Source organism: Epibacterium sp. ABV4_022, assembly GCF_056159345.1.
Genome location: NZ_JBSWVA010000001.1, coordinates 2976507 through 3091849 on the forward strand (window position 1 = coordinate 2976507; position 115343 = coordinate 3091849).

The following is a 115343-nucleotide window of genomic DNA, read 5'->3' on the forward strand; positions in this document are numbered from 1 at the left end:
CCGCGCCGCCGTCATAATCCCCGGCGGCGGCCGTTGCGACCCCGGCAATGGCCCCCACCAGCAAGGCGCCCGCCAACACCTGTTGCTGCTGCTTTTCGATATGGCGCCCGATCAGGTGGCCGTATTCATGCGCCAGCACAAAGGCGACCTCGTCATCGCTGGCGGTGTCGCGGATCAACGGCAGCGAGATGCGGATCAGCGGCTGTTTGCCCTGATAGGTGAAATAGGCGTTGCGCTCCTGCATGTCGCGGTCGATGGCAATGTCGACGTCACAGTTGAACCCGGGCCGATCCGCCGTCAGCTGCTGACAGGTGCTGCGCCCGGTGCGCGCAATGCGCGGCGCCACCCGGGCAAACCGCGCCTCTGCCGCCGCCGCCGACAGGGCCGCCGGCCGGGGGGCGTTGCGCGCCGCCGCGAACATCGCCCGCGCCTGATCGGCATGGGCGCCGCTGCTGTCGGGCAATTGGTAGGTGGTGCCGCAGGCGCTGGCGAGCAAAAGCGCCCCGCCCACCGCAAGACTGCGCATCGCAACGCGGGAAAACCGCAGGATTGTCATCGCCGTATCGCTCCAAACCGGACTGCTGAGTCAGGGCCGCAGATTAGCAGCCTCCGCGGCCGCCACAAGAGGCCGCTGGCGCCGTCAGCCCGGCACCGTCAACCTTACCCCGTCAGCCCGGCACCGACAGAGCCTGGGCCAGGAACCCGCGCGTGTCCTGCGCAGCCACATCCGCGGGACTGCGGAATTTCAGATGCCGGCGCGCCTTGCCCTTGCCCTGCAGCCGCCCGGCGGGGTCGTCGAATCGCGCGCCTTCGGAAAACTCCAGCGAGACATGGCCGGTATAGACAAAGATGCCGCCGACAAAGCGGTCGCTGTCCGGCTCCGGCGCAATCACAACGCCGCCGTATTTCGGCAGGTATCGCGCGTCCGGCGCAAGATCGGCAACGATCAGGCGGAGCGCGGCGTCGATCGCCTCGGCCTCCGCGACGGTCAGCGTGGTCATTTCTGCTCTCCCTGCTGCGGGCCTCGTGGTTGCGGCAGCATGCGTCTGCGCCCCGGCAGCGTCAAGCCGCGCGGCCCCGCCCGCGCCGCAGACAGCGCGGCCCGTGCAAGGCAGCCATGCGCCGCTGCGGTGCGACTGGCGCTATACAAACCCGCATCCTTGCGTTATACGCGCGATCTTGACCCAACGGGCGCAGGACCGCGCCCTCTTTGTGATACGAACGGATCCCCCTCTTGATACCCACCTTGCAGCAGGCGCTGGAGCGCCGTGGTTACACCTCTCTCACGCCTGTGCAGGAGGCGGTTTCAGACCCGGCGCTGGCGGGGGCGGATCTTCTGGTGTCCGCGCAGACCGGTTCGGGCAAGACGGTGGGCTTTGGCCTGGCGATCGCCCCCACCATCCTCGACGATGACGGCCAGTTCCCGCGCGCCACCACCCCGCTGGCGCTGGTGATTGCGCCGACCCGCGAACTGGCGCTGCAGGTGAAGCGCGAGCTGAGCTGGCTCTATGCCGAGGCGGGCGCGGTGCTGGCCTCCTGCGTTGGGGGCATGGACATGCGCGACGAACGCCGCGCGCTGGAACGCGGTGCCCATATCGTGGTCGCCACGCCGGGCCGTCTGCGCGACCACATCACCCGCGGGTCGATCGACCTCAGCGGCGTCGCCGCCGTGGTGCTGGACGAGGCCGACGAGATGCTGGACCTGGGCTTTCGCGAGGATCTGGAGTTCATCCTCGAAGAAACCCCGGAAGAACGCCAGACGCTGCTGTTCTCCGCCACCGTGTCCAAGCCGATCGCCACGCTCGCACAGACCTATCAGACCGATGCGCAGCGGATTTCGACGATCGACAAATCCGAACAGCACAGCGATATTTCCTATCTCAGCCATGTGGTTGCGCCGCATGACATCGAGAATGCCATCATCAACGTGCTGCGCTATCACGAGGCCCCCAACGCCATCGTCTTTGCCAATACCCGCGCCGCGGTGAACCGGCTGCTGACGCGGCTGTCGAACCGCGGATTTCAGGTGGTGGCCCTGTCCGGCGAACTGTCGCAATCCGAGCGCGCCGGCGCCCTGCAAGCGATGCGCGACGGGCGCGCCCGGATCTGCGTCGCCACCGACGTGGCCGCCCGCGGCATCGACCTGCCCAACCTCGATCTGGTGGTGCATGCCGACCTGCCGTCAAGTCACGAGACCCTGCTGCACCGGTCCGGGCGCACCGGCCGCGCGGGCCGCAAGGGCGCCAGCGCCCTGATGGTCACACCGCGCTCCGTGCGCAAGGCCGAGCGCCTGCTGCGCGACGCCAAACTCTCGGCCGACTGGGTCGATGCGCCCTCCGCCGACGAGGTCCGCGGCCGCGATCTGGAGCGGATGCTGTCCGATACCGTCTGGACCGAAGAGGCCCCCGAAAGCCAGCAGGAGACACTGGCCAAACTGGTCGAGAGCTTCTCGCCCGAGCAACTGGCCGCCGGCTATCTGCGGCTCTGGTCCGCCGCCCGCTCCGCCCCGGAAGAGCTGACCGATGTGGCGGCGATGGACAACCGCAAGAAGAAAGAGGACCGCGCGCCCTTTGGCCCCTCGGTCTGGTTTGCCATCGACGGCGGCCGCGATGCCGGTGCCGATCCGCGCCGTCTGCTGCCGATGCTGTGCAAAGCTGGTGGCATCGACAAATCCGCCATCGGCGCCATCCGCATCGTTGGCGACAAGAGCTATGCCGAGATTGCCGAGGACAAGGTCGAAGGTTTCATGGCGACGCTCGGCGGCGAAATGGCGCTGGATGACGGCTCCGCACTGGAGCGGCTGAACGAGGCCCCGAACCTGCCCGAGCGCAGCAAGCCTCCGTTCCGCAAGGGCGGTGGCCGTGGCGGCTTTGGCGGCGGCAAGCCGGGCTACAAGGGCGGCGATCGTGGCGACTACAAAGGCGGCGGTGACCGCAAGGGCGCAGGCGACGACAAGGGCCCGCGCAAACCCCACCGCGGACGGGATCGCGATGACGCCACCGACCGCCCCGTGAAACCCCGCCCCGCCAAGCCGCGCCCCGCCGGGGACAAACCCGCCTTTGACAAACCGCGTGGCGACAAACCCTGGGGCGACAAATCCCGCAGCGACAAGCCGAAGTTCGACAAGCCCCGCAGCGACAAACCCCGGAGCGACAAGCCGAAATTCGACAAACCCAAGGGCCCGCCACCGCCCAAGGGCAAACCGAACAGCAAGAAGAACAAGGCCCGCCGGGGTGCGGATGCGTCCAACACCTCCAAGCGCTTTACCCCGCCGGGGCGCAAGGGCTGAGAGCCCCCGCCCGATCTGGAACGGAAAACAGCGTCCTCGCCCCGGGGGCGCTGTTTTGCCATCCGGTTGACCGTCGGTGACGACCTGTGCCTGCGATGGGCACCGCCCGCCTGCCCCTAGCCAAACGGTGCCGCCTCTGCCATAGGAAGGGCACTCCCAACCCTGCATGAGGCCCCGCCATGAGCCAGATCATCTCCGCCCTTTCCGAGGTCTCCGACCGCTACAAGGCCCTGTTCGTGGATCTCTGGGGCTGCGTCCACAACGGCATCACCGCCTATCCCGACGCAGTTGCGGCACTGCAGGCCTATCGCAAGGCCGGCGGCGTGGTGGTGCTGGTGACCAATTCGCCCAAACCCCGCGCCGGCGTGGCCGAACAGCTGAGCCAGTTCGGCGTGCCCGATGACGCCTATGACACCATTGCCACCTCCGGCGATTCCGCCCGCGCGGCGATGTTCACCGGGGCGGTGGGCACCAAGGTCTATTTCATGGGCGAATGGCAGCGCGATGCGGGCTTTTTCGAACCGATGAAGGTGATCCACGACCCCGTCGAGATCACCCGCGTGCCCCTGAAGGAGGCCGAGGGCATCGTCTGCTGCGGCCCCTTCGACACCCTGGCCGATCCGGAGGTGAACCGGGCGGATTTCCTCTATGCCAAACAGATGGGGATGAAGCTCCTCTGCGCCAATCCCGACATCATCGTCGACCGCGGCGAAGTGCGCGAATGGTGCGCCGGGGCGCTGGCGAAGCTCTACACCGACATGGGCGGCGAGAGCCTCTATTTCGGCAAGCCCCACCCGCCGATCTACGACCTGGCGCGGCGCCGCCTGAGCGAGATCGGCCATGACATCGCCGACCGCGAGATCCTGGCGATCGGCGATGGCCCGCACACGGATATTTCCGGCGGCATGGGCGAAGGCGTGGACACGCTGTTCATCACCGGCGGCCTCGCAGCCAAGGATACCCAGACCGACCGGCAGCCCGACCCGGCCGCGCTGGAGGCCTATCTGGCGCAGGAACAGGTGGCCCCCACCTACAGCATCGGCTTTCTGCGCTAACCCCGGCGCCACCGTGCCAATCGGGCCCGTCTTCTCCGTCAGGAGAGGGCGGGCCTTATGCTGTCGCCCGCCAGGGCGTCCGCCGGGTGACCTGCGCCACATGGATCCGCGGGACGGGCTTGACTTTCTGCAACTGCGAGGTAATAAAATTACCACCACAATACACGCGCGGTCCATTTGTTGCGCCGCCACACTTCCGGAGAGGCCAGGATGTTGGACAATTTCCCCCGCGGCACCATCTGCATCGAAGACATCGAGATGGGCATGACCCGCTACCTGCGCAAACAGATCACCGACCGCGACATCGAGTTGTTTGCCGAGGTCTCCACCGACCGCAACCCGGTGCATCTCGACGACGGCTATGCGCAGGATACCATCTTTGAAGGCCGCATCGCCCATGGCATGCTGACCGCCGGGCTGATCTCGGCGGTGATCGGCGAGCAGCTGCCCGGCCATGGCACCATCTACATGAGCCAGAACCTGAAATTCCTCGCCCCCGTGCGTCCCGGCGACCTGGTGCTGGCCGAGGTCGAAGTGACCGACATCCAGATCGACAAGCGCCGGGTGAAACTCGACTGCCGCTGCATCGTCGAGGGCAAAAAGGTTCTGGTGGGTGAGGCCATGGTGATGGCCCCCTCGCGCAAGTTCGACTGACACAAACCAGCACGTCAGACCGCCACGGGAGCACGCCCGGACGGGGGACCGACGATGAAGCCGGGTCGTTTTCATGTTCGGAGCCGGTGATCTGTCCAATTCAGGACGGGTCGCGGTACCGCTTTGGCACGGAAGGGGGACAGGCCGCGCACGGCCTGCTGATCCTGCATCTGCAACACCATCCCCTTTTTATCGGGGCCGGTCTTCCTTTGGCGCGGTGCTGCCCACAGCCGTCCCGCGCCCCCATCGTCTGATCGATCCCAGCCAGTCTAGCCCGATCAGATGAGATCCCGGTGAAACGGGCGCACGGCGACAGCGCAACAGGCCCTTCAGACCGGGGTCGACTGCCGCCGTGACAGGAGCCTCCGGCGGAGGTATTTGGAAAAAGATGAAACATCGGCGAACTGCGCCGTTGCCACACGCGGACCCTGAGCCGTGCATTTCCCGCGCCTGACGGGCGACACGGCCCGCCTCCGGCCACAGCGCCCTTGCGCCGCGTCGCGCCGGGAGCTAGGGAAGCGCCATGCGCATCATCCGGGACTATCAATTTGTCGAAGAGCAGGATCGCGGGGCCACCGTCGCGATCGGCAATTTCGATGGCGTTCACCGCGGCCATCGCTCGGTCATTGATCTGGCGCGGCAGGCCGCACCGGAGGCCCCCCTGGGGGTGATGACCTTTGAACCACATCCGCGCGAATTCTTTGCCCCCAATGCCCCGCCCTTTCGCCTGATGTCGGCAGAAGCGCGCGCGCATCGGCTGGAAAAGATCGGCGTTGAAAAGCTCTATCAGCTGAATTTCAACCACGCGCTCTCGTCGCTGACGCCTGAGGAGTTTGCCCGCAAGGTGATCTTTGAAGGACTGGGGCTGGCGCATGTGGTGGTGGGCGCCGATTTCTGCTTTGGCAAGGGCCGCGCTGGCACCGCTGCCGATCTCCAGCGTTTTGGACAGGAGATGGGCTTTGGCGTCACCATCGCGCCCTTGATGGAATATTCCGAACACACGGTGTCCTCCACCGCGATCCGCACCGCCCTGAGCGAAGGCCGCCCGCGCGACGCCGCCGCCATGCTGGGCCATTGGCACCGCATCGAGGGCGAGGTGATCGGCGGCGAGCAGCGCGGCCGCGAGCTTGGCTTTCCCACCGCGAACCAGTCCATCGACGGGTTGCACCCGCCCGCCTTTGGCGTCTATGCGGTTCTGGTGGATGTGCTCGACGGCCCCCATAAGGGCAGCTACCACGGTGCCGCCTCAGTCGGGGTGCGGCCGATGTTTGACGGCGACCAGCCCAACATCGAGACCTATCTCTTTGATTTCAAGGGCAACCTCTATGGTGCACATCTGTCCGTCGGGCTGGTGGATTTCTTGCGCCCGGAGATGACTTTTGACGGGCTGGAGCCCTTCATCGCCCAGATGCAGGCCGATTGCGATCAGGCCCGCGCCATCCTCAAAACGCTCTGAGAGGGCCGAGATGACCAATCAGATCGACCGGGACGGGCTTGCGCCGAAGTTCTGGGAACAGAAACCGCTCAAGAAACTCTCGCCGCGCGAATGGGAAGCGCTGTGTGACGGCTGCGGCAAATGCTGCCTCAACAAGCTCGAAGACGAAGACAGCGGCGAGGTGGCGCTGACGCGCGTGGCCTGCCGCCTGCTGGACGATCAGACCTGCCAATGCGCCCATTACGAGACGCGGCACAGTTTCATCCCCGAATGCATCGTCCTGAAGCCCGAAAACCTTGACACCCACGCCTATTGGATGCCGCAGACCTGCGCCTATCGCCGCCTGTGGGAGGGCAAACCCCTGCCCGACTGGCACCCGCTGGTGACCGGTGACCCCGACAGCGTGCACCGCGCCGGGGTCTCGGTGCGCGGCATGACCGTGTCGGAATTCGACACGCCGCTGGAGGAATGGGAAGACTACATTATCGAGGAACCCGTCTAGCGACGCGTCACTTCCCTGTCATCACCGTCGTCTAGGCAGCGCGGATGACCCACGCGTATATTGTCTGCACGACCCCACGCAGCGGGAGCACCCTATTGTGCCGAATGCTGCGGGCCACTGGCGTCGCCGGGGCACCCGCCTCGCTGTTCTTCGGCACCTCCCTTGCGGCGTGGCGTGATCGCATGGCGCTTGCGCCGTCCGACGCCCCCGCAACCGAGCAACTGCGCGAAGTTCTGGCGGCAGCTCAGACATTGGGCCGAGGCGGCACCGAGGTTTTTGCGCTGCGTCAGCAATGGCACAGCTTCGCATTTCTGCGGGCCCAATTGGCTCTTTTGTTCCCGACCGCCCAGACGGATCTCGCCCGCTTGACCGCGGCCTTTGGTCCCGTGCGCTTTGTCCATTTGGCCCGCGAAGACAAGTTGCCCCAGGCGGTGTCCTACTTGCTGGCGCGGCAAACCGGGCTGTGGCATCGACGCGCGGACGGGACGGAGCTGGAACGCACTGCCGCACCGCAATCGCCAACCTATTCCCGCGCCGCCATCACGGAGACGCTGACGCTGCTCTCGCGGTGGGATCGAAACTGGCAGCAGTGGTTCGACCGGCAAGGGATCGCGCCGATCCCGCTGACCTACGAGGCTTTGGCACAGGCGCCACAGGCACGGGTCCAAGACCTGCTGACGCAGCTTAACCTGCCCGCTCAGGCAGCGACCGGCATCGCGCCGGATGTCGCCCGCATCGCAGATCCCAGAAGCCAGCAGTGGATAGACCGTTTTTGCCGCGAGGGCGGCGGTGCCCGCTAGGGCCAGAAAGCCCCGATCACCGAGGCCACCGCCTCGGGATGGGTCACCGGCACCATATGGCCCACGCCCTCGATGACCGCAATCTGCGCCTCCGGCATTCGCGCCGACAGCGCCGCGGTCACCGCAGACATGATCGGCTGGGTCGCGCCCCCCTGCATCACCAGCACCGGCATCGGCAGTGCTTCCAGCGCGCCCGGCGCCAGCAGACCGGCGGCGTCGTCATAGACCTGACTGTCACACTCCATCACCGCCGGAAAAGACCGCACCATCGCCGCGCGGGCACGCTCCGGCAGGTCCGGCCATTTGGGATGACCCGTGCCCCAGGCGCGGTTGAAGAGCCGGGTGGCATGGTCCACGTCGCCCGCCTCGTAGGAGGTCCGCACCGCCATGTGATCGGCGCGCATCTGCGCCAGCGCCGCGGGGTTGTGCGCCTGGGCCGCGGCAAACAGGACCGGCTCGATCATCACAAGGCTGCGCACCAGATCCGGGCGGGCCTGCGCCATCGCCAGCGCCACCGTGGCGCCAAAGGAATGCCCGACCAGATCGACAGGGCCACCTGCGCGCGCGACCTCCGCCTCCAGCAGGCGCAGCCCGGCCTCGGCATTGCGCTGCTGCAACAGGCCCTGCCCGTCCCAATCCGGGCTCTTGCCATGCGAGAGCATGTCAAAGGCCTCAACCCTCACCTGATCCTCGCCCAGGGCTGCCACCAGCCCCCGCCAGGCGCCGGAATGCGCCAGAGAGCAATGCACCGCAAGAACGGGACGCGGGCCGGTGCCGAAGGAGCGGTGATAGACCTGTTGCGGCAGCCTCGCGAGATCCAGGCTCACGCCCCCTGCCCCCCAAGATGCCAGTCGAGATCCTCCAGCCGGTCCTGCCCCCAGAACTTCGCCCCGTCTGCGGTCACATAAAACGGCGCGCCAAAAACGCCGGCGTTGACAGCGTCCTCGAGGTTCTGCGCATAGATCTCCGCGCCGGTCAGAAGGCCGCTATCCGCCAGCGCGGGGTCGAAACCGGCGCTTTCGAGCAGGGATTTCACCACATCGTCCTGAGCGATGTCGCGCTCCTCGGCCCAGACCGCCCGCAGGGTGCCATGCACCAGCGCGCCCAGATCGCCGCCGCCGGCCTTTTGCGCCGCGATGATGGCATAGGAGGAGGGCGCCGCATTGGTGGGCCAATGCGCAGGCGCCAGGTTGAGCGGCAGGCCGCTGCGCCTGGACTGGCGCGCGAGCTCGATCAGCCGGTAGTCCTGCCGCGCCGGATGGCGGTCCTTGGGCGGGGTGCCGCCGGTGCGCGCAAACAGCGTCATGATGTCAAACGGCTTGTAGGTCACCGACGCCCCGTGGCGGCGGGCGATCTCCTCCAGACGCTGCCCGGCCAGGTAGCTGAACGGTGACAGAGTCGAGAAATAATAGTCGATTGCGGGGGCGGAGGCGGACATGGGATGAATTCCTCGTGCTTAGAACTAGGCCCGAGACTATGTGCGTGTTAAGCGGGGTTCAATATCACGAATCTGTCACATTGCTGCCTGGGGAAAAACAGCCAATGCCGACCTTGAACGAACCCAAGTTGATCTCTGGGAACGCAAACCTGCCTCTCGCCAAATCCATTTCGCGCCGCATGAGCATGCACCGGGGGGTCGATCAGGACCTGGTGAACGCTCGGGTGGAACGGTTCAACGATGGCGAGATCTTTGTCGAAGTCTACGAGAACGTGCGCGGCGAGGATATGTTCATCATCCAGCCGACCTCGAACCCGGCCAACGACAATCTGATGGAGCTGCTGATCATCGCCGACGCGCTGCGCCGCTCCTCGGCTCAGCGCATCACGGCGGTCATTCCATACTTTGGCTATGCCCGCCAGGACCGCCGCACCAAGGCGCGCACGCCGATCTCGGCCAAGATGGTCGCCAACATGCTGACCGGCGCCGGCATCGAGCGGGTGCTGACCATGGACCTGCACGCCGCGCAGATCCAGGGCTTTTTCGACATTCCGGTGGACAACCTCTATGCCAGCCCGATCTTCGCGCTGGACGTGAAGGCCCAGTTCAAGGACCAGATGGACGACCTGATGGTGGTTTCGCCCGACGTGGGCGGCGTTGCCCGCGCCCGCGAGCTGGCCAAGCGCATCAACGCGCCGCTCTCCATCGTCGACAAGCGCCGCGAAAAGGCCGGCGAGATTGCCGAGATGACCGTCATCGGCGACGTCAAGGACAAGATCTGCCTGATCGTCGATGACATCTGCGACACTGCCGGCACCCTGTGCAAGGCGGCGCAGATCCTACTCGACAACGGCGCCAAGGAAGTGCACGCCTACATCAGCCATGGCGTGATGTCCGGCCCGGCGGTGGAGCGCGTGACCAATTCGGTGATGAAATCGCTGGTGCTGACGGATTCGATCCAGCCCACCCAGCCGATCCTTGATGCGCCCAATATCCGCATCGTGCCCACCGCACCGCTGTTCACCCAGGCGATCCTGAACATCTGGCACGGCACCTCGGTGTCCTCGCTGTTTGAGGACAAGACCCTGATCCCGATCTACGAGTCGCTCTACAACAGCCAGAGCTAAGATCCCTCAGATCTCATCAAAATACCCCGCGAGATGTCGTGGGGTGTTTTTTTGTGGGCGGCCCTCAAATACAACCCGGCATACGTGCGGTAGTTCGTTGGGCGGGATTGAGGCCAATGTGACGACGTCAAGTGGTCAAACAGCGTTCTCTGATTTTGAAACCGCAGTAATTTCAAAGGCGGCGCACGTTCCCCGAACGGACCCAAGAGTACAAATCAGTTCGAATGTTCCACTATTGCTGATTTCGAAGACACCGACGCCGTATTCCTCCAATTCACCGTCAATGTTGACCTCTGATAGCTGACCGAATGTCAAAGTGGCTTCCGTATTTGTCGTCCTCCACCAATCGGTTTTTGGATCAATTATACAAAGGTCTTCGAGACTAACCTTTAAAACGCTTTGATTTGGGGAGAGGGTAACGGAGAGGACCGTCGCATCGTGCAATTCCATATAGTGGGCTAGAAATCTTGCTATGTCAGAACGCGTTCGATAGTTGGTTGTTGTCGGCATCGGTGCTCTGCCTTTCTTTGGCTGGAAGAGTTCATCTTCGTTAAACGAACGTTGGCGCAATTTTGTAACAAATGACAAGAGGCGAACGGCAGTTTTTCCGCATAGCTGACGGTCAGCTTAGTGCGAGCCTGTTGATAAGGCCTATTTCCGCGTTGAGGGGGTCCTTCTGCGGCACATGCCGGGCCGGTTTGGCATTCTCCCGAAAAGCCCGATTGGGCCGCATGATGGCGACCCTTGCCAAACACGGCACACAGGCACCACAACTATCGCGCAGAGCGTAGTTTGACGCGCCCGCAGCACCTGATAGGTCCTTACCATCCACCCCTGACGAAAGCTGCCCCATGAGACCAGTCGACCTCCTGCGCCTTGCCGCCCTTGTCTTCGCCGCCGTGACCTGCGTGGTGCTGGGCGATACCGCCGGCAAGCTGCTGACCGCAAGGAGATCGAACCGGTGGTGGTCGCCTGGTCGCGCTTCCTGATTGCGGCGCTGGCGCTGCTGCTGTTCAGCGGATTTACGTAAAATTGTCGATAAAATACCTGTCTCCGGCGTCGGCCCATGCCTCCGGCTCTGCCAGCAGTTGTCAGACCCGCCCTCATATGCTGTTCTCTGGATGCATGAGGCGGCGGTGTGACACGCGACCGCACAGTTTCAGATCGAGGAGACCCCTGATGTTGCTCGGACACCGGTTTCTTTGCCTCGCCGGCCTCTCTTGTGGCGCCTCTGGCGCCCTGCCTGCCCGATTTGTCCTGTCTCTCCTGGCCAGCCTCGCCGGAGTGTCGAGCGCAGCGGCCGAAGAGCAGCGCTTTGCCGCCTATATCACCGGATACGGGTTCTGGGACAACACGCCACCGGGCACGGCCGTCATCTCGCACCCGGTCAAGCACCGGCGCGCGGGCGGCACTGGCACCCATGACGATCCGATCACCCTGGCGGTGGGGCATGCGCTCCATGGGCCGCACGAGACCCTCGATTTTCCGCCCGGCACGATGCTCTACCTGCCCCGGCTCAGGAAATACGCGGTGGTCGAAGACACCTGCGGCGATGGCCCCCGGCCTCAGGACGGCCCCTGTCACACCGGCGCCCGTGGCCATATCTGGCTCGACCTCTATGTCGGGGGGCAGACTGTCACCCCCGCGCAGGCCGAGCAGTGTCAGTACAGGATCACCGCGGTGCAGATGGTGTACCTGAACCCGCCGCCGCATTACGAGGTTCACCCCGGCGAGGTGATCGGCTCCGGCTGTGCGGTGTTCTAGGGGCCGACGCCAGCCCTACCCCGCCCGCCGCAGCCGCAGCGCGTTGGTCAGCACCGACACCGACGACAGCGCCATTGCCCCGGCGGCAAAGACCGGCGACAGCAATATGCCGAACGCGGGATAGAGCGCGCCCGCCGCCAGCGGGATCAGCGCCGCGTTGTAGACAAAGGCCCAGCCGAGGTTCTGGCGGATGTTCACCAGCGTCCTGTGCGAGATGTTGATCGCCGTCACCACGCCGCCGAGATCGCCCGACATCAGCACCACATCGCCGGCCTCGATCGCCACATCGGTGCCGGTGCCAATGGCGATCCCCACATCCGCCTGCGCCAAGGCGGGCGCGTCGTTGATGCCATCGCCGACAAAGCCCAACTTGCGCCCGCGCGAGGCGAGATCCTTGAGCGCGGCCACTTTGCCCTCGGGCGCGACCCCGGCGACCACATGGGAGATACCCAGGTCACGGGCAATCGCCTCTGCCGTGGCCGGAGCATCGCCCGAGATCATCGCCACATCCTTGCCCATCGCCCGCAGCGCTTTGATGGCCGCGGCACTGGTCGGTTTGATCGGATCGGCCACCGCCAGCAGCGCCGCAAGCTGGCCGTCGATGGCGGTGTAGAGCACGCTTTCCCCCCGGTTGGCGCGCTCGAGCGCCTCTGCCGCCAGCGCATCGACGCTGATACCCGCCTCGGACATCAATCGCGCGCTGCCGATCTGGATCTCGCGCCCGGCAACCTTGGCGGTGACACCGCGGGCGGTTTGGTTCTGGAACTCGCTGACCTCCGCGAGGGTCAGGCCCTCGTCCTGCGCGGCTGTCACCAGCGCGCGGGCGATGGGATGCTCGGAGCGTGCCTCTACCGCGGCCACCGCGCCCAGCACCTCGGCGCGGTCAAACCCTGCGGTGGGATGCAGTGCCACCAATGATGGGCGACCCTCGGTCAGGGTGCCGGTCTTGTCAAAGGCGATGATATCGACCTCGTTGAGGGACTGCAGCGCATCGCCCTTGCGAAACAGCACGCCCAGCTCTGCCGCGCGCCCCGTCCCCACCATGATCGAGGTCGGCGTTGCCAGACCCATGGCGCAGGGACAAGCGATGATCAGCACCGACACCCCGGCCACCAATGCGTTGGTCACTGTGGGCTCCGGCCCCACCATCAGCCATACGGCCACCGTCAGCAGCGCCAGCCCCATCACCACCGGCACAAAGCGCAGGGTGACCTTGTCCACAAGGCTCTGGATCGGCAGTTTGGCGCCCTGGGCGTCCTCCACCATGCGGATGATCTGCGCCAGCGTGGTCTCGGCCCCGGTGCGGGTCACGCGCAGGGTCAGGCTGCCCTCGCCATTGACAGTGCCGCCGGTGACCGCAGCGCCCGCGGATTTCTCCACCGGGATCGGCTCGCCCGAAATCATGCTCTCATCCACATGGGCGCTGCCCTCCAGCACCTCGCCATCGGTGGGAATGCGTTCGCCGGGACGCACAAGGATGCGATCACCGGGGGCGAGGGCGTCCACGTCCACATCCTCGGGCTGGCCATCCTTGGTCAGTCGGCGGGCATGGCGGACCTGCAAGCCCACCAGCGCCTGAATGGCAGCCCCCGTGCGGCCCTTGGCGCGGGCCTCCAGCCAGCGGCCGATCAGGATCAGGGTGACGATCATCGCTGCGGCCTCGAAATAGACGGCGCGCACATCGGCAGGCAGCAGCGCCGGGACAATAGTCGCCACCAGAGAGTAGATCCACGCGGCCCCTGCCCCCAGCGCCACAAGGCTGTTCATATCCGGCGCGCCCTTGCGCAAGGCGGGCAGCCCCAGCGCGAAAAAGGCCCGCCCGGGAAGGAACAGCACCGCCGTGGTCAGCACGGCCTGGACCCCCCATGAGGTCTGCATGCCGATGGTCTGCGCGATCCAGTGATGCACCGCCGGGACCATGTGGCCGCCCATTTCCAACAGAAACACCGGCAGGGTCAACATAGCGGCGATCCAGACCTGACGACGCAGATCACGCGCCTCACGGTGCTTGCGGGCGCTGCGGTCCTCGCTATCGCCTGCCTCTGCCGGGCGGGCGCGATAGCCCGCTTCGGTGCTGGCTGCCGCCACCTGCGACGGCGTCACCACCCCTTGCAGGATCTCCACCTGCGCGCTCTCGGCGGCGAGGTTCACATTGGCCGAGACCACGCCGGGCAGCGCCTTGATCGCGCGCTCCACCCGGCCCACACAGCCGCCGCAGGTCATACCCGCGATGGACAATTGCACCGTCTGGTGCCGCGCCGGTTTGCCAAGATCGCGCAGGGCGCTGTCGGCCTGCTCCAGCGCCTCAGCGGTGTTGGCGGTGATCTGCGCGGTCTCATTGGCGAGGTTCACCGAGACATCGCTGAGCCCCGGCAGGGCGGCCAGGGTGCGGTCGACACGGCCCACGCATCCGGCGCAGGTCATGCCCTCGATCGAGAGGCGGGCGGTGATCGGTTGGGTCATGGAACGACTCCGTTATTGCCTGTTGTGTTCCATGTAGGGGTTCCAGTCACTGGAGGCTCAAGGGGGAATTTGAGATTTTCATCGTGTCCCGTCGCAATACCCAAGGCTCCCCTCGACCGGAAACCAGCCCGACGGTGCCGCTATTGGCCGTCACACTCCTGCATCTGCACGGTCTCCCGCACGCGGATCACATCGCTAGCGCCCACTCCGATCCGTGTCATTACAGCGTCGAGAGGAAACTCAGCCCGGATCAGCTTTTCATGTTTGCGCGTGTTTGCACCATTGGGCGAGATCTCTTTCAACATGGCGTAGCATTGGACGATTTTGCCCTGTTGTTCAAAGCGATACTCGGTAAAGCGCTTTCCGTTCACCAGCGTATAATCATAGACGTCATCCCCGAACCTGACATGCTCCGAGACCACCTTGGCAAAGCTGTAACCGGTCATGTCTCGGTTCTGATGCTGCCACACATGGGTCAGCTCATGCGCCATCAGCCATCGGTCACTGTTGATTGGGCTTTGAGAGATATCCGACGAATAGTATTCACGGTCAAAGAACACGGTATTGCCCACAACCAATGCGTCAGCGCCAAACAGTGACGGCAGGGATGCGATCTTGTGCGAGTTTCCGCTGGCGCTGTCCGCCGCGGTGCCGAGTTCGCGTTCCAACTGCCGCTTTGCAACTCTTCGTCCCTGGGCCTCATTCCCGGAAAACCGCACATCTTCAAACGCCAGATTCCGCGTAAAATACTGCGATCCGTAAGCAATCTCCCCATCAGTCATGGGACGGCTACAGGCGGCAAGCGCCAATCCGGACACCATCAAGCCAAGATACCGAAACCACATTCTAAAACCCTCCTTGAAAACAAACGATGCCAACAACTCAGGGTTTATCAAAGGAACTGCCATCACGTCTTGCAAGTTAAATATCGCCGACCGTGAATTTAATCCCGGGTTGAGGCGGCACGCGGCCCGAATGCGGCGCGTATCACGGGGGCTACTCCACGTCCCAGTCATCCTCGAACGGCATATCGCCGATGGCCATCCAGGCGGCGCGGACGCGGGCGACGCGGCTGTCGGACCAGGTGCGAAAGACCACGTCGAACCCCTCGGCAGTGATCTCTTCGGCGACCAGTTCGGCACGATAGGCGGCGGCGTGGTCCATGTCCATCAGCGAGGCGGTCAGGTGGATGGCCGGCGGGGCCGCAAAGACCTCGTCAAAGCGCAGGTGAAGGCGGCGTTCCCGCTCCCCCTCGCCTGTCCACATGGTGCCGCCCGAGTCGAACTCGGAAAACACCTCGACATCGCCCTGAACGATGCTGGTACGGGGATTTCGCAGTCGGGTGGTGCGCAAGGCGACCTCTGGTTTCAGATCCTCAACAGGTGAAGAGTATCACCCAGGCCTTACCAAAAAGAAACCGGCCCGCAACATGCAGGCCGGTTTCATGTCTGTTGAAGTCTGACAGTGGTGTCAGAGGCTCATGTGGGTCCCGAGCGCTTCCATGTCTGCAAGCAGCTTGGCCGCGTCTTCCACCAGACCGTGTTCGGAATCGTCTTCCTTGGCGGTCTTGTACATGGCGCGGGCTTCCTCGATGAGCTCGTCCATATGGGCGCGGGTCATCTCGTCCATCGGAATTGCCCGTTCCGCGAGGACCGAGAGGCCCTCTTCGGTGATCTGGGCAAAGCCGCCGGTGACGAGATACTCCGACGCGCCGTCCGGTGCGTCGACCTTCAGGATGCCCGGACGCAGAGTGGTGAGTGTCGGCGCGTGCAAGGGCATCGCCGTCATGTCACCCTCGGAGCCGGGGATCTGGACCGCGCGGGCCTGAAGCGAAGCAAGGCTCCGCTCCGGGCTCACGAGGTCGAATTGCATCGTATCAGCCATGAGGCCCCTCCTTAGGCCGCGTCAGCAGCCATTTTTTCGGCTTTTGCGATCACTTCGTCGATGCCGCCAACCATGTAGAAGGCGCCTTCGGGCAGGTGATCGTATTCGCCGGCCACAACGGCTTTGAACGACGCGATGGTGTCCTCGAGGGAAACCTGCACACCGTCGGACCCGGTGAAGACCTTTGCAACGTCGAACGGCTGCGACAGGAAACGCTGGATCTTACGCGCACGCGCAACGGTCAGCTTGTCCTCTTCGGAGAGTTCGTCCATGCCGAGGATCGCGATGATGTCCTGCAGCGACTTGTAGCGCTGGAGGATCTGCTGAACGTCGGAGGCCACTTTGTAGTGCTCTTCGCCAACGATCTGCGGGTCCATCAGGCGCGACGAGGAGTCGAGCGGGTCCACAGCGGGGTAGATGCCAAGCTCGGAGATCGCACGGTTGAGAACGGTGGTCGCGTCCAGGTGCGCAAAGGTTGTTGCCGGCGCGGGGTCGGTAAGGTCGTCCGCGGGAACATACACAGCCTGGATCGAGGTGATCGAGCCGTTCTTGGTGGAGGTAATACGCTCCTGCATCGCACCCATGTCGGTCGCCAGCGTCGGCTGGTAGCCCACAGCGGAGGGGATACGACCCAGAAGTGCGGACACCTCGGAACCGGCCTGCGTGAAGCGGAAGATGTTGTCCACGAAGAACAGAACGTCGGTACCGGACTGGTCACGGAACTGTTCCGCGAGGGTCAGACCGGTCAGAGCAACGCGGGCACGCGCACCCGGAGGCTCGTTCATCTGGCCGTAAACCAGAGCAACCTGCGACTCTTCGAGGTTGTCGGGCTTAATCACGTTGGATTCGATCATCTCGTGGTAAAGGTCGTTGCCTTCACGGGTCCGTTCGCCAACACCCGCGAACACGGAGTAGCCCGAGTGCACTTTTGCGATGTTGTTGATCAGTTCCATGATGAGAACGGTTTTGCCAACGCCGGCACCGCCGAACAGACCGATCTTACCACCCTTCGCATAAGGTGCGAGCAGGTCGATCACCTTGATGCCGGTCACGAGGACTTCGGACTCGGTGGACTGGTCGTTGAACTCCGGCGCGGGCTGGTGGATCGCGCGGGTCTCGGTGGCGTTGATCGGCTCACCTTCGTCAACCGGCTCGCCCACAACGTTCAGGATGCGGCCCAGGGTTGCGTTGCCGACCGGGATCGAGATCGGTGCACCGGTGTCGGTCACTTCCTGACCACGGACGAGACCTTCGGTCGCGTCCATCGCGATGGTGCGGACGGAGTTTTCACCGAGGTGCTGAGCAACCTCGAGAACCAGCGTCTTGCCATTGTTGTCGGTGGTGAGGGCGTTCAGAATCGCCGGCAGCTCGCCGTCGAACTGGACGTCCACAACGGCGCCGATGATCTGGGTCACCTTGCCTTTTGCATTTGCCATGTTTCGTCTCCGGTTGTCTCTTAGAGCGCCTCGGCGCCCGAAATGATTTCAATCAGCTCGTTGGTGATGACGGCCTGACGCGAGCGGTTGTACTCGATGGTCAGCTTGTCGATCATCTCGCCCGCGTTCCGCGTGGCGTTGTCCATCGCGCTCATCCGGGCCCCCTGTTCGGACGCCCCGTTTTCCAGCAGACCCGCAAAGATCTGGGTGGCGACGCCGCGCGGCAGAAGATCCGCAAGGATCGCCTCTTCGCTGGGCTCGTAATCCACCACACCGGAGGTCGCCTCGGCGCCCTCGGCATCGAATTCCGCCGGGATGATCTGCTGAGCAGTCGGGATCTGGGTCACGACGTTCTGGAACTTCGAGTAGAAGATCGTGGCAACGTCGAACTCGCCCGCGTCAAAGCGTGCAAGGATGTCCTTGGCGATGCCCTGCGCGTCGACATAGCCCACGCGCTTGACTTCGGTCAGGTCCACGTGGCCGACGAAGAGATCGCCGAACTCACGTTTCAGGACATCACGGCCCTTCTTGCCCACGGTGAGGATCTTGACGGTCTTGCCCGCCGCCTGAAGGTCGAGAACCTTCTGACGCGCTAGCTTGGCGATATTGGCGTTGAAGCCACCGCACAGGCCGCGCTCGGCGGTCATGACCACCAGGAGCTGCACCTGATCCGAACCCGTCCCCGCAAGGAGCTTGGGCGCGGTATCGCTTTGACCGACAGAAGCTGCCAGCCCCGCCATCACGGCATTGAACCGCTCGGCATAGGGGCGTGCATCCTCAGCCGCTTCCTGGGCGCGGCGAAGTTTCGCCGCCGCGACCATCTGCATGGCTTTGGTGATCTTGCGAGTGTTTTTCACACTCGAGATCCGGTTTTTTAGGTCCTTGAGAGAAGGCATCTGCTGTCTCTCTCCTTACGCGAAGTCTGCGGCGAATTCGTCCAGAACAGCCTTCATCTTCTCGACCGGTTCGCCCTTCTTGAACTTGGGATCCTCGTCGGTGATCCACTGCAGGAAGTCGGCCTTCTTGGAGCGCAGGAAGGTCAGAAGCTCGGCTTCGAAACGACCCACGTCCTTGACGTCGACGTTGTCGAGGTAGCCGTTGGTGCCCGCGAAGATGATGCAGACGATTTCAGAGTTGGTGAGCGGCGAATACTGCGGCTGTTTCATCAGCTCGGTCAGACGCGCGCCACGGGCCAGCAGCTGCTGGGTTGCGGCGTCGAGGTCGGAACCGAACTGCGCAAAGGCTGCCATCTCGCGATACTGAGCGAGGGACAGTTTCACAGGGCCCGCAACGGAGGACATCGCATCGGTCTGTGCCGAGGAGCCCACACGAGACACCGACAGACCGGTGTTCACGGCAGGACGGATGCCCTGGTAGAACAGTTCGGTCTCGAGGAAGATCTGACCGTCGGTGATCGAGATCACGTTGGTCGGAATAAACGCGGACACGTCGCCGCCCTGGGTTTCGATGATCGGCAGCGCGGTCAGCGAGCCTGCACCGAAGTCCTCGTTCAGCTTTGCCGAACGCTCCAGCAGACGGGAGTGGAGGTAGAAAACGTCACCCGGATAAGCTTCACGGCCCGGCGGGCGGCGCAGCAGCAGGGACATCTGACGGTAAGCAACGGCCTGCTTGGAGAGGTCATCATAGATGATGAGCGCGTGCTTGCCGCTGTCGCGGAAGTATTCGGCCATCGCGGTCGCCGCATAGGGGGCGAGGAACTGCATCGGCGCCGGGTCGGACGCGGTCGCGGCCACAACGATGGAGTATTCCATCGCGCCGGACTCTTCGAGCTTTTTCACCAGCTGCGCCACGGTGGAGCGCTTCTGACCCACAGCAACGTAAACGCAGTAGAGCTTCTTGCTCTCGTCGTCGCCTGCCGCTTCGTTGTAGGATTTCTGGTTCAGGATGGTGTCCAGAGCAATCGCGGTCTTACCGGTCTGACGGTCACCAATGATCAGCTCACGCTGGCCACGGCCAACGGGGATCATCGCGTCCACGGACTTGAGGCCGGTTGCCATCGGCTCGTGCACGGATTTACGTGGGATGATGCCCGGCGCTTTCACGTCTGCGACCTTGCGCTCTTTGGCTTCGATCGGGCCTTTGCCGTCCAGCGGGTTGCCGAGGCCGTCGACAACGCGACCCAGAAGCTCGGGACCGGCCGGCACGTCCACGATGGAGTTGGTGCGCTTGACGGTGTCGCCTTCTTTAATGTCGCGGTCGGAGCCGAAGATCACCACACCGACGTTGTCGGATTCGAGGTTCAGCGCCATGCCCATGATGCCGCCGGGGAACTCGACCATTTCGCCCGCCTGGACGTTGTCGAGGCCGTAGACACGGGCGATACCGTCACCGACGGAGAGAACGCGGCCGATCTCGGCCACTTCGGCTTCTTGACCAAAATTCTTGATCTGGTCTTTAAGGATCGCGGAAATTTCCGCAGCTTGGATACCCATTTATCCGACCTCTTTCATTGCATTCTGTAGGGAGTTGAGCTTGGAGCGGATCGAGCTGTCGATCATCTTCGAGCCCACTTTAACGACGAGACCGCCGATGATGCTGGCATCGACGGTGGCATTGATGGTGACCTTCTTGCCCACGCGCTCGGCGAGGGTCTTGGCCAGTTTTTCGCTCTGGGTCTTGGTCAGCGCCTTGGCGGACACCACGTCGGCAGTGACTTCGCCGCGGGCCTCGGCCAGACGGGCGCGCAGGGCGTCGATCAGGGCGGGAACCACAAACAGGCGGCGTTTGGCCGCCATCAGCGCGAGGGTGTTGCGCAACACCTCGGCAAGCCCCATCTTGTCTGCCACGGCAGAGATGGCGGCGGCCTGCTCGTCACGCGACACCAGCGGTGAGGTGATGAGAGTGCGCAGGTCTTCGCTGTCAGCCAAAGCGGCTGCCAGATCATTGATGCTTGTCTCGAGAGTATCGAGAGCATTGCTCTCGGCAGCGATGTCAAAGATCGCTGTGGCATAGCGGTCGGCAATGCCTGCGGAAATCGAAGCTGGTTCGGACACGTCCACCCTTCCGATATTATTTTGGCCCCGGTTTCTATGCGTCCTGGCAGGTAGCATCCGGGGGCGTGAGGTCGCCCGATTTTGGCCGGGCATCGAAATCAGCGTGGATGTAGCAGAGCCTTTGCGACCTAGCAACTCCCTCTGTCCGCGGGCCGAAAAACCGATTTCGCGATTTTTCAATGACTTAACAAAACCGTGACGCTTTGTGGCAGGGTCAGGTGTAAAAAAATTGCGGCATGGAACAACAGGAATGCGATTCCGCAGGGGGAATTTGCCCCGATGCAGCACACAACCGCATGCAAAGGTACACAATGTCGAATCTAGGCCCGGTCCTGTCGTGTCCGGTCTTCAGGCCGGTTCGGCGGTCGGATTGGACAACCCTTCCAGTACCCGGATCGGATTGGCGCGGCGGGTCTTGATCATGTGGCCCTTCTGCGGGTGGGTCTGTTTGGAGACCTCGACCAGGAACACCCCCGCCGCCATCATCGTCGGCAGACGGTGGCCCATGCGCTCGATCATGGCGCCGGACTTGAGCCAGAACCGGCGCTGGCTTGGCGGGCGGTAGAGCGCGGCGGCATGCTGCTCGATGGCGAATTGATGCCCCCGCAGCTGGTTTTCCACCTGGGTCAGCGTATAGGGACGGCCATAGCCAAACGGCGTTGCATCGGAGCGCGCCCAGAAGCCGCCGCGGTTGGGCACGATGAAGATCGCCCTGCCCCCCGGCCCCAGCACCCGCCAGCATTCGTCCAGCAGATCGGAGGGGCGTTCGGAGGTTTCCAGCCCGTGCAGCACCACCAGCCGGTCCACCCGACCGGTTTCCACCGGCCAGGATGTCTCCTCACACAGGACCGAGACATTGGGCAGGCCGGCGGGCCATTGCATCACCCCCTGCGGCCCCGGCATCAGCGCCATGATCCGCCGCGCTTCCGGCAGATAGGGCCGCAGCAGCGGCGCGGCAAAGCCAAACCCCGCCACCGTCTCGCCGGTGGCATCGGGCCACATCCGCAGCAATTGCCCCCGCACCGCCGCCTGGGCGGCACGGCCCAGCGTGCTGCGGTAATAGAAATTCCTCAGATCCTGCACATCCAGATGCATTGCAGACGCCCACTGCTTCGGTCACTCTGGGCGCAGTCTAGCAATGTGAAAGCGAATGACCATGCCCGATCAGACCTCCACCCGCACCACCCGCGAAAATGGCCTCGAAATCGTCACGGTTCCCTGCCTGGCCGACAATTATGCCTATCTGGTCAAGGGCCCCGACGGGGTGGCGGTGATCGACGCGCCGGAGGCCGGACCGATCCTCGCGGCGCTGGAGGCGCGGGACTGGACCCCGGGGGTCCTCATGATCACCCATCACCACCCCGACCACGTGGGCGGCATCCGGCAGATCCGCGAGAAATACGGCTGCCCGGTCATGGGCCCAAAGGCAGAGGCCGACAAGATCGCCGCACAGGGCGAGGCGCTGGATATCGAACTCGATCCCGGTTTTGAGGGCGGCAGCGGCGCGGGGCGCTGTCAGGTGATCGCGGTGCCCGGCCATACGCTGGGCCATATCGCCTTTTACTACCCGGAGGGCGGCGCGCTGTTCACCGCCGACAGCCTGATGGCACTGGGATGCGGGCGCCTGTTCGAAGGCACCCCCGCGATGATGTGGCAGAGCCTGAGCGCGCTGGCCGCCCTGCCCGATGACACGCTGGTGTTCTCCGGGCATGAATATACACAGTCCAATGCGGCGTTCGCGCTCAGCATCGACCCGAACAATGCCGCGCTTCGGCAGCGGGCCGAAGAGATCACGCAAACGCGCGCAAAAAATGACCCCACCGTGCCGGCCCGGCTGGGGCTGGAGAAAGCCACCAACCCGTTTCTGCGCGCCGGCGCTGCGGATCTGAAGAAAACCCTTGGCCTGGAGGGGGTTGAAGACGCCGAGGTCTTTGCCCATATCCGCTCGGCAAAGGACAGGTTCTGAGCCCGAAACGGGCCCGCATCCGCAATTTTGCGTAAGATATGTGAGCACAATAACATGTTTTGTGACCACAATCGCACAAAAAGCCCTTGAAGCTTACGCTCTATCAACCAAACTCTAACAGTATGAGGACATGGTCATGGGACAGGACCGGCCCGCCCGGTGGCGACCGATCCCCATGACCCAAGACAGAGGAGCACGCCTGTGCCTTCATTCTCGAGCACTTTGGAACAAGCCATTCACGCGGCGCTGGCGCTGGCGAATGAACGGCGACATGAATTTGCAACTCTTGAGCACCTGCTGCTGGCCCTGATCGAGGAGCCGGACGCCGCCCGCGTGATGCGGGCCTGCAGCGTGAACCTGGACGAGCTGCGATCGACCCTGCTGGAATTCGTCGATGAGGATCTGGCGAATCTCGTCACCGACATCGACGGCTCCGAGGCGGTGCCGACCGCCGCCTTCCAGCGCGTGATCCAGCGCGCCGCCATCCACGTGCAGTCCTCGGGCCGCACCGAAGTGACCGGCGCCAACGTGCTGGTCGCGATCTTTGCCGAACGCGAAAGCGACGCCGCCTTCTTCCTGCAGGATCAGGACATGACGCGCTATGATGCGGTCAACTTCATCGCCCACGGGGTCGCCAAGGATCCCGCCTATGGCGAAAACCGCCCCGTCACCGGCGCCACCGAGGCCGAAGAGGACATCGGCGGCGGCGCGGGCGCCGGCGCGGCAGAGGGCGAGCAGAAGGAATCGGCGCTGGCAAAATACTGCGTCGATCTGAACGCCAAATCCCGCGAGGGCGACATCGATCCGCTGATCGGGCGCGACAGCGAGGTGGAGCGCTGCATCCAGGTGCTGTGCCGCCGTCGCAAGAACAACCCGCTGCTGGTCGGCGACCCCGGGGTCGGCAAAACCGCCATCGCCGAGGGTCTGGCCCGCAAGGTGGTGCAGGGTGAGGTGCCCGAAGTCCTGTCGGAAACCACCATCTATTCGCTCGACATGGGCGCGCTCCTGGCGGGCACCCGCTATCGCGGTGATTTCGAGGAACGCCTCAAGGCCGTGGTCACCGAGCTGGAAGAACATCCCGACGCGGTGCTGTTCATCGACGAGATCCACACGGTGATCGGCGCGGGCGCCACCTCCGGCGGCGCCATGGATGCCTCCAACCTGCTGAAACCTGCCTTGCAGGGCGGCAAGCTGCGCACCATGGGCTCCACCACCTACAAGGAGTTCCGTCAGCATTTTGAAAAGGACCGCGCCCTGTCGCGCCGGTTCCAGAAGATTGACGTGAACGAGCCGTCGGTGGAAGACAGCATCGAGATCCTCAAGGGGCTGAAACCCTATTTCGAGGAGCATCACTCGATCAAGTTCACCTCGGATGCGATCAAATCCGCGGTCGAACTCTCGTCGCGCTACATCAACGACCGCAAGCTGCCGGACAAGGCCATCGACGTGATCGATGAGGCCGGCGCGGCGCAACATCTGGTCGTCGAGAGCAAGCGGCGCAAGACCATCGGCGTCAAGGAGATCGAGGCCGTGGTGGCCAAGATCGCCCGCATCCCGCCGAAAAACGTCTCCAAGGACGATGCCGAGGTGCTGAAGGATCTGGAAGCCAGCCTGAAACGGGTGGTCTTTGGTCAGGATGCTGCCATCGACGCGCTGTCCTCGGCGATCAAACTGGCCAGAGCGGGCCTGCGCGAGCCGGAAAAACCGATCGGCAACTACCTCTTTGCGGGCCCCACCGGCGTCGGCAAGACCGAGGTGGCCAAACAGCTCGCCGATACGCTGGGCGTGGAACTGCTGCGGTTCGACATGTCGGAGTACATGGAGAAACACGCGGTCTCGCGTCTGATCGGTGCGCCTCCGGGCTATGTGGGGTTTGATCAGGGCGGCCTGCTTACCGACGGTGTCGACCAGCATCCGCACTGTGTGCTGCTGCTCGACGAGATCGAAAAGGCGCATCCGGATGTGTTCAACATCCTGTTGCAGGTGATGGACAACGGCCAGCTCACCGACCACAACGGTCGCACGGTGAACTTCCGCAACGTGGTGCTGATCATGACCTCGAACGCCGGCGCATCCGAGCTGGCGAAATCCGCCATCGGCTTTGGCCGTGACCGTCGCGAGGGTGAGGACACCGCCGCCATCGAACGCACCTTCAGCCCGGAGTTCCGCAACCGTCTGGATGCCACCATCTCCTTTGGCGCGCTGCCGAAAGAGGTCATCCTGCAGGTGGTCGAGAAGTTCGTGCTGCAGCTTGAGGCGCAGCTGATGGACCGCAATGTCTCCATCGAGCTGACCCGCAAGGCCGCCGAATGGCTCGCCGACAAGGGCTATGACGACAAGATGGGCGCCCGCCCGCTGGGCCGCGTGATCCAGGAACACATCAAGAAGCCGCTGGCCGAGGAGTTGCTGTTCGGCAAGCTCGCCAAGGGCGGTGTGGTTCAGGTCGGCATCAAGGACGGCAAGCTGGACCTGCGCATCGAAGGTCCCGGCAAACCGCGCCTCAGCGGCAACAAACCGCCGCTCCTGACCGCGGAATGAACATCGGGCCGCTGGCCTCCTCCGGGAGGTTGGCGGCCTCTCCCCCTGATCCGCGCCGGGCCCGGCAAACGCCCTTGGTCCGCGCAGAAGAACAGCGGACGTTGGCTGCGGGCCAACCCTGCTTTTCCAAAGCCTCTCCGACATGTCTGACTGCATAGCCTGGCGGGCAGAACTCTCTGGGTCTGGCTGGGCTGGCTGACCGCGATCTGCGGCCATTTGCGCGTTGCCATCCCTGCGCCAAGACGCGGCTCAATTCCGACCGCAGGCTCACATCCAGAAACAGATGGATCAGACTGCCGCCGGGCCCGGAGACGACGCGCCCGGTCCGGCCGTCCCGGTGAATTCAGGGGTCAAGCCCACGCTCAGGTCCGGGGCGCGCGATGCCGCAGGGCGCGAAACACCAGCATCAGCACCAGCATCGCTGCCACCAGCCCCAGCATATCCCCCAGCGCATAGGTCACGATCACGCCCAGCTGATGGCCCGGTGACATCAGGCCGGAGAACACCACCGTCTGCCCGATCGAGTTCAGGATCGAAGCCAGCATCCCGGCCATCAGCAGCCGGCGCCAGTCCATCCGGCGCGCGCCGTCACGCTGAGTCAGAACGCCAAGCAGGCGCAAGATCGCAAAGGCGACGGGAGCAGACAGCGCCCCCACCAGGATCGAGAACCAGATCATGTGCTGCATCAGCGCCCGGATGTCGGCCTCGGTGAACAGCCATTCTGACAGGAACGCCCCCACGGCCAGCGGCACCGCGGCGCGCCCGCCCATCAGCCAGGTGCTGAGCACGCGCACCCCATGCGGCAGGTAGAGGACGCTGGCAAAGACGGTGATTTCGCTGAAGAAATAGCCCTGCACCGGCGCCACGATGCGGGCCGTGACGCCGTGGCACACGACGTAGATCACGGTCACAACCGCCATCGCCTTTATGCAGGAAAGAAACCCGTCAACCGCTCTCATGGCTCCGGTCTAACGGCGCCCCGCCTGCCAGACAATTGCCCGCGTGCCGAAACACGCGTTTCGGAGCCTGATGCGACGCAGAGCCGCAACGGATCAATCGTGCAACAGATCGCGACGCACGATGTAGTGCTTTGCCTTGGCCCCTTCGGGCCGTTCCAGAAACCCGAGTTCCAGCAGCGACTTCAACGCCCGGTGAAAGGTGGCCTGTGCCACGCCCTTGACCAGGTCATGCTGGCGGATCTGCTCGGAGCGCACCAGTTGTCCCGGGGTATCCGTCAACCGATGCGCGGCCTGAAACACATCCTTTTCTGCCGGGCTCAGATCCTCCAGCCCGAGGTCGCGCTCCATGTCACGCAACATATCGCGAAGTTCAAAAATCGCGCGCAGCCTGTCCAATGCGCCTCACCTCCCATGCAGCTTGCAAACGGCAGACAGAACCGTTGCAGTGTTCGCCCCCATTATAGCACAAGAAAATTGTCACGCATGATAATTTATTGAAACTTAGGGATGTTCATGCTACCCCAAATGCGGACGAACCCAATGAGCCGTGAGTGGTGGAGGCGTCCATATTTCAATCACGTTATAGTAGAGTTCTGGCTCTGGCGGTCCCTGATCGCCGGGGCCAATTTCTTTTGGCTTTGCCAAATCCGGTGCCGCCTCCCGTCCCCGCGACTCAGCGTTCCGTGAGCTTGAGTTCGATGCGGCGGTTCTGGGCGCGGGCGGCAGCGGTGTCGGCGGGGTTGATGGGCTGGAATTCGCCAAACCCGTTGGCGGCGAGGCGGCTGGGCGGGATGTCCAGCTCATCAATCATGTAGCGCACCACGGAGAGCGCCCGGCCCTGGCTGAGCTCCCAGTTGTCGGCGTATTTGCCGGTGCCGAAAAACGGCTGGTTGTCGGTGTGCCCATCGACGCGAATGATCCAGTTGATCTCGTCCGGGATGGCGGCGGCGACGTTCTGCAGGATGCGGGCCACCTTGGCGATTTCGCGTTTGCCCTCTGGTGACAGCTCCGCACTGCCAAGCGCAAAGAGCACCTCGGAGGCAAAGACAAAGCGGTCGCCCTCGATGCGCACCCCTTCCTGATTGCCCAGCACGTCGCGCAGCTGGCCAAAGAACTCCGACCGGTAACGCTCCAGATCCTCGGCCTGATTGGCAAGCTGTTCCCGTTCGGCCTCCAGCCGTTTGCGCTCCTGTTCTTCCAGCAGGCGCCGGCGGCGTTCTTCGGCGGCGGCGCGGGCCAGCGCGGTGTTGAGATCCTGACCGAGGCTTTGCAGTTGCACGTTCTGGGCGGCGTCGCGTTCCTTGAAATCATCCAGAAGCGCCTGCAACCCGCCAAGCTGTTCACGCAGCGCCGCCACCTGCTGATTGAGCAGCGCGGTTTCGCGGCGGGCCTCTTCGGAGACCTGTTTTTCCTCGGCCAGAGCGGCGCGGGCCTGGGCCAGCAGATCGGCGCGCTGTTCGGCGAGGGTCTTCTGTTCGGTGACTTCCTCGGCAAAATCCTCCTTGTCGGCCAGCGCGGCCAGCAGGCGGCTTTGCAGGACCTCCTGATCGGAGGCCGCCGCCTGGGCCCGTTCCAGCGCCTCCAGCGCCACCAGCAGGCGTTGTTCGACAGAGGCGCGCTCCTCGGCGGTGGAGGTGGCGGCGGAGCGTGCCGCGGCCAGATCCGCTTCGGCGCGCGCCAAGCGGGTTTCGAGCCCGCTGCGGGTCTCCTCCGCCTCGGCACGCAGGGCGGCGAGCTGGTCCTCCAGCGCCCGGCGGCTGTCCTCGGCTTCGGCCTGAAGCGCCGCCACCCGGTCTTCGAGCGCGCGGCGTTCGGCATCAAACCCGTCCTGAAGCGATTGCAGCTGGTCCTGATACTGGGTCTCGGTCTCGACCGTGGCGGCGCGCTGCCGGGTCAGCTCCGCTTCGAGCTGGCTGCGGGTGTCGGCGGCCTGCTGGCGGGCGGTGTCCAGCTCCGCGTTCAGGCGCGCGCGGGTGGCACTGCTGTCGCGGCGCACCCGGTCCAGCTCCGCCTCAAGCGCGGAGACGCGGGCGCTGGCCTTGCTCTCGGTCACTTCCATCTGCGCCAGCACCCGGGTCAGCCGTTCGGCCAGTTCATCGCGGTCCTGCGCCTGTGCCTTGGCCTGTTCGATGGCCGAGAGCGCCTCTTCCAGTTCCGCGTCGAGCCGGTCGCGGGCGGTCTCGGCAGCAGCCAGCAGGGTCAGCGTGTCTTCGGCCTTCTGGCGTTCTTCTTCCAGCGCCAGCGTCATCGCGGTGAGTTCCGCATCCGCGTTTTCCAGCCGGTCGCGCAGCGCCTCGGCCGCTGCCGCCTCGGCCAGGCGGGCGGCCTCTTCTTCCGAGAGGGTTTCCTCAAGATCGGCAACCCGGGCCGATTGCGCCTCGCCCTCGGCGCGCAGATCCGCCACCAGCGCCTCCAGCGCCTCGGTGCGGGCGGCGGCCAGACGGGCGGCCTCTGCCTCGGCGTCGACCTCGTCCCGCAGTTCTGCCAGGGCGAGGTTCAGCGCCTCCTGTTCCGACAGGAGATCCGTGCGCGCGGCGTCGAGCGCGTCCCGTTCGGCGGTGAGATCGGCAATCTGCGCCTCGGCCCGGTCGCGCCCGGCGATCAAGGCCGCCACCTGGGCCTCGAAATCGGAGATCTGCGTCTGCGCCGCCGCAAGATCGGCGGTTGCCGCGTCCCGCTCCTGCGTCAGGGCGCTGATGCGGTCCTGTTGTGCGGTGATCTGATCGCGCGCCGCGTCCAGATCGGAGCGCGCCGAATTGAGCGTCGCCCCCAGCGCGCCGAGACGGGCCTGCAACTGGCTGGCCTCGCGCTCCTTGACCCCCAGCGCCTGTGCCAGCGCCCGCACCTCGGTGGAGAGTTCGTCCAGTTCGGTTTCCTGCCCGGAGATCGTCTCGCGCAGGACAAATTGCACCACCATGAAAATGGTGAGTACGAACATCAACACCAGCAGAAGCCCGGTCATCGCATCCACAAAGCCGGGCCAGATCGAGCCCTGGAAACGTTGGCCGGTGCGGCGCGACAGGGCCATGGATCAGCTCTCTTTCCGCGTCGCCAGACGTGCTGCGCGATCCATGCCCCGGGGTCCGGCAAAGGCCTTGACCAGAAGGTCGATGTCCTTTCTGAGCTCGGCGAGGCTCTCCTGCCGCCCGGCGGAGATTTCCTCAAGGATGCGCAGCATCTGCACGTCGATCGAGCGCAGCCGCATGCGGCTTTCGGCGTCGATCCCGACATCGCCATGGGCGCGCATCAGCTCGGCCAGGGTTTCCTGCCCCACCGCCACCCGTTCCAGCGCCGAGGAGATCGCGGCGGTTTCATCCTGGCGGCGGTTCATCTCTTCGATGCTGTCCACCAGCCGGGCCAGCTTGCCGTCCACTTCGGCGCGGCCCTTGGCAGTCTCCAGGAACATCGCCTGAAGCGCGTCCATCTGCTCTGCCATGGTATCGAGCACCCCGGCCACGAGGTTGTTGTCCCCGGTGCCGCCCTCCTCGCCGGAGGAGAAGCTGACGCGGGTGAAGGAGGACAGCCATTCCTCCAGTTCGCGGTAGAACCGGTTCTGGCCGTGGCCGGCAAACAGCTCCAGCAGGCCTACGATCAGCGAGCCCGCCAGACCCAGCAGCGAGGACGCAAAGGCGACCCCCATGCCCCCGAGCTGCGCCTCAAGCCCGGTCATCAGGCGATTGAAGATGGCGATGCCCTCCTCGCCCTCCTGCGGGGCGAGGCTGCGGATGGTGTCCACAACCGCCGGAACGGTGGTGGCGAGCCCGTAGAAGGTGCCGAGAAGGCCGAGAAAGATCAGAAGGTTGACGATATAGCGGGTGATTTCGCGCTCTTCGTCGATGCGTTCCGCCACCGAATCGAGGATGGAGCGGGTCGAGGCCGATCCCAGCTGCATCCGCGCCCCGCGCGAGCGCAACAGCGCCGCCAGCGGCGCCAGCATCGAGGGCGCGCGATCCTCATCCGTGGTGACCCCGGCGGCGAAGCGTTCAATCCAGCGCACCGAATTGATCAGCTGCAACACCTGCCAGAAGGTGGCCAGCACCCCGATGACAAAGACAAAGGCGATAAACCCGTTCAGATAGGGGTTGGCCTCAAAGACCGGCATCACCCGTGGCAGCGCCATGAAGGCCCCTGCCCCGGCCAGTCCCAATGCGATCAGCATCATCACAACCTGACGCACCGGCTGTGAAAACTGCGGCCGGCGTTCGCGTTCCTGATGCGCCATATGCGTGCGGCTCCCGATAGGCTTGCTCGTGGTTCTGCGCCCGCAGCCTAGACCGAAAGTCCCAAGATCGCCAAGGATTTATGATAAAATCTGCTGCACCCGCTGCGTGAGCCAGCTGAGGTCCGGATCGCTGAGGCCGATTTCATCCAGATGCCCGGCGGTGTTGAACAGATATTCGCTGTTGGGGCCACGCCCGCCCACCGCATGGGCGATGATCTGCGCCTGTTCTTCCAGCTCGAGGTGGCAATATTGCACGTGATGCGGGTCGATCACATAGACCACCGCGTTCACGACCTCGCCGCTGGCCAGTTCCACATCGAGGAAGCGCTCCACATAGGCCGAGGAGATCAGTTCGCGCTCGCGCAGGGCGGCCAGCGTTGTCTCCTCATGGCCGGGTTCGACCCGCAGGGCCAGCCCCTTGCAATGGGCCGCGTCCTGCGCATCCAGTGCCAGCACCAGGCCGGGGATCTCTTCGCTGCCGCGGTGGTGGATCGAGCGCATGCAGAACGAACGGGCATAGCCATGCAGCGTTGCCACCTCGCTCTGGGCGATCGGGAACTCCGGGTTCCACAGGAGAGAGCCGTATCCAAATACCCACATCGTCATGTTACTGGTCCTTTGTTTCGGGCGCCTGTAAACAGCAAAACGGGCACGAACAAAAGGGGCAGTGCGGCATGAAACGCGGTCTGAAGATCCTTCTGGGGCTCTGTGTGATCTGGGGGCTCTACTGGGCCGTGGCCGCCTGGGGTCTGCGCCAGAGCGTGGCGGGCTGGTTTCAGACGCAGGCGACGCGCGGCTGGCAGGTGGAGGTGGGCGAAATTACCCCCGCTGGTACGCTGGGCGGTTTTCCCTGGCGGCATGTGACCCGCATCGATCTGCCCGCGCTGGCCGATCCCGGCACCGGGGCGGCCTGGCGCGCCGATTGGCTCGAGCTGCAAAGCCCCGCGATCTGGCCCGGACATCAGAGCCTGCGCTTTGCCGATGGCGATCAGCGGCTGTCCTATTATGACCAGACGGCGGTGATTTCGACCGAAGGGTTGCAGGCGGATCTGTTCCTGGCCCCCGGTCTGGCGCTGGAGCTGGAGGAGTTGGGGCTGACCTCGGGCGCGTGGCGCATTGGCGACGGGCAGCAGGACATGCTCTCGGCCGACGACCTGGATCTGCGCATGGTGCAGGGGGAGGCGGCCGAATTCTATCGCATCCGCGCGGCGGCGCAGGCGTTCCGCCCCGGTGCCGGGCTGCGCCGCCTGCTGCGCGCCGCGCCAGAGCTGCCGCAGACGTTCGAAACGCTGACGCTGCAGGCGGATGTGACCTTTGACAGGCCCTGGGATCGCAGCGCATTGGAAGAACGCCGCCCGCAACCGCGCCGGATCGACCTCGCATTGCTGGACGCGCGCTGGGGCGAGATGCGGCTGAAGGTGGCGGGCACGCTGGATGTGGATGTCGCCGGGACCCCCACCGGCGAGCTGGCCTTGCAGGTGGAGGCCTGGGCGGCGTTCCTCGACATGGCGCAGGACACCGGGCTGATCTCGGCCACGGCGCGGGACCAGGCCAGCCGGGTGGTGACCCTGCTGGCGCGGGCCAGCGGCAACCCGGAGGATCTGGATATCACGCTGGGCTTTCGCGGCGGTTATATCACCATCGGTCCGATCCCGCTTGGCCCCGCACCGCGCCTGATCCTGCGTTAAAGTCGCCGCCGCTGCACCGAGAAGGGGACGGGGGCGCTCCCGCCCCTTGCCGCTGGGCCCTTGCAGGGCACATCGTCCCGCGTTGGGCATGGCGCCGGGCCATCCGGCCCGGCGCCGGCCAGTCCCGACCCGGGACTGGCTGCCCGGCCCAACCCCGCCAAGGGGTGCGACTGCAACAGCTGAGCGAGGTCCTCGCCCGGCCAGTCAGTGCCAACGCCCGATCCGGCACGCCCGACTGACGGGAGTCGCGCACCTGCGGGGGCGGGAGCACTCCCCCCCCCGGCCCCCTGCGGGATCAAACGTCGCGCGCCGGATCAGCGGCAGTAGCGTCCGCGGCGATGACGCGCGACATCAAGGTGGAAGTGGTCGCGGTGATAGATGTCTGCTTCCGGCCCCAGCACGGTGCGAAACGGCCCGCAGGCGGATTTCCACATACGCCGCAGCGCCTTGCGTGTCGGCTTGTCGAGCCACCCTTTCAGCACGCTCACCGTGGAACCATCAGCCAGGACAAACCCGGAGATATCGATCGCCCGGCCCCGCCCGTGTTCAGAGATCCGTGCTCCGGGGCGGTTGTTGCGCGTCCGGCAGCTGTACCCGGCCGCCACCCGCAGCTGCACCACCCGGTTGGCGCGGCCAAAGGCTTTCTCCACGTCGCGCGACACCCATGTGTTCAGCGCCTTTGCCGTCTCGCAGGTCATCAGCGCTGACCGGCTGAGCGTCACCCCCGACACCGACCGCACCCGCACCGCATCACGCGCACCGCAGCCCTTGAGCTTGCCGGGAATATCCCCCGCCTCTTCACCCTGGATGTCGATATCGCCGCAAACAGAGCCGCGCCGCCGTTTGGCACGCCCAAAGAGCACCTGCTGCTCGAACTCCGGCGTGCGCATCATCGGACGCAGGGTTGCACCCGGTGCCACCGAAGCCAGATCCACCGGACGGGCGGCGGCGGCGATGATCTGTGCAGACACTGGCCGGATGTGTGGGCGCATCTGTGGCGCGGGCACCGTCCGTGTCGCCCCCACAGCAGAGACCTTAGTGACCTCCGTCAGCATCAGCTCCGCCCCGCGTTCCAGCGGCGGGCGCGGGGTGGTTTCAGGCGCGGCAGCACCCAGCCCGCAGCCTGCATGGATCAGCACCATGGCAACGCCAGCCAGCCGTGCCCCCGCGCACGCCCTCATTTTTTCGGCCCGCGACCAAAGTCCGGCGCTGCGGTGTCCTGACCGGCCTCGATAATGCCCCGCCGGATGGCGCGGGTGCGGGTGAAATAGTCGTGCAGATGCGCACCATCCCCGGTGCGGATCGCCCGTTGCAGGGCAAAGAGCTCCTCGGTGAACCGGCCCAGAATTTCCAACGTGGCGTCCTTGTTGGTCAGGAACACATCGCGCCACATGGTCGGATCCGAGGCCGCAATCCGGGTGAAGTCGCGAAACCCCGCCGCAGAATATTTGATCACTTCGCTATCGGTCACGCGGCGCAGATCATCTGCCACACCCACCATTGTGTAGGCGATCAAATGCGGCGTGTGGCTGGTCACCGCCAGCACCAGATCATGGTGATCGGCGTCCATCTCATCCACATGCGCGCCCATCCCTTCCCAGAGGGCGCGCAGCTGCGCCACCGCCTCCGGCGCGCTGCCCTCCACTGGCACCAACAGGCACCAGCGGTTGTCAAACAGCTCGGCAAAGCCCAACTCGGGACCGGAATGCTCGGTCCCCGCAAGCGGGTGTGAGGGCACAAAATGCACGCCATCCGGAATATGCGGTGCCACGTCCTCGATCACATGGCGCTTGACCGATCCCACATCGGAGATCGTCGCGCCGGGCATCAACGCCGGTGCAATCTCGGCCGCAACCGCGCCCATCGCCCCGACCGGCACGCAGAGCACCACGAGATCTGCGCCCTCGACCGCCGCACGTGCGGTGTCGCAGACCCGATCACACAGACCAATCCGGCGCGCAGTGTCGCGGGTCTCGGCACTGCGGGCATAGCCGGTGACTTCCCCCGCCAGCCCCGCGCGTTTGATGGCCCAGAACATCGAGGATGCAATCAGCCCAAGACCGATCAGGGCCACGCGGTTGTAGACGGGTTTGGCTGACATCTCGCTCATTGTGCCGCCCCGGCCTTGAAGTCCTGAACCGCGCTTGCAACCGCGCGGCAGGCGGTCTCGTCTCCGACCGTGATCCGCAAGGCGGTGGGCAGGTTATACCCCGCCACCCGGCGCACGATCAGGCCGCGTTGTTTCAGGAAATCGTCACAGGCTTCCGCCTCTGTTTGAGAGGCGAAGCGCGCCAGAATGAAGTTGGTACAGGATGTGTCTGACGGCACGCCCAGCCCGGCCAGTTGATCCGCCAGCCAGCCGCGCCATTTGGCGTTCTCGACGCGGCAGGTTTCGACATACGCATGGTCACGCACCGCGGCCTCGGCCCCGGCAAGCGCCGTCACCGAGACATTGAACGGCCCGCGCACCCGATTGAGCACGTCGATGATCGGCTTTGGTCCATAGCCCCAGCCCACACGCGCGCCCCCCAATCCGTAGATCTTGGAGAACGTGCGGGTCATCACCACGTTGTCACGCGCCTCGATGAGGGATGCCCCGGCGTCAAAACCCTCGACATACTCAGCATAGGCCCCATCCAGAACGAGGATCGCATCCTCTGGGATACCATCGGCAAGGCGCGCCACCTCGGCCTCGGAAATCATAGTGCCGGTGGGGTTGTTGGGGTTGGCGATGAACACCAGCTTGGTCTGCGGCGTGCAGCCTGCCAGCAGCGCATCCACATCGGTGACGCGCTCGCGCTCCTTGACCTCGACCGGGGTGGCCCCGGCGGCAAGGGCGGAAATGCGATACATGGCAAACCCGTGCTCGGTATAAAGCACCTCATCCCCCGGCCCGGCATAGCACTGGCACAGAAAAGCGATGATCTCATCGCTGCCTGCCCCGCAAATGATGCGCTCGGCATCCAGACCGTGGGTTTCGGCAATCGCGGTGCGCAGGGCGGTATGGTCGGAGCTCGGATATCGATGCATGCTGGCGGCAGCCTGCGCCATCGCCTCCACCGCCTTGGGGCTCGGGCCCAGCGGGTTCTCATTGGAGGAGAGCTTGGTCACATTGCTCACCCCGTCCACATGAGCTGCGCCACCCTGATAGAGGGCGATGTCCATGATACCGGGTTGCGGTGTGATTTGGGTCATATCGTTGAGCTCCTTCGCGAACCTGTTCGTCATAGCGCCCTCGGCGCAATGGGAAAAGCCGCAACTTGCTCAATGCTTCATCAACACACCTATGGGGCAGTCTGTCGCTGTTAGAGCACGCCCCTTCGCGCCCGTCGCGCGCGCGGGGAGGCTCCCGCCCGTCGTCCGTGCCCCGTTTGGCCACGTCCGCGCCACACATGACCCCGATTTCTCGCCCGACCCCGATCTGGCAGATCCACCGCCGCAGGGCACATCCTCCCGTTGGGCCGGGCCGCGCCGCGTGCCCGATGGGCACGCGGCGCGGGTCGCCTCGGGCAAAGCCCGAGGCGAAACACCTCAATCACAACGTCTATTCATAGATTATACCGAGGGATCAGGCCGCACGCGGCTGGAAGCGTGCGGTGCTCGGGTCGGCATCATAGGCGGCAGCGATTTCTTCCGCCTCCGCCACCAGCCTTGCAACGCTCTCGATCACATAGTCCACGGTCGCCTCCTCCATCAGATAAGAGAAGTTGAGCCGCACCCAACCGGGTTTTTGCAACTCCCGCCCGGCGAGAAGATCCCCAAGCAGGGCCTCGGACTGGGGCTGGTCGATCTCCAGCAGACGGTGCGCATAAGGCCCCGCGCAGGCACAGCCGCCGCGCGCCTGAATGCCGTAGACATCGCTCAGCATGCGCGTGAACAACTGCTGATGCACCGGCGCGCCGGATGCCCCTGCCACGGTGAAGGAAAAGATCGGCAAACGATGGGCGCTTTCATGCCCCAGAAGCGTCAGCCCCGGCACAGCCGCCCAAGCCGCGCGCGCCTTGGCCGCATAGCGGGCTTCGCGCGCCTCGATGTGGTCCTGCCCCACGGCCTCCTTGACCAGGAACGCCAGCGCCGCGCGGATGTCGCCCACCACATTCGGGGTCCCCGCCTCCTCGCGCGCGGCCAGACTGTCCGCATAGCGATGCGACCACGGCGACACAAAACTCACCGTGCCGCCCCCGGGCCACGACGGATTACACGCGCGCACCGCATCCCGGCGCAGCACCAGCACGCCCGAGGCCCCCGGCCCGCCCGGAAACTTATGCGGCGAGACCACCACGGCATCCTTTGGCTCCGCCCCATGCGCGCCCATGTCGATGGGCAGATAGGGCCCGCCACCGGCATAGTCCCAAACCGCCAGTGCGCCGTGTGCGCGCAACAGCCGCGTCACCGGATCGGGATCGGTGATAATCCCCGTCACATTCGAGGCCGCCGAGAAACTGCCGATTTTCAGATCTGCATCCGCATGCGCAACCAAGGCCGCCTCTAGCGCCACCAGATCAACCCCGCCCTCGGTACCTTCGGGAATTTCCACCACCTCGGCGCGGCTCTCGCGCCACGGCAGGATGTTGGAGTGATGCTCATAGGGGCCGATAAACACCACCGGGCGCGTGGCCTCATTGATCCCCAAAAGCTTCACCAACCGGTTCAGGCCTGCCGTGGCACCGGAGCCTGCAAAGATCACCTCGCACTCCTCCCCTGCACCCGTCAGCCGCGCAATCTCGGCCCGTGCATCGCGGCGCAGGCGGGTGACATACTGGCCGCAATAGGAGGCCTCGGTGTGGGAATTGGCATAAAACGGCAGAAGTTTTTCGGAAATGAACGTTTCGACCGGGCGCATCGCACGCCCCGAAGCCACGTAATCCGCATAGACCAGCGGCACATCGCCGTTGAGACCGGGGATCATCACCCCCTCGCCGATCAGGGTCTGAGCCAGCTCCCCTGCCTCCGCTGTGTGTTTGATCGCCGTTTTGAACTGTTCAAGGATCATTCTCGCGCCCTCATTGCCATTTGAGCAATGATAGACCACCAGTGATTGGTCATTTTCACATAATTTCACAAGTGACAGCCTTATATGCATATCATATGATCCACATATGTCGAAAAACATCGATCAGATTGACCGCGACCTTTTACGTGCCCTGCAACGGGATGGCAGCCTGTCGCAACGCGACCTCGCCGAACGAGTCGGCCTGTCGCAAAACGCCTGCTGGCGGCGGCTCAAGGCCTTGCAGGACAAGGGCATCCTGCGCGGCACCCGCGCCGAAGTGGATCGCAGCCAGCTTGATCTCGGTCTGGTGGTCTTTGTGATGCTGCGCACCCGGCACCACTCCGCCGAGTGGCTGGCGCAGTTTCGCCGCCATGTGCTGACGATCCCGGAGGTGGTGGATTTTCACCGCATCGGCGGCGATTACGACTATCAGCTCAAGGTCGTGACCCGCGACATGGCGAGTTATGACAAGGTCTATCAACGCCTGATCGCGGGCGTCGAACTGGACAGCGTGACCTCCTATTTCGCCATGGAAGCCATTGCCGAAGGACGCCCGCTGCCGGTCTGACGGGCGCGCGTCCCGTGATCATAAAGCGTGTTCACGACGCATGACCTCAGGTGGTGAGAACCAGCTTCTTGCCCACCGCCGTGGGCGTCTCGCGATAATCGACAAATCCCATAGCGCTGTAATAGCCTAAGCCCTGTGCGTTATCAGCGCCGATCTGGGCGTCGATGGCGGGCAAACGCGCATACTCTGCCGCCGCGCGCGTCACTGCAAACAAGGCGCGCCCAATCCCCTGCCCGGTGGCATCGGGATGCAGATGCGTGCCGATCACGCCCCAGCCCACCGGCGCGCCATAGGGATTGCCCTCCGGCGCGATCTGCAAGGACTGAAATCCCAACAGCCGCCCCGCAGCGTCAACCGCGACCGAACAGGCGATGCGATTGTCATTCTCGATGTAGGTCTCGCGCACAAATGCCGCGTCTCCTGCGGTCTTGCGCATGCCCGCCTGACGCAGGGCCTCCAACACGGCGGCAATGCCGTCGGCGTCCGCTGATACGGCCGGACGAATGTCTATCATATGTGCTCCAATGGCTTACGTAAAAAATGAGGGGCACAGGTCGCGGCAAACCCGCCCTGCCACCTTTTGATTTCAGTGCCCAAAGGCCGCGTTCGGCATCCATTTGGGACGTTTGCCCGCAGGCCCCGCCCGCATATGCAGACAGGCGGTATTGGTGCGCTGGAACCACAACGCCTTGAGCGGATACCACCCGGCCTTCGGCACCTCGACCTCGACCGCAAAGGTCTCCTCGCAGGGCTGGCGGCCATCAAACTCGCCGACCACCTGACCGCCGACCACCGCATGCAGGCCGTCATTGGTCAGAAAATCGATCGTGTAGACGCCCGGCGCATCAAAGCGCACATAGCCGCGAATATCGGCCACCACCCGCTCGGCGCGTTTGGCGGTCAGCACATTCTGCCCCAGCTCGGTGTCGCGGTAATCCAGCCCCGTGAGCGGCGCCCCCTGCTCCACCCGGTATTTCAACGCATTGCGGGCCGCGCCCAGGCTCTTGACGTCAGAGGGATAGGCATAGCGCACCGACAGCCCGGGCTTCAGCCCCGAAGGCTGCGGATCCGCCGGTGTCAGCTTCAGCGGCGCCGCAAACGCCATCGCAGAGAGCCCCGCCACGCAGGCTGCGGCCAGGGCAACGGATCGAAGGGCGGCAGATGTGATCGACATGATATTCTCCCAATCTGTCCGGTCCGCGCGTGACAATATCGGTCCCGGCGCCGGTGTCAGCGCCACCATAGGCCCCGTAACCGCCGTTTCCCAAGCGATTCCTGACGTCACCCCCAACCGCGCCGTCCCCATGCAAAAAGCCGCCCCGGGCAGGAGCGGCTTTTCCATGTCTCGTCTCCGGAGGGCCCGCCAGGGGCCGTCGGATCAGTTCTTGGCGTAGAATTCGACCACGAGGTTCGGTTCCATCACCACCGGGTAGGGCACATCGGCCAGCGCGGGCGCGCGCACGAAGGTGGCGGTCAGTTTGGAGTGATCGGCTTCGATGTAGTCCGGAACGTCACGCTCGGCCAGCTGCACGGCCTCCAGAACGGCAACGTTCTGCTTGGACTTTTCACGCACCTCGATCACGTCGCCTTCTTTGACGCGGTAGGAGGGGATGTTGACGCGCTTGCCGTTCACCAGCACGTGGCCGTGGTTCACGAACTGACGGGCCGCAAAGACGGTCGGCACGAATTTGGCGCGGTAGACAACAGCGTCCAGACGACGCTCCAGCAGACCGATGAGGTTTTCACCAGTGTCGCCCTTCACACGCTCGGCTTCGCCGTAGATGCGACGGAATTGCTTCTCGGTCAGGTCACCGTAGTAGCCTTTCAGCTTCTGCTTGGCGCGCAGCTGAATACCGAAGTCGGACAGTTTGCCTTTGCGGCGCTGACCGTGCTGGCCGGGGCCATATTCACGACGGTTCACCGGGGACTTCGGACGACCCCAGATGTTTTCGCCCATGCGGCGGTCAATTTTGTACTTGGCAGACGTGCGTTTGGTCACGGCTGATCTCCTTCTTTAGTGGCATTGCAAGATAGATCCGAAAACCGGTTCCCACTTTTCGGCTTGCAATCGCATCTGCCATTGCACCGTCAGCGTTCACCTGTTCCAGAAAACCTGCAACAAACGAAGGGCGTTGTCCTCTTGGGTTTGGGTCTTGCGACCGTCCACCATGACAGGCATCCCCTTGCGGGGGCCACCAACACCAATGAAGCCGCGCTTCTACAGCACCCCTTGCCCGTGTCAAGAGTGATCCGGCAGTTTTATGCCCACCCCTTTCGCAAGAGCAACCGCAACAGCCGCAGCCCAGATCAATGGGCGCAGGAGAGCCCCAACGGCTTTCCCCTTGTGGGAAAGCTCCGGCCTGTGCGCCGCAGGCGCTCCGCTAGGCGGCGTCGTGCAAGAGGATTGCGGCCTCGGACGCCGACAGGTTGCGCCGCGCAAAAGCGCCATAGCTGGCCGGATCCTGTTCGACCCCCGGCAAGCGACGCAGCAGGCGCTTGCGGTCGCTGTCATCCAACGCGGTCAGGGCGGCATTGGCGGGGTGGAAGCTCTCGGTCTCAACCCCATTGGCCCAGATCACCTGATGGTGCTCCAGTAGCAGATGCACATAGGTCACCTCGCGCACGCTGTGATCGACCGCAATGGTGCCGCCATTGATCAGGTCACGCGCCGCCACCAGAACCTCCGGCGCGTTGAACAGCGCCTGCGCGGCCCGGCCACGCACCAGCATGCGGTGTTCCGGCGACACCAGCAATTCGCATTCGGGGCGATCAATCCCCAGGGCCCCGGCCCGGATGCGCACCGGTCGCAGCTGCGGCATCACAAACAACCGCGCCCCGCTCATCCGGCGCGTGCCGATCCATTGCACCACCTGGGCGCCGTTGTCGCGGGTTTGCACCCGATCACCTTCGCGCAGGGTCTCCACCGGCTTCGGCCCGTCCGGCGTCGCGATACGGGTGCCGGGGGTAAAGCAGATCACGCCGGGGTCTCGCGGCGCCTGATCGGCCCCCATTCGGCCCAAGGCCTGATGCACCACCCAGAGGTCGGTGTTGCGGGGCGGGATTTCATCGACAAACATCAACAGCGGCGACCGCCCGGGGCCGGCCTCGATCATGGTGACGGTATAGCTCTGCACGCCATTGGTGACGACAAAGCTGCTGTCCATGGCCGGATCGTCAACATCAATGGCGTGGATATCACTGCGATTCTGCACGGCCGCGCCGACGAGGCGGCGCACCGTACGCGCCGCACGACGCCGAAGGTCCTGTTCCCCATCTGCCATATCCAGACGCAACAGTTCTGATGGCCCGTCCACGCGCACGGCCTCCCCATGCCAAGACCACGCAGCGCCCACCTCGAGTGCTGCAACAGGTGCCGCCTCGAGACCATCAATTTCCGTTTGCGTCCAGGAGATGACAAACGTGCCGCAAAAGCCCGTCTTCATCCGCTCTAGCCTGCCTCAGTTGAGTTTATCTCAATTATTAATGAAGCGTTAACAAATCAGCCCCCTAGGTGGAAGACTTAATCCCCGGGGCCGGTTTGCTTTTGACCCGGAGACCGTGGCGTAAAAACCACGTCAAAATGTCCAGCGCAGCCGCAGGGAGCCCACGATCTGCCCGGTGTCCTGACCAGAGAACTCCCTGCCCAGATAGGTAATTCCATAAAAGAAATCGCGCCCGTCGCCTTGCCAGTGCAGCCCTGCACGCAGGCGGTCGCGACGTGAATTCAGCGCGTATCCGCGCCCGTCCGGCAGGTAGACGGACTCGGCCACATGCGCCACATCGCCCCCCAGCGTGAAACTCAGGCCACGGGTGTCATACATCGTCCGGTAGCGCTGGCCCGTCACCGGATCTCGCACAAGGAGTTCGCCCTGCCCGGCCGTGCCCAGGGTCAGGTCCGCGCCGATTCGCACCAATGTCTCATCCCCGGCGCGCGCTTCGACAAAGGGACGCAGACGGCTGCGCGGGCCAAGCGTGATGGTTTTGCCCAACTCGCCGACGAACGTGGGGCGTATCCTGTTGGGGATCTGCGCATCGCGCACCGCATCCGACGGGCGTGTGGTGTTGGCCAGATCATGCAGCGCATCCTGAAACCCGTCGAGCCCGGTTTGCGGACCGATAAAGACCAGATCGCCGCCAAGCGAGATCTCCAGTGACCCGCGCTGCATATGGGTGTGCAGCCCCAGCGACAGGGCCCCCGCCCAGGGCCGATCACCGGCAGCCGGATTGCGCAGATTGTCCGGGGCGATGATCTGGCCAAGAAAGCGCAGCTCCAACAGCTCTCCGAAGTTCGCAGGGGCCTGCCCGTCCCAGCCATAGCCGTAAATCCGCGACGAGGCGACAGACCCGGTGCGCCAGCGATCCTTGCCATCGCCGATCAGATCATTGTCGATCAGGTGGCCATAGCCGATCCGGTGACGTTTCAGCGCCTCTGACGGGGCCGCCTCCGCCGCCTGCACAGTGCTGGCCAAAGGAAGCGCAATCGCGGCGCAGAGCGCCAGCGCGAAGGATCGGATCATCTAAATACCTGCTGGTGGGTTATTGGTGTCTTTAGGCCCCAACTGGTTAACCAACACTTAATGGCGCCACTAGTGCAGCCGGGCCACAGCATCCCGCAAAGACCATCACGCGCGCCCCGGAAATGCCGCGTTTTTGTCGCGATATGAACCCCTTGGCCTGCTGTCGGGAGGGGACGCTAGCCCTCGTCAACCGGAGCCACCACCGGGCCGCCTGCCTTGAGCCAGCCGGAAAACCCGTCGCTTAAGTGCGCGGCCTCAAACCCCATGTCCTGCAACATCGCCACCGACAGGGCCGACCGCCACCCCGAGGCGCAATGAAAGACAAAGCGTTTTTCCTCGGCAAAGATCTCTTTGAAATAGGGGCTGTCGGGATCGACCCAGAACTCCAGCATACCGCGCGGACAATGAAAACTGCCGGGGATAAACCCCACGCGCTGGCGTTCCCGCACATCGCGCAGGTCGACAAACACCACCTCCGGCGTGCCATGCAGGGCAATCGCCTCTGCCGCAGTGATTTCCTCGATGCGGGCGCGGGCTGCGGCGACCATCTGCGCCGATGTTGTCTTGAGCTGTGCCATCCGGACCTCCTGCGGCGTGTGTTTCCAACACTCTAGGGGCAGCTTTGCCCCCACGCCAGCCCCGGCGAGGGGGCGCGCGATCACAGCAATTGACAGCCGCCCTGCCCTGCCGCAGTGTCGCCCGCAGACTGGTAAATTATGGCCCGGTACATTGATGCACCGACCCTGCCCCCGAACATGCGAGGAGATCAGCGTGACCACAGACACGTCCCTTTCCCAATCCGCCGGTCAGCCGCGTTCCGAACCGATCTCTCTGTGGGACCGCTCATCCGAGGAACCCACCTATGCCAATCCCCTGGCACAGGACGCCCGCGTCGATGTGGCCATCGTGGGCGGCGGCTACACGGGGCTGTCGACCGCGCTGCATGGCGCGCTCAAGGGGCTGTCGTGTCACGTGCTGGAGGCCGAGGAGATCGGCCATGGCGGCTCCGGGCGCAACGTGGGGCTGGTCAATGCCGGTCTGTGGCTGCCACCGCAACAGGTGGAGCAGATGCTGGGCAAGGCGCATGGCGGCGCATTGGTGCGCGAGCTGGGCGATATGCCCGATTATGTGTTCTCGCTGATCGAGCAATATCAGATCCGCTGCGAGGCCACCCGCGCAGGCACCATCCACGCCGCACATGCCGCATCGGGGCTGCGCGATCTTGAGGCCCGCGCCGCAGGCTGGCAGGCGCTTGGTGCGCCGGTGCGCCTGCTGAGCGCGGGCGAAACCGCCGAAAAGACCGGCACCGCAAAATTTCACGGCGGACTCCTGGATGCGCGCGCCGGCACCATCAACCCGATGGGCTATGTGCGCGGATTGGCCCGCGCCGCACGGGCAGCCGGGGCAGACATCTCCACCGGGACCAAGGTGCATGCGCTGAAGAAAGACGGCGCAGACTGGAAGGTAGAAACAGACCGCGGCGTGATCACCGCCGGGCGCGTCGTCATCGCCACCAACGCCTATAGCAATGACCTGTGGCCGGGGCTGGCGCAGAGCTTCACGCCGATCCATTTCTTCCAGATGGCCACCCAGCCCCTCGGCGCCGAGGCCGGTTCAATCCTGCCCGAGGGTCAGGGCCTATGGGACACCGGCAAGATCATGTTCTCGCTGCGCCGCGATCAGGCGGGACGCCTGATTATCGGCTCCATGGGGTCGGTGGTGGGCGGCACCGAGGGACTCACTCGCCGCTGGGCCGAACGCAAGCTGCGCCGCCTGTTCCCCGACCTCGGCGCGCTGGAGTTCGCGGACGCCTGGCACGGGCAGATCGCCTTCACCCCCGATCACCTGTTCCGCATTCACCGGCTGGACGACGGGCTCTATGCCCCCGTGGGCTATAACGGACGCGGCATCACCACCGGCACGTTGTTTGGCCGGGCGCTGGCGGAGCTGTTCTGCGGCGCGTCAGAGGACAGCCTGCCGCTGCCGATCACCGACCTGAAACCCGACCGGGGGCGTGCGGTGAAAACCCAGTTCTATCGAAGCGCTTTCCTGGCCAAACAGGCGGCGGAAAGCCTGCTCTGACCACCACAGGGGCGGCGCTCAGGCCGAGGTGCTCAGGCCGGGGGGCTCAGGCCGGGGGGCTGTCCCAGACCTGATCCAGCCCTGCGTTGATGTCTGCTGCCGCCTGCTGCAAGGCATCAAGATGGAGTTCTGCAAACTCGGGCACGGATTTATAGGTGCGCAGCCACAGCACCGACAGCCCGCCCAGAACCTGTGCGCCGGCCCGGATCGGCACCGCAATGGCGCGCAGGTCGGTGTCCCACTCGCGCTCGCTGAGGTGGGCGGGCAGACGCTCGGCATAGCCACGGGCGCGGACCTCCTCGATCCGCCGCATCAGCGCGGGCAGATCCAGCCCAAAGCGCACCGGCCCCCAGTGCAGATCGGATTTCAGCGCCTCATAGGTGGCGGCAATTTCGCCGTCGCTCAGGGCGGCGAGGCAGGCCAGACCGGTGGCCGAGCCGAAATGGCTGACCCGGCGGTTGATCTGGCCCTGTTCAACGTGGAAATTGCTGACCTGCCGGGTGCTGTCGATGATCCGCATCGCGCGTGCCTCGCGGATATGGATGTCTGACGGCCAGCCGATCGCCTTGGTCAGCGCCAGCGCCCGCGGGATCGCCGCATCTGCCACCTGCAACATCCCCTTCGGCATCACCTCGGTCGAAATGTCGGGAAACACCAACAGCGTGCGATAGAGCTGGTCCGCCAGCGAGCGGCGCACGATCTTGCGCGCGATCAGGGTTTGCAACAGCCGCCGGATGGTGCTCTTGGGCAGGCCGGTGGCACGGTGCAGATCCGCCAGCGACATCGCCCCCTCGCGCGCGAGGGTTTCCAGGATCTCGATGCCACGATCAAGGGAGCGGTTTTCTTTCAACATGCCCTGTCATGCCACTGAGCGGCACGATTTGACAAAGGTTTTCTGCGCGCCCGTCCCTCTTCTAGGCTGGCCGCCAGCAGGAGGGAGCCGTGCGATGAATATCCTCTTTATCATGTTCGACCAGCTGCGGTTCGACTACCTAAGCTGCGCCGGTCATCCGCATCTGAAAACGCCCCATATCGACCGGCTGGCTGAGCGCGGCGTGCGGTTCACCAATGCCTATGTGCAATCGCCCATCTGCGGCGCGGCACGGATGAGCTGCTACACCGGGCGCTATGTCTCCAGCCACGGGGCGCAATGGAACAACTCGCCGCTGCGGGTCGGCGAATGGACCATGGGGGATCACCTGCGCAAGGCGGGCATGGGCTGCTGGCTCATTGGCAAAACGCATATGAACGCCGACAGCGAGGGCATGGCCCGCCTCGGCCTCAGCCCTGACAGCGTGATTGGCGCACGCCAGGCCGAATGTGGCTTTGACGTCTGGATCCGCGACGATGGGCTCTGGGCCGAGGGGCCGGACGGGTTTTATGACCAAAAACGCAGCCCCTACAATGAGTACCTGAAATCAAAGGGTTACGCGGGTCATAACCCTTGGCACGACTTCGCCAATGCGGGGCTTGAGGGCGAAGAGATGGCCTCCGGCTGGTTCATGGCCAATGCGCAGAAGGCCGCGAATATTGCCGAGGAAGACAGCGAAACCCCGTGGCTCACCACCAAGACCATCGAGTTTATCGAGCAAGCCGAAGGGCCGTGGTGCGCGCATGTGAGCTATATCAAGCCGCATTGGCCCTATATCGTGCCCGCGCCCTATCACGACATGTACGGGCCGGAGCATGTGCTGCCCGCCGTCAAAGACCCCGCGGAGCGCGACGATCCGCACCCGGTCTACGGCGCCTTCATGGGCAATGCCATCGGTCAGGCCTTCTCGCGCGAAGAGGTCCGGCAAGCCGCCATCCCCGCCTATATGGGCCTCATCAAGCAATGCGATGACCAGATGGGGCGGCTGTTTCAGTACCTTGAGGACACGGGCCGGATGGATGACACGATGATCGTGATCACCTCTGATCACGGCGACTATCTGGGCGATCATTGGCTGGGCGAGAAGGATCTCTTTCACGAACCCTCCGTCAAAGTGCCGATGATCATCTATGATCCCCGCCCCGAAGCCAACGCCACTCGCGGCACCACCTGCGACGCGCTGGTGGAAAACATCGACCTGCTGCCCACTTTCGTGGAGGCCGCAGGTGGCGAGGTCGCAGATCACATCTTGGAGGGCCGCGCGCTTACACCGTGGTTGCACGGTCAAACACCCGAGGTGTGGCGGGAGTACGCGATCAGCGAATACGATTATTCCGGCACCCCGATGAGTGTAAAGCTTGGCATCGCCCCCCGCGATGCGCGGCTTTTTATGGTGACGGACACGCGCTGGAAGTTCATGCACGCCGAGGGCGGCCTGCCGCCAATGCTGTTTGACCTGGAAAACGACCCGCAAGAGTTTAACGACCTTGGCCGCAGTCCAGACCACAGCGAGGTGATCGACATGATGTATGCGCGCCTCGGCCAATGGGGGCGGCGCATGTCACAACGCATCACCCGCTCAGACGCGCAGATCATCGCGGGACGCGGCGCCTCGCGCGGCAAGGGCATTCTGCTTGGGGTCTATGACCCCGATGACGTTCCCGCCGAGCTCACCGTGAAATACCGCGGCAAGCCCCCGGTCTAAACGCGGGCACCCAGCACCCCCTCTGTGCCACCCCGAAGAGCGCGGGGAGGCTCCCGCCCAGGCCGCAGGGATCACAGATCCCCTTGCCCGGTTGGGCCCGGCGCCGCGCTGGCGCGCGGCGTGCCACCGCCCCACCTTCAGCTTTTTCCAAATATCTCGGGGGTGAGGGCCGCAAGGCCCGAGGGGGCAGCGCCCCCTGGCGCCCGGACCCCGTCCGGGCGCTGGGCCCAAGGCCGCCAACGGGTCCTGCCGCAGGCCGGGCACGTGCGGGCGCGGGAGGCCTTCCGGGTCTATACGCAACACTCAGCTCACATCATACCCCAGCGCACCGATTGCTGCGTGCAGCGCTTTGAGGAACACCCCTTCCAGCGGCGTCCGCTCTGCATCCTGCCGCAGCATCAGCCCGACCGGCCCCTTGGTCAGCGACATGTCGAAGGGCAGTTCGACCAAGCGCCCGTCGGCAAGCTCGTTGCGCACCACCCCGCGCGAAATCATCCAGATTGCATCGGTATCGCGCGCATGCACCCGGGCAAAGGCGCCCGAGACCGTTTCGATCCGATGCGGCGGTTCCGACAGGCCATGGCTGATCAGCCACCGCTCCACCAACGGGCGAATGGCCGCCGTGGAGGGCGGGAAGATCACCGGCCAGCGGGTCAGATCCGACAGGCTCGGAGCCGCCAGACAGGGATGGCCGGGCCGCACCGCGCACACGACCTCTTCGGTATAGAGCTGGGTAAAGGACACCCCCTGCATCACCGCGGGATCGCCCAGCCGCCCGATCACCATGCTCACCGCGCCGCTGCGCAGCAGGTCGATCAGCATCCCGTGCGGCCCGTCGGACAATCGCAAAACCGCCTCGGGCGCCAGCCTGCGAAACTCCTCCGCGACCCGCGGCAGCAGCCCCGCCGCCACGCTGGGCAAGGCGCCCACGGTAACCTCCTGGCGCAACAGGCCGCCCTGGGTGCGATCCACACTGTCCAGCCCGTGATCGAGCGCGGCCAGGCTCATGCGGGCAAAATGGGCAAAGATCTCCCCGGCTTCGGTCAGCTCAACCCCGGCCCGGCTGCGCCGCAAGAGCGTCGCCCCGAGGATCTCTTCCAGCTCCTTCAGGGTGCGCGACATCGCCGGTTGCGTCAGCCCCAGATGCTCTGCCGCGCCCTTCAGACTGCCGTGTGCCACCGCCTCCGACAGGCATTGCATGTGGCGGATCTTGACCTGTCGTGAACGCTTTAAATTACCCATATCGGTATCTATAAAGCTGCATTTCTCATTTTAGAATACAAAAACTGCATGATACGCTGCACTCAAAGCGGGAGGCTTGGATGCGGACACAGGTGGTTATTGTCGGCGGAGGTCCGTCGGGAATGTTGTTGGGGCAATTGTTGCACCTGAATGGGATCGACACCGTCGTTCTGGAACGGCGCAGCAAGGCACATGTTCTGAGCCGCATCCGTGCGGGCATCCTCGAACAGGGCATGGTCGAGCTGATGCACAAGGCGGGCGTCGGTGCGCGGCTGGAGCGCGAGAGCTTTCACCACGAGGGCACGCAGATCGCCCACAATGACCAGATGTTCGGCATCAATTTCAAGCAGCTGATCGGCAAATCGGTGATCCTCTACGGCCAGACCGAAGTCACCCGCGATCTCTATGAGGCGCGCGAGAAGGTCGGCGCCCAGACGATCTTTGACGTGGCGGATGCCGCCATCCACGACGCGGACACCGATGCGCCCTATGTGACCTTCCACAAGGACGGGCGGGAACAGCGTATTGATTGCGATTTCATCGCCGGTTGTGACGGGTTCCATGGCGTCAGCCGCCGCACCATTCCGGCCTCCGTGCGCACCGAGTATGAAAAGGTCTATCCCTTCGGCTGGCTCGGCATCCTGTCGGAAACCCCACCGGTCAACGAAGAGCTGATCTATGCCAATTCCGAGGACGGCTTTGCGCTCTGTTCGATGCGCAATGCCAACCTCAGCCGATATTACGTGCAGTGTTCTCTGGGTGATGACGTCGGCGACTGGACCGACACGCGCTTCTGGGACACGCTGCGCCGCCGCCTGCCCGCCGAGGTCGCCGAGGCGCTGGTGACAGGTCCCTCGATCGAGAAATCCATCGCGCCGCTGCGGTCGTTTGTGAGCGAGCCGATGCGCTGGGGGCGGTTGTTCCTCTGCGGCGATGCCGCCCATATCGTGCCGCCCACCGGGGCGAAGGGTCTGAACACCGCCGCCTCTGATGTGCATTACCTCTATACTGGGCTGCTGCGGTTCTATCAGGATAAGGACAGCGAAGGACTGGATCGTTATTCCGAAAAGGCGCTTGCCCGGGTCTGGAAGGCGGAGCGGTTCAGCTGGTGGATGACCTCCCTGCTGCATCGGTTCCCGGATCAAAGCCCGTTTGATGTAAAAATGCAGGCGGCGGAACTGGCCTTCCTGCGTGACAACGAGGACGCGCAGCGGGTGCTGGCGACCAATTACGTCGGGTTGCCCTACTGATGCAGGCGGCGCGACTGACACATGCAACGCTCCATTGGCGCGCGGATGGCGACCCAAACGGGCCCGCGGTGGTCTTTGCCAACTCGCTGGGCACGGATCTGCGGCTCTGGGATGCAGTGATCGACCGCCTGCCCAAGCATCTGCGGCTGATCCGGTATGACAAGCGCGGCCATGGCCTCAGCTCCTGCCCCAAAGGGCCCTATTCCCTCGACGATCTCGCCGAGGATGCGCTGGAGCTGTTGGATCATCTGGGTGTTGAGACTTGTACCTTTGTCGGCCTGTCGATCGGCGGCATGATTGCGCAGACCGTGGCGGCCCGCGCGCCAGAGCGGATCTCGGCGCTGGTGCTGTCTAACACCGCCGCAAAAATGGGCGAGGCGCAGATGTGGCAGGACCGGATCGCAGCCATCGAGGCCGGCGGCATTGCGGCCCTGTCGGGTGCGGTGATGGAGCGCTGGTTTGCGCCCGATTTCCTGAGCACCCACACGCATCTGCCATGGCGGCACATGCTGGAGCGTACACCGCAGGCGGGCTACATCGCCTGTTGTCAGGCCATTGCGGGCGCAGACCTCAGCAAGATCACCAAGACCCTGCGCCAGCCGACCCTTGGCATCGCGGGCAGTGCGGATGGTGCCAGCCCCGCCGCGCTGGTGGAGGCCACCATCGACCTGATCCCCGACGCAGCGTTCACCGTGATCGAGGACACCGGCCATTTGCCCTGTGTCGAGGCGCCCGAGGCCTATGCCGGGGTGGTATTAGAGTTCCTGGAGGAGTTGGGCCATGTCTAAACAGTCCCAAAGCGACCGCTATATCACCGGCATGACCATCCGCCGCAAGGTCCTGGGCGACGACCACGTGGACCGGGCCGAGGCGAAGAAAACCGCCTTTGACGCGCCATTCCAGACGCTGATCACTGAAACCGCCTGGGGCAATGTCTGGGCCAGCGACGGGGTCTCGGACCGTGAACGCTCTATGCTGACGCTGGCGCTTCTGGCCGCGCTTGGCAATTTTGACGAGATCCCCATGCACATCCGCGCTACCGCCCGCACGGGCGCAAGCAAAACCGATGTGCTGGAGGCGTTCCAGCATGTGGCCATCTACGCAGGTGTGCCACGCGCCAATCACGCGCTGAAGCTGGCCAAGGAAACCTACGCTGAGATGGAACAGGAGGCGGGCGAAGAATGAGCAACGGCTATGTAAACCGCGACCGGCGCTGGCATCCGCCCAGCATCACGCCGGACTACAAGACCTCGGTGGCGCGCGGCCCGCGTCATGCGCCGCTGTCCTTTCCCACCACTTTGGTCGAGGAAACCGGGCCGGTGTTCGGCCACGACATGCTGGGCAAACTGGACAACGACCTGATCCTGAACTTTGCCAAGGGGGACGGCATGGCAATCGGCCCGCGCATCATCGTGCATGGGCAAGTGCGCGACGAATTTGGCCGTGGGGTGCCCGGTGCCCTCATTGAGGTCTGGCAGGCCAATGCGGGCGGGCGCTATCGCCACAAGAAGGAAAGCTATCTGGCGCCGCTGGACCCGAATTTCGGCGGCTGCGGGCGCTGCATCAGCGACGCACAGGGGTTCTATGAGTTCCGCACCATCATGCCCGGTCCCTACCCCTGGCCCAATACGATGAACGACTGGCGCCCGGCGCATATCCATTTTTCCATCTTTGGTGCGGGATTTGCCCAGCGCCTGATCACCCAGATGTATTTCGAGGGCGACCCGCTGATCTGGCACTGCCCCATCGTCGACACCATCCCGACCCGCGAGGGGATCGAGAGCCTCGTGGCGGCGCTCGACATGGCGCGCACGGTGCCGATGGATGCGCGGGCCTACAAGTTCGACATCACCCTGCGCGGCCGTCGCCAGACGATGTTTGAAAACCGCATGGAGGGGCTGTGATCATGGTGCAACCGTTGAGCTATCTGAAGGAATCCCCCTCGCAGACCGCCGGGCCTTACGTGCACATCGGATGCACGCCGAATTTTGCCGAGATCGAAGGTGTTTATCCGCAGGACCTCGGCCATGAGATGATCACCGGCGACGTGCAAGGTCAGCGCATCCGCATCACCGGCCGCGTCATCGACGGCACCGGCACGCCGCTGCGCGATGCGATGATCGAGATCTGGCAGCCGGATGCCGCGGGGCTGTTCAACTCCCCCGCTGAGACGCGCGGCACGGCCGATCCGAACTTCACCGGCTGGGGGCGCTGTGCCTCGGATATGACGACGGGGGAGTTTGCCTTTGACACGGTCAAGCCCGGCGCGGTGCCCTTTGTCGATGGCCGCATGCAGGCGCCGCATGTGACGCTCTGGATCGTGGCGCGGGGCATTAACCTCGGCCTGCACACGCGGATGTATTTCCCCGATGAGGCAGAGGCCAACGCCGCCGACCCGGTCCTGAGCCGCATCGAACATCAGACCCGCGTCAAAACCCTGATTGGCGAGGATAAGGGCGACGGGCACATCCATTTCGACATTCGCCTTCAGGGGCATAATGAAACCGTGTTTTTCGACATCTGAGGCCAGATCATGAGCAACCCTTGCATCCTTTGCGTGGCGATCACCGGTTCCCTGCCGACCAAGGCCAACAATCCGGCGGTGCCGATCACCGTGTCCGAACAGATCGAGAGCACCCATGAGGCGTTTGAGGCCGGGGCCAGCATCTGTCACGCCCATGTGCGCAATGACGACGAGACGCCCTCCTCCGATCCGGAAAAATTCGCAGCGCTGAAGGAAGGGCTGGAGAAACACTGCCCCGGCATGATTATCCAGTTTTCCACCGGCGGCCGGTCGGGCGCGGGCAAGACGCGCGGCGGCATGCTGCCGTTACAGCCCGACATGGCGTCCCTGTCGGTGGGGTCGAACAACTTCCCCACCCGGGTCTATGAAAACACGCCGGATCTGGTCGACTGGCTGGCAGGCGAGATGCGAACGCATCACATCACGCCGGAGGTGGAGGCCTTTGACCTCAGCCATATCCTGCAGGCGATCCGGCTGCATCAGGAGGGTGCGCTTTATGGCAAGCTCTATGTGCAATTTGTGATGGGCGTGAAAAACGCGATGCCTGCCGACAAGGAGGTCTTTGACCTCTATGTCGATCTGGTCAAACGCCGCGCGCCCGGGGCTAATTGGTGTGCGGCGGGCATTGGGGCGAACCAGCTGATCGTGAACGAATGGGCCATTGCCGCCGGTGGGCATACGCGCACGGGGCTTGAGGACAACGTGCGGCTGGATCGCCAGACGCTTGCGCCCTCCAATGCGGCACTGATCCGGCGCGCGGCGGCGCTCTGCGAGAAATACGAACGCCCCGTCGCCACCTGGCAACAGGCGCGCGAGATCCTTGACGTGCCCTTGCGCGGCTGATCTGGTTTCATCATTCCGCCTCAAAGGACCGCCTGCCCCCGTGAACCCGCTGACCTCGACCAACCCCTATTTTGCCGGCCTCTTTGCCGATGATGAGATCACGGATTTGTTCAGTGGTCCTGCAACCGCAGAAGCCTTCCTCGCCTATGAGGTCGCGCTGACCCGCGCGGCGGCAGAGGTCGGGAAGATCGAAGCGGATCTTGCGGCGCGGGCAGTGGCGGCGATGGCGGGGTTCGCGCCCGATGTGGCGGCAGTGCAGGCGGATCTGAAGACAGACGGCATGGCGGTGCCCGGTTATGTGCGGCAACTCAAGGCGCATGTGGGCGCAGAGCTTGCCGCCGCTGTGCACCCCGGTGCCACCAGTCAGGATCTGATCGACACCGCGCTGGTGCTGGCGATCCGTGCGGCAAACGCGATTTACCTGTCGCGGCTGGAGGCGTTGAACACCGCACTGGAGTCGCTGGGGCGGACACAGGGCGAAAACGCCCTGATGGCGCGCACCCGGATGCAGGCGGCATTGCCGATCACGGCCGGGCATCGGATCACCACCTGGGCCGGGCCGGTGCAGCGCCATGCAAAACGGCTGGAGACCTTGCGCCCCGAGGTGGAGCTGTTGCAATTCGGCGGCCCGGTGGGGGATCGCCAGCGCAGTCAGCCGCATGGCGATGCGATGGCCCGGTTCATGGCAGCCGAGTTGGGACTGCATTCCCCTGCCCGCAGCTGGCACACCGAGCGCGACGGGCTGGCGACATACGCCAGCTGGCTCTCCGCCCTGACCGGCAGCCTCGGCAAGATCGGGCAGGATATCTGCCTGATGGCGCAGCAGGGCGTCGATGCGCTGGCGCAGCAGGGCGGCGGCAGCAGCTCTGCCATGGCGCATAAACAGAACCCGGTGACGGCGGAACTGCTGGTGACCCTGGCGCGCTATAACGCAGGCCAATTGCCCCTGATGCATCAGGCGATGGTGCATGAACAGGAACGCTCTGGCGCGATGTGGACGCTGGAATGGATGGTGCTGCCGGCCATGATGACCTGCACCGGCGCGGCGCTGCGTCTGGCCACCGAGCAGATACAGGCGATCACCCGGATCGGGGACGCCGCCGCCCCCATCTGACCCGCCGCCCAAAACTTTTTTCAAAAAAATTGCCGCCTGCTGCATCCAAATGCGGCGCTGACGGAGTCTCCCCTCTGACAGCGCACGGATGGTCCGTGCCTCAGTCAAACAGAGAGGAGCTTTTTATGCATTCCCTTAAGACCGCTTTTGTGACCGCATCCATTTTCGCAACCGCCCAGCTGGCGCAAGCGGACGACCATGCCGCCCCGATGGCGATCGGGCTGAGTGGCGACAACATGCTGCATATGATCAACGCCGAAACCGCCGGGGTCACCGGCTCCATGCCCGTCAAGGGCGTCGACAAGCTGCTGGGCATCGATCTGCGCCCGGCCACCGGTCAGCTGATCGGCGTCACCTCCACCTTTGACATCGTCGAGATTGACCCAATGACCGGCGAGGCCACGGTGATTTCCACCATGGACAAGGAACTGCCGATCGCCGAGGGCGCGCCGGTGATCGTGGATTTCAACCCCAAGGCCAACAAGCTGCGCTTCATGAGCGGCACCACCAACCACCGGGTGGACATCGAAAGCGGTGCCGTGACCGTGGATGGCTCGCTCGCCTTTGAAGAAAAAGACATGCACGCGGGCGAGGCTCCGGCGATCGTCGCGGCGGCCTATATCAACTCCTACGGGCAGCCGGATTCGACGGCGATGTATGACATCGATTCCACCATCGTGGCGCTGATCCAGCAGACCTCGCCCAACGATGGCACGCTGGCGGCGATCGGCAAGCTGGGCATTGACGGGGCGCAGACCTATGCCTTTGACATTGCAACCGATGCAGAGGGCAACAATACCGCCTGGCTCGCGGCTGGTGGCAGCCTCAACACCGTCTCCCTGGAGAGCGGCAAGGTCATGGAAAGCTGGGAAATCAAGGGCGCGGATGCGCCGCTGCGCGACATCACCTTCATGACGGCGAAGTGACATCAGGGTTGCACATCGTGACGCATTTCGTGTTATGGTTGCGTGAGTGAGTGCGAGTAACCCCATGGTGCCGCAAACACCGGGGACATGTTACCCGAGGGGGCGCAGGCGGTATCGCCCGGCGCCCCCTGTTGCCCCCTCCCGATGCCTCTGCCGCTGGCGATCATGACGTTGACCGGGTCCGCCGGTGCCAATACGGTTGCCCGGAGCAGGCCGTCCCGCCTGCGTGCAAGACCGACGCGGATGGCCGCGGGCACCGGGACGCGCCACAGGCATGAGGACAGGCGATTGAGCGAATTGGCAGAGCGCATCGAGGCCTGCGCAAACGGGGATCGTGCAGCGCTGCGCGCCCTGATGGACACCGAAGGGTCGCGGTTGCTGGGGATTGCGATCCGGATGCTGCGCCGGCGGGATCTGGCTGAGGATGCGGTGCAGGAGTGTTTTGTCTCGCTCTGGTGCAAGGCCCATCAGTTTGATGCCGCGCGCGGCTCTGCGCGGGGGTGGCTGACCACCATCCTGCGCAACCAGTGCCTGACGATGCTGCGCAAGGAAAGCTGGGAAATCGCCGAGGACGCCGGGACGCTGGAGCGCCGGCAAGATGAGGACATCGTGATGGAGGCCTATGGCAGGCTGGACATGAACAGCGACCTGCGGCGCTGCCTCGACCGGCTGGAGCCGCGCAAGCGGGTGGCGATCCTCCAGGCCTATGTGCTGGGCTACACCCATGGCGAGATTTCCGGCCGCATCCAGGCGCCGCTCGGGTCGGTCAAGGCCTGGGTCCGACGTGGCCTCAGCGCCCTGCGGGAGTGCCTGTCATGAGTGAGACAAGACCCCTGGCCGATCAGGCAATGGAAGTGGCGCTTGGCCTGGCAGATGAGGCCGAGGCGGCCGAGCTCGAAGCCCGCGCGCTGCGCGATCCCGAGGTCGCCGCCGCGCTGGCACAGGCGCGTGCGCGGCTGTCGGAACTGGATGACACCGCCACGCCCGAGGCGCTGCCCGGTGACATGTGGGCACGGGTCGCGGCCAGGCTGGACGCAGGGTCCGCAGCGGCAGAGATTGCGCCCGCCTCCGTGCCGCAGTTCGACGCCGAGACCGATACCACCCTGCCCGCCAACGAGCCGCGCGCCCCGCGCAACTGGTTCCTCGCCGCCTGCACCGGGCTGGCGGCGTCGATCATACTCGCGCTGGCGCTGGGATGGTCGGTGATGATGCGGCCCGACCCGACGGTGATCGCGGTGTTGATCAACGACACCACTGGCGAGGCCGTCGCCGTGGTCGAAGGCACCGAAGAGAACCTGACCCGGGTCACCCTGCTGGGACAGGCCGCAGTGCCCGACGGTCAGGTGATGCAGGTCTGGACCAAACCCGAGGACGACGGCCCGCCGGTTTCGCTTGGCCTGCTGGCGGACAACCGGGGCACCGCGCTGGCGGTGGAGGGTTTGCCGCCGCCGGGGCCGGAACAGCTCTATGAGATCACGTTTGAGCAGGCGGGCGGTTCGCCCACGGGCCTGCCGACGGGGCCGATCCTCGGCAAGGGGCTGGCGAAAGAACCGCTCTGAGCGACGCCGGACCTGACACTGTCACACCAACGCAAAGGGGCGCCCTTCCGGGCGCCCCTTTGTTCCTGCATCATCCCTGTCAGACGACGGCTATATCATGCGTCAGGCTGCCGCTTTGATCGACTTGTCCTGTTTCGCAGGCTTGTCCTCGACCAGCACCCGGTGCAGCGCACCGATGACCGGCTTCAGGTCCTCACGCTCGACGATGTACTGCACGTCCACATTGCGCGGCCCTTGTGAGGCGCCGAGGCTTTCCAGCCCCACATCGGCAATCGCCTGCAACCCGCGCGTCAGCACCGACAGCCCCTTGAGGTCGCGCCCGATGGCCGAGGCCATGGACAGCAGCCGCGCGGAAATCTCGGCATTGGCATAGAGCCGCGCCAGATCCTTTTCCACCCGTTTCAGCACCGTCAGCGAGGTGTCGACATAGTGGGTGATGGTATTGGCATTCGAGGTCTTGGACACGATACGCACATCGTGGCGGGTCAGCACCTCGAGGATGGCGGCGTCATAACCTTTGACACCCACCATGTCCTGTTCGAAGACCTCCAGCGCGATGATATCCAGACCGGTGATCATCTCCACCGCCGGGCTTTCCGCCGGCTTGTCGTCGATCAGCGTGCCCGGATCTTCTGGTTCGAACGCGTTGGTCACCCGCAGCGGCACATCGGCCTGACGCAGGGTCTTGGCCGCCTTGGGGTGGATCGCCTCCATCCCCATGTTCGACATCTGGTCTGCCACGTCATAGTTGGTGTGGCCCAGTTTCTGCGCGACGCCCTCGCCCACCAGTTTCGGGTCGGCGGAGGAGAGGTGAAACTCCTTGTGGATGATCGCCTCGCTGGCGCCGGTGAGGGCGGCCAGACAGGAGAACGTCACCTCGGAATAGCCACGGTCAAACTCGCGCATCAGCCCCTCGGCACATTGCGCATAACCTGTGACGATGGGCATCTCGGTGGCGGGATCGACGTCGTTGAGCGCACCGGAGATCCGTTCCTCCAGCGTCACGTCACCTTCGTCACGCCAGCCGGACAGGTCCACAAAGCGGGCATTCACCCCCACGCGCTGCAACAGCAGTGCGGTGACAAAGGCGGAATGCGCCTCGCCCAGCCCCGACAGCAGCTCGCGGATCTGCAGCATGTGTTCCGCCAGGCGGAAGTGGCCATAGCTGCACAGGCGTTGCAGGTCGATCAGGCAGTTGCGGGCGCCTTCAATACGTTCGGCGACAAAGGCATCCGCCTGCGCCACATCACCGGCATTGTCGAGCACCGACTCATGCGCCTTGCGCATCTCGTCGCCGACGCGGCTCAGGGCCTCGTGCCAGCCATGGTCGGATTCGGCGTCGGCAAACCGGGCATAGACGCCCGGTTCACCGGTTTTCTTGTGTTCGAGCAGCAGATTGGTGATGCCACCAAAGGCGGAGACCACAAAGACGCGACCATAAAGATCATCCGCCTTGCGCCCGCCAGTAAACAGCGTGTCCACCAGCTCGTTCACGCGGGACATCGAGGTCCCGCCAATTTTTTCAACAGTATGTGTCATGCGTCACCTGTTTCTCAGGCCAGCTCCTCCGCAGGAGCATAAGAGCCGTCCTCGCGATGGACTTCGGTGCCGGTCACCGGCGGATTGAAGCAGCACGCCATGTGCAGTTCTTCCTCGGCCCGCAGGATGTGCTTGTCATGCAGGTTCAGCGCATACATGACGCCGGGCTTGATCTCGTGGGTCTCGCCAGTGGCGATATCGGTGATCGAGCCCTTGCCTTTCATGCAATAGACACTCTCGAAGTGGTGCTTGTAATGAAACTGATGCTCCGAACCCGCTTCCAGAACGGTGATGTGGAAAGAGAACCCCATCCCGTCATCGGCCAGCAGCATGCGGGTGGAGGTCCAGCGCGCATCAGAGACGGAGCGGTCGGTGTTTTTCAGTTCGTTGAAATCGCGTACGATCATGGGTCTTGGTCTCCGGTCGTCTGGTTATTGCGCGGCAATTTTGGTTTTGGCGGCCACTTCGCGGGCGGCGGTGCTGAGAATGGCAAAGCCTTCGCAGAACAGCTGCTCGGATGTGGTGAGCGGGGCGAGGATCTTGACGACCTCGTCATTCGGACCGGAGGTTTCGACCACCAGACCCAGCTCATAGGCGCGGGCGCAGATGTCGCCGGCCAGCTCGCCAGAGCCAACGTCGACACCCTGCATCAGGCCACGGCCCTTCAGGTACGCGCCGGGGATGTGGCTGGCCACTTCCTGCAGCGCGCTGGTGACCAGCTCGGTCTTGCGGGCCAGTTCGGTGGTGAAGGCATCATCGGCCCAGAACTTCTCGATCGCGACACGCGCGGTCACAAAGGCATGGGTGTTGCCGCGGAAGGTGCCGTTGTGCTCGGCGGGGCCAAAGACGTCATGCTCCGGGCGCACCAGGACCAGCGCCATCGGCAGGCCAAAGCCGGAGAGCGACTTTGCCATGGTGATGATGTCGGGTTTCACGCCCATTTCCTCGAAGGAGAAGAAGGTGCCGGTCCGACCGCACCCTGCCTGGATGTCGTCGATGATCAGCAGCGCGCCATGGGCATGGGCGATCTGTTCCAGTTTCTTCACGAACTCGGCAGAGGCCGCGTTCAGGCCGCCCTCGCCCTGAACGGTTTCCAGCATGATTGCCGCCGGGGCGTCGATGCCGCCGGAGGGGTCGGAGAGCATCTTGTCCAGCAGCGCGGCACTGTCGAGACCGTCCACATAGGCGTCAAAGGGCACACGGGTCACGCCGGATTTGTCCATGCCGGCGCCACCGCGGTGGTAGCTGTTGCCGGTCGCCGCCAGCGCCCCCATGGTCACACCGTGGAAGCCGTTGGTGAAGGAAATCACATTGGTGCGGCCGGTGACCTTGCGGGCGATCTTCATCGCCGCCTCAACGGCGTTGGCGCCGGTCGGGCCCGTGAACATCACCTTGTGATCCATGCCGCGCGGCGTGAGGATCAGGTCGTTGAAGCTGTGCAGGAAGGCTTCCTTGGCCTCGGTATGAAAGTCGAGACCATGGGTGATGCCGTCCTTCAGAATGTGCTCGACCAGCGCATCCTTCATGTCCGGGTCGTTGTGGCCGTAGTTCAGCGAGGAACAGCCCGCCAGAAAGTCGATGTAGCGGGTGCCGTCTTCGGTGAACAGCTCGGAGCCGCGTGCGGTATCGAAGGACGCGGTGAACGAACGGCAGTAGGAACGCGCATTGCTTTCGCGGCGCGTGTAGATAGACGTATTGGTTTCCATGTCTTTGGGCATGGGGGAATCCTTTTCGGATAAGATAAATTCTGGATGAGGGGGGAGGCGTTCAGGCCGCGCGCTTCAGGACCTTGGCATCACTGTCAAGCGTGATGGTCACCATATGCTCGGTGTCATGCGCGCCGTCGAAATGGGCCTCTTTCTCGAAATGCGGCTCGTCGCTCAGCTCGCCGCCGATATCGCGGGCAAAGCTGCGGAAGAGGCCCCAGGAGGCCGCATTGTCCTTGGTGATGGTTGTTTTCAGCACGGACGCGTCAGAAATGCCATCACGCGCGATCAGCGCCTTCAGCATCTTCTTGCCCAGTCCCATGCCGCGCGCGGCTTCACCCACCGCGACCTGCCAGACGAAGAACGCATCATCGCCCGGGATCATGTGGCCGGAAATCCAGCCGACGATTTCGCCATCAAGCTCCGCCACCACGCAGGTGTCGCGGAAGTGATCCGCCTGGATCAAGTTGGCATACATGGAGTTGCGGTCGAGCGGCTCGCAGGCCTTGACCAGCTCCCAGATTTCGGCCCCGTCCGTCGCGTTTGGCTTGCGCAGGCGGGGCTGGCAAGTTCGGGGGCTTTCGGTCTCAGTCTGCAGGATGTCTTTGGGCATCGCTCACCGTCTCCATTTTTCGTTCGCCTATCTAAATATAGGGAAGATGTAAAAACTTCAAGAACCTCAGTAATTTTCTTCCCCTGAGTGATTAATCCCTGTTTTTAAAGGGTAATACTGCTTAGCCAGACAAATGATGGGCGAAATAACATGCTTCGACTTCGAGAAACGTCGCGACAATACTTAGTGTATTGAAGGAAATCGCCATCCGTGACACTTTAAAGCGCTATGAATGACCGCCCGCGTGACAGAACCGATGAAAGCCTGATTGCGCTCAGACGAATCCTGCGCGCAACCGAGCTGTATTCCCGCAACCTGGCCCAGGCCTCCGGCCTAACGCCGGCACAGTTGCGGGTGTTGCAGCTGCTTGCGACCAGTGGTGGCAGCGCCACCCCAAAGGAGCTGGCGCAAACCATGGGCGTGGCCCAGGCAACCGTGACCACGCTGGTGGACAAGATCGTCTCGCGCGGGATGGCGACACGGATGCGGTCGGACGCGGATCGCCGCCAGACCAATGTGGTGCTGGAGCCGGCTGGCCGTGACGCGGTCAAGGCGGCCCCGGATGCGTTGCAGCAACGCTATGTCCGCGCCTTCGAACAGCTCAAGGATTGGGAACAGGCCCAGCTACTGGCCTCGCTGGAGCGGGTCGCGGCGATGCTGGATGCCGATGACATTGACGCCGCCCCGGTCCTGACCACCGGCGAGATCAAGAGCAGCGACCGCCCGGTCTGAGCCCTGTCCCGGGTGCCGTAGCGGTCCGGGTCAGGCTGACGTCAGCCGCCGATCCAGATCCTCGAAATAGGCGCACCAAGTCGACAGGCTGTTGCTGTGCCGGGCCTGCGCCTGCGCCAGATCGGCCCGGTGCCGCGCGTCCTGTGGCGCTTCGATCAGCGCATCGAGCGCACGGGCCATCTCCGCCACCTCTCCCGCGGTCACCATCTGTGCGGTGCGGTCGTCGACATAATCCCGCACGCCGTCGGACCGCGTCACCACCAGCGGGATGCCGAGGTGCTGCGCCCCGACGATGCTGACATGCCCGTTTGGCGTCCGGTCGGAGCGCAAGGGAATCGCCATGCCCGCTGAGTGCGCCGCGATCGCCCAGGTGACCGGCGCGGGCAGATTGGTGTGCACCGTCACATTGTCGGGAAAGGCGATCCCGACAAGACTGGCCGGACGTGCCACCACCACCATCCGGTGTTGCGGCAGGCGGCGCATTGCGGCTGCCAGCACCTGATAGTCCCGCCCCTCGCCGCCGATCGCGCTCAGATAGGGGCCGGGAAACGGGCGCGGATGGTCGGCCGCCACCACAGGGGCCTCCATCGCCCAGGGCAGATAGGTGAACCGCCCGGGCGGCAGATCAAACAGGCGCGCGTAGAGGTCGATCTCGTAGCGCGAGAACACCACGAACTCCCGCACATGCCGGAACCCGCGCCGCGCCAGTTCCAGCCGCCGCCCGGTCGGCAGGTCGGTGTAGTTGAAGGCAAAGGCCACATGCGGCACCGCGGGCGCGAGCGCGCGCGACAGCAATGCGGTTGCCAGCGTCACGTTGGGCAGATGCGAGACCAGCACCGCGTCCGTGCGCCGCCGCGCAGCCCGGACCGCCGACAGGCAGGCCCGGTACCGGCCCAGCGCCGGACGGGTGATCCGGCGTTCGACCCGATTGGCGGGCTGGCCGCTAAACGTCTCCCAGCTGAGCCGGGGCGCGTCGCAATAGGGCTCCAGAAACCGCCAGCCCGGCGCTGAAAGATCCGAAATATTGAGATACTGCATCCGGTCCTGTCCGCTTGCCCGCCGTGCCGAACCGGAGACTGCCCCAGCCCGCCCGGGCTGGCAATGGCTCAGACGCCCGGCACCGGCATCCTATACCTCTGCGCAGTTCAGCCCTGCGGCGCCGCTTCGGTTCCCCCGATCGCCTGCGTCAGGAACCGGGCCGCCTCGATCACCGGGCGGCTGAGCCGGTCGATGTCACCTGCACCGATCCGGCTGGTGGGGCCGGAGACCGAAATCCCGGCGATGGCTTCGCGATTCATGTCGAACACCGGCGCCGCGATGCAGCGCATGCCGGCGTTCTTTTCCTCGTTGTCGACCGCAAAGCCCTGCGCACGGATCGCCGCCAGATCCTGTTTCAGCGCCTCGTGGTCGGTGATGGTGTGATCGGTAAAGACCTCTAGCCGGGTCGCCGCCAGCAGCCGGTCCAGGCGACCGCTGTCCATCTGCGCCAGCAGCGCCTTGCCGATGCCCGACGCATGCATCTGCGACAGGGTGCCGGGCGGAAAGAAGGCGCGGATGCTGGCATGGGTTTCCACCTGGCTGAGAAACAGCACATGACCCTCTTTCTCGATCCCGAGGTTGGCGGTCTCGCCCGTTTCCTCCATCAGCTTGCGCAGGATCGGGCGGGCGCGATCCACCAGACTGGTGCGGCGCAGGAACCGCGCGCCGATCACGAAGGCCTGCGCGCCGATGTGCCAGAGCTGTTCCTCGGTGTCGAACTCCACCAGCCCGCGCCCTTCGAGCGTCACCAGGATGCGATAGACGGTGGCGGGCGACTGGCCCATGTCCTCGGCAATCGATGTCAGGGGTTTGCCCTGCGCCTCGCTCAGGAACTCGAAAACCTCCATCGCCCGGTCGAGCGATTTGATGGTGTTCTGCGCCGTCTTGTCGTGCCAGTCCCGGGGCCGTCCACGCGCCCGCCCCCGTGTCCGCTGGGTGGTCTTGGGGCCAGTTTCTTGCGAATCCATCAGATCCCTCCGGTTTTGCGCGAAATTCGAATTCACGATATGAAAAACTCAAACATCTGACAAGGAACGATATTTCCACCCAAAGCCATTTTCGAAAAACGATTTCAAAAAAATTTCATCGCTGGTGGGTCCGGTCTAGGGTGTCTCAACGACGGAAGGAGACATTCCATGAGCTTTCAAAATCCCGTTTTCATCCCGGGTCCGACCAATATCCCCGAGAGCCTGCGCAAGGCCTGCGACATGCCGACGATCGATCACCGCTCGCCGCTGTTCGGTCAGATCCTGCATCCGGCCCGCGAAGGTGTGCGCAAGGTTCTGAAAAGCACCTCCGCCGAAGTTTTCATCTTCCCCTCTTCCGGCACCGGCGGCTGGGAGACCGCGCTGAGCAACACGCTGTCGGCGGGCGATACCGTGCTTGCGGCGCGCAACGGCATGTTCAGCCACCGCTGGATCGACATGTGCCAGCGCCACGGGCTTGATGTGCAGATCGTCGAGACCCCCTGGGGCGCGGGCCTGCCCGCCGACCGCTATGAGGAGATCCTGAGCGCCGATAAAGCCCACAAGATCAAGGCGGTTCTGGCCACCCACAACGAGACCGCAACCGGCGTGAAATCCGACATCGCCGCCGTGCGCCGCGCCTTGGATGCCGCTGGCCACCCGGCGCTGTTGTTTGTGGATGGCGTCAGCTCCATCGCCTCGATGGATTTCCGCATGGACGAATGGGGCGTCGACGTGGCCGTCACCGGCTCGCAAAAGGGGTTCATGCTGAGCGCGGGCCTCGCCATCGTCGGCTTCAGCCCCAAGGCGATGGAGGCGACTAAGACCGCCCAGCTGCCGCGCACCTTCTTTGACGTGCATGACATGGCCAAGGGCTATGCCAACAACGCCTACCCCTATACGCCCGCCGTGGGTCTGATGAACGGGCTCAATGAATCCTGCAAGATGCTGCTGGACGAGGGGCTGGAGAACGTCTTTGCCCGCCACCACCGCATCGCCGAAGGGGTGCGCGCTGCGGTCGGCGCCTGGGGGCTGGAGCTTTGCGCCGCGTCGCCGGAGGTCTACTCCGACACCGTCAGCGCCATCCGCACGCCCGAAGGGTTCAACGCCACCGATATCGTCACCCATGCCGCCGACAAATACGGCGTTGCCTTTGGCGTGGGGCTGGGCGAGGTCGCGGGCAAGGTGTTCCGCATCGGCCACCTCGGCAGCCTGACCGATGTGATGGCGCTCTCCGGGATCGCCACCGCCGAGATGTGCATGGTCGACCTTGGCCTTGATATCCAACTCGGCTCCGGTGTTGCGGCGGCGCAGGACTATTATCGCGGCAACGCGGCCTCCGTGCAGCAGGACGCCGCGTGATGAAGGACAGCGCGATGTATATCCCCACCTATGAGGACATGCTGGCGGCGCATGAGCGGATTGCCCCGCACATCCGCCGCACGCCGGTCCGCACCTCGGCCTATCTGAACGAGCTGACCGGCGCGGAGCTGTTCTTCAAATGCGAGAACTTTCAGGAGCCGGGCGCCTTCAAGGTGCGCGGCGCCAGCAACGCGGTGTTTGGTCTGGACGAGGCGCAGGCGGCCAAGGGCGTGGCGACGCATTCCAGCGGCAACCATGCCTCCTGCCTGTCCTATGCGGCGATGCTGCGGGGCATTCCCTGCAACGTGGTGATGCCGCGCACCGCGCCGCAAGCCAAGAAGGACACCGTGCGCCGCTATGGTGGCAAGATCACCGAATGCGAGCCCTCCACCTCCTCGCGCGAGGAAACCTTTGCCCGCGTGCAGGCCGAGACCGGCGGCGATTTTGTACATCCCTACAATGATCCGCGTGTGATCGCGGGCCAGGGCACCTGCGCCAAGGAGTTCGTGGAACAGACCGATGGGCTTGATTTTGCGCTCGCTCCGATCGGCGGCGGCGGCATGATCTCCGGCACCTGCCTGACCCTGTCGACGCTGGCGCCCGAGACCAAGATCATCGCCGCCGAGCCCGAGCAGGCCGATGACGCCTACCGCAGCTTCAAGGCGGGCCACATCATCGCCGATGATGCGCCCAAGACCATCGCCGACGGGCTGCTGGTGCCGCTCAAGGATCTGACCTGGCATTTTGTGTCGAACCACGTGTCCGACATCCTGACCGCCTCCGACCCCGAGATCATCGATGCGATGAAGCTGATCTGGAAGCACCTGCGCGTGGTGATGGAGCCCTCCTCTGCCGTGCCCCTCGCCACCATCCTGAAAAACCCCGATGCGTTCAAAGGCAAGCGCGTCGGCATCATCATCACCGGCGGCAATGTCGACCTCGACAAACTGCCCTGGACCCTGTGAGACCCAGTAAGGGAGTGACCAAAATGAATGCACCCGTGAATTTCGACAATCTCGAAGTTGGCTATGACGTCCCTGCCCTGCCCGGCATGGACGAAGCCGACATCCAGACCCCCTGCCTGGTGCTGGATCTGGACGCGCTGGAGCGCAACATCAAGAAGATGGGCGACTATGCCAAGGCGCATGGCATGCGGCATCGCGTGCACGGCAAGATGCACAAATCGGTGGATGTGGCAAAGCTGCAGGAATCCCTGGGCGGCGCGGTCGGCGTCTGCTGCCAGAAGGTCTCCGAGGCCGAAGTCTTTGCCCGCGGCGGCATCAAGGACGTGCTGGTGTCGAACCAGGTGCGGGACTTGGCCAAGATCGACCGTCTGGCCCGGCTGCCGAAACTGGGCGCGCGCACCATCGTCTGCGTCGATGATCTCGCCAATGTTGCAGACCTGTCCGCCGGGGCGCAAAAGCACGGCACCGAGATCGAGTGCTTTGTCGAGATCGACTGCGGCGCCGGGCGTTGCGGTGTGACCACGACCGAGGCGGTGGTGGAGATCGCGCAGGCCATCGACGCCGCCGAGGGGCTGAAATTCACCGGCATCCAGGCCTATCAGGGCGCCATGCAGCACATCGACAGCTATGAGGGCCGCAAGGAGAAACTCGACATCGCCATCGCACAGGTGACCGAGGCCGTCGAGGCGCTGAAAGCTGCGGGTCTGGAGCCCGAACTGGTCTCCGGCGGCGGCACCGGCTCTTACTACTTCGAGAGCAACTCCGGTGTTTTCAACGAGTTGCAATGCGGCTCTTACGCCTTCATGGACGCGGATTATGGCCGTATCCTCGACAAGGACGGCAACCGCATCGACCAGGGCGAATGGGAGAACGCGTTCTTCATCCTGACCCAGGTGATGAGCCACGCAAAAGCCGACAAGGCGATCTGCGACGCGGGTCTGAAGGCGCAATCAGTGGACAGCGGTCTGCCTTTCATCTTTGGCCGCACAGATGTGGAATACGTCAAATGCTCCGACGAGCATGGCGTGATTGCCGACCCCGACGGCGTGCTCAAGGTCGGCGAGAAGCTGAAGCTGGTGCCGGGCCACTGCGACCCTACCGCCAATGTGCACGACTGGTACGTCGGCGTGCGCGGCGGCAAGGTCGAAACCCTGTGGCCGGTATCGGCGCGCGGCAAGGCCTACTGACGATCAACCCCGAACTGGCGGAGGTGCGCATCGCCGCCCTCCGCCGGCTTTTTATTTGCCCCGCGACCCCGACAAGAGGGTCGCGCCCAAGCCTGGGTGGGTGCGCAAGCGCCATCTCGGGGGGAGGGTCGGGCGCGGCCCGGGCATTCAGCCCGCGCCAGACGAATGGAGACACCTCATGTATATCGTACCCGAACGGGCGATTGCCGACCTGATGACCCGCAAGGCCGCCTTTGACGCGGTGGAGCAGGTCTTTGCCGCTATGGCCGCCGGTGACGCCTACAACTTTCCGGTGGTGCGCGAGGCCATCGGCCATGAAGACGCGCTCTATGGCTTCAAGGGCGGGTTTGACCGCGCCGGCCTGTCGCTGGGGCTGAAGGCCGGCGGCTACTGGCCCAACAACCTGGAAAAGCGCGGGCTGATCAACCACCAGTCCACCGTGTTCCTGTTTGACCCCGACACCGGCAAGGTGCGCGCCATGGTGGGCGGCAACCTCTTGACCGCATTGCGCACGGCGGCGGCGTCTTCGGTGTCGATCAAGCACCTTGCGCGCGAGGACGCCAAGGTGATCGGCATGATCGGTGCCGGACATCAGGCCAAGTTCCAGCTGCGCGCCGCGCTGGAGCAACGCGAGTTTGACAAGGTGATCGGCTGGAACCTGCATCCCGAGATGTTGGGGAACCTCGAAGAGGTCGCCGCCGAGGCAGGCCTGCCGTTCGAGGCGGTGGAGCTGGACGGGCTGAAAGAGGCGGATGTGATCATTTCCATCACCTCGTCGTTTGATGCCATCCTCAAGGCCGATCAGGTCAGCCCCGGCACTCACATTGCCTGCATGGGCACCGACACCAAAGGCAAGCAGGAGGTCGATCCCCAGCTGCTGGTCCGCGCCGATGTCTTTACCGACGAGGTGGCTCAGTCCATTTCCATCGGCGAGGCGCAGCATGCGGTGGCGCAGGGGCTGATTGCAGAGGCCGACGTGGCACAGCTCGGCGCGGTCATCAACGGCGCGCATCCGGGCCGGACCTCGGCGGAGCAGATCACCCTCTTTGACGGCACCGGCGTTGGCCTGCAGGATCTGGCCGTCGCCTCCTCTGTCGTCGAGCTGGCCGTCAAACAGGGCATCGCCATCGAGGTAGATTTCTGATCTCGACCCGGCATCACATCACCACCACTCACGAAAACGCCCCGCAGATCTGCGGGGCGTTTTTTGTGTGCGTCAGGCCGGATCGGTGCGCGGCGCCTCAAGGCCCTGCAGATAGGCCTGCCCCCGGCTGGTGATGAAATCCACCAACAGCCTGACTTTGGGATCCTGGAATTTCTTGTGCGGGTAAAGACAGCCAAATGTCGCCGGGATCGGATGCGCGTCGGGCAGGATTTCCACCAGCGCGCCGCTGCGCAGTGCCTGCGCCACCTCGAACCGAGGTTTGTTGATGATGCCCCGACCGTCCAGCGCCCAGTTCAGCAGCACATCGCTGTCATCGGCGTCATATTTGCCCTTCACCTCGAACTTGCGAAAGCCGGACCTGGTGTTCAGGGTCCAGTAGTATTCCGGCGACCGTGGATAGCGAAGCAGCAGGCAATTGTGCCCCTTCATCAGTTCTTCGGGCGCCTCTGGCGTACCGAACCGATCCAGATAGGCGGGCGCGGCGCAGAGCACCCGGTCGCAGGTGGCAATCTTGCGCATCTTCAGGCTGGAATCATGCGGATTGCCCACAAAAAAAGCCACATCGATGCCGTCGGCCAGAATATCCACCTTGCGGTCGGACATCCGCATCCGCACCTCGATATCCGGATGCGCCTCGACAAAATCCGGCACCAGGGGGGCGATGATGCGTCGCCCGGCGGCCAGCGGCGCGGTCACCCGCAGCGTGCCGCGCGGCGCCCCGGAGAATTGCGCCACCACGGTTTCGGCCTCGTCCACGGCGCTCAGGATACGCAGCGCTTCCTTGTAGAACTCGCTGCCCACCTCGGTCGGGGTCAGCGATCGGGTGGTGCGATTGAACAGCCGCACGCCCAGATGCTGCTCCAGTTCCTTGATTCGTTTGCTCGCCACCGCGGGTGTCAGACGCAGGTCGCGCCCGCCGGACGTGATGCTGCCCAGCTCCACCACCCGGCAGAACACCCGCAGGCTCTCAAGATACGCCATTATAAGCCATTCAAAATCCTCAACACTTGTACCGAAGCCCAGTATACATGCGCGTTCGGCCTGCCTCTTTCAACGATCTGTTGAAAGTATTTCGCAAAGCCCACCATATTTCGAGGCAGTCAGAAACAGTAAACTCCCGACACTCCTGACAATCAGGAGCTGGAATTGGGAGGGCAAATGGCTCAGCAGAACGATATTCGCTTTCTTCTGAATGGTGAGGAGAAGACCGTCACGGATGTGAAGGCAACGCTCACGCTTCTGGACTATCTGCGGATCGAACAGCGGCTGACCGGCACCAAGGAAGGCTGCGCCGAGGGCGACTGCGGCGCCTGCACCGTGCTGGTCGGACGTCTGCATCAGGGCCAGCTGCACTATGAGACGGTCAATGCCTGCATCCGCTTCCTCGCGTCCCTGAATGGGTGTCACATCGTCACCGTCGAACATCTCTCCGGCCCGGAGGGCCGCCTGCACCCAGTGCAGCAGGCCATGGTCGACTATCACGGCAGCCAGTGCGGATTTTGCACGCCGGGCTTTGTGATGTCGCTCTATGCGCTGTGGATGGGCAATCCGGAGCCGTCGATGCAGCAGGTCGAGACTGCGATCCAGGGCAACCTCTGCCGCTGCACCGGGTATGAGCCGATTGTTCGGGCCGCGATGGCCGTCACCCAATACGGCACCCCGGCGCATGACCACCTGACCCGCGAGCGTACGGATGTGACCGCGCGGCTGATGGCGCTGCAGCCAAAATCGCGGATCGTGACCGGCCCCGAGGACGACCGCGCGATCCTGCCGCTTGATGTGGCGGATCTGGCGAAGGTGCTGGCCGACACCCCCAAGGCGACCATTGTGGCTGGTTCCACCGACGTGGGACTGTGGGTCACCAAATTCATGCGCCCGATCTCTCCGGTGGTCTTCATCACCCATCTGGAGGGGCTGAAGTCCATCGACCTGACTGAAGACGCGCTGACCATCGGCGCTGGTGTCACCTATTCCGAGAGCGAGGCCGCGATCCGCGAGGCCTTCCCGCATCTCGGCGAATATTGGGACCGCATCGCCGGTTGGCAAGTGCGCAACATGGGCACCATCGGTGGCAATATCGCCAATGGCTCGCCGATCGGGGACACACCGCCGGTGCTGATTGCGCTTGGCGCAGAGGTCATGCTGCAAAGCACCCGTGGCACCCGCATCCTGCAGCTGGAAGACTTCTTCATCGACTATGGCAAACAGGACCGCGAGGCGGGCGATTTTGTCGCCGCCATCCGCATTCCGCGCAGCCAGCCGGGCCAGATCGACGCCGCCTACAAGATCTCCAAACGCCGCGACGAGGATATTTCCTCCGTCGCCGCCGGGATCAGCGTCACCGTCAGTGATGGTCTCATTACCGCCGCCCGTCTGGCGTTTGGTGGTATGGCCGCGACGCCCAAGCGGGCCGCCATGGCTGAGGCAGCGCTGGTTGGACAGCCCTTTACCACAGAGACATTCGATGCCGCCGCCCGGGCGCTGGCGCAGGATTTCCAGCCGCTGACAGACTGGCGCGCCACGGCCGAGTACCGCCTCACCGTCGCGGCCAACCTGCTGCGCCGGTTCCAGCTGGAACATGACACCACTCAGGACGCGCCGGTGCGTCTGGCTATCGCGTGAGGGAGGACAGGACCATGAAAGATCTGAACATCAGCACCGAGATCAAGGGCGCCGCCCATCAGGACCTCAAGCACGACAGCGCCATCAAACAGGTGCAGGGCCGGGCCGATTACACCGATGACATTCTGGAACCCGCAGGCACCCTGCACGCCTATCTCGGGGTCTCCACCGTGGCCCATGCCAACATCCGCGGCATGGATCTAAGCCGCGTGCGATCCGCGCCGGGCGTGGTCGATGTGCTGACCGCCGAGGACATCCCCGGCGTCAATGACGTCAGCCCCACCGGCAAGCATGACGAGCCGGTGTTTCCGACCGAGAAGGTAGAATTCCACGGCCAGCCGCTGTTTGCGGTGATCGCCGAGAGCCGCGATGCGGCACGGCGGGCGGCGGAGCTGGCCAATGTCGACTATGAGGTGCTGCCCCACGCGCTGGATGCGATTTCGGCCCGCGACGCCGGCATGCCGATGGTCACCGACCCGCTGAAACTGGAGCGCGGCGATGTGCAGACTGGATTGGCCGAAGCGCCGCACCGTGTGCAGGGCCGCGTCACAGTCGGCGGGCAGGATCACATGTACCTCGAGGGCCATATCGCCTTTGCCATTCCGGGCGAGGATGACGATGTGATCGTGCATTGCTCCACCCAGCACCCGAGCGAGGCGCAGCATATGGTGTCTCATGTGCTGGGCGTGCCATCGAATGCGGTGGTGGTGAACGTGCGTCGCATGGGCGGCGGGTTTGGCGGCAAGGAAAGCCAGATGAACCTGTTCTGCGCCGTCGCCGCCCTTGGCGCCAAGAAGCTGAACCGCCCCGTCAAGATCCGCCCCGACCGCGATCAGGACATGACCGCGACCGGCAAGCGGCATGATTTTGTGATCGACTATGATCTGGGCTTTGACGGTGAAGGGCGCATTCAGGCGGTGGACAGCCAGTTTGCTGCGCGCTGCGGCTATTCCTCTGACCTCTCCGGCCCGGTGACGGATCGCGCGCTGTTCCACGCCGACAACGCCTATTTCTACCCCCACGTCCGCCTGACTTCCTGCCCGCAAAAGACCAACACCGTGTCCAACACCGCGTTTCGCGGCTTTGGCGGCCCGCAGGGTGTGGTTGCAGCGGAACGGATGATCGAGGAGATCGCCTATGCACTGGGCAAGGACCCGCTGGAGGTGCGCAAGGTCAATTTCTATGGCCAACCCGGCGATGGTCGCACCCTCACCCCCTATCATCAGGAGGTCGAGGACAATGTGATCGGTCGCATTGTCGAGGAGCTGGAGGAAAGCGCCGACTATCAGGCACGCCGCGCGGCGATCATTGCCGAGAATGCCAAGGGCGGCATCATCCGTCGTGGCATCGCGCTGACCCCGGTCAAATTTGGCATCTCCTTTACCGCCACGTGGTACAATCAGGCCGGTGCGCTGATCCACATCTACAACGACGGCTCGATCCATCTGAACCACGGTGGCACCGAGATGGGGCAGGGCCTGAACACCAAGGTCGCGCAGGTGGTGGCCGAGGCGTTTCAGGTCGATTTCGACCGCATCAAGATCACCAAGACCACCACGGAGAAGGTTCCGAACACCTCTGCCACGGCGGCCTCCTCCGGGTCCGACCTCAACGGTATGGCGGCGCTGGATGCCTGCGAACAGATCAAGACGCGGCTGGTCAAATTTGCCGCCGAGAGCCGGGGCGTGGCCGAAAGCGCGGTCAGCTTTGGCCCCAACCACATTCGCATCGGCGAGGAGGTGGTGGACTTCGCCGCCTTCATCCGCGAGGCCTATATGGCGCGGGTGCATCTGTCGGCGGCAGGGTTCTACAAGACGCCCAAGATCCACTGGGACCGCGCGGCGGGCAAGGGACGGCCGTTCTACTATTACGCCTATGGCGCGTCCTGTTCCGAGGTCGCCATCGACACGCTCACCGGGGAATACCGGGTGGAGCGCACCGACATCCTGCATGACGTGGGCCGCTCGCTGAACCCGATCTTGGACAAGGGCCAGGTTGAGGGCGCGTTTATTCAGGGCATGGGCTGGCTCACCACCGAGGAGCTGTGGTGGGATGATGCAGGGCGCCTGCGCACCCATGCGCCGTCGACCTACAAGATCCCGCTGGCCTCGGATCGGCCGCGCAGCTTCAACGTGAAGCTCGCGGATTGGTCGGAAAACCGCGAGATGACCATCAAACGCTCCAAGGCCGTGGGCGAGCCGCCCTTCATGCTGGGGATCTCGGTGCTGGAGGCGCTGTCGATGGCGGTGGCCTCGGTTGCCGACTATCGCGAGTGCCCGCGTCTTGAGGCACCCGCCACGCCCGAACGCGTGCTGATGGCCGTTGAACGGCTGAAGGCCGGAGGGTGAGGCCATGCAGGCAGAGCGCCTTCGCCAGTTTCTCGACGCGCCCGGCCCGGTGGCCAGCCTGCGGCTGACGCGGGTGCGGGGGTCTTCGCCGCGCAACATGGGCACAGAGATGTATGTGCGCGCCGAGAGCCTCTTTGGCACCATCGGCGGCGGCCAGCTGGAGCATCTTGCCATCGCGGCGGCGCGGGATTTGCTGGCGGCGGGGAACCTGTCGCACCATATGGATGTACCACTTGGCCCCGAGATCGGCCAATGCTGCGGCGGGCGGGTGGAGATCGCCCTCACACGGATGAGCACCAGCGACAAGGAGGCCGCCCTGCGCGAAGCAGAGGCACAGGACGCGGAATTGCCCGCCGTCTATATCCTCGGCGCGGGCCATGTGGGCCGCGCGCTTGCGGATCTGTTCCAGCATCTGCCGGTGCGCGCGGTGCTGATCGACCAGCGCGAGGAGGAACTGGACCAGTCCCGCGCGCAGGTCGAGCGCCGCCAGAGCGCAATCCCCGAAATCGACGTGATGAACGCGGCCCCCGGCAGCGCCTTCATCGTACTGACCCATGACCACGGGCTTGATTTCCTGCTGACCTCTGCCGCCCTGCAACGGGGCGATGCAGCCTATGTCGGCATGATCGGCTCTGCCACCAAGCGGGCGAAATTCGCCAGCTGGACCCAAGACCACTGCGACGGGCTCTCTGTCGCAGATCTGATCTGCCCCATCGGGGCAGGCGGTAGCCGCGACAAGCGGCCAGCCGTGATCGCCGCACAGGTTGCGGCAGAAGTGATCACGGCGCTGACCTCTGAAACTGCCGCATGTCACCCCGAATTCGGGGACGCTGTGTCGCATCTCGCGGCGCAGTAACGCATCACCGGTTGCTGTGGCGGGAGGAGTTACCAGCCACATCTGCCGGGCTACCAAGGGAGGTCCCCATGAGGGATGGGAGCTATAGCTACAAGCTGTTTCACCGCAGCGACTTCAGCGCGTTCTGGGCGCTGTTCACCGACAATCTGATCAACCTGATGGTGCTGGCCGGCATTTGCCAGTTTGTGTTCCAGATGCCTGCCGAGATCGTTTATGGCCGCATCGTGCCCGGTGCGGCAGTGGCGATCCTGGCCGGGATCGCGGTCTATGTGGCGCTGGCAAAGCGCGCGGCGGCGCAACACGGGCGCGACGTGACCGCCCTGCCCTACGGCATTTCGACGCCGGTGATGTTTGTCTATCTGTTTGGCGTGATCGGGCCGATCTACTGGGCCACCAATGATCCGCTGCTGGCCTGGCAGGTGGGCATCGGCGCCGGCTTCATGGGCGGTATCGTCGCCGCCCTGGGCGCTGTCATCGGCCCCTGGCTCAAACGCGTGACCCCGCGGGCGGGCATGCTTGGCACGCTCTGCGGCATTGCGCTGGTGTTCATCGGTTCGGTGCCGCTGGCCACCGTGTTTGAAAACCCGTTTATCGGCTTTGCCTCGATGATCATCATCCTCTGGGGTCTCGTGGGCCGCTTCCGCCTGCCCTACAACATCCCCGCCGGCCTGCTGGCGCTGATCGTCGGCACCGTGGTGGCGCTGGCGCTTGGCACCTCGACCATCAACGTCGAGGGGATCGGTTTCTATCCGCCGCTGCCCTATGTCGGCGACCTGATTGCAGGTATCCAGTACCTGTTTGCCAACCCGGAGCTGTTCCTGGTGCTGGTGCCGGTGCAGATCTACAACTTCATCGAGACCATGAACAACGTCGAGAGCGCCGAGAGCGCCGGCGACCATTACCCGGTGGCGACCTGCCAGATCACCGACGGGGTCGGCACCATGATCGGTGCGGTCTTCGGTTCGCCCTTCCCGACCACCGCCTATATCGGCCACCCGGCCTACAAGCGCATGGGCGCACATGCGGGCTATATCATCGGTGTTGGCACGGTGATTCCGCTGGCGGCAATCTTCGGCCTGCTCGCCTTCCTCAACAACCTGATCCCGGTGGCTGCTGCCGCACCCGTGCTGGTCTTTGTGGCGCTGAGCCTGATCACCAATACCGCCCATTCGGTCAAGACCGAGCATATGGCCGCCGTCACCATCGCGATGATGCCGCATGTCTCGGCCTTCCTGATGGTGAAATGGGGCTCGCTCATCGGGGCGCTCGGCGCGGTGGGCGTTGCGGGCGTGCCGCAGCTGGGCGATGAGGCACTGACGGCGGCGCTGTTGCAGCAGGGCGCGCATTTCAGTGGCCACCTGTCGCTGTCCCAGGGCGCGATCCTCACCGGCCTGATCTGGGGCGCGATCGTCGCCAGCGTCATCGACGGCAACTTCCGCAACGCGGGTGGTTTTGCCCTGGCGGCGGCGGCGATGTCGGCGCTTGGCATCATCCATGGCGCCAGCCTGCACTGGCCGGAGCTGACCAGCGTCTCCGGTGGTTACCTGATCGCGGCCGCCTTCCTGTTCATCTACCCGCTGTTTCACAAGGATGAGCATCCGACCAACAAGAACGTGGTGGTCGAAGACCCCAAGGCGCACCCGGCGGAGTGACACGTCGCCCCCCCTTTGCCTGAAACCTGTCAGGGCCATTCCCGAAAGGGGGTGGCCCCACTTTGTTTCACACAGCTGCGACACGCCCCGCGCCATGCCGCCCGGGCGGTGTGACGCGCTTCCAAGTGCGAAATTCGAGAAAATCGCCTCGGCACGACGGACCCCCTTGACGTTTGCGGTCATTAATTGACAAAAACACTCTGAAAAACAAATCGGCCCCCGCCGAGACCAAAATACTGGAGGAGATCCCTATGATCGCGTCAACGCTCAAAGCGACAACATGCCTGGTGGTTGCCAGCTTTATCGGCACGGCTGCCATGGCCAGTGACGCCTACGGCCCGTTCCCGGTCACGGTGAAAGGCTACAGCGGCGACGCCGAAAACTCGGTGTCCTATTCCGGGCAGGTGGCCCGTCACGTGTTGCACGACAGCCTGAAAAAGCTCGCAGGCAAGGGCGATGGTGGCAACAATGCCGCGCAGCTCGAAGCAATGCTGCTGGCCTATTTCGAAGGCTCCGATGACGATCTGGAGATCGTCGCCCCCGCTTCCAAGGACGGTTTCCCAGTCAAGCAGTCCACAGTGAACGAGATTTCGTCGGGCAAGAACATCGCGGGCAAATTCTACAGCGGCGCCATGCTGGCCTGGCCGGGCAACAAATCCGGCGTCGAGGTTGCGCGCGAGATGATTCGCCACGCTGCGGCCGCGGAACAGGGCTATGACGCGGTCAACGGCTACGACTGGGCTCAGCTGATTTCCAAGTTCACGCTGGGTGCAATGGCTTACAACCAGGCCGTCGACAACTACCTGGACGAAAAACTGGACGCCGACACCAAACCCAACGATCAGCCCTATTCCGAGGGTGCCGCCTACACCGGCAAGGAACATTCCTGGGACGAAGCCTTCGGCTATTTCGGCGCCCCGGCGCATACCGCCAGCCTGAGCCCGCAGCAGGCCTATGCGATCGCCAAGCAAACCGATCTCGCGGCGGCTGATGCCAATGGTGACGGGGTTGTCGACCTGAAGACGGAAATGGTCTTTGGTCCGGCCTATTATGCCGCTGGCGCCGACAAGGGTGGCACCAAATCCACCAGCTATCTGCAAACCATCTTTGCCGCCTTCCGCGACGGGCGCGCCCTGATCGCCTCTGCCGAGGGCGAGGCGCTGACCGACGCGCAGCGCAACGAGCTCAAATCCTATGCCGAGGTGATCGAAAGCAACTGGGAAAAGGTCATCGCAGAGGCCGTCTTCAAATATGCAGGCTCTGTCTACAATGACCTCGAAGCGCTGAAATCCGACGCATCCGACGAAAAAGCGCTGCGTGCCTACGTGAAGCATTGGGGCGAGCTGAAGGGCTTCAGCATGGCGCTTCAGTCGGGCAAGAACAACCTTGGCGCGACGGCCTTTGACCTGAACTGGCTGGTCGGGTTTGGCCCGGCCATGCCCGATGGCAAGATGGTGTCGGACATCGACGCCGACGGCAATTTCCTGCGCGAACGCGAGATGTCCTTTGAGGATTACCAGGTCAACATGCTGAAGGTCCAAAAGGCCATGATCGACACCTTCGGCATTGAGTCCCGCGCCAATGACGCCACCGCCGGACTGGCGGATCTGGCTGAAAAGCTCGGCACCAACGCGTCGGCGGAATCCGACTGATCAAAGCCTCTCCCATGCGGCGCAGATGACGCCGCATGGGACACCGGCGTGCAGGACGACATCCGCACCGGAACGCGCCTGCGTGAGCGCGCCGCACCATAAGCCCAGGGAGTTGCATCGTGGAGTTTCTCGGTCATCTCGGCGACGTATTTTCGGATTTTCACGACCCAAAGAAACGCATCTTTGTCGGCTATCTTCTGGCCGCAATCCTGATCGCGATCCTGTGGCTGGTGGCCGTGCGCCGATGCTCGTTCCGGGATGCGCTGCAAAAGGTGTTTGATCGCAGCATTCTGTGGTCCGCCTCGGCACGGGCCGATTACAAGATCTTTGTGATCAACCGGGTTTTCACGCTGTTCATCTCGCCGCTGCTGCTGTCGCAGCTGGCAATTGCCACCGCCGTCTATTATCTGCTGCTCGACCTGCCCGTGCTGCATCGCGAGCTGTTTTCGGGCGCCCCCGTGGCGCTGGTCACGGTGCTGTTCACCGTCACCATCTTTCTGATGGACGATCTCACCAAATACGTCCTGCATCGCATGATGCACCGATGGCCGTTGCTGTGGGCGATCCACAAGGTCCATCATTCCGCCGAAACGATGACCCCGGTGACCGTCTATCGCGTGCACCCGCTGGAGGGCGTGCTCTACGCGTTCCGGACCGCCTTTGTGCAGGGCAGCGTCATGGCGAGCTTTCTGTTCCTGTTCGGCCCGAGCGTCGATCTGGTGACGGTGCTGGGGGTCAGCGTTTTCTCTTTTGTGTTTCATGTCGCCGGTTCGAACCTGCGGCATTCCCATATCTCGATCAGATACTGGCCCTGGCTGGAACATCTGCTGATTTCCCCGGCGCAGCACCAGATCCATCATTCCAGCGCCAAGCGCCACTACGACAAGAACTTTGGCGTTGCCTTTGCGCTGTGGGACTGGCTGTTCGGGTCGCTGCATCTGTCCGAACCCGATACAGAGCTGACGTTCGGCCTGTCGCAGACCGAGGCGCATGCCTCCGACATCCGCAATATCTACCTGCGTCCCTTTGCCGACATGTATGCCGTCATTCGGCGCCGCCTGCCGCGGCGACGCCCGCGCGCAACCGCGGCGGTGAAATCCCAACGCTGATCGCGGAATAGCCGATTTCCGGCCCCTCGGGGATCGCGCCCCAGTGTCCCCGGGTCGGCAGCACGCCGCGTATTCGCGGCGCGATGGCAAAATTTCCCCGCCGCGAAGGCCCCATCCCCCCTTGACCCTGAGGCTGAAGCCCATAGGTTCGGATACAACTTTTAGGGTTTTGCTTTATGAATGTTTTTGTCCAGGACGCCCGGCTTGGGCGGTTCAACACTGTTCTTGGTCCGGATGCGCTGGTGCTGCTGCGATTTGACGGCAGCGAGGCGCTAAACGAGCTGTTCGACTTCACCGTCGAGGCACTGGCACCGCGTGATGATCTTGATTTCGACGCGCTGCTGGGCACCCACGCCACCGTGACCCTGGCGGGGGCCGATGGGCCGGTGCCCTTTGACGGGATCATCACCGAAGTACGCTGGCGCGGTCCCGGCGAAAACGGCTGGCGCTATGACCTGCGCCTGCAACCGTGGATCTGGCTCGCCGACAAACGGCGCAACCAGCGTATCTTTCACAACAAGACGGTTGTGGAGATCCTTCAGGAGCTGTTGGCGGATTACGCCCATCTGGGCAGCCCGCATCTGGATGTGGCGCTGACGGCGGATTATCCCGAACTTGAATACACCGTGCAGTACCGCGAAAGCGATCTGGCCTTTGCCCGTCGGCTGATGGAGCGTTTCGGCATTTCCTTCAGCTTCCGCCACGGCGATGGCCAGCACACGCTGGTGCTGAGTGATGATGTCGGCAGCCATGACCGGCTGGCCCAGCGGCCCTATTTCGGCACCGCCGAAAACCGTGGCGTGCAGGGCGAGCATTTCTGGTCCTGGGGACCGGAGCGGCGCCTGACCACCGGCGCCACACGGCTGATGGACTACAACTTCAAGACCCCGATGGCGGCGATGGAATCCGACCGCATGGGGGATGCGCAATATGCCGAGGGCCAGATCGAAGCCTATGATTACCCCGGTGACTACCTGGACCTCGGACGCGGCAAGACGGTGGCACAGCTGCGCTGCGAAGAGGAACGCGGCCATGACGCCCGGCACGCGGCGGCCGGCGACATCGTCGGGCTGAAACCCGGTCTGGTGGTGCCCCTGGGCGGTGGCGATGCAGTGCCCGGCGACGGCGGAGAGCATCTCTGCCTCAGCGCGCGCTATTGTTTCGTGAGCCAGGCCTATGGCTCCGTCAGCAGCGATCACAGCCACGACCGCCCCTTCACGGCGCAATATCGCCTGATGCCGGTGGCCGCCCCGATGGTGCCCCCGCGGATCACGCCGCTGCCCATCGTGCAGGGCCCGCAGACAGCCGTGGTGGTCGGCGAGGGAGAAATCGACTGCGACGAACACGGGCGCATCCTGGTGCATTTCCACTGGGATCTGGAGAAAGCCTATTCGATGCGCTGCCGGGTGAGCCAGAACTGGGCCTCGCAAGGCTGGGGCGGCATGGTGATCCCGCGCATCGGCATGGAGGTGGTGGTCGAATTCCTCGAAGGGGATCCCGACAAACCGCTGGTCACGGGCTGTGTCTACAACGGGCGCAACAAGCCCCCCTACCCCCTGCCCGCGAACAAGACCAAATCGGTGTTCAAGACCGACACCCACAAGGGCAGCGGCTTCAACGAGCTGACCTTCGAGGACGAGCGGGATCAGGAGCTGATCTACATGCACGGCCAGAAGGATCAGGAGATCGTCATCGAGAACGACCGCTCCAAGACCATCGGTCGGGACGAAAGCAACAGCATCGGTCGCGACCGGACACAGACGGTCGGCCAGGATGAAACCATGTCGGTGGGCCGCGACCAGCGCGAGACGATCGGGCAGGATGTGACCTATCAGGTCGGGCGCGACCAGCAGGAGAAATACGGCAAGGACCATGTGCATGTGGTGGGCAACATCCACAAGCAGGACATCTATGCCGATCACCTGGTCCAGATCGGCCGCAATCACGAGGAAACCGTGTTCGGGAAATCCACCCTGAACGTGACCGAGTCGATCACCAACAACACCGCCAAGCACACGCTGATGGCGTTCGAGAAATTCGTCATCAAAGGGCCCGGCGGCAAGATCACGCTGGATGCATCCGGCATCACCCTCGAAGCGGGCAGCATCAACCTCAAGGGCGCGGTGAGCATGGGCGGCAGTGGCAGCGCCCAGGTTCCGACCTTGCAGAACGCCGCGCGGGACGCCCTGCCCCTGGTTGAAGAATGCCTCAGCCAGAAGGAGTGATCCCAATGCCTGGAGAGCTTGTCGGAGACGTTGCATGCAACCTGTAGCCCGTGTCGGAGACACCCACGCCTGCCCGCGCTGTCGCAAATGCCAGATCGTCAGCGGTGGCAGTGCGGTGATCGATGGCCGCCCGGTTGCGCGGGTCGGCGACAAGACCAGCTGCGGTGCGGTGATTACATCCGGCTCCGGCCAATCCCGCGATGACGGCATGCCGGTGGCCTATGTTGGCTGTTCGACGTCGGTCGGAGGCACCATCGTCAGCGGTTCGCCCAATCACAAGGTTGCGCCCTGACCCGCGATACGGTCGCGCCAGCCGGGACTGACAGCGGCGGCAAGGGCGGCAGCCACCGGGTCCTGCCTCGAGGGCGGAGACCTCGTGTCGGCAAACCGGAGCGCTGATGCGCGACGGCGCGCCGCGGCCATCTGTTTCGCCAGAAAGGTTTACACCACGTGGGCCGAACCGCACTTGCCACCATCAAACACTGCCTTCCGACAACGCGCGACGCAGGTCCGGTCTGAACACCCTTTGACCAATGCTGCGCCGCGCAGGAAGGTCAGTTGTGAGGCACGATCGAAGCCGCAAATAGTCCCAGCGATATAAATTGGAAGTAGATCCACGCTTCGAGGAGACGTTGGGACAACCCCTGTACTTCTGGCATCAAGAAAATTGTGAAAAACAAACAGAAGCCGATGATTGTAGCTGGCAGTGCCAAGCGCCGCAGAAGCGAACTTGGAGGGGCAGTCAAACGGAAGATCAGCAAACCGATCAGCGCAAGCGGATAAGACGTCACCGCAATTGCCATATGAGCAATATGGACCAACGTATTTGTCATGGTCTGGTCGTGGCCTCGACTATCACACCCCGCATCACAAGGCAGAACGGCAGCGAGTATCAAAAGGATGGCGTAAGCGGATAGAACTAAGATCGAGATTCGCTTTGTCCTGCTGCCTGGGAAGCAACCGTCCAGTCTTGCGAAGAACGCCAGAATCCAAATCTCTGTCGGTATGAAGACGGCATAGTTGGCCCATGTCGCCAGAGGGGCACCTGCAGCACCGAGTGCACTCATGAACTGGTCGACATGCGAATAGTTGGGGGTCAATACACCAATGACGCCCACGCCTATTGTCAACCAAAGCCCACTGATAATGGGCAAAGCCACAAGGCTGATTGATCGTGAGTTACCCTGGAGAGTTATCCGCAAAAGCTCTGCCCCTGTGTTGACGCGCGCGCTTTTGAGTGCGGTTGCCCTGTCGATTTGACACCTTCCGTCAGGCAAGCCGATCAGAACACGCCGCTCATCAATGTCAATCAGAGAGTGGGATGATAACTTCGAGAAGCTGGCACTAGTGCATCGGTTGCCTCCGTTCAGGTGCCTCTGACCGCTTTCGAAAGCAGGCCTGTGTGCCATCGCAGCACCAGGCAGCCCCTCCCACCAACCGGTGAGCCGCGCAGTCAGAGGCCGTGCTTCAGGTAAAAATGGATAGCCCCCCTGGTACTTTTTTACGCGATCCGGCAGTGCTCTGGACTGAACCGACGACCTCTGTCACCGCAACGGCGGGATGCAGTATCGGACGGTGCCCCGATGGGCTTTGCCCGCCTCCACGCGCTGGTTCGTCACCACCCGGGACACCGACGCAGGGCAGCGCGCGTTCCAAACCGCCCGGGCGTCAGAACGGGATGTGAATGTTCAGGCTGGCCCCATAGGATTCGAAATCCGACGCCCCGATCCCGTCGTAGAACCCTTCGACCGCGACTTTTATCCCGCGATCCGGCACCACAAAAGTTGCACCGGCCTCCAGCCGGCCCCGGAAATTCGATTGCGATGACGCCAGCGTGGCGTCCGTCGGATTGGCCCCCTGCAACTTGTTGAAATCATAGATGCCCGAGAACGACAGGTATGGCGACAGCTGCGTGTTCCCGTCCAAGTCCAGCTGCCAGGAAATCCTGGGCCCGAACTCGAACCGCCCCAGGTCAAAGTCCTGCGAGGGGATCACCCGGCCGAGCGTATCCGTATAGCTTTCCTGCTTTTCATAGTAGTAGGTCAGCCGCGCAAACGGGCTGATCGTGGTGTGCGCATCCAGTTTGAAATCCCCGGTCAGCCCGCCTTGCAACAGGAACCGCTCGGTGTCGAAATCATCTTCGAACAGCCCAAGCGCATTGACGGTGTTGGAGGATTGCCCATAGGTCGCCGCAACATCGAGATAGAGGTTCTGGTCCAGACGCACCACCACATAGGGCCCGGCCATCCAGCCTGTACCGCTGGCCGAGGTTCCGGCGGCGCCATTGTCCTCGTCGGTGATATCCAGCTGCCCCATCACCCCCAGTACAACCTTGTCCGACCAGCGGTAGTCCGCGCCCGCAAAGAACAGGCCGGAGCGGCTCTCGAAGTTGCCGTTCTCGGTCACCGCATAGGTGCCCTCGGCCCAGAGGTCCCATCCCGAGGCGATCACGGGCGCGGAGGCCGGGGCATCCGCTTCCGCCGTTTCCGACCCGGCAGGGTCCGTGGCGCTGAACCGCAGCGCAGGATCCCGCGCCGCCATAACATCCTCCGCCGCGGCCTCTGCGCCCGCCTCAGCGGTCCGGAGCGACTCGCGCCAGCGCGACCCGTCATTGCGGCGGCGTGCTTCCTCCAGCAGCGCGCGCAGGCTGAAACGGAACGTCGCGGATCTGCCGTTTGAGGTGGCGCGCAACCCAAACCCGTTGCGCCCCTGCTGCCGCGCCAACCCGCCTTGCGTCAGTCGCGACACCAGATCCGGTTGATTGGACACGATGGTATTGGCGCGGTTGGAGACAAAGGCCGCAATCACTTCCTGGGTTTTCTGAATATCCGCCTCTGCATCCCGGTCATTGGTGAGCGCAAAACTGACAGTGCTGAGGCCGGTTGCACTTGCGCTGACATCATAGGAGGTCAGCGCCGATCCACCGGCATAGCTGGACGCCGTTTCATTGGCCGTCATCGCAGAGCTGGTCGCCGTGCCGTCAGAGCCGGTGGTGACGGTTTCGGTCCGTGTCCCGGTGCTGGCAAAGACCACCGAAGCACCGCTCGCCGGCGCGGCAAAGGTCACATCGACCCCGGCGACGCCAGCGCCGCCGCTATCAGTCACCAGCGCAACAAGAGGCGCGGTGAATTGCACGCCGACCTCGGCCACCTGGCCGGAGCCTGACTGGACCGACAGCCCGCTGGCCACGCTCTGCGCCGTGCCCGTGACGGAAATGTCAAACGGGTCCTCATCCGCGTCGTCAGAGCCAAGGCTCAGATCAAACCCATAGGCGCCGCCTGCGGTGGCGGTATAGTCCACCTGCAATGTGGTGGTGCCGCCGCCGCTGGCAACGCTTGTTGCCGCCAGGGACAGGCTGTCAACAGTCACGTTGTTCTGATTGCTGATGCTGCTGGCCACCGACGGCGCATCAAGGGTCAGAACATCCGTGCCGCTGTTGGTGATGGTATAGGTGACCGACGTGGCGGTGCCGGGGGTTATCGCTCCTGCGATATTGTCGGTGCCGCCATCACTCAGCGCCCCGCTGGCCGAGGAGGACACCTCGATTTCCGGCGTCCCGCTCGCGGTCCCGGCCACCGTGATGTTGAACAGGCTTTCATCCGCATCGTCATTGGCCACTTGCAGATCGAAACTATAGACCCCGCTGGCTTGCGGCGTATAGGAAATCTCAAGCGTCGTGGTGCCACCACCGCTCGCCACCGTATTTGACGCCAGCGTCAAACCGTTCACCACAACGTTGGTTTCGTTGGAAATATTTCCGGCAACGGTCGGTGTCGTGATGTTGAGCGTATCGGACCCGGAATTGGTGAACGTGTAGGTGATGACATTGGCCGAACCCGCGCTTGGGGTTCCGGGGATCGTATCCGTATCACCGTCCTCCAGAGTGCCCCCACTCGAGGAGCCGACGCCGATTTCCGCGCTGCCCGTCGCCGTGCCGCTGATCGTCAGGTCATAGGTGCCCTCGTCGGCGTCGTCGCTGTCCACGTCCAGCTCGAAGGAGAACGCGCCTGCCGCCGTTGGCGTATAAGCTACCGTGAAGGTGGTGCTGGCGCTGGCCGCAAGGCTGCTGGTGCCCGGCGCGGAGATGCTGTCCACGCTGACGTTGCTCGCCGCCGCGCTGGCGGGCGTGCCGCTCAGGGTCAGGGTCGCGGTGCCGGTGTTCTCCACCGTGTAGGTCAGCACCTGCTGCACCCCGACCGCCACGCTGCCCTGCGCATCGGTGGCGCCATCCGCCAGCGAGGTCGCCGCCGGGCGTTGCAGGTCGATCTCCGGCGAGGCCACCGTCAGCGACGCGTTGGAGGTGCCGGAATTGCCCAGGCTCGACGTGAGATCGCCGCTGGTGTTGCTGTAGCTGCCGTCGGTCGCCGCGGTCACATCCGCCTGCACCGTGCAGCTGGCGCCCGCGCTCACCGTGCCGCCGGTGTAGGAGATCGTGCTGCCGCCGCCGCTCGCCGTCAGCGTGCCGCCGGTGCAGGTGGTCGACGCGTTGGGCGTCGCCGCAACCTCCACCCCCGCGGGCAGGGTGTTGGAGAAATCCAGCGCCGTCGCAGCGGTCGCATTGGCGCTGTTGTCGATGGTGAAGGTCACCGTCGCGGTCCCATCCGCCAGGATCGTCCCCGGCGCGATCACCTGGCTGAACGCAGGAGCCTCCGTCGCCGTGCCGCTGATCGTCAGGTCATAGGTGCCCTCGTCGGCGTCGTCGCTGTCCACGTCCAGCTCGAAGGAGAACGCGCCTGCCGCCGTTGGCGTATAAGCTACCGTGAAGGTGGTGCTGGCGCTGGCCGCAAGGCTGCTGGTGCCCGGCGCGGAGATGCTGTCCACGCTGACGTTGCTCGCCGCCGCGCTGGCGGGCGTGCCGCTCAGGGTCAGGGTCGCGGTGCCGGTGTTCTCCACCGTGTAGGTCAGCACCTGCTGCACCCCGACCGCCACGCTGCCCTGCGCATCGGTGGCGCCATCCGCCAGCGAGGTCGCCGCCGGGCGTTGCAGGTCGATCTCCGGCGAGGCCACCGTCAGCGACGCGTTGGAGGTGCCGGAATTGCCCAGGCTCGACGTGAGATCGCCGCTGGTGTTGCTGTAGCTGCCGTCGGTCGCCGCGGTCACATCCGCCTGCACCGTGCAGCTGGCGCCCGCGCTCACCGTGCCGCCGGTGTAGGAGATCGTGCTGCCGCCGCCGCTCGCCGTCAGCGTGCCGCCGGTGCAGGTGGTCGACGCGTTGGGCGTCGCCGCAACCTCCACCCCAGCGGGCAGGGTGTTGCTGAAGTCCAGCGCCGTCGCCGCCGTTGCATTGGCGCTGTTGTCGATGGTGAAGGTCACCGTCGCCGTCCCATCCGCCAGGATCGTCCCCGGCGCGATCGCCTGACTGAACCCGGGGGCCTGCGTCGCCGTGCCGCTGATCGTCAGGTCATAGGTGCCCTCGTCGGCGTCGTCGCTGTCCACGTCCAGCTCGAAGGAGAACGCCCCCGCCGCCGTTGGCGTATAGGCCACCGTGAAGGTGGTGCTGGCGCTGGCCGCAAGGCTGCTGGTGCCCGGGGCGGAGATACTGTCCACGCTGACGTTGCTCGCCGCCGCACTGGCGGGCGTGCCGCTCAGGGTCAGGGTCGCATTGCCGGTGTTCTCGACCGTGTAGGTAAGCACCTGCTGCACCCCCACCGCCACGCTGCCCTGCGCATCGGAGGCGCCATCCGCCAGCGATGTCGCCGCCGGGCGTTGCAGGTCGATCTCCGGCGAGGCCACCGTCAGCGACGCGCTGGAGGTGCCGGAATTGCCCAGGCTTGAGGTCAGATCGCCGCTGGTGTTGCTGTAGCTGCCGTCGGTCGCCGCGGTCACATCCGCCTGCACCGTGCAGCTGGCGCCCGCGCTCACCGTGCCGCCGGTGTAGGAGATCGTGCTGCCGCCGCCGCTCGCCGTCAGCGTGCCGCCGGTGCAGGTGGTCGACGCGTTGGGCGTCGCCGCAACCTCCACCCCCGCGGGCAGGGTGTTGGAGAAATCCAGCGCCGTCGCAGCGGTCGCATTGGCGCTGTTGTCGATGGTGAAGGTCACCGTCGCGGTCCCATCCGCCAGGATCGTCCCCGGCGCGATCACCTGGCTGAACGCAGGAGCCTCCGTCGCCGTGCCGCTGATCGTCAGGTCATAGGTGCCCTCGTCGGCGTCGTCGCTGTCCACGTCCAGCTCGAAGGAGAACGCCCCCGCCGCCGTTGGCGTATAGGCCACCGTGAAGGTGGTGCTGGCGCTGGCCGCAAGGCTGCTGGTGCCCGGGGCGGAGATACTGTCCACGCTGACGTTGCTCGCCGCCGCACTGGCGGGCGTGCCGCTCAGGGTCAGGGTCGCATTGCCGGTGTTCTCGACCGTGTAGGTAAGCACCTGCTGCACCCCCACCGCCACGCTGCCCTGCGCATCGGAGGCGCCATCCGCCAGCGATGTCGCCGCCGGGCGTTGCAGGTCGATCTCCGGCGAGGCCACCGTCAGCGACGCGCTGGAGGTGCCGGAATTGCCCAGGCTTGAGGTCAGATCGCCGCTGGTGTTGCTGTAGCTGCCGTCGGTCGCCGCGGTCACATCCGCCTGCACCGTGCAGCTGGCGCCCGCGCTCACCGTGCCGCCGGTGTAGGAGATCGTGCTGCCGCCGCCGCTCGCCGTCAGCGTGCCGCCGGTGCAGGTGGTGGAGCCATTGGGCGTCGCCGCAACCTCCACCCCCGCGGGCAGGGTGTTGCTGAAGTCCAGCGCCGTCGCCGCCGTTGCATTGGCGCTGTTGTCGATGGTGAAGGTCACCGTCGCCGTCCCATCCGCCAGGATCGTCCCCGGCGCAATCGCCTGGCTGAACCCGGGGGTCTCCGTCGCCGTGCCGCTCACGGTGAAATTAAAGGGATCTTCGTCCGCGTCGCTGTTGACGAAAGACAGACCAAAGGAGAACGCCCCCGCCGCCGTCGGCGTGTATTGCACGTTGAACTGCGTGGTGCCGCCCGCCGCGGCGACGGTTGTGCTCCCGGGCGCGCTGATCGAATTTACGGTGACGTTGCTCGCACCGGATGAGATCGCCGTGGCCACGGTCAGGTCCGCGGTTCCGGTGTTGGTGATCGTATAGGTGAGCGTCTGCGCGCTGCCCGACGCCACCGTGCCCTGCGCATCACTGCCACCATCCGAAACCGTGTTGGTTGTCGAGGAGGTCAGGTCGCTGATCTCGGCTTCGGCATTGATCGTGCCCGAGATGGTGACATTGAACGTGGTTTCATCCGTGCCGTCATCGGCGTCGTTGGTGGTGAAACTGAACGGAACCGTGAACGTCGCGCCATCGGTGGTGGAGCTGGGGGTGAAGGTGATGCTGATGGCATCGGTTTCCGTGCCGCCCGATGCCACGGAGGCGGTATCGATGGAGGTGGAGCCGAATGACGCATTGGTCGGGGTGCCCAGCGTCAGGCCCGACAGCGTCAATGTTTCCGACCCACTGTTGCTGACGTCATAGGTGATTGTGGTCGGGGTGCCGCTGTTGATGGCCGTTGCAATCGTGTCGGTGCCGCCATCCGCCACGCTATTGCCGGTGGATGAGCTGAGATCGTCGATCTCTGGCGCGCCATCGATCGCGCCAGCCCCGCCCGACGCGGTGTAGCTGAAGCTGAAAGCTGCACCGCCGTGCGAGCCGCTCACAGTACATCCTGCTGCGCAATCGACTCCGTTCAGGGTAGGGTCACCCGCATCAAGTGTCTTCTGAGAGCTTCCGTTGTTTACCGATAAGACCAGATCGCGCGCATCACTTGCCGGGTCATTTATCCTAAAGTTCGTGGCCGACCCGTCGTCTGCCTGAATCAGTATGAAATCTTGAGAAAAAATAGTGGGGAAGTCTGCGCCTCCTTCGTAGGTGCATTCGTCCTCAGTCAGATTCAAAATCAGATCGTCATTCGAAACCGTATTCGCCGGACAATCGGTGAAGGATGCCAGCGCGGCCTGTGGCATCAGGCCAAGCGACAGGGCCAGAAACAAGCCGAGCGCGCAGAGCCATTTTGCAATCCGGGGTCTGGCCGTGAGATGACCAGAATCCAAACCTGCCTTGTCGCTGCAACTGACCCCGGGCGTGCCGCCGTTCCTAAACTCAACCATGACCAATCCGTTTTCAAACTGCCAATCACGCAGGAAGGAGGCGCCCATGCGCGAAACAAATTACACCCACCACTAGATTTTGAGAAATTTCAAAACAAGTATAATTTACATACCGACGTCTGCGAGCTTCTAATCGACGTCAAATAAAAATAACAACCATAGGCACTTATATACACAAAAATATAGGCCAAACAACTACCACACGCGCGACCTGAGACTTCGGCGAAGGTGGCGTACAGCGGGTCAAGAACCGGCGCGGGGGCCTCAGTTTGATAATTATATGAATTATTTCATGATATTAACACACATCTACGTTTAAAAGACACCCTTACATCCCGGCGCGCCTTGCCGAACGCAACTGCATGCACCGGCTGAACGGGAACACGACACAAAATCAACCACAGGAATATTTTTATTGCCAAAGCGACGATACTTATGTGAGTTTCGAAGAATCACAGAGGCGCATTTTCAAACTCAACCTTTGGGGCATCTTAGGCACACCCACGGGATCTCAATCGGTTTCAACCACACTAGGAACGCGCGCCTTGGGGGAGATTATGTCAGAACCATTTCTCGCTGAGATCCGCATTGTCGGGTTTAATTTTGCGCCCCGGGGCTGGGGTTTCTGCGACGGGCAGATCCTGCCGATCAATCAGAACCAGTCACTCTATTCGCTGTTGGGCACCACCTATGGCGGCGACGGGCGCACGTCCTTTGCGCTGCCCGATTTGCGCGGCCGCACCCCGCTGCACGTCGGTGAGGGTCACAGGCTTGGTGAAAGGAGTGGCGAGGAGACCTCGACGCTGAGCGTCAGTGAAATGCCCGCTCACAAACACAACGCGCGCGCCTCATCGGCGGCGGGGAACGCGACCACTCCGGCCGGGCACCTCCTCGGCGCAGAGGCAACACCGGATGCGGCCTACCACTCTGCCGATGCGGGGACGTTGGTCGGCCTGCGCTCCATCACAAATACTGGCGGATCTCAGGCGCATGAAAACATGCAGCCCTACCTCGCGGTCAACTTCTGCATTGCCCTGCAAGGGCTGTTCCCGTCGCGCAACTGATCACGAAAGGACACAGGATGTCGGAACCCTTTGTAGGTGAAATCCGCATGTTTGCGGGCAATTTCGCCCCCCGCGGATGGGCCTTCTGCGATGGGCAGTTGCTGGCGGTATCGCAGAACGACGCGTTGTTTTCCCTCTATGGCACCATCTACGGCGGCGATGGCCGCACCACATTTGGCCTCCCCGACATGCGGGGGCGATTGCCGGTCCACGCGGGAACCGGCCCGGGGCTCAGCCCCCGCCGGCTGGGCGCGAAGGGCGGCGCTGAAAAGGTCACACTGACGGTCAATCAATTGCCCAGCCACACACATCCGCTGCAGGCCTCCACAGCGCTTGCGGAGTTGGTCAGCCCGCAGGACAACGTGCTGGCGGCAGGCGCCGGGATCAACCACTACACGACCTCCGACCCGTTTGCGCAGATGTCGTCGCAGATGGTGACCCACACGGGTGGATCGCGATCCCACACCAACCTGATGCCCTATCTGTGCGTGAATTTCATCGTGGCGCTGTTCGGCATCTACCCGAGCCGACACTAGGAGGCGAAAATGTCTGAACCCTTTATCGCTGAAATCCGGATCTTTGCCGGGAATTTTGCACCACGCAGCTGGGCGTTCTGCAATGGTCAGCTTTTGCCGATCGCCCAGAACACCGCCCTGTTTTCGCTGATCGGCACCACCTATGGCGGCGATGGCCGCAGCACAACGGCGCTGCCGAATTTGCAAGGGCGCGCGCCGATGCACCCCGGACGCGGCCCGGGCCTGACCTCCCGCCGCCTTGGGCAGCGCGGGGGCAGTGAACAGGTGACACTCACCGAAGCGCAGCTTCCCAATCACACCCATACGGCCATGGCCAGCACCGAGTTTGCAGATACAAGCACCCCGAGCTCTTCGACCACGCTTGGCAACACCGGCTTCGACACTCTTTACCAGACCGACACCGACTCCAATCAGGTCGACCTGGCATATGAGGCGATGCCCGAAGCGGGCGGCGGGCAGTCGCACAACAACATGCAGCCCTATCTGACTTTGAATTTCATCATCGCGCTTCAGGGGCTCTATCCGCCACGCAGTTGACCCCTGCCCCAGCGACATCGCCTGCGCCAGCCAAGCCTATCGGAAGGACATCTCGACATGTCAGTTGAAGACGCCACCCCCGCAGAATTCGAAGGAAATGTGGTCACGGAACCGAGCTACTTTCGGATCTTTTTTACCGCCCTCACACCGGCGGGCGCGTTGGGCTACAAGGACCAGACGGTCGAAAACGGCGGTTTTGACAGCGGCTTCACGGCTTTGACCAACACCAGCTATCAGCCGGAGCATTTGAACGCGTCGGTCACCCAGGATGGATATGTTTCCGTTCTGGCAGTGGACGCGGCCACCGGAGACCTGACCTATATACGCGAAACCCGGAACGAGGACGCCGACAGCCGTTTTGCACCGCCTCAGACCCTGGGCAAGCCGGACGGGGTGAGCGGCATTCTTGATACGGTGCTGATCAATGGTCTGACCGGACGCGCAAACGTGTTCCTGTCAAGTGCCGAGGCGGACAATACGATCTGGTGGAAGTTCCAGAACTCCAACACCGTGGTTGAGAAAACCGTCAAAGTCGTGCCCCCCGGCACCGAGACACCGATCGAGGTGACAGTGCCCGTCGAAGTGCCGCCAGCGCAGATCTGGTCGGACTGGCAACAGCTGCCCGGTGCGCTTGTCAGCTTGACCGCCACGCAGAATGCGGATGGCCGCCTTTTTCTGGCCGGTATCAACGCGGATGGGGTGCCTTACCTGAACCTCCAGTCCAGCGACAGGCCATTCTTGCCCGAGAGCTGGAGCGGCTGGCAGGACATCTCTGAAGGGTTGACCGGTTTCGAACAGATCGTCTGTGGCCTCGACCATAACGCTCTGGTCCATATTTTCGCGCGGATCGACGACAAGATCTACATGAAGGTGCAGCAACAGGTCAGTTCCAGCAGCTTTGGCGGCTGGGTGCTGTTTGCCTCCTTCGTGTCTCCTGTGCATACGATGGATGTGTCCACCTCGCCCCAAGGCGGTCTCTATCTTGTCGCGCAACTGAGCTACGGGGCAAACTGCCCGGTCTACGCAAAATACCAGACCGGGACCGGATCGGATGACTGGTCCAGCCCGGCCGTCATCGGGCATGTCTATCAGAACTGCAACCTGATGTTGCAACCCAACGCGGACACCAGCCTCAGCCTGTTTTCGCTCGACCCGGACACCGGCAAAGCGGCCTACCTGCGTCAACAGTCCCTAGGCCATTGGTCGGCGACATGGACCGAGCTAGGGGCGGGCTATGCCGCGATTGCGACCACACAAGACATCACGCCCAACCCGTCATGATCCCTGCGTCCGTCCTGCCTCCAAAGTTCGAAGTGCGACCGCAGTCGACCGCCCCCCTGCCAGTGCAGGACCGTGCAGCGGCTCTGGGGGTGGGGTATCGATGGATCAGGCCCGAGGACCACGAATTCCTCGAAGCGCTCTATCGAAGCACACGGGAAGCCGAGCTGGATCGCACCCCCTGGGACGAGACAGAGAAACAGGCATTCATCGCGATGCAGTTCGAGGCGCAGCATGCTCATTACCAGGCGCATTACCCACAGGCGCGGTGGCTGGTGGTTCTACGCGACAAGACGCCGGTCGGGCGCCTCTATCTGGAACGGTGGGACAGCGAACACCGCATTATCGACATTGCGCTCATACCCGAGGCGCGGGGCCTGGGCCTCGGACGTGCGATCCTGCTGGACCTTCAGGACGAGGCCCAGGCTGCGGCAAAACCGGTGAGCATCCATGTGGAAAAGGCCAACCCGGCGCAAACGCTCTACCGTCGCCTTGGATTTCGCACGCAAGAGGACAAGGGCGTCTACGATCTGATGCGCTGGGATCCCCCGGCCGATCAGGTAAAGATCGCCTCATACTGAATGCCCGCGTCCTTTTCGGCGACCGGCACCAGGAAAAGCTCCTGCTCGCCGAACTCCTGCTCAAACAGACGGTAGACCGATTGTTCCAGCACGGGCGATTTTGGCCCCTGCCACAGGGTGGAGAACGCCCCGCCCTCGCGCTCTCCCGCGCCCAGGGGCTTTACCTCGATCAGCGACAGCTGCACCTCATCCGCAACCGACCGCACGTCGAACACCCGATTGAGGAACGCTTCGAAATCACCGGAGGTGAGCGATTGCAGAGTGGTCATGTGATCTCCTTGAGCGTGGGGTTTGGTCCCGCACCCGTGGTGCGCAACTTATGCGACGCTAACCGAACACCCCCTCAACCGTAAAGCCCGTTTCCCATGCCCGGCTGCTGTGACCCGCAGCCACGCCAGTTGCCGACTGCGAACACCTCGGCACGTTGCTGAAGCCAAGGCAACAAAGGGTGATCCGGGCGGTTCGGCACCTGTGCGGAGTTGGTCGAGGGTGGCCACCGCAGCCCCTTTTGCAAAAGAATCCTTGCATTGATGCGGCAGAGCACCCATCTGTGCGGGGCTAACGTTTCTTCTCTTCGAATTTCTGCTTCCGCCCAAACGGTATCAGTCGATCGACTTGGATCAACTTTTGCCGACCTGTCGCAATCCCGCGGACAGACTTTTTAGGAGATTACGGATATGGCCAATGGCACCGTGAAATGGTTCAACTCTACCAAAGGCTTCGGCTTCATTCAGCCTGAAGATGGCACTCAGGACGTGTTCCTGCACATTTCCGCAGTTGAACGCGCCGGCATCAACCGCATCGATGATGGCCAAAAGGTCACCTACGACCTCGAAAGCGGTCGTGACGGGCGCACCTCTGCCGGAAACCTGGCACTCGCATGATTGCCATTGCCGGGGACAAGGACAGATGACCGAGACCCCGGCAAACAAGGACACCCCGGATATCTTTGCATATCTCTCGGTGTCCGCTGCAAAATCAAAATCTTCGGAGTCTTTGTCAGCGGCTGATCGGACAACACTTGTCGTCAAACGCCTGCGCGACGAGGAAGCCAAGGCCAACGCTGAAAAGACCGCACGTCTGAGAGCGTTTCGCAAAAAGACGGATCCGAGATAGAGGGAGCGACCCGCTCCCTCGATACCCGATTACACCTTGTGAACGCACGCAAGGTGCAATTCCTTTTTCAAGTGAATGCGTTGGATGAATTCACCTTCGAAGGGCGAGTGTCGCGCATCTCTATTGCAGGCCCCGCGGCCCGGATTGCCGCCCCCCCTCCCTTCAAGACCTCTCCGGCAGAAATTCTGATATGCGACAGTGCGCCTGAACAGTGCGCCCAGCCGTGCCTTGCGCCCCGTTGCAATGCCTCCAATCGATCAGACCCTGCGGGAACGAAAACGGGACAGAACGTTACAATGGGTGACTTTGTGGAGAACTGCCAAGTTCCGGCCATTTCCGAGGTTCGCATGTAGCTCTGTAACCCATTGATTTAATGGCGGGGAGACAGGGATTCGAACCCTGGGAACGCTCTCACGTTCAACGGTTTTCAAGGCTGGCGTGAATATAATCCTCGCATGATGTTACCAGCAAAATTTCCCAATACAAACGATGAACAGATAGTGAATGTGGGAAGCACGCTCCTTGAAGCTATTTTTCTAAAGCTCAAGCTAACCGGGTGCAAAAAAACAAGGCATTGGTTCTGCACTCGCATCAGATGGTCCGTCTACTGGCCGTGCGGCTTACGGACTTAAGTAGCGCTTGATGTGATCCCCGGAATCGCCCCCGATGCTGGGCATCGTATCCCGGCAGGGAGCTCACAGGTGGGCTTTACTTGGGTGCCGTAAGCTGACGATAGAAACCAGCCCTAACAAGACATTCGTGTCAGGCGCAGCGTGACGCATGGCATAGACAGGGAGGGCGGGAACCGGACCTTAGCTGCGTGTGCGAATGTTCCATGGCAGACTGGCAAGAGCGGCCATTCAAGCCCTAGCAACCGGAACCCACGTGCTGCGCCGCGCACCAAGGTCGGCTATGCGCAGTTAGCGACATTTGCAAAGTCTCAGGATCTGTCACCTGGGCAACGGTCCCATGCTGCACGAGCGATGGAGGGAGCAGACCTTCGCTGCAGATGCAGCCACCAACCACTGTCGAACGGAAGGGAAGCGGGACAAAGCTGCAGTTGGTCAGTTATACAGTTAGAGTTGGGAAACACGCAGTCGGGCTACCCTTCTACGAACACTGTCGCAGTCTCATCGACATAAAACGCTGCCTTGTTTCTAACGCACCATTCCTCCAGTTCACTCTTCAGCAGCGGCCAAAGGTCTCTCGCCCATTCTGGAGCCTTCGTTTCCCAGGCCTTTTGAGTTGGAAGGTATGCAGAATACACGCCCATAGGTAGCTCAAGAACGAACGAGCCACCTGGACCTTTCACAACCAATTCTTCCTTCCAGCGAGGTTGAAACTGGAAAGTTGTTTGCGGTTTTGAACCGAATAGCTTGGCGAAGAGACGGTTGAACATAGGTGTTTTATACAGTCAGCTGCTTGAAGATTGAAGGTGAGTATGGGCTCACAGCGGACTTGCCACGATGCGGCTGCAAGGTTTCAGCGAATCCGTACGAGATCCAAGCGGCCAGATGACGCCAGCCAGCCCAACTACGACATTCATGCGAGGCGCAGCGAAGGCACTGCTGCAGTCGCGAAATACTTCCCGAAAGCCGCCGTTCAGCAAGCGGTGGCGGCCCTGGCTGATGCTGCGGTCAGCACCAGGGGCAGCGAAGCGCAGATAGCGCTCTTTGCAAAGTCGGTAGATCTGGCGACACGGCGAGCGGTCCATGCCGCAGTCGCACGAAGAAGAGCAGACCTTCGCCGCAAGTGCAGCCGCCAACTACCTTCGAACGACGGTGGGGCGGGACAAACTGTGCTTTCGCTGCAAACGCTCCAAAGTCGGCTTTCGTCCGAGCGAGACCGTGCAATAGCCGCAGAGGGGTAACTAATTTGCAGGCGATCCGATAGGAGGAACCGCGTAGCAGGATCATCCACCAATAAACACATCTCCAGAGCCGCTTTCGACGGTCCCGCTGCAGTCAATGGCATGGCCGACGCGTCCAGCGGGCTTTCCGTTGATGAACACACCGCCAGATCCAACCGCCAGCGCCGCCCGTGCGGAGGATGCTTGGGCTTTGAGTGCGGCGCAAAAGCGTCTCCCACGCGCAAAGCCGGTTTCCCATTGATACCGACATCACCGCTGCCTTCTGTGGCTGGTGTCGGCGGGAACCCATTGTGTTCAGACCCGGTGTCGCCTTCTCGTCCTGCCGCTGGCATAATGTGCTCTCCAAAATTTTGTTTCTGCTCTACGCACGGGGTTTCATACGCTATCGGCACATTCCGTTGCCAAGGGCAATTCCATCGGCTCGGAAAATCAAGTACTACGAAACAAAAAGAACCCGATCACCATGAGCACAATTCCAACTGCAACCATGATATATATCTCCGCCACGAAAGAACCGAGCACAATCATCAGGCCAATCCCTGTGAGCAGTTGACCGAGTATGTCTGAAACGAGCCCCAAAACAAAGCGAATGAACTTCATTAGCTTCGCCCTCCGCTCGAGCCAAAATCGAGCAATGCCTGAATGAACTCGCGATACAGCACGAAGTCATCGCCGAGCGCATCCATAAATTCTGCGTTTTCTGTAAGTGTTTGCGCTACCCGAAAAAGTGAAACATACGTGTCACTGTCGATAGAGTGGTCTGCATCGCCTGTAATCCAAGAAATGAATATCTCTATGATGCCGAAATTAGAAGGGTGGTTAATAGAAGCGTGAATGGCTGATCCCCACATAAGCATGATCGTATTAGTCCATGCGACTCCGCGCATCTCGAGACTACCACCGCCCCGTCGTCTGATCCGTGACTTCATCCAGCGCGTAAAAAATTGTCCTGAAGCATAGCGCCCGACGATCTGTGCGCGCCGTGCCTCATCGGGAACCGCGCGATCAATTGCATCGTTGAACAAGTTCCGGTCCGCCTCCGACAGGTGATCACGTGCCAAATTTTGCGCCGTTTCATTGGTCAGCAGCCGCCAAAGCAGGCCTCGGAAAATCAGATAGTAAATAACACGAACCCCTGCACCAAGGACGCCGAGAATGCGATCGCGGTGATAAAAGCAGTTCTGCTGCACATGAGGGCCATAAAAACCGGCGTGTCCCACGACCCAATGGATACAGAGCGTGTAATCGAAGGGCCACGAATAGGCCCCCTCTGCTGTACCACCGACGATAGCCTGAAAGCGCTCCCAAGCCGTTTGCGGATTTTTATTCGCCGCAGCTACTAGAAAATCAGGGTCTCCTGCATCGATCTCGATCTGAAGCGCTTCGTCTTCAGCTTGCCCTCCGCCGAGGACAATTTCTCCATTATATGCAATTCCATCTTGGGGCATATCGTCCTCAATTTAAATCTATGCGACTAGACAAAACCTCAAAAGTCGCTTTCGCCTTTGTTGCCATGGCCTTAGTGAAAATTGTGATCCGATCTTTGAAGGACTGGTTTAGCGTGATCCCGCTCATTTGGACACGTCCGTCAGCATGCAGCGTGATGCGTGCCTTTCCACAAATTAATTCTAGCTTCCTTGCCGCTTGGATGACGCGCTTAGAGCCAGCGCTTTCGGTATGGTTCTTGGCCACAGCAACGTCGAGATGTGTACCTACATCAAGAGACATGTCTTTCGACATTTGTTGATCCCAACGCCCACCAACCGAGAACAACACGTTGCGATCAATCATTGAACTGCTGGACCCCTCAACGCGAAGCGCATAATTACCTTCCCCGCGCTCAGCACGCCCGCGTTCACCGTAATTCACGCCAGCCGCTGGGATGCCTTGCCAATGATCTTCAATCGCGTGAGGCACAATGTCGTCTAGGTAGCTCCGGCCAATACTCAGCGTCATATTGCCACCTACAACATCATCGCTGTTATTTTCGACCTCCGCAGCGCGGTTGTGGCCCACACTTTGCACCCAGTTGTTGTCGATACGTTCTGTGTGATTGTGCAGTATTTTTTCGTTCCGGTCTTTCTGGGCATGCACGAATATTTCTTCTCGCCCCTTTTCATCCTCAAACCGCAGTTCATTGAACCCGCGCCCTTTGTGTGTATCGGTTTTGAAGGTCGACCGTGTCTTATACTTTGGCAGCTCATATGGCGGTTTGTTTTTACCGTTATAGACACAGCCGGTGACAATGGGTTTGTCCGGATCTCCCCGCAGGTGTTCGACGATGACTTCCATGCCGATGCGGGGGATGACCATGCCACCCCAGCCTTGGCTCGCCCAGTTCTGGCTCACGCGCACCCGCATGGTATGCGCCTTTTCGCAATCCCAGTGGAAGCGCACCAGAATGCGGCCGTGTTCGTCGCAATCGATCTCGCCGTCGCCCACCACTACGGCTGTCTCCGGCCCCTGCACACGCGGGCCGGTGGTGCGGCGCTCGGGGCGGAAGGGAGCGGCTTCCGGCAGCAGCACGTAAGCGCCGTCATAAGGCGCCTCATCGCCGCCCCCATCACCCGAGCCATAGGCCTGTGCCCGGAAGCGGTGGCTGGCCTTGAGGCAAACGAATGTCTCACCCGTCGCGCCCGGCACATCATCGCCTGCCAAAGTCACCCGCCAGCCCGCACCCAGGGACACCGCGTCGCCCTCAGCGTGGTGGCGCTGAGCCTGGCCGCGCTCTTCCTCCAGGCGCCGGTCCGCCACGCCGCGCCCCTCGCCCTGGGTCAGGTAGTCGCCGGGCCAGTCGTAGCTCTCGATATCGCTGCTGGGGTGGGCGGCCTCGCTGAGTTGCTGGGTCTCCTGCGCGGCATTGGGAATCTTGAAGTTGTACTCGGTCAGCCGCACCGCTCCGGTTGTGATGCGCTGCGACGGGGACCAGCTGCGGAAATGCTCCTCTTCGTGGCGGTGATAGCCCGCGACACCGTAATAGGGCCGTGACAGGCCCGGCACCTGCGGCAGGCTGAAGGCCGCATCGCTCAGCAGCATCGTGTGTGAACCCGCCTCATGCCGCCAGGACCAGGTGATGCCGTGGCGCTCCAGCTGGCGGCGCACAAAATCCGCGTCAGACTCGCCGTATTGCACGGTGTATTCCAGCACCGGATAATCGTCAGAGACCTGCACCTCCAGATGCGGATGTCCGAGGCCTGCATAGGCGCGGAGCACTTCCTGAACGATTTCAATCACGGTTTTGCTGTGGAAAATCCGAATGTTGCGCCTGAGGGCCGCCACATGCAGCCAAGGACGCAGCAGCAGATCATAGCGGAACCCGTTCTCAAATGCGCCGCGCTGGCGGGCCTCGCAGACGATCCCGTCAAAGGCGCGGGTTCCCTGCCCATGATTAATCTCCACCGTTGCATGCGTACCCAGAAGAGCGGTCAAATCCAGCCCGTCCTGGGCCGCCAGCGCCTCAACGCGCCATTCAAAATCCCCTGACAGCTCCTCGCTGCCATCCATGCGCAGCAGCACCAGACTGTCCGCGCCAAGCACGGTCGACAGGCGGCCCTGCCGGTCCTGCTGAGAAAAATGCGTGTTCATAATTCCACCAAACAACCAATGCGGGAAGTGTTTACGCGGTTTGCGGCGGATCTGCAAGGCGGCAGCGAACTGGAAGGAGCGCTTCCTGACAGAGGGTTGATCTAGCCGGGGCAGTGCTCATCAGCAGCGCTATCAGCGGGAAAGATCCGGCAAGCTGACATTCATGACGCATGCGGCATTCGGCAAAATGGGCTCACAGCCGCCTTGCGGCACTGCGGCAGCGTAGTTGCAACGAAACCGCGCTTGGTCTTCGCTGCCAGAGGTCGCCAGCCAGCCCAATCACGACATTCATGCAGGGTGCCGCGAAGGCGCTGCTGCGAGCGCGAGAGCTTTCCCGAAAGCCGCCGTTCAGCAGGCGGTGGCGGCTCTGGCTGATGCTGCACTTGGCTTCAAGGTCAGCGAAGCGCAGATAGCGCTCTTTGCAAAGTCGGTAGATCTGGCGACACGGCGAGCGGTCCATGCCGCAGTCGCACGAAGAAGAGCAGACCTTCGCCGCAAGTGCAGCCGCCAACTACCTTCGAACGACGGTGGGGCGGACCTTCAGGACGTTCGCTGCAACTGCACCCTGTCCGTTCAGATCCGGGCTGGAATGGATTCAATGGGCGCAAAGAGGTCTGACGGCAGCGCAACATGGCAATCGCAGGGTCAGCGGCGAAGCAGTCACTCATGCACTGCGAGCGGTTCGTCTCCACATCCACGCCCCAAAATGCGAAATCAGGAGTCTGCGGCAACTCCCACAAATAGCTGATTAGGAGCTGGTTGCGGGGCAAAACGATCGTGTCCACTGTCTTCCCCCGCGCCTGGTGCCAGAAGAACGGCATGGCGCGGGGGAGGTATGACACCATCAACAACAAGACACCGATCAGTTCCAAGACGAACCAGATCGTGGGCGGTGACGCACCGTCTTTATATCTCGCACGTCTGCCGAAGAAGGGCGCGACATCAGACACCGCAATTGATACACACCTTGAGAGCCACCTGATCGGCCCGCAGCTACTGCGGTCGCATGACTTCTACGGCTTAGTCGGACGGCGTCAGAAGGCTATGCTGGGTATGATCGCGGCCGCAACAGGCAAGGCAATTTATCGGGGGACAGCGACGGACGATCCTGTCGAGAACATTATCGAGGACGAGGGCGAGGGACTTGAGGCGGCCGAGAAGGCCGGACGCACTCCAGTGCGGATTTCGCCCGGTCTGCGTACTGCCTGGCTTCTATCCCTCTAATCTTGCACGTAGTTTTACCAAGATTGCCACCATTCATCCACCGCGCAGCGCCGCGCTCAGCCCGAACGGCGGCTTCTAGGGACGAGGCGTCAAGACGTGACCGACGGTTAAGGGCCGCCTGTCACCTTCGCCCTTCACCTCAATATCCTCTCCAGGAGGCCTGCGGCATGCCTGAGCGCTCTGTCCTTGGTCCTCCGCTGGTGCCAGGCGAGATGCAGCGGGAAGCCGGGAACCGGGATCGGGGGCGGCAGGGCGATCAGGTCCGGCGCGGCGGGCAGTACGCGCGAGGGTAGCATGGCGATCATGTCCGAGCCGCGCAGAAGGTCGGGCACCATGCCGAAGCTCGGCACCACCAGCCCGACCCGGCGGCTGAGGCTGAAGCGCGCGAGTTCCGCGTCGAGCGGGCTGCGCGCTTCGCTTCGGCCCGATACGAGGATATGTGGCCATGCCAGCCAGGCATCGAGGTCGAAGCCTGTGATCGCCGGATGGCCGGGACGCAGGGCGATGACGTAGCTCTCTGCCAGCAATTCCTCGCGGTGGATGTCGCCGTCCTCGCCGGGGAAAACCGAGATGGCGATGTCGGTCGTGCCGTCCACCAACGCGGCCTTCGCGGCCTCAGCCCCGTGCCAGGGCTGGATCACGAGGTCGACGCCCGGCGCGCTCTCCGCAAGGGCGCGCTGCAGGGGGCCGGTTACAAACAGCGCCGGGTAATCGGCCATGGCGATGCGCAGGGTCTGGCGCAGCTCGGCCAGCGGCACCTCGGGTGGGTCGACCAGATCTCCCACCCCGGCCAGCAGCGATTTTAGCGGCGCGCGCAGGGCCTCCGCCCTTGCCGTCAGCCGCATGGTGCCGCGCCCGCGTTCCAGAAGTTCGTCGCGGAACAGATGCCGGCAGCGTTGCAATGCGGCCGAGGCGGCAGGTTGCGACAGGCCCAGCCGGTCGGCGGCACGGCTGACATGCGCCTCGTCCAGCAGTGCGTCGAGGATCACCAGGAGGTTAAGGTCAAGCGAGCGTAAATTCATACGAGTGATAATAGAACATATTATTAATCGATTGGAGTGATTTCTTGTGCTCCGGCATCTTCCTCTCATCCCAACCATGGAGATGACGATGACCAAGACCCTGATCCTAATGTTCCACCCCGATCTGAGCCGATCGAAGGCCAATGCCGCAATGGCCCGCGCCGCCGCCGCCCTGCCAGGGGTGGAGGTGGTCGACATGACCGCCGCCTGCCCGGATGGTCTCGACCTCCTCCGAGATGGCGAACGTGAGGCGGCACGGCTGCTGGGGGCTGATCGGCTCGTACTGCAGTTTCCGGTGCAGTGGTATTCGACCCCGCCGCTGCTGAAGGCCTGGCAGGACGCCGTTCTGACGCGGATGTTCTACATCGCCTACGAGGCTGAGGGTCGCCGGCTGGAAGGCACTCCGCTGCTGATCGCGGCCACCGCCGGCAACACGCCCGAGGCCTACACGGCGGGCGGGCGCAACCTGTTCCCGATGGCGGATCTCATGGCGCCGCTGCGCGCCACAGCGCATCGCTGCGGGCTGGAATGGGCCGACCCCTTCGTCCTCTACCGGGCGGACAAGCTCTCGCCCGACCAGATCGAGGCCGCCGCCGCGGACTATGCCGTGCATCTGGCCCGCTGGATCGCCACGCCTCTCGAACGGGCGGCCTGAACCATGGAGACGACGCATGACACTTTCACCGATCTTGGCGCCGGCACGCCCCTGTGGTTCAGTCTTGCGGCCCGTGCCCTCCCCGTCGGCATTCTCGCCCAGTTCCTCAGCGCCGGAGCCGCGCTTTTCCGCGACGGCGGGCTGTGGGGGCTGCACGCGGCGCTTGGCGGGGCTTTGTCCTTTCCGGCCCTTGCCCTTGTCGGAGGGTCGCTGTTCCTCCGCCGACTGAACGGCTTCGGTTGGTGGGGCGGGCTGACCTTCGCTCTCTACCTAACGCAGATCGCCCTCGCTGCCGGAGCGAACCCTCTGCCGCTTTCCCTCCACCCGTTCAACGGCGCGCTGCTGCTGACCGCCAGCCTGATCCTGCTGGCCAAGGTCGAACGCCGCCGCGCCCAGCCCATTCCTACGGAGATCCTGTGATGAACCCCACCCGCCGCGATATCCTGCGCATGGGCAGCGGCCTTGCCGCCAGCGCTGTTGCCACATCCATCACCACCTTCGAGGCGCTGGCCAAGGGCGATACCGCCGCCGGTACACCCAGCTTTCTCTCCGGCCATTTCCGTCCAGTGACGGAGGAGACCACGGCCCTGACCTTGCCGGTCCGGGGCGCGATCCCGACCGCACTTTCAGGCCGCTACTTCCGCAACGGCCACAACCCGAAGGAAGGCATGAACCCCGGCGCCTGGTTCTATGGCTCGGGCATGATCCACGGGCTGCGCCTGAAGGGCGGGCGGGCTGAGTGGTATCGCAACCGCTGGGTCAAGACACCCGCGCTGACCGAGGGTCGGGCACTGTTCACGGAACATGGCAGCATCGACCTGACCGCCAGCGCCGCTGGGACCAGCGTCATCGCCCATGCCGGGCGCATCCTCGCCCTCCAGGAGGTGAACCTTCCCTTCGAGGTTACGCCAGAGCTGGAGACCCTCGGCGCCTACGACTTCGACGGTGCGCTGAAGACGATGATGACCGCGCACCCCAAGATCTGCCCCCGCACTGGCGAGTTGCTGTTCTTCGGCAACTCGCCCCTTGCTCCGCACCTGACCTACCACGTCGCGGATGCGCAGGGGCGACTGGTCCACAGTGAGGTGCTGGACGGCCCCGGCGGTTCGATTATCCACGACTTCGCCATCACCGAGAACTATGTGGTCTGGTTCGACCCTTCGGTCGCGCTCGACCTCGGCTCGGGTCTGCCCTTCCCCTACACGTGGCAAGACGGCTACCGCGCCCGCATCGGGGTGATGCCGCGTGATCGCAGCAAGGGCGGGGTCCTCTGGATTGAGGTCGCCCCTTATTATGCCTTGCATTTCGCCAATGCCTGGGAGAATGCCGAGGGTCGGATCGTCGTGGAGGGTCCGTATTTCAACCGCAGCGCCTGGGACAGGGCGGCCGATTTCATCAATGGCACCGCTCCCCATGGCGCCCCGCCCGCCGACGGCTGCGTGCGTGGCCAGTGGCACATCGACCCGACAGCAGGCAAGGCGAAAATTGCGCTGCTCGATGATCTGACGGTCGAGTTCCCGACCATCAATCTGTCCTTTACGGGTCGGGAAAGTCGCTACGCCTATGCCTGCTTCTTCCCCGGCGCGGGGCTGCGTGGGTGCGGCGTAGCCAAATACGACTTGCGGAGCGGCGCGCGGCAGTTGCTGCCCTTGCCCGAAGGCGTGATGGCGGGCGAGCCCTGCTTTGTCCCAGACCCGAAAGGCACGGCCGAGGATCACGGCTGGTTGCTGACCTATGTCACCGACCTGCGCAGAGACGAGGCCGAGCTCTGGATCCTCGACGCAACCCGCATCGAGGCGGGCCCCGTCGCAGCCATCGAACTGCCGGTCTGGGTCCCCGCCGGCGTCCACGGCAGCTGGATCGACGATCTGGCTATCTGATGCCCAGACTAGCTCCGCGCCCCTGAAAATCCGGTGGCGTGGAGCTATCATCTCGCAGGCTTAATCCGTCAGATGCCATTGCGTTCTAGTGGAAATGCAATGGTCCTAGCTGTGAAGTCTCGGAAGGTTGTTCACCCGCTGCGGGGGTAGGGTGCAATCGCCAAACTCCAGCCCGGGACCTGCAAGGATGCACAACCCGCATCAGAATGCCCGACTCACTGTCTATGGTCGAGAACAGATCGTGGCCCGCGTCGCCCCCGGCCAAAACGCAGCCGAGGTGGCGCACCTGCATTCGCCGCGGCTGGCACGAATGACTGGAGCGGGCTCGAAGCCGACCCCGGATGCAGCGCGGCATCATGTGATATGATGTCTTGTCAACGTCGGGTTGTCGATGAAGGAGGGCGTGGTGGAGCGGAGCATCCATCATGCAAACACCAAACTTACCCGCCATTCGCGCACTGCGCCCTGCCTGGAATAAAGGCCGGATCGTTGGCCAGAAGAGGCCACTCAAGCCCAAACACGTCTGGGCGATCAGGGTGCGCCTGGAGCTGGCCGAGAACCATCGTGATCTGGCCCTCTTCAATCTTGCCATCGACAGCAAGCTGCGCGGCTGCGATATGGTGAGGATGAAAGTGGTCGATGTCATGGCGTCAGGCCAAATTAAGGAACGCGCGTCGGTTCTCCAGAGCAAGACGCAAAAACCGGTCCGCTTCGAAATCTCAGAGGGCACACGCGCATCGCTCGTAAGGTGGATGCGCGAGCCGCTCATGGTCGGCTCCGAGTACCTTTGGCCCGGGCGTTTTCACGAACGGCTTCACATATCGACCCACCAGTACGCGCGTATTGTCCGTGAGTGGGTGACATCCATCGGACTGGAGGCCAGCGCCTACGGCACGCACTCGATGAGACGAACAAAGGTGACGCAAATCTACAAGAAGACGGGCAACCTGCGGGCGGTCCAGCTGTTGTTGGGCCATACCAAGATGGACAGCACCGTCAGATACCTTGGCGTCGAGCTTGAAGATGCGCTGGCCATCGCCAAAGCTATAGAAATCTAAAGGCATGGGTCGTCTTCACGGACGGCCCGTAGCTGCCATTCGTAAACGTGAAAGTGGCTGCAGCGCAGCATCAGAATGTCCATCGCTCTTATGCGACGCCGACAGGCGGAGGCAAGCGAAAGCTTAAATTTTCCACCCTTGCAGTTTTCGTGGCATTGGAATCTAAAGCTACCGAAGCACGCGGGGGTTGTTTGCAAAACAAAGTCTAGTATGAGGGCGCTTTGACCAAGTACACATCTATTATTTTCTGTCACGGAATTGGAAGTCCGCGAGAATACCTTAGTGCGGCTAATTTTATAGACGCACTGGATCGACAAGGTAACCGCGAGAATCCATCTGAGCTTGGATACATAAGAGAAATAAGTAGCGAAATTGAGGCATCATCAAAAGACAAGGGATCATTCCGCAACTATGTAGAATTTGCAAGATTTCAACGCATCCGAGACAAGCCCCGGCCTGTCAAGAAATACCGTGTCTATGAGGCATATTGGGCTAGTGATCAGCACAAGAACCCAGGGATATTTGGCGTTTTGCTGTGGATTCTCAAAATTGCGTTCACATTTATTTTTACCTCTACTTCGCGCTGGCGTAAGTATCCTACCCTCAAACGGCGCATGTTGAACAAGCTAGAGGTAAGTGGCGACCTCAGAAGAAAGATGGAGAAGAGGTACTCTGAATTTGACAACAGTGAAAATAGGGAGAGATTTCCGGAAGGCCGGTTTCGCGATTTTAAAAAGTATTTGTCAGAAAGCTCAAGTGCCCAAGAAAGGGATAACCTTCAGAAGCTGGCTTTGGCTTGGCGGAGAGGGTTGATAAAAAGTAATTTACAAGCTTTCTTGAAGGCCCTGGTGGTCTCCACACCACTTCTGGCGCTTTTGATATTCACGTATACACTCTTTTTCTTTGTATCAAGCGAGCTTGTTGGGGTGATCGAATTTGACTTCCTGAAAACCGAAGTGACTTCCCAAACTGTAGCTTTCCTGGCAACGCTTCTAGCGGTCTCTGGCGCGTGGGCCCTTTCCCGAAGATTGATATCAGACGTCATGGCGTGGACAACCATGCATGAAGGTCATGAAGGGTTTTTGACACGCGAGAGAAGAGTGAATTTAGCCAAAGATTTGATTCAGGATGTCTTGTCGGACAATAACTGTACTCGCTGCGTCTTGGTTGGTCACAGCTTGGGGTCGGCGATAATTCTGGATGCTTTTCTTCGCCTCAATTCCCTCTGCAGAGCCACAAATATCTCTGAAGCTGACCGTAAGAAATCTGTTGCTGAGGTGAGAAAGGTTAGCCACATCTTTACAATTGGAAGTCCGATTCAAAAGATTGCAAGTCTCTTTTATGCAGATAGCGGTGAGAACCATCGCTATCATCGAGTTAGGCATAGCAATCCTTACCTTTTGGATCGGCCAGCTTGGGGGGAACATGGCGGGCCGCGAATAGTCAATTTTTGGAGCAGGTACGATCTTGTGAGTTCAGAGATCAACTGCCTACTTCAAGCAATGGAGACGAACGGCGACAAGGGAGATGCTATTGGAGTGGATAACATTGAGGTCGCGCCAATCGGAGCCCCTTTCCCCCTCGCCGCACACTCTGGGTACTTTAATGACCCATTTTCCATGGCAGTTATTTATCAATCGATAGCATCTGGAAACCTAAGCGAAGCCAGAATGCGTCGAGCAAGCTTCAAGAGTGAAATATCTGGATGGATGAAAATAATTCTAACGGCGCTTTTTTTCCTCTTCGTCGCATCGATAGGCTTCTGGATTTCAATCGATGTGAATGATGGGTGGCTCACTGCAGTTGTGGCATTTATGGCGCTTATAAATCTGAGTGCCGTTTTCGCGGTGATACGGTTGGACTACCGACGGCACCGAGGCGACGCCAAAGATTGACACTGGGGAGCTGCTGTGCTTTGCTTGTAGGTAGAGTAAGGCGCATACTCTTTAGAAGCGTCTACAAAGGGGGAGGTGGCTTGCTACCTCCCCCGCCTTTTGCTTTACAATCGTACTGTTCGCCATCAAATCCTCAAATCGAGGTTGGTTCAGCAGGTACGTCGTGCCACTTGGGTCGTTCGGTGGGAGACTTGCTATATAGCAGCAGTGCAGCGCACGAGATCAGGCTTTTGCGTTTGTAGTCCACTGCTCTGCGACTGCGGCGAACGACCGCTCACCGCCCTGCCAGTAGGCAGGGCCAACGGGTGCATGTGCAGAACGAATGTCTTGCTTGGGCTGGCTGGCGACCTCTGGCAGCGAAGACCAAGCGCGGTTTCGTTGCAACTACGCTGCCGCAGTGCCGCAAGGCGGCTGTGAGCCCTTGTTGACCGATGCTGCGTTACGCTTAAATTTCCACATTCGCGCGGCGTGCTACACCAGATTTACCCCATGCGCTTCCCACAACTGCGGCGGCTCAGTCTTTTTGGACAGATGCGTAATAACAGCTTCGGGCACGGCATCTGGTCGATCTCTGTTCTGGCGGCGCAGTTGATCTGGGCTAACTTCGAGATAAACAATCTCAATCCGGGCACCGTAGTCACGCAGTAACCGCAGAACCCTTGATCGGTTCTGTCGGGTCACATTGGTAGCGTTCCAAACAAAATCACGCCCGGCCCGTAGGTGCTCTCTCGCCTGTTCATGCGCAGCCTGGATGACCTGGCCTTGATTGTCAGTTGCCGAGACGCCTAGTTCGTCTCGGATCAAATCAAGGCTGACGACAGGATGTTCTGGGCGGTGTTTCCCGATCCAGGTATCCTTCCCCGAACCCGGCAAACCTGACATGACGGTAACCGTACAAGGGAACGCCTCGTGGGCCTCATAGTGCGGGTCTCGCTCTTCCAACTCAAAAAAAGCAACTCGGCTTTCATCATTGGCGAAGGCAAATTGGTGATCCCAACAGTTGGCCTCTTGGAAGGTCAATGCGGCGAGGCTCACATTCTCCAAGATGGATTGCTGGTTCTCACATTTGCGACCCATGGCGTCGGCCTTGGCATGAAGGCAAAGGTGATCCGGCCTGCACCGCCACGATGTCTCAATAGCCATACGTTGCGGATCAGGCCGTTCGATCAGCCAGAACGGCAGTTGGTGGTCGGCGATGATCCCGCACAGCGCTTCACGCCACGCAAACGGAGACCCCGCATACCACAGCAGTTCCCTTGCAATGGATGCACCAACACGGGAGTGACCACGGGAGGAAATGCGTCCGCCATCCTCATGCTTTGTGACTGCGGGCTTGCCGATATCATGCAAGACGGCGGCCCAGAATAAGTTCGTCCGGTCCACTTCGGGAAGGCCTTGCCAGTCTGGGTCCGCCACCAGAGCCTCGACCACCATTCGTGTGTGCGTCCCGACATCGCCCTCAGCATGATGGATTGGGTCCTGCGGGCAGGCGTCGAGGGTGGCAAGTTCCGACCACAGTGGCCAAATCTCATCCCAATCCACCTGCCAAGCTGGGCCGGTGGGAACCAAGGCCAGCAGGTGGTCATGTGTGACGGCGTGTTTGATAGGCTTACGCATCGTAGGCCCCCTCCGCACCCAGAGTGGGTGCAAAGATATCGACACCATCGGCCAAGCCGTTCGGCAGGATTGGACGGTCTTGCCAATGCCCGTCAGCGGCTTCAATCGCCTGCAAAAAGTCAGCGCGGACAAACTTAAAGCGGTCCTCCACATGGTCCGCACTTTCCTGCTTTAGATAAAGCCCTTCGGCTAGGTCGCTCTCCTCTGTCTGCTGGTCAACCATGTCAGGACGGCTGCCGGACCGCTCTGCTGCAATCAACATTGCATCACGCCAGTCCGTGGATTTGTAAGGCGAAGGCCGGGTGAGGCTGATCAGTTGATCGACGGACCTGATTTCGCCTGTATGGACGACCGGCACTGGCATGATCGGCAGTCCGGTCAGCAACGCCCGACGAGCCGCCGTGCTCAGGAACAGGCCGGTGTCTCGGTCCAGCACATCGAACTCCATGAAGTAATGCGGCAGCCGGTCATAGAACACAGTGTGTTTGGCATACATCCATTCGCCATACATAACAAAACGATGCCCCAGCACCGGGTGCAGGGCATGTGCATGGGCCGCAGCCCAGGTCTTGAGCAAAGAGAAGTGACGTTCGCGGCCACCGCCTGTCAGATAGTGCCCACGGCTTTGCAGCAGCAGGTTGCCATCCACGTCAAATGATACGGCGGAATTGGCTCCGTCGAGCTTTTCTTCAACAATCAGAGGCTGGCCTGAAAGCTCTTTGATTGGTTTGTCATCCGCCATATCGCCCAACTGAAGGCGCGAGCCTTCAATGTGCCGCGTACGCGGGTACTTCTGGATATTCATAAAAGTCTCACAATGTATCGATTGGTCGCACAAAAACACCCGGCAGGGTGTGCCAAGGTGTTGGTTTGATTTTGTGCGCTGCGATTACATCGGACTTCCATGGGGCTCGGGGTTGAGACAGGCAACCCGGTTAACGTTGACAAGAGCAAAAATCAACAGCGGACATTCCAAGCCGCTTTTGAATTGTCCGCTTCGTCCCGCATCACTTCCGTTCGATGATGGTTGGCGGCTGCACGCGCAGCGAAGGTCCGATCCTTCCATTGCTCGTGCAGCATTGGATAGCCGCTCAACTGCCAGATACGGTGACTCTGCAAATGTCGCTAACTGCGCTTCTCCGACATACGTGCCAAGAGCAGCAACGGTCCTGACCGGCCGAGCTAACCTGAAGGTCCGCTCAAGGGAGATTTGGCGGGTTTCGCCCGCCCAGCTGACCTCGGAATTTGCGTCTGCGCTGCCCGAATATCGGTCAACCGCTTCGCAGTCCAGTCGCGAAAATCGTACCGCTCATGCACCCATTGTACCGATCCGCTGAAGGTGGACTCTCTAGGGTCGTTTCGGCTCATCGCCAGGCTTCGAAGTAGACGTTCAATCGTGAATAGGTATCTATTGGAAGTCTGCTGACCAGGAAGTGATCCATACACATCGCAACCTTAACACAACGATGCCAGCAGTTTCAGGGACAGAACTCGGCCAGTTGCCTTGGATCGACCTATACCGCGTGACATCAACACGGAACGTCTCATTGAGCTGCGCCACCTCGGGCCGCGCCTTGATCTGCACCCCGTTGCGCGTCTCGCTCTCATAGGTCTCGCCGGCCTCTTCCAGTTCCCGCTCCAGACGTTCAAACCGCAGCACCGCTTTGCAGAGCTGTTTGAACATCATCACATTGCTGGGTTTGAGCCGATCCACGGTCGGGTGACACAGCGGCAGCGCCAGCCGGTCAAAGGTCCAGCGCAGTTCGCCGGTCAGCCCCTCGGGCCGGATCTCCTCCAGGCGCAGCCGCGCCCGCTCTTCCAGATTGTGAAGCGGTGCGCCCTCTTCCGCCAGGGCCACAACTTTTTCCTCTGCCGGTCTGCGCCCTCGCATATCCCGATCAACTCCTTGTTCATGTGGCTTTTTCTATTCAATTTCTGCTTTGCGCAGAAAAAGGCTCCCCCTCCGGTTGCCAGCGCATCCGGAATTCCTTCGGCCCCTCCCCCCGGGGTTGCCGGGCCGCTTCGTCAGCGGTTGGCGGGGTGATTTAGATCCACCGCCCAGCCATCCGCGCCGCGCTTTTGTTAGAAGGAACTAACGGCCCGTAGCGGACATTGGCCATGAGGCGGGACGCTGCGATGCAGTGCGTCATTTCGCACATTTGTTGGTTGGTGTCGTGGCTCATCTGGTAGCTTGGTGTTTTGCAACACCTTACGCCAATCCCCCCGAGGAGGGCACGTTTTCGCAGGTGGATCACCTATCGGATGTCTTACAACTCAGATACAAAGACACGCAACAAAGTTTCTGGAAACAAAATCAACAGGTCCAGAATCTACGCGTCACCAAAGCGCGCAACAAAGCCGCTATATTTCGCGGCGAGCCTACTCCTTACGGTTGGGTCAAGGAGATGAAGACGGCTTTTATTATGCGCTACGTCTGCGCGCTTGACTGCCGCGGCGATTGGGTTGCTCATAACACGCGGAAGATATTGTGTGTCATAATCCTCGTGCGGTTGTTTGGTCATAGCAGCCACAGCTTCTGCGATCTCCGGGCCAAACCGTTCAGTTAGAATTGCCATCGACACCGAGCTGCAATCTGTGCAGTCTTCCAAACTGTCATGCAGCAGGCCCACAATTTCGAAGTTCAACCCGAGATGCCTGACTGCGGAGGCAACCGCACGAACATGTTCTATATATGGAACTCCAAGCTTGTCGACCTGCCCCGCATGAGCTTTCCGTGCAAGCTCGAGTGCGGCATTGCGGAGATCCCTGTCTTTACCTTGCGTCATCAACTATCCCTTTGGAGCTAAGCCACGGCGTTTGAGAGCATTGTCGCGACGAGTTTCCCACTTGGGATCAACCGGCAGCATGACAGGCGCGTATCCATTTGCCTTCGTGAAGCTGTCGATGAGATGGCGTTTTGCGTCGTCAAGATCCAACCCCATAGCCTTCACGGTTTCTCGTGCCTCATCTTCTGAGATTAGACAGTGATCGCCGACGTCGCCGTACTCCTCTCGGCGTTTTCGCGCATTGAAAGCATCCCAAAACCACCCCATCCGCTGTGTGCCGCGAACCGTCGAACTTTTTATGTTGTGTTCATGATCATCACGCACCCATTCCAACACGACAAACACCGCGACCTCCAATTCGTCGTATTCATCGTTTTCATCGCGGTAGTAATTAAGCGTGTGCGTATCTTTCTTCGCGGCCTCATAGTCGATGTTCTGAAGCAATCGGTCGACATCTTCTTTCGTCCAAATTTTCAATTTTTCGGTCATTTCAAACCTCCTGCTTCACTGGGAACGGGTATCTGGTCAAAAATCGCGTTTTGGGCGTCTTCAAGCTCTCTCCACGCCTTCGAACCTCGCTCGAGGATCCGCTGTTGCTCATATAGAGCGTGCGTACCTGTCTCCTTGGCTTGGTAACTTGCTGCAGTATGGAATTGAAGCTCAAACTTGAACCCCTCTGCCGTCTGATAAACTGCGTTGATCCCCTTGTATCCGACGTTTCCCCATGTGTTCTTGAACTTCACTTCGGAGAACCCTTTTGCGAGCAGTTCAGAACGTGTGGCGCGCACACCGGCGGCATAGGTCTCGTCTGGGAATATGGTCGTATAGCGGAGAACATCCTTCATTCGCTCCGCGACTTTCGAATAGTACTCCCCCGTTTCAACAGCTTCACCGGAAATTTTCCGCGCGAGAGACTCTTCGGATTTGAAGCGGAAGTCCAGCCCGACCATATGACCGTTGAAACGCGTCGCAAGCGATTGAAGTAACGGAGTTATCTGCGGTTCAATAGTTCGAGCTGCCTTTAGTAATACGAAAATCACAGTGTCCAGTGACTCGGTGTCGAAAATATATCTGTATTGGGTTCTGAGAGTGACGACCATGCGGTTGATCCCCGATCTCATCACCCGGAGGCCTGCAACGAAGCGATCAAGAACCGCGCCAAAAACAAGCCCCTCTAAGGCATTCTTTAGGCGTCCTTCCGCCGCACTGTCATTGGGATCAGAGGCTAGATACTCGGTAATCGGGTTTTTCAGGCGAGGGTACTTTTGAACCAAATTGGCTAGACGCTGCTCGTGAGGGTCAAACACAGTCGCATCGGCAATGACGCCCGCTGCCATATAGGTTCCTGTCGACCCAACAACCCTTGCTGCACCTACGAGACGTACTGCTCGGACCGCCGGAATAAATCCAACCAAAAACTGTGTGACGCCCTCAGTAATCTGTCCAGCTGTTCCCCCTGGCCTCGCGAGGCCTAAATCCATGAATTCAGGTCGGCCGTTGGTTTCAAAGAACTCCGCTCGTTCTTGCGTGTCCATCCAGACCCATTCGCCGTCGACTTTAACCATTCCTGGGTTCCACCCAATCCAAAAGCCAAAGTCGTCCGCAGCTCGCATCATGCCGTTGATGCCGCGCTCAAGGCCTGTCAATGCGCCGCGCCCTATGTCCACAGCCCAATGTTCATCAGATGCACGATCCCCGGGTACTTCCCCCTCTGGCACACCGAGGACATCGTCAGGACGTTCGCTTCCAAAAGCGAATTGGACTTCTCTCAAATCACTGGGCAAATCGACCCTAGCGAAACCTCGCGGGTCAATTCGCCCACGCGTTTCGAAGGCCTCTTGTTCGACATCGGTAACGGCATACTGCAGTCCGGCCTCTTCTACCGGAATATCCCCAGCTTGGAGGCCCGCAATCGCCATGTATGTTGGCATATTCTCGGGAATTCGGGACTGGAATTGAATCTCAATCCAATTGGGGCATGTCGCGCAAAAGGTCGAAATTGACCCATCTCCTGCCATTTCAGGGGTTTGGTCAGCAATGCTTGATGCAGTACCGTCAGCCATTTCAGATGATCCTCCGTTGGAAGGATACTTCATCCATCCGTTTCTGAAGTTTCTTGAAGCGGCGAAGTGCCGGTGCTTTGCTCAGGCATATGTTCAGCAACGTTCCCTCCGGGTCAAACTCCTCGTATCGAATACCGAAGGAAAGCTCCCAGGCAGCTAGAACGCGTAAATGGCGAGTATTTGTGAAGCCAAACGCCATCATTCGTCTCATGCAGGCAATTGCAACCCTTGCAGCATCGTCACGATGCTCCCTTGGGATATCCAGATTGGTAATTACTTGCTGGGTATTTCTCTCAAGCTTGCGCTCTAACTCCGCCCGTCTCTCGAGCTCGAAGTCAAATGCCGCTTTCGAAGATGTTTCGTGTTCATGATTACATCTAACGATATGTACGGTGCCGTCTTTGAGTACAAGCGCAGAGGAGAGCACTCTCGAATCCAGCATGGCTTTCCAATAGGCTTCTTGAGAGAACAGCCCCAGCGCAACCGCTGGATCGTAATAACGAATATAGTACCATTTTCCTTGGGGATCTTGAATACGTGTGAACTTTCGAAGGTGCCGCCAGACATCCTCAAGCGTTTCGCATGAACGAAAGTAGATGCCAGGCTCATTGTCCCAAAGATGCCACGCCGCATCTGAGCGAGTGAACAGGTTGCGCGTGAAGGAGTTATCATCATCCAACCTTACAAGCCAAGGCGCGACCTCTTTCAACTCTTCAAAAGCCCGCCCCTTAAAGAGACATCGGTGCTCCAGCTCAGAAACCGCAAGCATGTCGGTTAAATTTGGAACTTTGCTTGCATCAAGAATCGCGTAAGTCTGCATCGAAGACTTAGGATCCACTTGGTCTGCTGCTGGCCTGATCACAGGACCTCTTGTCTCATGCGTACCAAACATCGGGCTGCACAAAACCTCGGGGACAGTTCTCTTGGGCCATACGCGAAGTTGTGCGTCTAGCGGTTCGATGCCATGAATTTGTTCGATCTTGAGCGAGTGCGTGCACTGCGCGTCGTCAGCGACGGCCCCAAGGTCGAGCCAGTAATCGTGTTCTCCCTGAACCATAGTAGCCTTCTGAAATCACTTAACTAATACCTCGAAACTTAGTGCTTTGGCTTTGATGCTTTAAGGTGGAGGCACGACTGGGCATTCTGTAGGCGACTTTAACGCTGATATAATAGCGTCTTTAGTGCATTGGGCAATCCTATAGGTGCGCACAGATCTAAGCTAAATTCGACTTTCTGCCGTTCTCCTCGTGCCCAGCGAAGGTCCGGAGTCCGCCCTGCCAGTAGGCAGGGCCACCGGATGCAGCTGCAGAGCGAATGCCTTCATTGGGCTGATTTCAGCCCTCACCAAACCATCCGCTCCAACGCCTCCGCCAATGCCTGCCGCAACGCACCGGACGTCTGCCCCTGGGCACTCCACCCATGCGCCCGCAGCACGGCGCTGATCGGCTTGCCCTCCAGGCACACCATATCCACCAGCCGTCGATCCGTGATGTTCTCACGTGAACCGCGTTTGGACGGACGGATCTTGCGCACGGCCATGGCAGTACCCGTGCCGATGCGCCTTTGGATCCGCTCGATCTCTTCGCGATCCCGCAACACCGCATCGATGAAGCTACCACTGCCACCACCACCGCCGCTGCGGATGGCCTCGACAGAGGAGCAGCGCACTCCGGCGCAGGCGTGGCGCTCGACCAGATCCCGATAATACCGCCCTGCAGCCACCTGCGCGCGGGTGAAGGGCGCGGGCTTGCCGTTGCTGGCCGCCTTGGCAGTCATGACGTCGAACACATCCGCCCGCTGCATGGCCGACCGGCCACGATAACCAGAGGGGCGGGCTTTCCAGTCGTTTTCACCATCGGGAAACAGGCTCATCGGCTGGAACACGCGGACCGCTCCGCGGGCCGGCGCCTCGGGGATCGCATCGCCGCAGACCTCTGGCACATGGCCCTGCTCTTTCACCGCCTGGATGCGTTCCTCCTCCGCCTGCAATCGCCGTTGGCGCGCCGCCATAAACTTTGCCACCGGGGTCAGATCCGCCACGCCATCGGGTGCGACAATCACGACATGCTCGCTCATGCTGCTGCACCCCGCTGCGCCTGGTCTGCGATCTCCCGGCATTTCTGCAGAGCCTCTGCCCGCCGCGCCCGAAAGCGCGCATCCTCGGTAGACAGGTGATCCCCGCGCCCTGCCCGCATTTCGATGTCCGCCATCCGGCGCACCGCCCCATCCGCCTCATTGCGGATCTGGGTGATGGTGTAGCGACCGGGCCATTCCCGCGCGCCCCTCAGATAGCGCAGCAGCTCGGGCGCCCAGCCTCCGGCCAG

General features: G+C 62.7%; 105 protein-coding genes (2 of these 105 cut by a window edge). 52 read left to right on the forward strand and 53 right to left on the reverse strand.

Annotation, left to right across the window (positions count from 1 at the left end; translation table 11 throughout):
* On the reverse strand, positions 1 to 556 hold the 5' portion of the coding sequence (locus ACXAF5_RS14145) for a M48 family metallopeptidase (RefSeq protein ID WP_474947067.1). 278 nt of this gene lie to the left of the window's left edge; 556 of the gene's 834 nt are visible here — the first part of the coding sequence; it begins with the start codon at positions 554 to 556; its stop codon lies beyond the left edge, outside the window.
* A 112-nt stretch (positions 557 to 668) separates the two neighbouring features.
* Positions 669 to 1001 (reverse strand): DUF1801 domain-containing protein, encoded by a 333-nt coding sequence (locus ACXAF5_RS14150; protein WP_474947068.1) that lies wholly within the window; start codon positions 999 to 1001, stop codon positions 669 to 671.
* 233 nt (positions 1002 to 1234) lie between these two features.
* Between ACXAF5_RS14150 and ACXAF5_RS14155 the strand changes: the two genes are divergently transcribed.
* From ACXAF5_RS14155 to ACXAF5_RS14180, 6 genes are all read left to right on the forward strand, one after another.
* Positions 1235 to 3289, forward strand: a complete 2055-nt coding sequence (locus ACXAF5_RS14155) for a DEAD/DEAH box helicase (protein WP_474947069.1) — start codon at positions 1235 to 1237, stop codon at positions 3287 to 3289.
* A gap of 179 nt (positions 3290 to 3468) precedes the next feature.
* Positions 3469 to 4344 carry a TIGR01459 family HAD-type hydrolase gene (locus ACXAF5_RS14160; RefSeq protein ID WP_474947070.1) on the forward strand — a complete coding sequence of 292 codons (876 nt, stop codon included), beginning with the start codon at positions 3469 to 3471 and terminating at the stop codon, positions 4342 to 4344.
* Positions 4345 to 4554: 210 nt separating this feature from the next.
* Positions 4555 to 4998, forward strand: a complete 444-nt coding sequence (locus ACXAF5_RS14165; RefSeq protein WP_474947071.1) for a MaoC family dehydratase — start codon at positions 4555 to 4557, stop codon at positions 4996 to 4998.
* A 523-nt stretch (positions 4999 to 5521) separates the two neighbouring features.
* The gene (locus tag ACXAF5_RS14170) at positions 5522 to 6454 is read left to right on the forward strand and encodes a bifunctional riboflavin kinase/FAD synthetase (RefSeq protein ID WP_474947072.1); all 933 of its coding nucleotides are present in this window, start codon (positions 5522 to 5524) and stop codon (positions 6452 to 6454) included.
* A 10-nt stretch (positions 6455 to 6464) separates the two neighbouring features.
* Complete coding sequence (locus tag ACXAF5_RS14175; RefSeq protein WP_474947073.1) at positions 6465 to 6935, forward strand: YcgN family cysteine cluster protein; 471 nt, start codon at positions 6465 to 6467, stop codon at positions 6933 to 6935.
* Between the two features lie 44 nt (positions 6936 to 6979).
* On the forward strand, positions 6980 to 7735 hold the full coding sequence (locus tag ACXAF5_RS14180; RefSeq protein WP_474947074.1) for a Stf0 family sulfotransferase: 756 nt from the start codon (positions 6980 to 6982) through the stop codon (positions 7733 to 7735).
* Here ACXAF5_RS14180 and ACXAF5_RS14185 read toward each other — a convergent pair.
* Together ACXAF5_RS14185 and ACXAF5_RS14190 are read right to left on the reverse strand one after the other, a co-directional pair.
* A complete protein-coding gene (locus ACXAF5_RS14185; RefSeq protein ID WP_474947075.1) occupies positions 7732 to 8562 on the reverse strand; it encodes an alpha/beta fold hydrolase in 831 nt (276 codons plus the stop codon). The genes ACXAF5_RS14180 and ACXAF5_RS14185 overlap by 4 nt on opposite strands.
* Positions 8559 to 9173, reverse strand: coding sequence for a DsbA family protein (locus tag ACXAF5_RS14190; protein WP_474947076.1), 615 nt, complete (start codon positions 9171 to 9173; stop codon positions 8559 to 8561). Before ACXAF5_RS14190 ends, ACXAF5_RS14185 begins: the two co-directional genes overlap by 4 nt.
* A gap of 104 nt (positions 9174 to 9277) precedes the next feature.
* Here ACXAF5_RS14190 and ACXAF5_RS14195 point away from each other — a divergent pair, with 104 nt between their 5' ends.
* The 3 genes from ACXAF5_RS14195 (at position 9278) to ACXAF5_RS14205 (ending at position 12064) form a co-directional block, all read left to right on the forward strand.
* Positions 9278 to 10300 (forward strand): ribose-phosphate pyrophosphokinase, encoded by a 1023-nt coding sequence (locus tag ACXAF5_RS14195; protein ID WP_011539399.1) that lies wholly within the window; start codon positions 9278 to 9280, stop codon positions 10298 to 10300.
* 851 nt (positions 10301 to 11151) lie between these two features.
* Positions 11152 to 11289: a hypothetical protein gene (locus ACXAF5_RS14200; protein ID WP_474947077.1), complete on the forward strand. Its 138-nt coding sequence runs from the start codon at positions 11152 to 11154 to the stop codon at positions 11287 to 11289.
* A gap of 190 nt (positions 11290 to 11479) precedes the next feature.
* Complete coding sequence (locus tag ACXAF5_RS14205) at positions 11480 to 12064, forward strand: hypothetical protein (RefSeq protein WP_474947078.1); 585 nt, start codon at positions 11480 to 11482, stop codon at positions 12062 to 12064.
* 15 nt (positions 12065 to 12079) lie between these two features.
* On the opposite strand, the gene ACXAF5_RS14210 is transcribed toward ACXAF5_RS14205, so the two are convergent.
* The 9 genes from ACXAF5_RS14210 to ACXAF5_RS14250 all read right to left on the reverse strand — a co-directional run bounded on the left by ACXAF5_RS14210 (position 12080) and on the right by ACXAF5_RS14250 (position 21956).
* A complete protein-coding gene (locus ACXAF5_RS14210) occupies positions 12080 to 14527 on the reverse strand; it encodes a heavy metal translocating P-type ATPase (protein WP_474947079.1) in 2448 nt (815 codons plus the stop codon).
* Positions 14528 to 14667: 140 nt separating this feature from the next.
* On the reverse strand, positions 14668 to 15435 hold the full coding sequence (locus ACXAF5_RS14215) for an eCIS core domain-containing protein (RefSeq protein ID WP_474947080.1): 768 nt from the start codon (positions 15433 to 15435) through the stop codon (positions 14668 to 14670).
* An 88-nt stretch (positions 15436 to 15523) separates the two neighbouring features.
* Positions 15524 to 15880: an H-type lectin domain-containing protein gene (locus ACXAF5_RS14220; protein WP_474947081.1), complete on the reverse strand. Its 357-nt coding sequence runs from the start codon at positions 15878 to 15880 to the stop codon at positions 15524 to 15526.
* Between the two features lie 117 nt (positions 15881 to 15997).
* Complete coding sequence (locus ACXAF5_RS14225) at positions 15998 to 16411, reverse strand: F0F1 ATP synthase subunit epsilon (protein WP_239320445.1); 414 nt, start codon at positions 16409 to 16411, stop codon at positions 15998 to 16000.
* Between the two features lie 11 nt (positions 16412 to 16422).
* Positions 16423 to 17847 (reverse strand): F0F1 ATP synthase subunit beta, encoded by a 1425-nt coding sequence (gene atpD / locus ACXAF5_RS14230; RefSeq protein WP_474947082.1) that lies wholly within the window; start codon positions 17845 to 17847, stop codon positions 16423 to 16425.
* Between the two features lie 20 nt (positions 17848 to 17867).
* Positions 17868 to 18743, reverse strand: a complete 876-nt coding sequence (locus ACXAF5_RS14235; RefSeq protein ID WP_011539411.1) for a F0F1 ATP synthase subunit gamma — start codon at positions 18741 to 18743, stop codon at positions 17868 to 17870.
* Between the two features lie 15 nt (positions 18744 to 18758).
* Complete coding sequence (gene atpA, locus ACXAF5_RS14240; RefSeq protein ID WP_474947083.1) at positions 18759 to 20300, reverse strand: F0F1 ATP synthase subunit alpha; 1542 nt, start codon at positions 20298 to 20300, stop codon at positions 18759 to 18761.
* Entirely contained in the window at positions 20301 to 20861 is a 561-nt protein-coding gene (locus tag ACXAF5_RS14245; protein ID WP_126136533.1) for a F0F1 ATP synthase subunit delta, read from the reverse strand.
* 348 nt (positions 20862 to 21209) lie between these two features.
* Complete coding sequence (locus ACXAF5_RS14250) at positions 21210 to 21956, reverse strand: methyltransferase domain-containing protein (RefSeq protein ID WP_474947084.1); 747 nt, start codon at positions 21954 to 21956, stop codon at positions 21210 to 21212.
* A gap of 55 nt (positions 21957 to 22011) precedes the next feature.
* On the opposite strand from ACXAF5_RS14250, the gene gloB reads away from it, so the two are divergent.
* The gene (gene gloB, locus ACXAF5_RS14255) at positions 22012 to 22827 is read left to right on the forward strand and encodes a hydroxyacylglutathione hydrolase (protein ID WP_474947085.1); all 816 of its coding nucleotides are present in this window, start codon (positions 22012 to 22014) and stop codon (positions 22825 to 22827) included.
* A gap of 201 nt (positions 22828 to 23028) precedes the next feature.
* Entirely contained in the window at positions 23029 to 25365 is a 2337-nt protein-coding gene (clpA, locus tag ACXAF5_RS14260) for an ATP-dependent Clp protease ATP-binding subunit ClpA (RefSeq protein ID WP_474947086.1), read from the forward strand.
* Between the two features lie 362 nt (positions 25366 to 25727).
* On the opposite strand, the gene ACXAF5_RS14265 is transcribed toward clpA, so the two are convergent.
* The 5 genes from ACXAF5_RS14265 to ACXAF5_RS14285 all read right to left on the reverse strand — a co-directional run bounded on the left by ACXAF5_RS14265 (position 25728) and on the right by ACXAF5_RS14285 (position 31152).
* Positions 25728 to 26285 (reverse strand): hypothetical protein, encoded by a 558-nt coding sequence (locus ACXAF5_RS14265; protein ID WP_474947087.1) that lies wholly within the window; start codon positions 26283 to 26285, stop codon positions 25728 to 25730.
* Positions 26286 to 26417: 132 nt separating this feature from the next.
* Positions 26418 to 26720 (reverse strand): hypothetical protein, encoded by a 303-nt coding sequence (locus tag ACXAF5_RS14270; RefSeq protein ID WP_239320435.1) that lies wholly within the window; start codon positions 26718 to 26720, stop codon positions 26418 to 26420.
* 277 nt (positions 26721 to 26997) lie between these two features.
* Positions 26998 to 29352, reverse strand: coding sequence for a peptidoglycan -binding protein (locus tag ACXAF5_RS14275; RefSeq protein ID WP_474947088.1), 2355 nt, complete (start codon positions 29350 to 29352; stop codon positions 26998 to 27000).
* A gap of 3 nt (positions 29353 to 29355) precedes the next feature.
* Positions 29356 to 30546 carry a biopolymer transporter ExbB gene (locus tag ACXAF5_RS14280; RefSeq protein WP_474947089.1) on the reverse strand — a complete coding sequence of 397 codons (1191 nt, stop codon included), beginning with the start codon at positions 30544 to 30546 and terminating at the stop codon, positions 29356 to 29358.
* A gap of 78 nt (positions 30547 to 30624) precedes the next feature.
* On the reverse strand, positions 30625 to 31152 hold the full coding sequence (locus tag ACXAF5_RS14285) for a gamma-glutamylcyclotransferase (protein WP_239362308.1): 528 nt from the start codon (positions 31150 to 31152) through the stop codon (positions 30625 to 30627).
* A gap of 68 nt (positions 31153 to 31220) precedes the next feature.
* Between ACXAF5_RS14285 and ACXAF5_RS14290 the strand changes: the two genes are divergently transcribed.
* Complete coding sequence (locus ACXAF5_RS14290) at positions 31221 to 32234, forward strand: DUF2125 domain-containing protein (RefSeq protein ID WP_474947090.1); 1014 nt, start codon at positions 31221 to 31223, stop codon at positions 32232 to 32234.
* Between the two features lie 314 nt (positions 32235 to 32548).
* Here ACXAF5_RS14290 and ACXAF5_RS14295 read toward each other — a convergent pair whose 3' ends face one another.
* The 4 genes from ACXAF5_RS14295 to ACXAF5_RS14310 all read right to left on the reverse strand — a co-directional run bounded on the left by ACXAF5_RS14295 (position 32549) and on the right by ACXAF5_RS14310 (position 37227).
* Positions 32549 to 33376, reverse strand: a complete 828-nt coding sequence (locus tag ACXAF5_RS14295; protein ID WP_474947091.1) for an extensin-like domain-containing protein — start codon at positions 33374 to 33376, stop codon at positions 32549 to 32551.
* Positions 33377 to 33411: 35 nt separating this feature from the next.
* The gene (locus ACXAF5_RS14300) at positions 33412 to 34344 is read right to left on the reverse strand and encodes a prephenate/arogenate dehydrogenase family protein (RefSeq protein WP_474947092.1); all 933 of its coding nucleotides are present in this window, start codon (positions 34342 to 34344) and stop codon (positions 33412 to 33414) included.
* Entirely contained in the window at positions 34341 to 35429 is a 1089-nt protein-coding gene (gene hisC, locus ACXAF5_RS14305; RefSeq protein WP_474947093.1) for a histidinol-phosphate transaminase, read from the reverse strand. The genes ACXAF5_RS14300 and hisC overlap by 4 nt, the downstream gene beginning before the upstream one ends.
* A gap of 373 nt (positions 35430 to 35802) precedes the next feature.
* Positions 35803 to 37227 carry an aminotransferase class V-fold PLP-dependent enzyme gene (locus tag ACXAF5_RS14310; protein ID WP_474947094.1) on the reverse strand — a complete coding sequence of 475 codons (1425 nt, stop codon included), beginning with the start codon at positions 37225 to 37227 and terminating at the stop codon, positions 35803 to 35805.
* A gap of 106 nt (positions 37228 to 37333) precedes the next feature.
* Here ACXAF5_RS14310 and ACXAF5_RS14315 point away from each other — a divergent pair, with 106 nt between their 5' ends.
* Positions 37334 to 37795, forward strand: coding sequence for an Lrp/AsnC family transcriptional regulator (locus ACXAF5_RS14315; RefSeq protein ID WP_005641088.1), 462 nt, complete (start codon positions 37334 to 37336; stop codon positions 37793 to 37795).
* A gap of 46 nt (positions 37796 to 37841) precedes the next feature.
* Here the strand turns inward: ACXAF5_RS14315 and ACXAF5_RS14320 are convergent, their stop codons facing one another.
* The 6 genes from ACXAF5_RS14320 to ACXAF5_RS14345 form a co-directional block, all read right to left on the reverse strand.
* Positions 37842 to 38309 (reverse strand): N-acetyltransferase family protein, encoded by a 468-nt coding sequence (locus tag ACXAF5_RS14320; RefSeq protein WP_474947095.1) that lies wholly within the window; start codon positions 38307 to 38309, stop codon positions 37842 to 37844.
* A 72-nt stretch (positions 38310 to 38381) separates the two neighbouring features.
* Positions 38382 to 38969 (reverse strand): PA14 domain-containing protein, encoded by a 588-nt coding sequence (locus ACXAF5_RS14325; RefSeq protein WP_474947096.1) that lies wholly within the window; start codon positions 38967 to 38969, stop codon positions 38382 to 38384.
* Between the two features lie 204 nt (positions 38970 to 39173).
* On the reverse strand, positions 39174 to 39794 hold the full coding sequence (gene rpsD, locus ACXAF5_RS14330) for a 30S ribosomal protein S4 (RefSeq protein ID WP_239320413.1): 621 nt from the start codon (positions 39792 to 39794) through the stop codon (positions 39174 to 39176).
* Between the two features lie 382 nt (positions 39795 to 40176).
* Positions 40177 to 41238, reverse strand: a complete 1062-nt coding sequence (locus ACXAF5_RS14335) for a Hint domain-containing protein (protein ID WP_474947097.1) — start codon at positions 41236 to 41238, stop codon at positions 40177 to 40179.
* A 132-nt stretch (positions 41239 to 41370) separates the two neighbouring features.
* Positions 41371 to 42312, reverse strand: coding sequence for a lipid A-modifier LpxR family protein (locus ACXAF5_RS14340; RefSeq protein ID WP_474947098.1), 942 nt, complete (start codon positions 42310 to 42312; stop codon positions 41371 to 41373).
* Positions 42313 to 42488: 176 nt separating this feature from the next.
* Positions 42489 to 42890, reverse strand: a complete 402-nt coding sequence (locus ACXAF5_RS14345; protein WP_474947099.1) for a rhodanese-like domain-containing protein — start codon at positions 42888 to 42890, stop codon at positions 42489 to 42491.
* Between the two features lie 193 nt (positions 42891 to 43083).
* Here ACXAF5_RS14345 and ACXAF5_RS14350 point away from each other — a divergent pair, with 193 nt between their 5' ends.
* Positions 43084 to 44394 carry an NAD(P)/FAD-dependent oxidoreductase gene (locus ACXAF5_RS14350; RefSeq protein WP_474947100.1) on the forward strand — a complete coding sequence of 437 codons (1311 nt, stop codon included), beginning with the start codon at positions 43084 to 43086 and terminating at the stop codon, positions 44392 to 44394.
* A 46-nt stretch (positions 44395 to 44440) separates the two neighbouring features.
* Here ACXAF5_RS14350 and ACXAF5_RS14355 read toward each other — a convergent pair whose 3' ends face one another.
* On the reverse strand, positions 44441 to 45247 hold the full coding sequence (locus tag ACXAF5_RS14355) for a helix-turn-helix domain-containing protein (protein ID WP_239320404.1): 807 nt from the start codon (positions 45245 to 45247) through the stop codon (positions 44441 to 44443).
* 94 nt (positions 45248 to 45341) lie between these two features.
* Between ACXAF5_RS14355 and ACXAF5_RS14360 the strand changes: the two genes are divergently transcribed.
* The gene (locus ACXAF5_RS14360) at positions 45342 to 46970 is read left to right on the forward strand and encodes a sulfatase-like hydrolase/transferase (protein ID WP_474947101.1); all 1629 of its coding nucleotides are present in this window, start codon (positions 45342 to 45344) and stop codon (positions 46968 to 46970) included.
* Positions 46971 to 47273: 303 nt separating this feature from the next.
* Here the strand turns inward: ACXAF5_RS14360 and pcaQ are convergent, their stop codons facing one another.
* The gene (gene pcaQ, locus ACXAF5_RS14365) at positions 47274 to 48212 is read right to left on the reverse strand and encodes a pca operon transcription factor PcaQ (RefSeq protein ID WP_474947102.1); all 939 of its coding nucleotides are present in this window, start codon (positions 48210 to 48212) and stop codon (positions 47274 to 47276) included.
* Positions 48213 to 48292: 80 nt separating this feature from the next.
* Here pcaQ and pobA point away from each other — a divergent pair, with 80 nt between their 5' ends.
* The 10 genes from pobA to ACXAF5_RS14415 all read left to right on the forward strand — a co-directional run bounded on the left by pobA (position 48293) and on the right by ACXAF5_RS14415 (position 56428).
* Complete coding sequence (pobA, locus tag ACXAF5_RS14370; protein ID WP_474947103.1) at positions 48293 to 49462, forward strand: 4-hydroxybenzoate 3-monooxygenase; 1170 nt, start codon at positions 48293 to 48295, stop codon at positions 49460 to 49462.
* A complete protein-coding gene (gene pcaD, locus ACXAF5_RS14375; RefSeq protein ID WP_474947104.1) occupies positions 49462 to 50250 on the forward strand; it encodes a 3-oxoadipate enol-lactonase in 789 nt (262 codons plus the stop codon). Before pobA ends, pcaD begins: the two co-directional genes overlap by 1 nt.
* Complete coding sequence (gene pcaC, locus ACXAF5_RS14380) at positions 50243 to 50647, forward strand: 4-carboxymuconolactone decarboxylase (protein ID WP_474947105.1); 405 nt, start codon at positions 50243 to 50245, stop codon at positions 50645 to 50647. Before pcaD ends, pcaC begins: the two co-directional genes overlap by 8 nt.
* Positions 50644 to 51366: a protocatechuate 3,4-dioxygenase subunit beta gene (gene pcaH, locus ACXAF5_RS14385; protein WP_474947106.1), complete on the forward strand. Its 723-nt coding sequence runs from the start codon at positions 50644 to 50646 to the stop codon at positions 51364 to 51366. The genes pcaC and pcaH overlap by 4 nt, the downstream gene beginning before the upstream one ends.
* 2 nt (positions 51367 to 51368) lie before the next feature.
* The gene (pcaG, locus tag ACXAF5_RS14390; protein WP_474947107.1) at positions 51369 to 51986 is read left to right on the forward strand and encodes a protocatechuate 3,4-dioxygenase subunit alpha; all 618 of its coding nucleotides are present in this window, start codon (positions 51369 to 51371) and stop codon (positions 51984 to 51986) included.
* A gap of 9 nt (positions 51987 to 51995) precedes the next feature.
* Complete coding sequence (locus tag ACXAF5_RS14395) at positions 51996 to 52829, forward strand: 3-oxoadipate:acetyl-CoA acetyltransferase (RefSeq protein WP_474947108.1); 834 nt, start codon at positions 51996 to 51998, stop codon at positions 52827 to 52829.
* A 40-nt stretch (positions 52830 to 52869) separates the two neighbouring features.
* Complete coding sequence (locus tag ACXAF5_RS14400) at positions 52870 to 53943, forward strand: 3-carboxy-cis,cis-muconate cycloisomerase (protein ID WP_474947109.1); 1074 nt, start codon at positions 52870 to 52872, stop codon at positions 53941 to 53943.
* Between the two features lie 125 nt (positions 53944 to 54068).
* Positions 54069 to 54869: a DUF4394 domain-containing protein gene (locus tag ACXAF5_RS14405; protein WP_474947110.1), complete on the forward strand. Its 801-nt coding sequence runs from the start codon at positions 54069 to 54071 to the stop codon at positions 54867 to 54869.
* A gap of 288 nt (positions 54870 to 55157) precedes the next feature.
* Positions 55158 to 55688 carry a sigma-70 family RNA polymerase sigma factor gene (locus ACXAF5_RS14410; protein ID WP_474947111.1) on the forward strand — a complete coding sequence of 177 codons (531 nt, stop codon included), beginning with the start codon at positions 55158 to 55160 and terminating at the stop codon, positions 55686 to 55688.
* Positions 55685 to 56428: an anti-sigma factor gene (locus tag ACXAF5_RS14415; RefSeq protein WP_474947112.1), complete on the forward strand. Its 744-nt coding sequence runs from the start codon at positions 55685 to 55687 to the stop codon at positions 56426 to 56428. The genes ACXAF5_RS14410 and ACXAF5_RS14415 overlap by 4 nt, the downstream gene beginning before the upstream one ends.
* A 102-nt stretch (positions 56429 to 56530) precedes the next feature.
* Here the strand turns inward: ACXAF5_RS14415 and ACXAF5_RS14420 are convergent, their stop codons facing one another.
* From ACXAF5_RS14420 to ectA, 4 genes are read right to left on the reverse strand one after another with little or no spacing between them, the layout of a single operon-like run.
* Positions 56531 to 57967 (reverse strand): aspartate kinase, encoded by a 1437-nt coding sequence (locus ACXAF5_RS14420; protein ID WP_474947113.1) that lies wholly within the window; start codon positions 57965 to 57967, stop codon positions 56531 to 56533.
* Between the two features lie 14 nt (positions 57968 to 57981).
* A complete protein-coding gene (locus ACXAF5_RS14425) occupies positions 57982 to 58374 on the reverse strand; it encodes an ectoine synthase (RefSeq protein ID WP_005620964.1) in 393 nt (130 codons plus the stop codon).
* Positions 58375 to 58398: 24 nt separating this feature from the next.
* Positions 58399 to 59685: a diaminobutyrate--2-oxoglutarate transaminase gene (gene ectB / locus ACXAF5_RS14430; protein WP_474947114.1), complete on the reverse strand. Its 1287-nt coding sequence runs from the start codon at positions 59683 to 59685 to the stop codon at positions 58399 to 58401.
* 49 nt (positions 59686 to 59734) lie between these two features.
* A complete protein-coding gene (gene ectA, locus ACXAF5_RS14435; RefSeq protein ID WP_239362423.1) occupies positions 59735 to 60286 on the reverse strand; it encodes a diaminobutyrate acetyltransferase in 552 nt (183 codons plus the stop codon).
* Between the two features lie 228 nt (positions 60287 to 60514).
* Between ectA and ACXAF5_RS14440 the strand changes: the two genes are divergently transcribed.
* Complete coding sequence (locus ACXAF5_RS14440) at positions 60515 to 61018, forward strand: MarR family winged helix-turn-helix transcriptional regulator (RefSeq protein ID WP_239320379.1); 504 nt, start codon at positions 60515 to 60517, stop codon at positions 61016 to 61018.
* Positions 61019 to 61048: 30 nt separating this feature from the next.
* On the opposite strand, the gene ACXAF5_RS14445 is transcribed toward ACXAF5_RS14440, so the two are convergent.
* The gene (locus ACXAF5_RS14445; RefSeq protein WP_474947115.1) at positions 61049 to 62056 is read right to left on the reverse strand and encodes a glycosyltransferase family protein; all 1008 of its coding nucleotides are present in this window, start codon (positions 62054 to 62056) and stop codon (positions 61049 to 61051) included.
* Between the two features lie 107 nt (positions 62057 to 62163).
* Positions 62164 to 63024: an HTH-type transcriptional regulator BhcR gene (bhcR, locus tag ACXAF5_RS14450; protein WP_474947116.1), complete on the reverse strand. Its 861-nt coding sequence runs from the start codon at positions 63022 to 63024 to the stop codon at positions 62164 to 62166.
* Positions 63025 to 63192: 168 nt separating this feature from the next.
* Here bhcR and bhcA point away from each other — a divergent pair, with 168 nt between their 5' ends.
* From bhcA to bhcD, 4 genes are all read left to right on the forward strand, one after another.
* Positions 63193 to 64383, forward strand: coding sequence for an L-aspartate--glyoxylate aminotransferase BhcA (bhcA, locus tag ACXAF5_RS14455; RefSeq protein ID WP_474947117.1), 1191 nt, complete (start codon positions 63193 to 63195; stop codon positions 64381 to 64383).
* Positions 64383 to 65348, forward strand: a complete 966-nt coding sequence (bhcB, locus tag ACXAF5_RS14460) for a beta-hydroxyaspartate dehydratase BhcB (protein ID WP_474947118.1) — start codon at positions 64383 to 64385, stop codon at positions 65346 to 65348. The genes bhcA and bhcB overlap by 1 nt, the downstream gene beginning before the upstream one ends.
* Before the next feature lie 23 nt (positions 65349 to 65371).
* Positions 65372 to 66535 carry a 3-hydroxy-D-aspartate aldolase BhcC gene (bhcC, locus tag ACXAF5_RS14465; protein WP_474947119.1) on the forward strand — a complete coding sequence of 388 codons (1164 nt, stop codon included), beginning with the start codon at positions 65372 to 65374 and terminating at the stop codon, positions 66533 to 66535.
* Between the two features lie 178 nt (positions 66536 to 66713).
* Positions 66714 to 67679: an iminosuccinate reductase BhcD gene (gene bhcD, locus ACXAF5_RS14470; protein ID WP_474947120.1), complete on the forward strand. Its 966-nt coding sequence runs from the start codon at positions 66714 to 66716 to the stop codon at positions 67677 to 67679.
* A gap of 72 nt (positions 67680 to 67751) precedes the next feature.
* On the opposite strand, the gene ACXAF5_RS14475 is transcribed toward bhcD, so the two are convergent.
* On the reverse strand, positions 67752 to 68681 hold the full coding sequence (locus tag ACXAF5_RS14475; protein WP_474947121.1) for a LysR family transcriptional regulator: 930 nt from the start codon (positions 68679 to 68681) through the stop codon (positions 67752 to 67754).
* A gap of 177 nt (positions 68682 to 68858) precedes the next feature.
* Between ACXAF5_RS14475 and xdhA the strand changes: the two genes are divergently transcribed.
* The 8 genes from xdhA to ACXAF5_RS14515 all read left to right on the forward strand — a co-directional run bounded on the left by xdhA (position 68859) and on the right by ACXAF5_RS14515 (position 80456).
* On the forward strand, positions 68859 to 70322 hold the full coding sequence (gene xdhA, locus ACXAF5_RS14480) for a xanthine dehydrogenase small subunit (RefSeq protein WP_474947122.1): 1464 nt from the start codon (positions 68859 to 68861) through the stop codon (positions 70320 to 70322).
* Between the two features lie 14 nt (positions 70323 to 70336).
* Complete coding sequence (xdhB, locus tag ACXAF5_RS14485) at positions 70337 to 72670, forward strand: xanthine dehydrogenase molybdopterin binding subunit (RefSeq protein ID WP_474947123.1); 2334 nt, start codon at positions 70337 to 70339, stop codon at positions 72668 to 72670.
* A 4-nt stretch (positions 72671 to 72674) separates the two neighbouring features.
* Entirely contained in the window at positions 72675 to 73526 is an 852-nt protein-coding gene (gene xdhC, locus ACXAF5_RS14490) for a xanthine dehydrogenase accessory protein XdhC (protein WP_474947124.1), read from the forward strand.
* A gap of 68 nt (positions 73527 to 73594) precedes the next feature.
* Positions 73595 to 75178 (forward strand): xanthine/uracil/vitamin C permease, encoded by a 1584-nt coding sequence (locus ACXAF5_RS14495; RefSeq protein WP_239362486.1) that lies wholly within the window; start codon positions 73595 to 73597, stop codon positions 75176 to 75178.
* A gap of 251 nt (positions 75179 to 75429) precedes the next feature.
* Complete coding sequence (locus tag ACXAF5_RS14500) at positions 75430 to 76830, forward strand: DUF4856 domain-containing protein (protein ID WP_474947125.1); 1401 nt, start codon at positions 75430 to 75432, stop codon at positions 76828 to 76830.
* Between the two features lie 119 nt (positions 76831 to 76949).
* A complete protein-coding gene (locus tag ACXAF5_RS14505; RefSeq protein WP_474947126.1) occupies positions 76950 to 77939 on the forward strand; it encodes a sterol desaturase family protein in 990 nt (329 codons plus the stop codon).
* A gap of 176 nt (positions 77940 to 78115) precedes the next feature.
* Positions 78116 to 80164 carry a type VI secretion system Vgr family protein gene (locus ACXAF5_RS14510; protein WP_239362493.1) on the forward strand — a complete coding sequence of 683 codons (2049 nt, stop codon included), beginning with the start codon at positions 78116 to 78118 and terminating at the stop codon, positions 80162 to 80164.
* A gap of 34 nt (positions 80165 to 80198) precedes the next feature.
* Positions 80199 to 80456: a PAAR domain-containing protein gene (locus tag ACXAF5_RS14515; protein ID WP_239320345.1), complete on the forward strand. Its 258-nt coding sequence runs from the start codon at positions 80199 to 80201 to the stop codon at positions 80454 to 80456.
* Between the two features lie 262 nt (positions 80457 to 80718).
* On the opposite strand, the gene ACXAF5_RS14520 is transcribed toward ACXAF5_RS14515, so the two are convergent.
* The gene (locus ACXAF5_RS14520) at positions 80719 to 81324 is read right to left on the reverse strand and encodes a DUF998 domain-containing protein (RefSeq protein WP_474947127.1); all 606 of its coding nucleotides are present in this window, start codon (positions 81322 to 81324) and stop codon (positions 80719 to 80721) included.
* Positions 81325 to 81832: 508 nt separating this feature from the next.
* Entirely contained in the window at positions 81833 to 87802 is a 5970-nt protein-coding gene (locus ACXAF5_RS14525; protein ID WP_474947128.1) for a DUF7933 domain-containing protein, read from the reverse strand.
* Positions 87803 to 88809: 1007 nt separating this feature from the next.
* Between ACXAF5_RS14525 and ACXAF5_RS14530 the strand changes: the two genes are divergently transcribed.
* From ACXAF5_RS14530 to ACXAF5_RS14550, 5 genes are read left to right on the forward strand one after another with little or no spacing between them, the layout of a single operon-like run.
* Positions 88810 to 89316: a phage tail protein gene (locus tag ACXAF5_RS14530; RefSeq protein ID WP_474947129.1), complete on the forward strand. Its 507-nt coding sequence runs from the start codon at positions 88810 to 88812 to the stop codon at positions 89314 to 89316.
* Positions 89317 to 89333: 17 nt separating this feature from the next.
* Complete coding sequence (locus ACXAF5_RS14535; RefSeq protein ID WP_474947130.1) at positions 89334 to 89852, forward strand: phage tail protein; 519 nt, start codon at positions 89334 to 89336, stop codon at positions 89850 to 89852.
* A 9-nt stretch (positions 89853 to 89861) separates the two neighbouring features.
* Positions 89862 to 90389 carry a phage tail protein gene (locus ACXAF5_RS14540; RefSeq protein ID WP_474947131.1) on the forward strand — a complete coding sequence of 176 codons (528 nt, stop codon included), beginning with the start codon at positions 89862 to 89864 and terminating at the stop codon, positions 90387 to 90389.
* Positions 90390 to 90446: 57 nt separating this feature from the next.
* Positions 90447 to 91670 carry a DUF8189 domain-containing protein gene (locus tag ACXAF5_RS14545; protein ID WP_474947132.1) on the forward strand — a complete coding sequence of 408 codons (1224 nt, stop codon included), beginning with the start codon at positions 90447 to 90449 and terminating at the stop codon, positions 91668 to 91670.
* Positions 91667 to 92248, forward strand: coding sequence for a GNAT family N-acetyltransferase (locus ACXAF5_RS14550; RefSeq protein ID WP_474947133.1), 582 nt, complete (start codon positions 91667 to 91669; stop codon positions 92246 to 92248). The genes ACXAF5_RS14545 and ACXAF5_RS14550 overlap by 4 nt, the downstream gene beginning before the upstream one ends.
* Here the strand turns inward: ACXAF5_RS14550 and ACXAF5_RS14555 are convergent.
* A complete protein-coding gene (locus tag ACXAF5_RS14555; protein WP_474947134.1) occupies positions 92224 to 92517 on the reverse strand; it encodes a DUF6916 family protein in 294 nt (97 codons plus the stop codon). The genes ACXAF5_RS14550 and ACXAF5_RS14555 overlap by 25 nt on opposite strands.
* A 408-nt stretch (positions 92518 to 92925) precedes the next feature.
* Between ACXAF5_RS14555 and ACXAF5_RS14560 the strand changes: the two genes are divergently transcribed.
* From ACXAF5_RS14560 to ACXAF5_RS14570, 3 genes are all read left to right on the forward strand, one after another.
* Positions 92926 to 93132 (forward strand): cold-shock protein, encoded by a 207-nt coding sequence (locus tag ACXAF5_RS14560; RefSeq protein ID WP_239322873.1) that lies wholly within the window; start codon positions 92926 to 92928, stop codon positions 93130 to 93132.
* A gap of 25 nt (positions 93133 to 93157) precedes the next feature.
* Entirely contained in the window at positions 93158 to 93364 is a 207-nt protein-coding gene (locus tag ACXAF5_RS14565; protein ID WP_474947135.1) for a hypothetical protein, read from the forward strand.
* 1712 nt (positions 93365 to 95076) lie between these two features.
* Positions 95077 to 95220, forward strand: coding sequence for a hypothetical protein (locus ACXAF5_RS14570; protein WP_474947136.1), 144 nt, complete (start codon positions 95077 to 95079; stop codon positions 95218 to 95220).
* A gap of 443 nt (positions 95221 to 95663) precedes the next feature.
* On the opposite strand, the gene ACXAF5_RS14575 is transcribed toward ACXAF5_RS14570, so the two are convergent.
* Genes ACXAF5_RS14575 through ACXAF5_RS14585 form a run of 3 tightly spaced genes read right to left on the reverse strand, consistent with a single transcriptional unit; the run spans position 95664 to position 98876 of the window.
* Positions 95664 to 95834: a hypothetical protein gene (locus tag ACXAF5_RS14575; protein WP_421701857.1), complete on the reverse strand. Its 171-nt coding sequence runs from the start codon at positions 95832 to 95834 to the stop codon at positions 95664 to 95666.
* On the reverse strand, positions 95834 to 96682 hold the full coding sequence (locus tag ACXAF5_RS14580; protein ID WP_474947137.1) for a hypothetical protein: 849 nt from the start codon (positions 96680 to 96682) through the stop codon (positions 95834 to 95836). Before ACXAF5_RS14580 ends, ACXAF5_RS14575 begins: the two co-directional genes overlap by 1 nt.
* 7 nt (positions 96683 to 96689) lie before the next feature.
* Positions 96690 to 98876, reverse strand: a complete 2187-nt coding sequence (locus ACXAF5_RS14585; RefSeq protein WP_474947138.1) for a type VI secretion system Vgr family protein — start codon at positions 98874 to 98876, stop codon at positions 96690 to 96692.
* 720 nt (positions 98877 to 99596) lie between these two features.
* Between ACXAF5_RS14585 and ACXAF5_RS14590 the strand changes: the two genes are divergently transcribed.
* A complete protein-coding gene (locus ACXAF5_RS14590) occupies positions 99597 to 100043 on the forward strand; it encodes a hypothetical protein (protein WP_474947139.1) in 447 nt (148 codons plus the stop codon).
* 134 nt (positions 100044 to 100177) lie between these two features.
* Here ACXAF5_RS14590 and ACXAF5_RS14595 read toward each other — a convergent pair whose 3' ends face one another.
* On the reverse strand, positions 100178 to 101065 hold the full coding sequence (locus tag ACXAF5_RS14595) for a LysR family transcriptional regulator (protein ID WP_255729847.1): 888 nt from the start codon (positions 101063 to 101065) through the stop codon (positions 100178 to 100180).
* Positions 101066 to 101153: 88 nt separating this feature from the next.
* Here ACXAF5_RS14595 and ACXAF5_RS14600 point away from each other — a divergent pair, with 88 nt between their 5' ends.
* The 5 genes from ACXAF5_RS14600 (at position 101154) to ACXAF5_RS14620 (ending at position 106553) form a co-directional block, all read left to right on the forward strand.
* On the forward strand, positions 101154 to 101720 hold the full coding sequence (locus ACXAF5_RS14600) for an NAD(P)H-dependent oxidoreductase (RefSeq protein ID WP_474947140.1): 567 nt from the start codon (positions 101154 to 101156) through the stop codon (positions 101718 to 101720).
* A 3-nt stretch (positions 101721 to 101723) separates the two neighbouring features.
* Complete coding sequence (locus tag ACXAF5_RS14605) at positions 101724 to 102140, forward strand: DUF6220 domain-containing protein (protein ID WP_474947141.1); 417 nt, start codon at positions 101724 to 101726, stop codon at positions 102138 to 102140.
* Positions 102140 to 103600: a carotenoid oxygenase family protein gene (locus ACXAF5_RS14610; RefSeq protein ID WP_474947142.1), complete on the forward strand. Its 1461-nt coding sequence runs from the start codon at positions 102140 to 102142 to the stop codon at positions 103598 to 103600. The genes ACXAF5_RS14605 and ACXAF5_RS14610 overlap by 1 nt, the downstream gene beginning before the upstream one ends.
* Positions 103601 to 104025: 425 nt before the next feature.
* Positions 104026 to 104658, forward strand: a complete 633-nt coding sequence (locus tag ACXAF5_RS14615; protein WP_474947143.1) for a tyrosine-type recombinase/integrase — start codon at positions 104026 to 104028, stop codon at positions 104656 to 104658.
* A gap of 221 nt (positions 104659 to 104879) precedes the next feature.
* On the forward strand, positions 104880 to 106553 hold the full coding sequence (locus tag ACXAF5_RS14620; protein ID WP_474947144.1) for an alpha/beta hydrolase family protein: 1674 nt from the start codon (positions 104880 to 104882) through the stop codon (positions 106551 to 106553).
* A gap of 471 nt (positions 106554 to 107024) precedes the next feature.
* Here ACXAF5_RS14620 and ACXAF5_RS14625 read toward each other — a convergent pair whose 3' ends face one another.
* From ACXAF5_RS14625 to ACXAF5_RS14665, 9 genes are all read right to left on the reverse strand, one after another.
* Positions 107025 to 108170 carry an AAA family ATPase gene (locus tag ACXAF5_RS14625; protein WP_474947145.1) on the reverse strand — a complete coding sequence of 382 codons (1146 nt, stop codon included), beginning with the start codon at positions 108168 to 108170 and terminating at the stop codon, positions 107025 to 107027.
* On the reverse strand, positions 108163 to 108975 hold the full coding sequence (locus tag ACXAF5_RS14630) for an RNA ligase family protein (protein WP_474947146.1): 813 nt from the start codon (positions 108973 to 108975) through the stop codon (positions 108163 to 108165). The genes ACXAF5_RS14625 and ACXAF5_RS14630 overlap by 8 nt, the downstream gene beginning before the upstream one ends.
* Positions 108976 to 109578: 603 nt before the next feature.
* Positions 109579 to 110061 (reverse strand): P27 family phage terminase small subunit, encoded by a 483-nt coding sequence (locus tag ACXAF5_RS14635; RefSeq protein ID WP_474947147.1) that lies wholly within the window; start codon positions 110059 to 110061, stop codon positions 109579 to 109581.
* A gap of 439 nt (positions 110062 to 110500) precedes the next feature.
* Positions 110501 to 110956: an HD domain-containing protein gene (locus ACXAF5_RS14640; RefSeq protein WP_474947148.1), complete on the reverse strand. Its 456-nt coding sequence runs from the start codon at positions 110954 to 110956 to the stop codon at positions 110501 to 110503.
* A 3-nt stretch (positions 110957 to 110959) separates the two neighbouring features.
* Entirely contained in the window at positions 110960 to 111445 is a 486-nt protein-coding gene (locus ACXAF5_RS14645) for a hypothetical protein (protein ID WP_474947149.1), read from the reverse strand.
* A complete protein-coding gene (locus ACXAF5_RS14650) occupies positions 111442 to 113019 on the reverse strand; it encodes a hypothetical protein (RefSeq protein ID WP_474947150.1) in 1578 nt (525 codons plus the stop codon). Before ACXAF5_RS14650 ends, ACXAF5_RS14645 begins: the two co-directional genes overlap by 4 nt.
* 1 nt (position 113020) lies before the next feature.
* The gene (locus ACXAF5_RS14655; protein WP_474947151.1) at positions 113021 to 114076 is read right to left on the reverse strand and encodes a DUF4123 domain-containing protein; all 1056 of its coding nucleotides are present in this window, start codon (positions 114074 to 114076) and stop codon (positions 113021 to 113023) included.
* A gap of 284 nt (positions 114077 to 114360) precedes the next feature.
* The gene (locus tag ACXAF5_RS14660) at positions 114361 to 115095 is read right to left on the reverse strand and encodes a hypothetical protein (RefSeq protein ID WP_474947152.1); all 735 of its coding nucleotides are present in this window, start codon (positions 115093 to 115095) and stop codon (positions 114361 to 114363) included.
* Positions 115092 to 115343: the 3' end of a hypothetical protein gene (locus ACXAF5_RS14665; protein ID WP_474947153.1), read on the reverse strand. 333 nt of this gene lie beyond the right edge of the window; only the last 252 of its 585 coding nucleotides appear in the window; the start codon falls outside the window, past its right edge — the gene reads right to left on this strand; the stop codon is at positions 115092 to 115094. The genes ACXAF5_RS14660 and ACXAF5_RS14665 overlap by 4 nt, the downstream gene beginning before the upstream one ends.

Coding starts and splice junctions, on each gene's coding strand:
- ACXAF5_RS14175 (WP_474947073.1), top strand. CDS start 6,465: ATGACCAATCAGATCGACCGGGACGGGCTTGCGCCGAAGTTCTGGGAA.
- xdhB (WP_474947123.1), top strand. CDS start 70,337: ATGAAAGATCTGAACATCAGCACCGAGATCAAGGGCGCCGCCCATCAG.
- ACXAF5_RS14545 (WP_474947132.1), top strand. CDS start 90,447: ATGTCAGTTGAAGACGCCACCCCCGCAGAATTCGAAGGAAATGTGGTC.
- ACXAF5_RS14290 (WP_474947090.1), top strand. CDS start 31,221: ATGAAACGCGGTCTGAAGATCCTTCTGGGGCTCTGTGTGATCTGGGGG.
- ACXAF5_RS14205 (WP_474947078.1), top strand. CDS start 11,480: ATGTTGCTCGGACACCGGTTTCTTTGCCTCGCCGGCCTCTCTTGTGGC.
- bhcB (WP_474947118.1), top strand. CDS start 64,383: ATGAAGGACAGCGCGATGTATATCCCCACCTATGAGGACATGCTGGCG.
- bhcC (WP_474947119.1), top strand. CDS start 65,372: ATGAATGCACCCGTGAATTTCGACAATCTCGAAGTTGGCTATGACGTC.
- ACXAF5_RS14655 (WP_474947151.1), bottom strand. CDS start 114,076: ATGGTTCAGGGAGAACACGATTACTGGCTCGACCTTGGGGCCGTCGCT.
- ACXAF5_RS14580 (WP_474947137.1), bottom strand. CDS start 96,682: ATGCCCCAAGATGGAATTGCATATAATGGAGAAATTGTCCTCGGCGGA.
- ACXAF5_RS14575 (WP_421701857.1), bottom strand. CDS start 95,834: ATGAAGTTCATTCGCTTTGTTTTGGGGCTCGTTTCAGACATACTCGGT.
- ACXAF5_RS14605 (WP_474947141.1), top strand. CDS start 101,724: ATGGAGACGACGCATGACACTTTCACCGATCTTGGCGCCGGCACGCCC.
- ACXAF5_RS14510 (WP_239362493.1), top strand. CDS start 78,116: ATGAATGTTTTTGTCCAGGACGCCCGGCTTGGGCGGTTCAACACTGTT.
- ACXAF5_RS14625 (WP_474947145.1), bottom strand. CDS start 108,170: ATGCGTAAGCCTATCAAACACGCCGTCACACATGACCACCTGCTGGCC.
- ACXAF5_RS14515 (WP_239320345.1), top strand. CDS start 80,199: ATGCAACCTGTAGCCCGTGTCGGAGACACCCACGCCTGCCCGCGCTGT.
- ACXAF5_RS14275 (WP_474947088.1), bottom strand. CDS start 29,352: ATGGCCCTGTCGCGCCGCACCGGCCAACGTTTCCAGGGCTCGATCTGG.
- ACXAF5_RS14420 (WP_474947113.1), bottom strand. CDS start 57,967: ATGACACATACTGTTGAAAAAATTGGCGGGACCTCGATGTCCCGCGTG.
- ACXAF5_RS14250 (WP_474947084.1), bottom strand. CDS start 21,956: ATGCATCTGGATGTGCAGGATCTGAGGAATTTCTATTACCGCAGCACG.
- pcaG (WP_474947107.1), top strand. CDS start 51,369: ATGGTGCAACCGTTGAGCTATCTGAAGGAATCCCCCTCGCAGACCGCC.
- ACXAF5_RS14630 (WP_474947146.1), bottom strand. CDS start 108,975: ATGAATATCCAGAAGTACCCGCGTACGCGGCACATTGAAGGCTCGCGC.
- ACXAF5_RS14645 (WP_474947149.1), bottom strand. CDS start 111,445: ATGACCGAAAAATTGAAAATTTGGACGAAAGAAGATGTCGACCGATTG.
- ACXAF5_RS14425 (WP_005620964.1), bottom strand. CDS start 58,374: ATGATCGTACGCGATTTCAACGAACTGAAAAACACCGACCGCTCCGTC.
- ACXAF5_RS14565 (WP_474947135.1), top strand. CDS start 93,158: ATGACCGAGACCCCGGCAAACAAGGACACCCCGGATATCTTTGCATAT.
- ACXAF5_RS14415 (WP_474947112.1), top strand. CDS start 55,685: ATGAGTGAGACAAGACCCCTGGCCGATCAGGCAATGGAAGTGGCGCTT.
- ACXAF5_RS14190 (WP_474947076.1), bottom strand. CDS start 9,173: ATGTCCGCCTCCGCCCCCGCAATCGACTATTATTTCTCGACTCTGTCA.
- ACXAF5_RS14555 (WP_474947134.1), bottom strand. CDS start 92,517: ATGACCACTCTGCAATCGCTCACCTCCGGTGATTTCGAAGCGTTCCTC.
- ACXAF5_RS14650 (WP_474947150.1), bottom strand. CDS start 113,019: ATGGCTGACGGTACTGCATCAAGCATTGCTGACCAAACCCCTGAAATG.
- hisC (WP_474947093.1), bottom strand. CDS start 35,429: ATGACCCAAATCACACCGCAACCCGGTATCATGGACATCGCCCTCTAT.
- bhcD (WP_474947120.1), top strand. CDS start 66,714: ATGTATATCGTACCCGAACGGGCGATTGCCGACCTGATGACCCGCAAG.
- ACXAF5_RS14360 (WP_474947101.1), top strand. CDS start 45,342: ATGAATATCCTCTTTATCATGTTCGACCAGCTGCGGTTCGACTACCTA.
- ACXAF5_RS14235 (WP_011539411.1), bottom strand. CDS start 18,743: ATGCCTTCTCTCAAGGACCTAAAAAACCGGATCTCGAGTGTGAAAAAC.
- ACXAF5_RS14635 (WP_474947147.1), bottom strand. CDS start 110,061: ATGCGAGGGCGCAGACCGGCAGAGGAAAAAGTTGTGGCCCTGGCGGAA.
- ACXAF5_RS14475 (WP_474947121.1), bottom strand. CDS start 68,681: ATGGCGTATCTTGAGAGCCTGCGGGTGTTCTGCCGGGTGGTGGAGCTG.
- pcaH (WP_474947106.1), top strand. CDS start 50,644: ATGAGCAACGGCTATGTAAACCGCGACCGGCGCTGGCATCCGCCCAGC.
- ACXAF5_RS14530 (WP_474947129.1), top strand. CDS start 88,810: ATGTCAGAACCATTTCTCGCTGAGATCCGCATTGTCGGGTTTAATTTT.
- ACXAF5_RS14550 (WP_474947133.1), top strand. CDS start 91,667: ATGATCCCTGCGTCCGTCCTGCCTCCAAAGTTCGAAGTGCGACCGCAG.
- atpD (WP_474947082.1), bottom strand. CDS start 17,847: ATGGCAAATGCAAAAGGCAAGGTGACCCAGATCATCGGCGCCGTTGTG.
- ACXAF5_RS14280 (WP_474947089.1), bottom strand. CDS start 30,546: ATGGCGCATCAGGAACGCGAACGCCGGCCGCAGTTTTCACAGCCGGTG.
- ACXAF5_RS14535 (WP_474947130.1), top strand. CDS start 89,334: ATGTCGGAACCCTTTGTAGGTGAAATCCGCATGTTTGCGGGCAATTTC.
- ACXAF5_RS14540 (WP_474947131.1), top strand. CDS start 89,862: ATGTCTGAACCCTTTATCGCTGAAATCCGGATCTTTGCCGGGAATTTT.
- ACXAF5_RS14595 (WP_255729847.1), bottom strand. CDS start 101,065: ATGAATTTACGCTCGCTTGACCTTAACCTCCTGGTGATCCTCGACGCA.
- ACXAF5_RS14600 (WP_474947140.1), top strand. CDS start 101,154: ATGACCAAGACCCTGATCCTAATGTTCCACCCCGATCTGAGCCGATCG.
- ACXAF5_RS14160 (WP_474947070.1), top strand. CDS start 3,469: ATGAGCCAGATCATCTCCGCCCTTTCCGAGGTCTCCGACCGCTACAAG.
- ACXAF5_RS14315 (WP_005641088.1), top strand. CDS start 37,334: ATGTCGAAAAACATCGATCAGATTGACCGCGACCTTTTACGTGCCCTG.
- ACXAF5_RS14500 (WP_474947125.1), top strand. CDS start 75,430: ATGATCGCGTCAACGCTCAAAGCGACAACATGCCTGGTGGTTGCCAGC.
- ACXAF5_RS14335 (WP_474947097.1), bottom strand. CDS start 41,238: ATGAAGACGGGCTTTTGCGGCACGTTTGTCATCTCCTGGACGCAAACG.
- ACXAF5_RS14200 (WP_474947077.1), top strand. CDS start 11,152: ATGAGACCAGTCGACCTCCTGCGCCTTGCCGCCCTTGTCTTCGCCGCC.
- ACXAF5_RS14560 (WP_239322873.1), top strand. CDS start 92,926: ATGGCCAATGGCACCGTGAAATGGTTCAACTCTACCAAAGGCTTCGGC.
- ACXAF5_RS14150 (WP_474947068.1), bottom strand. CDS start 1,001: ATGACCACGCTGACCGTCGCGGAGGCCGAGGCGATCGACGCCGCGCTC.
- ACXAF5_RS14285 (WP_239362308.1), bottom strand. CDS start 31,152: ATGACGATGTGGGTATTTGGATACGGCTCTCTCCTGTGGAACCCGGAG.
- ACXAF5_RS14170 (WP_474947072.1), top strand. CDS start 5,522: ATGCGCATCATCCGGGACTATCAATTTGTCGAAGAGCAGGATCGCGGG.
- ACXAF5_RS14395 (WP_474947108.1), top strand. CDS start 51,996: ATGAGCAACCCTTGCATCCTTTGCGTGGCGATCACCGGTTCCCTGCCG.
- ACXAF5_RS14570 (WP_474947136.1), top strand. CDS start 95,077: ATGCCGCAGTCGCACGAAGAAGAGCAGACCTTCGCCGCAAGTGCAGCC.
- ACXAF5_RS14180 (WP_474947074.1), top strand. CDS start 6,980: ATGACCCACGCGTATATTGTCTGCACGACCCCACGCAGCGGGAGCACC.
- ACXAF5_RS14225 (WP_239320445.1), bottom strand. CDS start 16,411: ATGGCTGATACGATGCAATTCGACCTCGTGAGCCCGGAGCGGAGCCTT.
- ACXAF5_RS14640 (WP_474947148.1), bottom strand. CDS start 110,956: ATGACGCAAGGTAAAGACAGGGATCTCCGCAATGCCGCACTCGAGCTT.
- pcaC (WP_474947105.1), top strand. CDS start 50,243: ATGTCTAAACAGTCCCAAAGCGACCGCTATATCACCGGCATGACCATC.
- ACXAF5_RS14660 (WP_474947152.1), bottom strand. CDS start 115,095: ATGAGCGAGCATGTCGTGATTGTCGCACCCGATGGCGTGGCGGATCTG.
- ACXAF5_RS14325 (WP_474947096.1), bottom strand. CDS start 38,969: ATGTCGATCACATCTGCCGCCCTTCGATCCGTTGCCCTGGCCGCAGCC.
- ACXAF5_RS14615 (WP_474947143.1), top strand. CDS start 104,026: ATGCAAACACCAAACTTACCCGCCATTCGCGCACTGCGCCCTGCCTGG.
- ectB (WP_474947114.1), bottom strand. CDS start 59,685: ATGCCCAAAGACATGGAAACCAATACGTCTATCTACACGCGCCGCGAA.
- ACXAF5_RS14300 (WP_474947092.1), bottom strand. CDS start 34,344: ATGAGCGAGATGTCAGCCAAACCCGTCTACAACCGCGTGGCCCTGATC.
- ACXAF5_RS14295 (WP_474947091.1), bottom strand. CDS start 33,376: ATGGTGCTGATCCATGCAGGCTGCGGGCTGGGTGCTGCCGCGCCTGAA.
- bhcA (WP_474947117.1), top strand. CDS start 63,193: ATGAGCTTTCAAAATCCCGTTTTCATCCCGGGTCCGACCAATATCCCC.
- ACXAF5_RS14405 (WP_474947110.1), top strand. CDS start 54,069: ATGCATTCCCTTAAGACCGCTTTTGTGACCGCATCCATTTTCGCAACC.
- gloB (WP_474947085.1), top strand. CDS start 22,012: ATGACCATGCCCGATCAGACCTCCACCCGCACCACCCGCGAAAATGGC.
- ACXAF5_RS14310 (WP_474947094.1), bottom strand. CDS start 37,227: ATGATCCTTGAACAGTTCAAAACGGCGATCAAACACACAGCGGAGGCA.
- ACXAF5_RS14610 (WP_474947142.1), top strand. CDS start 102,140: ATGAACCCCACCCGCCGCGATATCCTGCGCATGGGCAGCGGCCTTGCC.
- xdhA (WP_474947122.1), top strand. CDS start 68,859: ATGGCTCAGCAGAACGATATTCGCTTTCTTCTGAATGGTGAGGAGAAG.
- ACXAF5_RS14195 (WP_011539399.1), top strand. CDS start 9,278: ATGCCGACCTTGAACGAACCCAAGTTGATCTCTGGGAACGCAAACCTG.
- ACXAF5_RS14440 (WP_239320379.1), top strand. CDS start 60,515: ATGAATGACCGCCCGCGTGACAGAACCGATGAAAGCCTGATTGCGCTC.
- atpA (WP_474947083.1), bottom strand. CDS start 20,300: ATGGGTATCCAAGCTGCGGAAATTTCCGCGATCCTTAAAGACCAGATC.
- ACXAF5_RS14445 (WP_474947115.1), bottom strand. CDS start 62,056: ATGCAGTATCTCAATATTTCGGATCTTTCAGCGCCGGGCTGGCGGTTT.
- ACXAF5_RS14340 (WP_474947098.1), bottom strand. CDS start 42,312: ATGATCCGATCCTTCGCGCTGGCGCTCTGCGCCGCGATTGCGCTTCCT.
- xdhC (WP_474947124.1), top strand. CDS start 72,675: ATGCAGGCAGAGCGCCTTCGCCAGTTTCTCGACGCGCCCGGCCCGGTG.
- ACXAF5_RS14320 (WP_474947095.1), bottom strand. CDS start 38,309: ATGATAGACATTCGTCCGGCCGTATCAGCGGACGCCGACGGCATTGCC.
- bhcR (WP_474947116.1), bottom strand. CDS start 63,024: ATGGATTCGCAAGAAACTGGCCCCAAGACCACCCAGCGGACACGGGGG.
- ACXAF5_RS14345 (WP_474947099.1), bottom strand. CDS start 42,890: ATGGCACAGCTCAAGACAACATCGGCGCAGATGGTCGCCGCAGCCCGC.
- ACXAF5_RS14265 (WP_474947087.1), bottom strand. CDS start 26,285: ATGGCGGTTGTGACCGTGATCTACGTCGTGTGCCACGGCGTCACGGCC.
- ACXAF5_RS14355 (WP_239320404.1), bottom strand. CDS start 45,247: ATGTTGAAAGAAAACCGCTCCCTTGATCGTGGCATCGAGATCCTGGAA.
- ACXAF5_RS14165 (WP_474947071.1), top strand. CDS start 4,555: ATGTTGGACAATTTCCCCCGCGGCACCATCTGCATCGAAGACATCGAG.
- ectA (WP_239362423.1), bottom strand. CDS start 60,286: ATGCCCAAAGACATCCTGCAGACTGAGACCGAAAGCCCCCGAACTTGC.
- pobA (WP_474947103.1), top strand. CDS start 48,293: ATGCGGACACAGGTGGTTATTGTCGGCGGAGGTCCGTCGGGAATGTTG.
- ACXAF5_RS14215 (WP_474947080.1), bottom strand. CDS start 15,435: ATGGCAGTTCCTTTGATAAACCCTGAGTTGTTGGCATCGTTTGTTTTC.
- ACXAF5_RS14495 (WP_239362486.1), top strand. CDS start 73,595: ATGAGGGATGGGAGCTATAGCTACAAGCTGTTTCACCGCAGCGACTTC.
- pcaD (WP_474947104.1), top strand. CDS start 49,462: ATGCAGGCGGCGCGACTGACACATGCAACGCTCCATTGGCGCGCGGAT.
- ACXAF5_RS14210 (WP_474947079.1), bottom strand. CDS start 14,527: ATGACCCAACCGATCACCGCCCGCCTCTCGATCGAGGGCATGACCTGC.
- pcaQ (WP_474947102.1), bottom strand. CDS start 48,212: ATGGGTAATTTAAAGCGTTCACGACAGGTCAAGATCCGCCACATGCAA.